This is a genomic window from Chitinophaga eiseniae (assembly GCF_012641265.1).
Taxonomy (GTDB): Bacteria; Bacteroidota; Bacteroidia; order Chitinophagales; family Chitinophagaceae; genus Chitinophaga; species Chitinophaga eiseniae_A.
In genome coordinates, this window is sequence record NZ_JABAHZ010000002.1 from 922,744 (window position 1) to 1,038,086 (window position 115,343).

The window sequence follows — 115,343 nt, forward strand, 5'->3', positions numbered from 1 at the left end:
CCTTTTATCGAGAAAGGTACAGAGTTCCCGGGCCAGGTCGGCTGCTTCCCGGACTTTGCCGGTAATTTGCCGGAGGGAAACGGCGTTGGGAAGATCAGGCGGGAAGGCTGCCTGGTTAATGTTAAGTCCTATGCCAATAATGGCATATTGCCAGACATTTCCTCTTAATACATTCTCAATCAGGATGCCGCCTGCCTTTCTGTCACGCCAATAAATATCATTTGGCCACTTGATGATAGTTTCATCACCGGCATAGCTGGTAAAGAAATCGCAGGTAGCGAGGGCTACAGTGACGCTTAACATAAATTGCCTGGAAAGGGGTAGCATCGCTGGTTGGAGGGCAATACTGAGGGCGCTGATATCGCCGGGTTGAGCCATCCATTGTTTCCCGCGGGTTCCTTTTCCCGCGGTTTGATTGCTTGTAAACCAGGCTGTACCGGATGTCACCTGCCCGGAATTTACCTGCTCCATGGCATAGTTATTGGTGCTGTCAACTTCTGTTAATACCTTGAACGGGTGTCCTATCACATGAATCTTTTTTAGTCTGTATATCTGGCCCGAAAAGTAATTCATTTTATTATTTAATTAACATTTTCAGGAGGCCCGGAGGCGATATTAAACATGTTATATTACTGCTTGTTTAGTAACTTTGACAATTAAAGATTATTTTTAACAAAAACGAGATTTATTGGCACCCTTAACCGTTCTGAGCACGAGAAAGAAGGCGCAGTCACGCCTGACCAGAGAAAGTGAAATTTTTACCACCATCATCAAGGCCATACAGGATAAGAAGGGGGAAAATATCGTATCCCTGGATCTACGCCAGATTCCTGAAGCTGTGGCCGATTTCTTTATCATATGTGAAGCCAATTCCGGCACCCAGGTGAAAGCCATTGCTGATTATGTGTCAGAGCAGGTGGAGCTGCAGACATCAGAGGAACCGTATAAGCACGAAGGATTTAGTTCGCAAAACTGGGTTTTGGTGGATTATGTGAATGTTGTTGTTCATATATTCCAACCTGAAAACAGGAAATTCTATAATCTGGAGGAAATGTGGAGCGATGCCGATAGAATGGACCACATAGAAAACTGAGTATAACAGTTGTTTTAGAATTTAATTATTCATATTATTCTGATTGCAATAAATATCCGTAAAGGAGCGTAAGATTATGGAAAAAGGAGGCAATAACTTCAACAAGGGTTCAGAGAAATCACCTAAGAAAGGACCGAAGTTCAATATATACTGGGTATATGCCTTTATTGGTGTAGCCCTGCTCGCAATGAACATTTTTGGCGATTTCAAGTCCCCCACCAAAGAAATCTCCTTCCAGGAGTTTCAGGTAAATTATCTGAAACCCGGAGATGTAGATAAGCTGGTGGTTGTAAACAAGAAATATGTAGAAGTCTACATAAAAGCAGACTCTTTAAAAGAAGCTAAGTTTAACGGCGTTAACAAGAGCAGATTTGGAGGTGATAACCCCGGTCCGCATTTCCGTTTTACGATAGGCAGTGAGGAGAGTTTTAAGAAAGATATTGACAAAGCCCAGGAAGGTATCCCGGTAGAGAACCAGGTAAAGATATCTTACGATGAGCGCCAAAGCTGGTTTGAGCCAATATTCCAGCTGTTGTTGCCAATTATCCTGATCATTGGCTTATGGATATTGCTGATGCGGAAAATGGGCGGTCCTGCTGGTGGCAGCGGTGGCCCGGGTGGTATCTTCAATATCGGTAAATCCAAAGCTACCCTGTTCGACAAAGGCACCCGTGTGAATATCACTTTCAACGACGTAGCCGGATTGGATGAAGCGAAGGTAGAAGTAATGGAAATCGTGGATTTCCTGAAGAATCCTAAAAAATATACCTCCCTGGGAGGTAAAATTCCTAAAGGTGCATTACTGGTAGGTCCTCCGGGAACTGGTAAAACCCTGCTGGCGAAAGCGATGGCAGGAGAAGCACAGGTTCCTTTCTTCTCTATGTCCGGTTCCGACTTTGTGGAACTGTTCGTAGGGGTGGGCGCCAGCCGTGTACGCGACTTGTTTAAACAAGCCCGTGAGAAAGCGCCTTGTATCATTTTCATCGATGAAATTGATGCGATTGGCCGCGCCAGGGGTAAGAACGTGATGATGAGCAACGATGAACGGGAAAATACCCTGAACCAGTTGCTGGTAGAAATGGATGGTTTCGGAACAGACAGTGGTATCATTATCCTGGCTGCTACCAACCGCCCCGATGTACTGGATAGCGCATTATTACGTCCAGGCCGTTTCGACCGTCAGATCTCTATCGATAAACCAGATCTGGCCGGAAGGGAAACCATTTTTGAAGTACACCTGAAGCCCATCAAAACCTCCCCTAACCTGGATGTGAAGAAACTGGCTTCTATGACCCCTGGCTTTGCCGGTGCAGATATCGCTAACGTATGTAACGAAGCTGCCCTGATTGCGGCCCGTAAGGGTAAAATGCAGGTGGAAATGGATGACTTCAACGATGCCATTGACCGTGTAATCGGTGGTTTGGAAAAGAAGAATAAGATCATTTCTCCGGAAGAAAAAGAAGTCATTGCTTACCATGAAGCAGGTCACGCTATCTGTGGCTGGCACCTGGAACATGCTAACCCATTGGTGAAAGTAACCATCGTTCCCCGTGGCGTAGCAGCACTTGGTTATGCGCAATATCTCCCGAAAGAACAATACCTGTACAATACTGAACAACTGCTCGATGATATCTGCATGACCCTTGGCGGACGTGCGGTAGAAGAGCTGGTATTTGGTAAAATTTCTACCGGCGCACAAAACGACCTGCAGGTAATTACCCGTATGGCCTATGCAATGGTAACCGTATATGGTATGAACGATAAAGTGGGTAATGTATCTTTCTACGATCCCAACAGCGACCAGTCATTCACTAAGCCTTACTCTGAAGAAACATCTAAGATGATTGATGATGAAGTAAGAAAACTGATTGCTGCCGCTTATGTCAGAACAAAAGACCTGTTGACCGAAAAAATGGACCAGGTAAAGATACTGGCAGAAGAGCTGTTGAAGAAAGAAGTGTTATACCAGGCCGACCTGGAAAGACTGATCGGTAAACGTCCATACGACGTACACCGGGAACATCCACTGAATAAAGAAGGTATGACTACTGATGGCGTTCATCCGTCAGATATCATCAACCCTTCTCCATCACCAGCTAATGCGTAAATAGCGATATGAAGATTTCTCCTGCTAAGGAAAATATTCTGAAGAGAGTACGGAATGCGTTAAGTCAGTCAGTACAGTTGCCCTTCCCAAATTCGGAGGGCAACTCGTCTGTTTTCAGAACTGAGAATGAGAGCCTTGAATTAAAGTTTGCAGAGGAATTTAGCCGCTTGCAGGGGAAGTTTGTTTACTGTACCAGCAAAGGCGAAATGATGGATAGTTTGCGCGCGCTTTGTGAAAATAAAGAGTGGCACAACGTATACTGTCAAACGCCTGCCCTGTTGAAAACGATTCGTCCGGAAGAACTGCCGGTGTTAAACCAGGGCTCTATGCACGAAGCGGATGCTGCTATCACAGATTGTGAATACCTGGTAGCCCGGACAGGTATGGTGGTATTGAGTGCTGCCCAGCCCAGCGGAAGGGCTTTACCCGTATATGCACCGGTGCACATTATGATCGCCTATACACACCAACTGGTTTTTGACCTGAAGGATGCACTCAGTAAACTGAGGGATAAATATGGCAACGACCTCCCGTCGGCCATTTCATTTGCCACAGGTCCGAGCCGTACAGCCGACATCGAAAAAACATTGGTGGTCGGTATTCACGGCCCCAAAGAAGTATACGTATTTTTAGTAGACGAGTAGATAAAACAGCTTTTAGTATTTAGCCATTATGCTTTGGTGAAACAAACGATTTTCGTTTTTTCACCAGCCGGTAACGCTAAATACTAAAAGCTTCATAATTTTAAGAATGGACATTCATTTACCAGCCCGAAAGAAAGTATATTTTGCCTCTGATTTTCATCTGGGAGTTCCTAATGCCGCTGCCAGCCGGGAACGGGAAAAGCTGTTGTTACAATGGCTCGACCAGGTGGAGGCAGATGCAGCGCATATTTTCCTGGTAGGTGATATTTTCGACTTCTGGTTTGAATATAAACACGTGATCCCGAAAGGGTATACCCGTATATTAGGCAGGCTGGCAACATTGAGCGATAAAGGTATTGGCATCTCTGTATTTATCGGCAATCATGATATGTGGATGAATGGATATTTTGAAGATGAACTGAATATCCCTGTATATTATGAACCACAGACCTATACCATAGGCGCCAAAAAGTTTTATATAGGTCATGGCGATGGCCTGGGACCTGGTGATCATGGGTATAAAATGCTCAAGAAGGTTTTCAGGAACCCCGTTTGTCGTTGGTTATTTTCTGCTATCCATCCATGGGTGGGGATCTCCCTGGCCAATTATTTCAGCCGTAAGAGCCGTGCTGCAGCCGGACAGGAGCTGGAACATTTCCTGGGCGCAGAAAATGAATGGCTGGCTATTTATAGCAAGGAAATATTGCAAAAAGAACACTTCGATTATTTCATATTTGGCCACCGGCATTTGCCGTTGGACATTCCATTACAGGAAGGCAGTCGCTACATCAACCTGGGCGACTGGCTGAATTACTTCTCCTATGCCGTTTTTGATGGCAATGATGTGGAACTCAAATTTTTTACAGAGGCAGGTGCACGGGCCGCCAGATCAGGCGTCGAGAATCTCGTGCAGGATAGGCGGTGAGTGGAGCTCTGTGAAATCCGCTAAATGCAACCGGAAGAAATCCAGGTAAGCATATAATAATTTTCTTCTTCTTTCTTTATTCATGGTAATAGCCGCCAGGTGCTGTATTTCTTTACACTGTACCAGCTGATCTGTTAACTCACTATTTTGTGGATCGAGGTGGTTGGGATGATGTGGGGGCAGGTCGGTAAAATGGCCTTCCTGCAAATCTACATAGGGCGTGTATTCTGAAAAGCGGCCATTGAGCCGGAATCCGAGGTGCTCCCCTGTTTTCAGGGTAAAGTAGAGCGGAAGGTTGGCTACTACCGGCATGGGAGCTACATCCAGCAGTTGTAGTATGTTTTCCGTAAAATAATAGAGTTCCAGGTTCTGCTCGGGCTGCTTCAGGCATTTCTGGAGTAGCTCAATCATATATAAGGCCACCGTATTCTTCACTACGTTCAGGTGTACCGTGGTAAAAATATATCCCAGCTTAAATTCTGAAATGCGTTGAAGATTGCGGCTTTCATGGTGATAGACCACCAATTCCAGGATATTGCCCAGCTGGAGCAGGTTTCCCTTGGCAGCCCTGGGCTTGGAAGAACGCGCTCCGTTAACCATATAGGACTGCACGCCAAAAAGTTCCGTGAACATGGTCACGATCAGGCTGGTATCGCCATATTTTACCGTGCGTAATACGATGCCGCGTGTTTTGTGAAGCAATTTTTCAGCAATTTATAAAGGTTGCAAGTTAATATAAACGGGAGATACCTGCTGCGGTAGGCTGGCCAGGGCCGAAAAATGAGAGGATGACAGCTAGAAGTGAAAACCCGCCGGCTGGTAGCTAAAACCGGGCAGCTCATCGCTGTTGGTTAACAGCCAATAGCTATTTTGATTACCTTTACGCCCATTATAAAAAAAGAAAATCCTTATGTGGCAACGTTTAGCAGGCTTTGTGCTAAAATATCGATTATTGCTTCTACTTCTATTGCTCGCCGGTACCGGCGTGATGGGTTATTATGCCAGTAAGGTACAAATGTCTTACGATTACGTGGCTACCATTCCACATGACAACCCCAAATTTCTTGAGTACCAGGAATTTAAACAAAAATTTGGCGGGGATGGTAATGTGCTCATGCTTGCGGTGCAGACAGATAAATTTTTTCAGGCAGATTTTTTCAAGGACTATGTTCAGCTGAACAAGGACATGAAGAATGTTTTTGCCGTGGAGAATATTATGAGTGTGCCAATGGCCATCAACCTGGTAAAAAATGACAGTACCCAGAAGCTGGAAGCTAACCTGCTTTTCAAGGGCGATTTGGGCAACCAGGTGGTGATCGACAGCTTATCCAGGGTATTTAACACCCTCCTGTTTTATAAGGGACTGTTGTACAACCCCGATTCGCATGCCTATCTCATGGCTATTTATGTGAATAAGGATGTATTTAATTCCCCTAAGCGCACTGGCGTGGTAAAGGAAATTACCAAGCTGGCCAACGCTTTCCAGGAAAAGCAGCATACCGAAGTACATTTGAGCGGATTGCCGCTTATTCGTACGGCCATGGCCGTTAAAGTGGCAGACGAGCTGAAGTTGTTTCTCAAAATCTCCTTCCTCCTGACAGGGCTAATATTATTCTTGTTTTTCAGGTCCTTCAGCGCAGTGCTGATGTCTATGATTGTAGTGGCCATTGGGGTGATCTGGTCGGTAGGTACCATTGTACTGATGGGTTATAAGATTACTTTGCTGACAGGACTGATTCCCTCGTTGATTGTAGTAATAGGGATTCCGAACTGTGTGTACTTTTTGAGTAAGTACCATACTGCGTATGCGAAGGATGCCAATAAAACCCGGGCATTGGTGCATATGATACAGCGTATGGGGATTGTAACGCTGTTTACCAACCTTACGGCGGCTATTGGTTTTGGGGTATTCTGCTTTACCAACAGCGCCATCCTGAAGGAGTTTGGCGTAGTAGCGGGGCTGAATATTATGTTCATCTTCCTGATCTCGTTTATTTTCCTGCCCTCTGTGCTCAGTTATTTACCGGCGCCCAAGAGCAAACATACAGACTACCTGGAGAACCGCTTCTTTGCAGCCGTATTAGATTTTCTGACAACGCTGGTATTCAAATACCGGCCATGGGTATATGGGGTGAGCGTGATAGCGGTAGTATTGGCCATTGTGGGCATGGGCCGTTTGCAATCAGTGGGATATATGCTGGATGATATCCCGCATACCGACAAGCTATATACCGATTTGAAGTTTTTGGAAACCAATTTCAAGGGTGTAATGCCATTGGAGATTGCAGTAGATACAAAGAGGAAGAACGGTGTGATTAGCCTGCAAACACTGAACAGGCTGGATAAATTAACCCAACTGATCAGCTCTCAGCCTGATTTTGGTCGTCCTTTATCAGTGGTAGAAGGGATTAAATTTGCCAAGCAGGCCTATTTTAGTGGGGATAGCTCCAACTATGCGGTGCCGAATGAGTTTGATCTCGGCTTCCTGGCGCCTTATCTCCGGATGAAGGGTAACAGCAATGCCACGGGAGCTACTTCTACGTTCAGTAAGCTGGTATCTTCTTTTATGGATAGTACTAAGCAGGTAGCGAGGCTGAGTGTAAATATGAAGGATGTAGGATCGCAGAAACTGCCAGTGTTGCTGGACTCCCTGCGGCCGAAAGTAACGGAGATCTTTGATACGGCGCATTACAGAGTTACTTTTACTGGTACCAGTGTAATATTCCAGGAAGGTACACGCTTTATCATCAATGGGCTGATGGAGAGTATTATCCTGGCTTTTGTGCTGATTATGCTGTGTATGCTGTACTTGTTCCGTTCGTGGAGAATGCTGATCATATCACTGATTCCGAATGTGATTCCGCTGGTGGTAACGGCGGGTGTAATGGGCTGGGTAGGCGTGGCGCTGAAGCCTTCTACGGTGTTGGTATTTAGTGTGGCATTGGGGATAGCCATTGACGTTACTATCCGTTTCCTGGTTAACTTTAAGCAGGAGCTGCCACGCCATGATTTTGATATCAGTGCTACAGTGAAACAGACCATACATGAAACCGGCTTGAGCATTATTTATACATCTGCCATTTTGTTTGCCGGCTTTATGATTTTCAGTTTTTCAGAGTTTGGCGGTACTAAGGCATTGGGTTGGCTCACATCGCTTACGCTGGTAGTGGCTATGATTACCAATCTGACTATCTTGCCGGCTTTGTTATTGTGGATGGAAAAGGCGTTGCTGAAGAAGGCGAGGAAGAAAGAGTTGTGGAAAACGCTGGATGAGGAGGAAGATATCGACATAGCGCAATTAGGTATCAGCGACAAGGAGTAACTTTAGGACTTATCATAAAGGTTATCGGGGTTAACACAGGCGGTAAAAGTAGCCATGTGTTAACCCCGATGGCGTTTCAGGAGCTGTATTTCGCAGTGGATGCTAAATGTTTAGCTAAAATGGACAAAAAAACGCCTTGAAATAATCTAGTGGACAACATTCAAATACCCTTATCACCGCTTGTAAAAAAGGAGGGGGTATTATAATGAAAAAGTATGAGGTTTATAACGCCATTCTAACCACATAGTTCATGAAAAATAAGTTCTTAAAGGGCGCTCATTTATCTGAGCGCAAGTTTAAGGAGATCTTGCGGCTATTTGCCGATGATCTGACTGCGACCCAGATAGCCAATATCAGTGGTGTCAGTAGGGTAACTATCAATAGTTATCTGAAAAAATTAAGACACCAGATAGCCCGCTTTTGTGAATCGCAGCATCCTGCGCCGGTTCCCGTGTTAACCTACGATGTCCGGCAAAGTGACCCTACCCCCGACCACGACAGCGATACGCTGGTGGCAGTAAAGCCGGAAGTAGACCGGATAGTGAAGCCCGTAATCTTCGGTATTTGCCGAACGGCAGACAGGTTACACACCGAAATTCTCCCAGATGTAAGTCGTTCTATGATCCATGCCGCTACACGCGGACGTTCCGTGTTGGAAACGCAGGGTATCTCAGAACGTTTGCGCCGTTTTAACGGGCTGGTAGATTTAGGTCAGTACCGTTTGTATCGTTTAGGTCAAACTTCCGATTCCCATCAGATGGATGATGTAGATGCTTTCTGGGGACTTACCAAGCACCGCCTGGCTAAGTTTAAGGGATTAAACCGTAATACGGCTTATTTACACCTGAAAGAGTGTGAGTACCGGTTTAATCATCGGAACGATGATTTATTTATGGTATTGCTGGAGTTGTTAAAAGCATATCCGCTTACCCTTTGATAAGACATTAGCCCCGCATTATGTGGGGCAACATTAATCTCGATTTAGATTTTGGTTGATGAGCACAGGCGGTATTCTTGCCGCTTGTTTATTATTATGTCCTTACGCTTGTTTTTAATATATAATATGTTAATGTATTGTTAAAGTGATGTTATCCGAATGTTATCGGGAACTTTCCAAGCTTAATTTTTTGTTAATAAATATTATATTTGAAGCCGGTTGAAAATTTGCTAAGGAAACTGCTTATGAGAAAGAAGTTGATTACTTCTGCTGTTGGTTTATTGAATAAATCGCAACAGACGTTGTCAATATTTTATTTATTGTCAATGTATATTACTGTACGCTTGTTATCTCGCCAGCTTTAGAAGCATTCCAACACCATTTAATTTCGACTGAATTATTTAAGGGGAACCAAATGAATTAAGGCCTGGTGCCTTGATAACGATTATTATTTTTTAAGGTTAAGGAAACAACAAAATCATGCTTATGAGGAAAGTTTTATTTCTCCTCTTGTCCGTGCTATTTCTGGGCGGACAGGTCTTTGCGCAAAGCCGCACTGTAACGGGGAGAGTTACTGACGCCAATGATGGCTCAGCTATTCCTGGTGCCAACATTCAAATAAAAGGCACCTCCAAAGGAACCACTACGAATCCGGAAGGTTCCTTCTCTATCCAGGTAGACGCCAACGCTACCCTTATCGTATCCTTTATCGGCTTTGAAGCCAAAGAAGTGCCAGTAGGTAGCGCCGCTACCCTGAACGTAAAACTGAAAACAGATTCCAAGAGTCTGGAAGAAGTAGTTGTAACCGGCTACACTATTGAAAAGAAGGTAAATTCAACGATTGCCTCCACCTCCATCGCCGGTGCCAAAATTAATAACGTTGCCTTACCTGACGTAAACCAGATGCTCCAGGGTAATGCTCCCGGGGTAGCAGTATCTACCAACTCCGGTCAGCCAGGTGCTAAAACAGAAGTACGTATCCGCGGTATCGGATCTATTTCTGCCAGCAACAGCCCGCTGTATGTAGTAGATGGGGTAGTAATTTCTACCGGTGACTTTACCCAGAACACACCCTCCCAGGATGTAATTGCCAACCTGAACCCTGCCGACATTGAAAACGTATCTGTACTGAAAGATGCGTCTGCAACAGCGTTGTACGGTTCCCGCGGTTCCAATGGGGTGATTGTTATCACCACCAAAACCGGCAGAAAGGGGCAAAACAGGATTAACTTCAACGCCAAATACGGTTTCCAGAACCTGGCACATGGCATCGATATGATGAACTCCAGCGAGCTGCTGGCTTATCAGCGCGAAGCAATGAGAAATGCTACCAAGAAAGATGGTACTCCCACTTTCACGGAGGCAGACATCCTGGCTAACCGCCCTGATAAACTGACCAATATCAACACCAACTGGATGAAGGAAGCTTTCCGCACTGGTAAAACCCAGTCCTACGGCATCAACGCCAGCGGAGGAAACGACAAAACCCAGTACTACGCTTCCGGCGACTACTTCAAACAACAAGGTATCCTGATCGGTTCTGATTTCAGCCGCTACAGTGGCCGTTTGAACGTAGATCACAAATTCAACGATAAGTTCGACCTGAGCGTAAAAGTAAATGGTTCCTATACAGATCAGAGAAGCGCCAGCGGTGGTAACTCCTACTCTTCTCCACTGATGGGCGCACTGTCTAACGTACCATATATCCCTTCCCGTGATGCCGCTGGTAACCCTTATAACGGTTATACTGCTGGTCAGCCCGGTTCCACTACCTGGGATGGATTTGCAGGTATTCCTTCCAGCTACGTTCCCATTATCCGTGGTGGTAACTTCCTGAGCACCGTAGACAAGAACTATAACAAGTCTAACAACACCCAGACAGTTTTCAATGCTGCGTTGGGATACAACATTATCGATGGTTTACGCTTCGTGGTAAAAGGTAACGCTGAGTTAACCAATATCCGCGAAAAGCAGTGGACTGCACCCGATTCTTATGATGGTCGTAACTATGGTGGTTACCTGTATAACGTTAACTCTAACATCGCGTTGTACACTACCCAGCAATTGTTGACCTATAACTTCAGCATTGGTAAAGATCATAGCTTCCGTTTGCTGGCTGGTAATGAATATTCTTACCAAACCCGCGTATGGAGCCTCGCCGCAAAGAATGGCTTCCCTAATAGTCAGGCACAGGTGCCAGACGCAGGTGCTAAGTACTTCGACATGGGAGGTGATGAAACCTCTTATGCGTTCCAGGGTATCCTGGCGAAAGCAGACTATGACTATAAATCAAAATATTTCCTGAGCGGTAGCTTCAGAAGGGACGGTTCTTCCCGTTTCCCACAAGACAACCGTTTCGGTAACTTCTACTCTGTAGGTGCTGCATGGCGTATTTCAGAAGAAGAGTTTACTAAAAACATCTCCTGGCTGAGCGACCTGAAACTGCGTTCCAGCTATGGTATTATGGGTAACGCCGAAGGCTTGGGCGACTATCCTTATCAGCCACTCTACAGCCTGAAAGGTGTATATGCCGACGGTTCTGTTGCCTTCCAGAAACAACCTGCCAACACAGCGCTGAGCTGGGAAAAACAAAACCTGTTTGATGTAGGCCTCGACATTAGTGTGCTGAAAAAACGTTTATACGCTGCCGTAGGTTACTACGACAAACGCTCTTCTGCGTTGCTGATGCAGTTGCCACTGTCTATGACCAGCGGTTTTGACGTAATGAACATGAACGTAGGTAAGATGCTGAACCAGGGCTTTGAAGTGACTATTGGTGGTATTCCGGTAGCTACCAAGAATTTCCAGTGGACTTCCGACCTGAACTTCGCTACCCTCCGCAACCGCGTATTATCACTGGGTGGACAACAGTTTATTCCTTCCGGTTCCCGTCAGAGAATTGAAGTAGGCATGCCTTTCGGTTCCTGGTACATGCCGGTATGGGCAGGTGTTGATCCTCAAACAGGCGCAGCTACCTGGGTAGGTGCTGATGGTAAGCCTACTGCTGACTATAATTCAGCCGCAAGAAAGTATGTTGGTCAGGCACTGCCTAAGATCACCGGTGGGTTTACCAACAAATTCAACTATAAAGATTTCGATCTGTCTTTATTCATCACCTTCAGCGCTGGTAACAAAGCTTATAACTACAACCGCTCTTTCCTGGAAAGCGATGGTAACAATACCACCGGTAACCAGGCCAAAGACGCCGGCAGCCACTGGCAGAAACCAGGTGATATTGCCGACAGACCTAAAGTTATCTGGGGCAATGGTACCAACTCCAATGCTTCTTCTACCCGTTACCTGGAAGATATCTCCTATGTTAGGTTGAGAAACGTGACGTTCGGTTACAACCTTCCGAAAAACGTGGTGAGCAGAATGCATATGCAGGGATTAAGAGTATACGCACAGGCAGAAAACCTGTTTACGCTGACTGGCTATAAAGGATGGGATCCGGATATGAACACCAACCCGATTTCTCCAACCAGCACCGCCTCTACAGCTACTACCAATGCGGGTACTGATTTTTACCGTTATCCTACTTCAAGAGTGATCACATTTGGTATCAGTGTAGGCCTGTAATGAAGTAAAACAAAAACTTTAGTCAATTATGAAATATTCAAAACTCTCCATATTCGCAGTGGCTGCAGCGGGCTTGTTTTCCGCCTGCACCAAGCTGGATCAGAATCCACAGTCGTCCTTAAATGGAAATGACGCGGTAACAGAAGGGAATGCACGTATTCTCGCCAACGGTATCTATACCCGCATGGAAGAACTGGAATACTATGGCCGCGATTTTCTGATTGTTACCGACCTGGGTGGTAATGACATGAAAATCACTTCACAGAACTCCAACCGTTTCATCACGGAGTTCCAGATGAACTATACGCCCCTGCTGGCGCCACAAACCAATACTTTCCTGAACGCTTACCGCGTGGTAAACCAGGCCAATGTATTGATCGATAAACTTCCGGAAACCGCCACTACTGCTACGATTAAGGGAGAAGCTTACTTCCTGCGTGCGCTGGCAGATTTTGACCTGGCAAGAAGATATACCAGACCATACACTGGCCTGGATGTTAACGGCGCCAAGATTAATCCAACAGACGCTAATAGTGGGATCACTTTAGTGACGAAATCAACCGATGCTCCCGCCACTTTCAAACCCGGACGTAGTACACTGGCAGAAACTTACGCAGCTATTATCGCTGATCTGAAAGTAGCACAGCAAAAGGCGCCGGATGGTCTTACCACAGATGCTAAAGCCAATGTTTTCAATGCCACAAAGGATGCAGCTACAGCGTTACTGAGCCGCGCCTATCTCTACAGAGGCGACTGGCAACTGGCTATTGATGAAGCCAGCAAGTTGATTAACAGTAACAAATATGCTTTATACGCACCTACGGAAGTAGCAAATACCTTCAATGCAGATGCTGCTGGTAGCGAGGATATTTTCTCTCTCCGTTTCCTGACACCTAATGGAAGAGGCTCTAATAACTTCGGTTATATGTACGTTCCTTCCAAGCTGGGTGGTTACGGAGACATCAGGCTTACCGATGGGTTTATGGCTTTACTGGATCCTAAAGATGTGCGTAAAGGCTTTACCCAAACACTTGATGGTAGCAACTACCTGATGAAGTTTTCCGGTAATAAGGCACAGGGACAAGTTGGTTTGGTGAATGTTAAGGTGCTGAGAATCAGTGAAGTACTGCTGAACCGCGCGGAAGCTTATGCTGAATTGGGTAACCTGCAGCAAGCTACTGATGATGTAAACCTGCTCCGTGCGAAACGTGGCCTTGATCCATTTACCGATGTTAGCAACATCAAAGCTGAAATCGTTAAACAGAGAAGGATTGAACTGGTCGGCGAAGGATTTGGAATGACTGATTTGTTCCGCAAAGGTGGCGAACGTAATATCGTTGATGCCAATGCGCTGAGCACCCGGAAAACAGATGCAAAGGATTTTCGCGTTGCCTTCCCGATTCCGCAGGCTGAAATGGATGCAAATCCAAATATGGTGCAGAATCCGAAATACTAATACCCTTACTATTAAAAACCATGGAAAGGCGTCCCGATTATAGGGGCGCCTTTTTCATTTTCATCTCTCACTAGATAAATTTAATGGCATATTTGCCGGCAAGATATCGATTGAAAGCCCTGCCTGCCAAAAAACATTTAAATAATTCCTCGTATACTAATATTAGTATATTTTAGCAGGGGAAAGTTAAACGAAATGTGAATCATCACATTTTTTAAGAGGCTGTAGACAAGGTTTTTTTGAATTCTCTATATTGCAACAGTTTAATTACTAATAGCAACCATTATTTCGTGTATAGTATAAGAGGGGGCGCAGACAATTGCAGGATAAATCGGGCACAAATATGAGGATGCACACGCGGTTTTATGTGTGACATACAAACAAGTAGAATTACCGGAAATAAACAAACAGCGCTATGATCATTTTGATCTTCCTGGTTTTAATTGCTGTCAAATATTTACAAATCAATATTGCTTATGAAAAGAGGACTACTCTTATGGTTACTTGTAACCGTTAGTGTTGTAGGCGCCTATGCACAAACAAAATTAATCACAGGTAAGGTTACAGACGCAAAAGATGGATTAGGATTGCCGGGAGTGTCCATCGGGATTAAAGGAAGCGGAAAAGGAGCGCTGACAGCCAACGACGGGTCCTATAGACTAGAAATTTCCGAAACAGGGCATCCGGTCCTGGTATTTTCTTTTATTGGCTACACTGCCCAGGAAGTGGCTGTGGGAGCAGAAAGCACTATTGATGTGACATTGGGAGTGAATAAGAAAGATCTTGGCGAAGTAGTGGTAACGGCTTTGGGAATCCGGCGCGAAAAACGCACCCTGGGTTATGCCACACAGGAAGTAAAGGGGGAGGATATCGTGCAGTCGAAGGAAACCAGCTTTCTGAATGGCCTGCAGGGAAAAGTAGCTGGGGTACAAATTAGCGCTACCAGCGGAGCACCAGGCGCTGGCACCAAAGTAATTATTCGCGGAGGCGCCTCCCTGAGAGGAAATAACCAGCCCCTGTTTGTACTGGATGGAGTACCCATCAGTAACGACCAGTTGCGTGCCGGCGATGACGATCCCCTGTATGTCGGCGGTACTACGCCCAACCGTGGAATAGATATAGACCCTAATATCATTGAATCGGTAAACATATTAAGAGGGGCTTCTGCCACGGCGTTGTATGGCTCGAGAGCCGCAGGAGGAGCCATCATTATCACCACTAAAAATGGCGCCGGCAGAAGGTCCAAAGGATTAAATGTAATAGTAAGTTCCAGCGTCAACATCGACAAAGCCATCTTACCCGAGTTTCAGCAAAACTGGGCTCAGGGTGATGGAGGAAAGTATTACGATGGTGTGAATGCAAAAACGCCGCTATCCTGGGGGCCCCGTATGGATACTTTTAATGTAAATGGGCAGTCATTACCCAAATACGACCCACGTAAAATGTTTTTTAAAACCGGTACCACCTGGGACAACAGTGTAAGCCTCACCGGTATGACAGATAAATCGAGCTACCTTCTCTCCTATACTTCCCTGCGACAGGAAGGGGTAACCAGGAACGCCGATTACTATCGCAACGCCCTTTACGCTAATTTTTCCAGCCATCTCACCGATAAACTGGTAGTTAATACCAGCCTGAATTATATTGATTCGCGTAATGACCGCTTGCTGGAAGGAAATGGGGGGCCAGGTACTATGACTTACCTGTCTACCCTCTATAATGCTCCCATCAGCTATAACCTACTACCCTATACGAATCCGGATGGCAGCCAGCGGATGTATAAAGACAATAAAAATAGTCCGTTCTGGATTGCCGACCGCACGGGACTACGGTTAAATGTGCACCGTTTTATACCAACGGTAAGCCTGGTATACACACCGCTGAACTGGCTAACGCTTACTGAACGGGTTGGCGCCGATGTATATACCGATAACCGCACTTTTCACGAAGCCAAAGGCTCGTTAGGCACCTCCTATCCCAACGGTCGCATTTTCGACGAAGTAATAAATAATACCCAGATCAATCATGATTTTTATGCCACTGCACACAAAGCCTGGGATAAATTTGATCTGACAGTGATGGCAGGTAATAACATTATTTCAGAACATTATACCGACCTGCTGACCAAAGGAATAGGACTGTCGGTAGATAACCTGTACGATATTGCCAACAGCGAAACATCCACTACCACGGAAAATTACTACGACAGAAGAAGAGTGAGTATTTACGGACAAGCAGTACTGGAATATGATAAGATGTTTTATGTTACCGTAACTGGTAGAAATGACTGGTCATCTGCATTGCGTGCGGGGCATAACTCCTATTTTTACCCATCTGTAACCGGCGCTTTTGTATTTTCTGAATTGTCTGCATTAAAGAGCAACAAAGCATTATCCTTCGGAAAGCTGAGAGTGGCTTATACCGCGGTGGGTAATGATGCCGCACCTTATCAGACAGATACAAAATTCTACAAAACAAAAATACAGGATGGATTTGGTCTGCAGATTATACCGCCTATAAATGGCGCCAGCGCTTTCTCCAGCCGTAATATACTGGGAAATCCCAACCTGGAGCCGGAGCGCCTGAAGGAATTTGAAGCAGGGATGGAAACGAAATGGTTCGATAACCGGATTGGCCTGGAAGCAAGCTGGTACAGCAAGGTAAGTACTAACCTGATTTACGAAACCAGCGTTTCTGCGGGAAGTGGGTATACTACCGCCATTGTAAATGCAGGAAAGCTAACGAACAAAGGAATTGAACTAACGTTAACGGCTACCCCGGTACGTACTAAAGATTTTAACTGGAACCTGATGCTGAACTATTCACGTAACAGGAGTGAAATCGTAAGATTATCGCCGGGAGTAACAGCTATACAGATTGGCGGTTATACCGCACCTGGTATATTCCTGGAAGCCGGTCAACCTTATGGTACCATTAAAGGATCGCGCTGGAAAAGGAATGCCGACGGGCAACAATTGGTAACTGATAATGGTAATCCTATCCTCGACCAGGGTACGACTTTTAACATCGGCAATATCCAGCCAGACTGGCTGGGTGGATTCACCAACACTTTTTCCTATAAGGGTGTAGATCTTTCTGCTACACTCGATGCACGTATTGGAGGACAGCTGGTGAACTTCGATGAATACTACGCTGTGTATTATGGCACCAGTAGTATTACGGCGAACCGCGAAGGCTCCACGATCATTAAAGGCGTAAGAGCCAGCGATGGAAAAGAAAATACCACGGCGATCAAAACAAATCAGCAGTACTACCAGGGTATGTGGGTATATGCCAACGAAAACCTGGTACAGGATGCTTCTTTTATTAAGCTGAGAAATGTAACGCTGGCCTATCACCTGATGCCGAAATTATTGAAACGTACGCCGTTTAAAGCCGCCATGGTATCCATTGCAGGACGTAATTTGTGGATACACCATGACAAGAGCTTTACCGGTTCCGATCCGGAGTTAGGTACTTATGGCGTGGGTAGCAATGCAGGTGGTTTTTACCATTATGTAACGCCCAGTACCCGTTCCTTTAATGCAACAATGAAGTTCACTTTCTAAACCTGGTAACGATGAAAAAGAGAATAGTAATGACGGCTATCGCCGGATGTATGCTGATAGCTGGAGCCGGGTGTAAGAAATTCCTGGACGTAAACTCAGACCCGGCCGGAGCTTCCAAAGTAGACGACAGGCTGCTGTTGACATCTGTTCAATTGAATGATGCCTTTAATATTGCCGGTGGTTATCCTGCCAGAACCGCCGCTTTCTGGACGCAGCAATTGGCTTATAACCTGGGCGCCCCGGATTGGGATTCCTATAGGGTAACGGCTACTGACGTAGACATAACCTGGGCATTTGACCTGTATCCTGCTTGCCTGAAAAATCTTAAAATACTGGAAACACAGGCTGCCGCGGCAGGGCACACCCACTATGAAGGCGTTGCGAAAGTAATGATTGCTTACAACCTTGCTATTGCTACCGACTTGTGGAATGAAGTGCCTTATTCAGATGGGCTACAGGGATTCAATAATCTTAAGCCAAAATATGATACACAGGAGAGCATTTACCAGTCTGTTTTTACTTTACTGGATGATGGTATAAAATTGATGAAAGGGGCAGATAACAGCATTGTACAGCCGGATGCCAAAGATCTTTTCTATGGTACGCAGGCTGACCAGATAGGTAGCTGGGTGAAATTTGCTTATTTCCTGAAAGCGCGCTATGCACTTCGTTTATGCTATGCTCCCGGAAAGGATGTTAAAACGCAGGCGCAACTGGCACTCGATGCCGCAGCGCTAAGTTTTACAGATGCCACTACCAATCCGGGGGTTAAGTTCAGCAGTACCGCTGGTAACAACGCGCCCTGGTTCCAGTTTCTTACTTACCTGGGTAACACTTACATGTCGTCTACCTTTGTTGATTTACTGAAGGCCAAATCTGATCCCCGTTTACCAGTGATCGCAGGTGTAGCACCAGCCACGGGTGAATATAAAGGGAGAGTAATAGGTAGTAGTCCGAACGGAAAGGTAAATGGAAAAGATACTATTTCCAAAGTGGGTGGTTTCTTTAACAGGCCTGATCAATCTGTTTACCTGGGTACTTATGATGAGTTGTTGTTTATCCAGGCAGAAGCTACTTACCTGGTCAGCGGAACAGCTGCAGCGCAGCCAGTCTTCACAGCGGCTGTAAATGCGGCGATGAGCAGGATGGGACTGAACCCTTCGGGCGCTGAGGTGAGTGCATATATTGCCGCTCATTGTACGTTGACAGATGCCACTGCGTATGAAACCATTATGACGGAGAAGTATGTATCTAATTTCCTTTCACTGGAATCGTATAACGACTGGAGGAGAACAAATTTTCCGAAGTTGAAAGTAGTATTGAATCCTTACCAGGGGCTGACTTCCATTCCCCGACGTTTTGTATATCCATCTTCTGAAAATGCTACCAACAAACAGCCGCAGCAGCCAGGGTTGCTCACCGACAGGGTTTGGTGGGATACGCAACGTTAAGATCGGTCATTTTGTTTATAGCAGATATGCATAAAAAAAGCTCACCTGGATACAGGTGAGCTTTTTTATATAGCAGATTATTTATTTCAGTACTTCCCGGAGTTTGGCTTCCAGTGCGGGTCCCCGCAGATTTGCTGCGATAACTTTTCCCTGTGGATCCAGTAAGAAATTAGTAGGAATGGCGTTGATGCCATATAAAGGCACTACCGCTGAATCCCAGAATTTAAGATCACTTACGTGGTTCCAGGCCAGGCCATCGTCTTTAATAGCCTGTTGCCATTTGTCTTTGGTTTTATCCAATGAAACGCCCAGGATCGTGAAATTCTTTCCTTTGAATTGTTGATATGCTTTTACCACGTTCGGATTTTCCTGGCGGCAGGGACCACACCAGCTGGCCCAGAAATCAACGAGTACATATTTACCACGGAATGAACTCAGGCTGATCATTTTGCCGGAAGGGTCCGGTAATGAAAAGTCAGGTGCTACCTGGCCAACTTTTACCGCACTGCTAGGCTCTTCACCACCGGCTGCATCACCGCCGCTTCCCTGGGATTTTTCCAGTTCCGCAATTTTATCGGTCATACTTTTTACCAGCGTATTTTTAGGAAAGCGTTTAGTGAGATTGGCGAGTACTTGTTTGTGTGCTATAATTTCTTCTCCGCTTCTTACCTGGCTGATCGCAAATACAGCGTTGGCGGGGTTTTTAGTTTTGTCGGCCATCAGGAAGAAACCTTCTTCAAAGTCCTTCTGTTTCTTCTGCATAGCTGCCACTTGTGGTTGGAAAACGCTGTCTGGTACGCTTCCATGGAGACTATCCAGTTTGCGCATTTCTTCGGTAAGCCCAATAGATTCTTTGCTGATGGTAGTCATAAAGCTCTGTAGTTCGGATGTTGCCTCGGAGCCGCTGATTTTTACATCATCCAGTTTATCTACATCTCCATCTATCTTCATATCACCGGCATCCAGTGCCAGCAATAAGAATTTGCCATTGTCGAAGCGGATGCGGTATAGTCCCTGTTCGGCCACCATGCCTTTCAGCGTAAATTTACCACTGGCATCTTTTACGCTGGTGGAATCCACTACTTTCATGTTGTCCAGGGTCAGTTCTTCCAATACCACTGGTCCTAACGAAAGGTTATTAAGATGTCCGTCTATTTTAAATTCACCTTTTTCAGTTTGTTGGGCACATCCTGCCAGGAAAACACCTGCGGAAATCCATAATAAGTATTTTTTCATGCTATTGTTTTTTGAACATTCATCAAGCCTACGTCCCTCAAGATAGGACAAATTATCCTTTTAGCTTTTCCGCCAGTAATTCGTTGGTTAAGCGGGGATCTGCCTTGCCTTTGGATAGTTTCATTACTTCTCCTACAAACAGCGACATTAACCCTTTTTTCCCTGCTTTAAAGGCGGCCACCTTGTCGGGGTATTTCGCCAGTACTTCGTCAATAATGGGAGAGATATTATCGGCATTGTTGTCTTGCAGTAAGTTCAACCTGGTGGCTATTTCCATCGGATCTGCCGGCGCCTGTATCATTTCCGGTAATATCCTGGAGGAGGCAATGGAGAAACTCACTTTACCAGCATCGGTAAGGCTGATGAGCTGTGCCAGCGCAGCAGGTGTTACCGGGAACCGGCCTATTTCCACGGCATTTTCATTGAGCCAGGATTTTACAGGGCCGAGCATCCAGTTGGCAGCTGCTTTATATTGGGAAGTAACGGCAATAAGACTTTCGTAGTAGTCTGCAGTAGATTTATCATCGCAAATTACACGGGCATCATATTCGGGCAGGCCGAATTCGGTGGTGTATTTGCGGATCAATTCTTCCGGCAGGGCAGGCAGCGTGGCCTTTATACTGTCAATAAATTCATCTGTTAACTTAAACGGCGCGAGGTCGGGCTCCGGGAAATAGCGGTAATCGTTGGCTTCTTCCTTGGAGCGGAGCGAAAAAGAGCTGCCGTTAGATGCGTCGAAGCTGCGGGTTTCCTGCACCAGGGTGCCGCCGGCTTCAATCAGGTCAATCTGTCTTTTTACTTCGTTATCTATCGCCCTTTTTACGTTGCGGATAGAGTTCATATTTTTCACTTCTACCTTGGTTCCCAGGGCTGTAGCTCCTTTTAAACGTACGGAGATGTTGGCATCGCAGCGCATGCTGCCTTCTTCCATATTCCCATCACATACGCCCAGGTAACGTACCAGGCGGCGCATTTCGGTGAGGTAGGCATAGGCTTCATCGCTGTTGTGGATATCCGGTTCAGTAACAATTTCCACCAGGGGAACACCCGCGCGATTCAAGTCTACATAGCTGTAGTCAGGGTCCTGGTCGTGCAGCAGTTTACCGGCATCTTCTTCCAGGTGAATGCGGTTTAGCTGTATATTCCGGCTGCCGGCATCGGTCACAATGGTGACATAACCGCCTTTACAGATGGGGGCAGTATGCTGTGATACCTGGTAGCCTTTGGGAAGATCCGGATAGAAGTAATTCTTCCGGGCGAAATAGTTCTCTTTTTCAATTTCGCAATGGCAGGCCAGGCCCAGTTTTATGGCATATTCAGCCGCTTTACGGTTCATCCGGGGTAGGGTGCCTGGATGCGCCATGGTAATAGGACTGATATGGGTATTAGGAGCGCCGCCAAAAGCCGCGCTGTCGCTACAAAACAATTTACTGTCGGTAAGCAGCTGGGCGTGCACTTCCAGCCCGATCACTGTTTCATATTTGCTGTATATATCGCTCATGTTCCGTACTGATTGCCACAAATATATTCAAATAATACCGTGATTTCAGGCTATTTGGTGCCAATAAATCCCTAAATTGAGATACACATCATCTATAAAAAAATTCCCTATGATCAGCAAGGCCCAGATTACCCAGCTTTATCAGGCACAACAGGTTTATTTTGATACGGGTGTCACCCTGCCTTATGCTTTCCGGAAAGCACAGCTGAAGCGACTGAAGAAAGGCATTCAAAAGTTTGAGAATAAAATTACAGCAGCCCTGAAGGCCGATCTGCATAAGCATCCTGTTGAATCTTACGGGAGTGAAATAGGGTTTTTATATGAAGAAATCAACTATATACTCGAGGGACTGAAACTATGGATGGAGCCGGAAGTGGTCACATCCCCCTTTGTCACCTATCCCAGCAGCAGCCGGGTGTATAAGCAACCATTGGGGCTTACCCTGATCATAGGGCCCTGGAATTATCCGTTTATGCTGCTGATCAGCCCTTTGCTGGGAGCTATTGCAGGTGGCAACTGTGCCATCATAAAGCCGTCTGAAATGGCGCCGCATACCGCCCAGGTGGTGAAAGAGCTGATTGCAGACACTTTTGAACCCGCATATGTTACGGTGGTAGAAGGCGATGGCCAGGAAGTAATTCCTATGCTGATGAGCTGCCGTTTTGATCATGTGTTTTTTACCGGTAGTATACCTGTAGGGAAAAAGATTATGGAGATGGCGGTGCCACACCTGACGCCCGTTACCCTGGAGCTGGGCGGAAAATCGCCCTGTGTGGTAGATGAAAAGGTGAATATAACGGTGGCGGCTAAACGTATTGTTTGGGGCAAGTTCTGGAATGCAGGCCAAACCTGTGTTGCGCCTGATTATTTACTGGTACATCAGCGGGTAAAAGACGATCTGGTAGCAGCTATGAAAGCAGCTATTGTAGAATTTTTTGGAGATAACCCCGCCAGCAGTGGCGACTATGCCCGGATGATCAATACGCGGCGATTTGATACGGTAGCGGCCTACCTGGAAGAAGGCCATATTATACATGGCGGGCAAAAAGACCGGGATAACCTGTATATCGCCCCTACCCTGCTGGAAGACGTGGAATGGTCAGACCCGGTAATGCAGGAGGAAATATTCGGCCCGGTATTGCCCATCCTCACTTATACTGACCTGTCACAGGCCATACAGGCTATAAAACAACTGCCCTATCCGCTGGCCCTCTATGTTTTTACAAAGAGTAAAAAAACAGAGAAGATGCTGATAGAGCAGGTGCGCTTTGGTGGCGGCTGTGTTAACAATGCCCTGGTACATCTCACCAATCCTGAGCTGCCTTTCGGGGGCGCGGGTTATAGTGGTATGGGCCGTTATCACGGTAAATACAGCTTCGATACCTTTACCCACCAGAAGGGAATGTTGAAAACCGGTACCTGGCTGGATGTTCCCATGAAATATCCACCGTTTAAAAATAAACTGAAAGTAATGAAGATGATGATGAAATAGCTAAAGATCAGCTTTGTTCAGCTTCTTCGGTATTTTAACAGTTAAGGTAGTAATGTTATTATTTCTCTTTACGGTAGCGAAAAACTCACCTTTTTCCCGGTTGTTGCGGTAAGCGCCGGAGAGATCAGCTACAGTTCTTACGGGCGCGCCAGCCAGTGCTGTTACGATGTCGTTTTTCTGAAAACCGGCTTTGGCGGCCGCCGATCCCGGTGCAATATCTATCACCACTGCGCCTTCATCATTTTCGGTGTCCTGTACCTGCAATCCCAGTTTTTCACCTTCTTCCGCCTGGTGGCGCCAACCATAGCCAAATGGCTGTCCACCGCGTGGATAAGGAGAAGGGAAGCTAAAACTACGGGGCATATTTCTGGGAGGAAGATTGTTCCAACCCTCGCCGGTACCCAGGTCTGTCCTGGCTTCCAGCTTTACAATAACGCTCTTCGGTTTCCCATCACGTATATACGTGATCGTTATTTCATCTGATGGTGCATGCTTACCGATGGCTTCATACAATTCGGCTGGTTCATTTATTTTATCTTGGCCTACGGCGGTGATAATATCCCCGGGTTTAATGCCGGATTTGTCGGCCGGAGTCCCTTTGGCAACGGATTTTACGGTAACACCGGTTGCCGCTTTTTTCTCCGTGATTACTCCCAGCATGGCTTTATTCACAGGCAATGGCATGTCGTCACTACCGTTGTCATCGTCGTTAAACAAGCTGAAATTATCGCGTGGGTTGTCGCTATCGAAGCTCAGCGTATTGCCATTGCGTGGGGTAATTTTCCTGCGGAAAACAGATAGGTTAGGATCGTTGTACTGATCAATCTTTTCTCCGTTTACCAGGATGTTGCCATTCTTGATTTCTACTGTTACCTTTCCATCTTTATCACTTTTATGTTTAATAACAATTTCATCAAACTCGCCCATCTGGTCTTTGGAAGGCGTTTGGGATTGCGCAGATACCGCGCTCATGGTGAAGCAGGAAAAGCCCGCCAATGTGAGAATTTGCAGTAACCTGGTCATGGTATTTAAGCGTTTTTGTTGACTAAATTTAAGCTAATGCAACAAATTTAAAGGGTGAGAGAGGAAAGAAAAAGTTAAAATAGAGTAGAAGGCACGCAAAGCTATAAAGGAGCAAAGCCGCAAAGAGAATTAATAACATCTTTGCGGCTTTGCTCCTTTATAGCTTTGCGTGTATCTTTCTTTAGGAGATTGCTTTCTTCACTGCTGATACCACCTGGTCCAGCTTATCAGTTTCTTGCCCACCCGCTGTAGCAAAGGTTTTCTGGCCTCCGCCACCGCCTTTGATTAACGGAGCAATCTGTTCTTTGATGATTTTTGGCGCTTCCCAACCTCTGGCTGCCACCAGTTTTTCATCGATAGAAAGCGCGATGCTGGCTTTACCTCCAATGTTGGCCACAAACAGCAGTACGTGATCAGGGATTTCATTTTTCAGCTGGAAAGACAGTTGTTTTAATCCCTCTGCATTGCTGACGTTCACCACCTGGCCAAGGAAATTAATGCCGTTGATTTGCTCTGCCTGGTTACGCAGGCTGGCTGCCAGTGCGCGCACTTTCTCCTGTTCCAGGGCTTCCAGCTGCTTTTCAAGCGCAGCTTTGTCCTGCAACAGGGTTTCTACTGACTTTACAATTTCTTTCGGATTTTTCAGCGCAGCTTTAATTTCTTTCAACTGCTGGAGTTGTTCGTTCACAAAAGCCTCTGCTTTAGCGCCGGTAACTGCTTCCACGCGACGAACGCCCGCTGCTACAGCAGCTTCCGATACAAATTTAAACTGGCCCAGTTCGCCGGTAGAGCTGATGTGCGTACCACCGCACAATTCCACGCTATAGGCAGGATCTATAATTACCACGCGTACCACATCGCCGTATTTTTCACCAAACAAGGCCATGGCGCCAAGTTTCAGTGCTTCTTCCTTGGGAAGTTCGCGGATCACCACCGGTATGTTTTCGCGGATCTTTTCATTCACAATCGTTTCTATCTGTGCCAATTCTTCATCCGTTACTTTGGCGAAGTGGGAGAAGTCGAAACGAAGCGCGTCTGCATTTACCAGGGAGCCTTTCTGGGCAACGTGTGTACCCAGCACTTTACGTAAAGCTGCATGCAGCAGGTGGGTAGCGGAGTGATGACGCTCGGTATTGTGGCGTTTATCTTTTGCCACTACTGCTTTTACAGCTGCAGCAGGTTGAGCTGGCAGTTTATCTGCAAAGTGTATGGTCAGGTTATTTTCTTTTTTGGTATCAGTTACATGTACTACTTCATCTCCAAAATACAGCACACCGGTATCGCCTACCTGTCCGCCACTTTCAGCGTAGAATGGCGTTTGGCCCAGTACCAGCTGGAACTGCTCTTTACCTTTTGCTTTTACGGTACGGTATTTCAGCAGTTTGGTATTGCTTTCCAGTTGTTCGTAGCCTACGAAAACAGAGTTAGGGGTTTCATCCAGGATAACCCAGTCGCCCATATCTAATTCGGTAGCAGCACGGGAGCGGTCTTTCTGTTCTTTCATGGCCGCTTCGAATCCTTTTTCATCTACGGAGAAACCTTTTTCTGCAGCGATCAGGCTGGTCAGGTCATAAGGAAACCCATAGGTATCGTATAATTCGAAGGCTGTTTTGCCATCTACTGCCTTAACAGTGGCATGTTGAAGGAAGTCTTCAATCCGGCGTATACCGCTTTCCAGGGTACGCAGGAAGTTATTTTCTTCTTCAAATACTACTTTCTTCACAAAGTCTAACTGTTGCTGTAATTCCGGGAATACATGTGAAAATTGTGCGGCCAGTACGGGTACCAGGTCATGTAGCAATGGTTTTTTCACATCCAGGAAGGAATAGTAATAACGTACAGCCCTGCGCAGGATACGGCGAATAACATAGCCTGCACCGGTATTGGACGGCAGTTGTCCGTCTGCTATCGTAAAGGAGATAGCCCGGATATGGTCAGCTATTACGCGGAAAGCCACATCCTTTTTATCGTCGGTGCCTGTATATTTTTTACCGCTGAGTCCTTCCGTAGTGTGGATGGTGCCCATAAACAGGTCGGTGTCATAGTTGGAGGTTTTGCCCTGTAATACTCTCACTAAACGTTCGAGTCCCATACCGGTATCCACATGTTGTGCCGGAAGAGGTTCGAGGGACTTGTCTTTCAGGCGGTTGAACTGCATGAATACATTGTTCCATATTTCAATCACCTGTGGGTGATCCGCATTCACGAGTGTTTTACCATCCACCTGTTTTCTTTCTTCAGCCGGGCGGCAGTCTACGTGAATTTCAGAGCAAGGGCCACAGGGACCTGTATCTCCCATTTCCCAGAAGTTATCCTTTTTGTTACCCAGCAGTATACGGTCTTCTGCGATATGTTCTTTCCAGAAGTTATACGCCTCTTCGTCTTTTGGCAGTTTTTCGCTTGCATCTCCCTGAAAAACAGTTACATAGAGTTTGTCTTTCGGAATTTTATATACTTCCGTCAGTAATTCCCAGCTCCAGGCAATGGCTTCTTTCTTGAAATAGTCACCAAAGCTCCAGTTACCAAGCATTTCAAACATGGTATGGTGGTAAGTATCAATACCTACTTCTTCCAGGTCGTTGTGCTTGCCGCTTACCCGCAGACACTTTTGCGTATCTACCACTCTTTTGTGGGGAGGCACCCGGTTTCCAAGGAAATAATCCTTAAACTGGTTCATACCCGCATTGGTGAACATCAGCGTGGGGTCGTTTTTAATAACGATCGGCGCTGAGGGCACAATCTGGTGTCCTTTGGAGGCAAAAAAGTCCAGGAATTGCTGTCTTATTTCAGATGCTGTCATAAATATTGATACAAATTAATATGTATTTTATATCTTATAAGGGCGATTTGACCTGCTTTGGGCTTGTTACTGTATTTCAAGCCCTTATAAAGTAGTTAGAAAATTGACATTCAAAAGGTTGATGTTTTAATCTAATTACAGTAGGTTTGTGCGCCTTATTTTCCCGCCGTGTTAAAGGGAGTGCAAAAATATTGAAACCTGTATGATTATGCAAAACAGGTTATGTAACCCGGCAAAAAATAGTTAGGGGGGAAAAAATGCCAACAAATAACATCCGGATGTTTGACTCCCATGAAATAAATCTGCTGTCATAGCGTTCACTGCACTATGGCGCATAAAGTATACCCTGGTGCATGAAGAAGGTTAAATATTTTTATAATACCCAAACATTAAAATATGAAAAGCTCGTAGTATCACTGCGGGTAAAGATCCTCCGGATATTGGGATTTGTGTCTGCGGCTATCGTTACCGGGGCTATCTTCCTCTCCATCGCCTACCGGGTGGTCGACTCTCCCAAAGAAAAGTCTTTACGGGGCGACCTGGAAGGGATGAGGGAAAAGTACGAAGCCTTACAGGGCCGTATGAAGGAAATGAAGGGCAAACTGGCCGAGCTGGAAGATAGGGACAATGAAATTTACCGGGTCATCTTCGAAGCCTCTCCTATTCCGGACAGCGCCCGTATGGGTAAAATCAAGCGCGATGAGGAAGCTGCCCAGCTGCAATCCTTTGCCAGCAGCGAAATTATTGCCTCTACCTCTGTATTGCTGAAAGAACTGACCAACCGCGTTAAAGCCCAGGAAACTTCCTATAACGAAATTGATAAAATGGTGAAGAACAAGCAGCAAATGCTGGCTTCTATTCCCGCCATTCAACCGGTATCCAATAAAGATCTTAAACATATTGCCTCTGGTTTCGGCTACCGGATAGATCCTATCTATAAAACCATGAAATATCACGCGGGACTGGATTTTGCAGCGCCCAGCGGCACGGCTATCTATGCTACCGGCGATGGTACGGTAGAAGAGGCCAGCCTGAGCGATGTAGGATATGGCAACCACGTGGTAATACGCCATGGTTATGGTTACAAAACCCTCTACGGCCACATGCTGCGCATGAAAGTTAAGGCCGGCCAGGCAGTAAAACGTGGCGACGTATTAGGTTGGGTAGGTAGTACCGGTAAATCTACCGGTCCCCACTGCCACTACGAGGTAATGAAAAATGGGGAAAAAGTGGATCCCGTATACTTCTTCTTTAATGATCTCACCCCCGAACAATTTGACCGTATGCTCAAGATGGCCAGATCTGGCAACCAGTCCTTTGACTAGTATTTCCGGCAACAGGCTTTCATTTTTAAGCAGTTATAAATCCTGACCAGTTGGTCCCGGCCAAAAAACAAGTGACAAAAAAGGTAAAGCTTACCACGAAAAGCTTAACTTCATCTTCGTAAAAGATATTTGTCACCTCGTTTTTTTACTCCGATGCACCAGCTAGATCTTTTTTCGACATCTGGAATACCGCATCCTACAGGAGCAGCGGTAACAGTGCCAGCTAAAGTAAAAGTTAAGGCAAAAAGCAAAAAAGCTACCGTAGTCCCCGACCTAGTCGGGAAAAAACGGGGTCGTAAATCACTGAAAGAGCTATCGGAGGACCCGGATCTGATTATGGAATTGGATAAATTAATACTAGATAAGCAGTATTATTCGATCAGTGAGGTTGCCGCCATGTTTAAGGTGAATACTTCGCTTATCCGTTATTGGGAAAATGAATTTGATATACTGCAACCCAAAAAGAACCGTAAAGGCGATCGACTTTTCCGGCAGGAAGATATTCAGCACCTCAAACTAATTTATCACCTGCTGCGGGAAAGAAAATATACCATTGAAGGAGCCAAGCAAAAGCTGAAGGAAGATCACAAGCTGGCAGCCCGTAATTTCGAAATGGTACAAGCTTTGCTGAAGGTACGGGGTTTCTTAACGGAACTGAAAGATCAATTATAAAAACATCATTATGCGTTTGAAAACATTACTCCTGGGTGGCAGCCTGCTTTTCTCCACGCTGGCCTGGGCACAGAATGACAATGACAAGGTACTGAAAGGTAAGATAGATATGAAGACATTAATGAATGATCCCGGTACCACCTGGTTCTATAAAGGTGTCAACAGCTATGAACCCAACGACAATATGCTCAATTATATTAAAGCCAATCGCAGCGGCTTCAATATGGTAGTGGTAATGGGCACCTGGGATCAAACCAGCCGTGAAGTAGTTCCTGCGCTCTATAAAGTGATGATTACCGGTGGCAGCCCCGATGAACAGGTAGTGATGTTTGGCGCCGATCAGAAACTGCAGTCAGATGCACCGGTAGATTACAAAGTGAAGAAACTGCCTACCATCATCATCTTTAAGGATGGAAAAGAAGAAGGCCGGATAGTAGGCGCTCCTAAAGAATCGGTAGAAGCCGATATCTCCCGCATCTTATTGAGCAGCAGCAAGAAAGAAAAAGATAAAGAGTAAGCGCATAGTAAATGCTATAGTTGCAGATATTATTAAAATGGGAAGGGCGTTATGTTGTTTCATAAACAACATAACGCCCTTCCGCTTTTGGCAACTATTTATCTTCGTTCGTCAGTAATCGTTACATTGGTGGAAGTAGTGGGTAATTTAATATTCCGGGTTTCCAGCAACCTGATGATCGACAGGTTAATACTCTCTCTCAGTGCGGCGTAGCGGCTACCATCGATGATATAGGTATTGAAAATGACCTGGATCACGTAAGTATCTTTCGTAAAATCATGGAGGTTTACGGTAAAGCCTTCCAGTACATTAGCATCGTTTTTTAAAAGTTGCCGTACATCCTGCAGAAATAATAGCAGGTTTTCTGCCGGCGTATCGGTACCAAATTCCATTTTGAGTGCCACCCGTTGCTGGGTGCGGAGCGACAGGTTGTCCAGGATACTGTCTACCATCTTTTTATTAGGCACTGTTACAAATGTTTTTTCCAGGGTGCGGATGCGGGTACTACGCAGTCCTATCTTTTCAACAGATCCCTGGTAGGTATCTACTTTTACGCTATCGCCTACCCGGAATGGTTTATCGAAAAAGATGATAAAGGAGCCTATCAGGTTTTCAATACTTTCTTTGGCAGCAAGGGCAAGAGCAGCAGCGCCTATACCCAGGCCTGCGATAATCTTTTCTACCAGCCCGTTACCAAACAGGATGCGCACAAAGGCAATGGCTCCCATAATGAAAATGATAGCCTTGAAAAAGTCCCGGAAGAAAACGATAAACTGGTTGTCGGTTTTATCTTCTGTGAGATCGGCCTTCTTTTCCAGTACCAGGGCCACAAAGTCGATCAACCGCAATACAATCCAGATAATACTCATGCTCAGGGCCAGCTCCAGCAGCGTATCCGTTACATTCTGCAGGGTCACTTTCCCATATACATGTACGTTCAGTAAACGCGGAAAAGTAAACCGGTCGATCGTCAGCATAAAGGTGACGAGCAGCAGGAAATATTCCAGTGGTCTTAACAGTAGGTTGACAAAATCTTTTTCATCGATTTGCGGCGACCAGTGTTTCACCAGCCTGAAAAGGATGGCGGCCAGTCCTTTGGATACATACCGTTTTACGATGAATACAAATAATAAAACACCGATCAATACGAGGTAATCCCGGATGGTGTTGTCTAAAAATACTTCGTTCAAAAAGTCGTTCATAAGTTACAGCTAAATTATTCTACTGCTTTCCTGGTTAATCAATATCACACCTGGCTTGGTACCGGTGTTGAAGCTGCCATAGGTATCCTGGATGTTCAGGGCCTTTGCGCCGTTAAAAGTAGCCCATTGCAGGATTTCTGCCAACGGAATTTCCGGGAAATGGTGACGGATGGTTTTTATTTCTTCCCAAATGGATAACCGGTGGTTGGAAGCCAGGCTGTCGGTGCCCAATGTTATGGGGCATTGCAGGCGACGGAACAGCGGGATGTCTGGCAAGCGGTCTTCTATATACAGGTTGGCCTGTGGGCATAGGCACCACCAGGTTTCTACGGGTTGTTGCTGCGCAAAGCGTATATCCTCTTCCGTAGTAAAGGTGTTGTGCACCAGTAATATTTTATTTTGGGAGAAGTGGGAAAGCCAGGCTTCCAGGCTGTTGGTCCCGGTAGGCTGGAACGTGCTCACGTCCATGCCAAAATGTTGATAAAAACGGAGGAAATCGCCTGTTTTGTGCCGGAATAATTCATTTTCCGCTGCGGTTTCCTGGTTGTGGATCGTCACAGGAGTATTATCGGGAGTATTGCCCAGCAGGCCGAATAGCGTTTGGCTAACGGAATAGGGGGCATGTGGTACAATGGCGCATTGATGATGGCTGCCATTGATTTCCCGGAAGGAGGCCAATACATCCAGGCTATACTGGTACCGGCCCTGGGCGCCGGCATCGGCTACGCCCATACATTCGATGAAGGAATGGTAGTACATTCTGCCCTGTTGTTTTTTTACCAGGGTGGCGGTACCGTTGCAGATATCTCCCACGGCGGAAATGCCGGCATCCCACATTTCCTGTTCGGCCTTGTCGATAGCTACGTTGATGTCGCCGGCATATTGGTTGCGGGACTGCATTACCTGGGTCAGAAAGGCCGGAAGGCCGGTTTTTTCCGGGATTACGCCTTTCATGTGTGATAATTCCAGGTGACAATGGGTGTTTATAAACCCCGGGCACAAAATACCATCTAGTTCCTGTACGCCATCTCCCGCATCCGATGCCGCTACAATGCCCGCCACTACGCCGTTTTCATGGAGTAGCAGCACGTTGTCGGGGCCCAGCAGCCGGGTGCCGTTAAATATATCCTTTCCTTTTAATTTGATCTGTTTCAATTACCTGCTGTTTAATTAAGTTAATGGTGTTAATTTTGCAACCCGATTGGCAGTATTACCTCCCGGTTTGGGGAGGCTACTCAAAAGTCAAATATAATTATGATAGACAAACTGGACGCTATAAAAGGTCGTTTCGAGCAGGTATCGCTGGCGCTTACCAACCCGGAAGTGGTGAGTGATAACAAGAAGTTTGGTCAGCTCAGCAAGGAATACCGGCAGCTGGAGAAGATCGTAAAGGCATATGATGCCTACCGTAAATTACTGGACAATATTGCCTTCAACAAGGAGGTGCTGGACAGCGGCGATGAAGAAATGCGCGAGCTGGCCAAGGCCGAAACGGAAGAATTACAGGAGCAGAAGGGTGCTGCCGAAGAGGAAATCCGTAACCTGTTGATTCCTAAAGATCCGCAGGATGAAAAGAATGCTATTCTTGAAATCCGGGCGGGTACCGGTGGGGATGAGGCTAGTCTCTTTGCGGGGGACTTATTCCGTATGTACCTTCGCTTCTGTGAGCTGAAGGGCTGGTCGACCAGTTTGCTGAGTGAAAACCCCGGTTCTGCCGGCGGTTACAAGGAAATTGTGATGGAAGTAAGCGGCGATGATGTATATGGTACCCTGAAGTTTGAATCCGGCGTACACCGTGTACAACGGGTGCCTGCCACGGAAGCCTCGGGTCGTGTACATACTTCTGCTGCCACCGTAGCGGTGTTGCCGGAGGCAGAAGAGGTGGATGTAGATGTAAGAGAGGCAGATATTAAGATGGATACCTTCCGTTCTTCTGGTGCGGGTGGTCAGCACGTAAACAAAACCGAATCGGCGGTGAGGCTTACGCATATACCTACCGGCGTGGTGGTAGAGTGCCAGGAAGGCCGTAGTCAGCACTCCAACCGTGAAATTGCCATGAAAATGCTGCGTACCCGTATCTATGAGGCGGCAGTGCGTAAACACGAGGATGCTATTGCTTCACAGCGCAAGAGCCTGGTATCTACGGGCGATCGTTCTGCCAAAATACGGACCTATAACTATCCCCAGGGGCGCGTAACCGATCACCGTATTGGTATGACGGTATATAACATGGATGCCTTTATGAATGGCGACATCAAAGAAATGATCGATGCCCTGCAGTTTGCGGAAAATGCTGAAAAGCTGAAACAAGGCAACTAACCGGCTGTTATAGATAATTGGTAGTAGTGTTGTGGAAAGATACCCGGAGAATAATCTGTTGTTATCTTTCCACAACCTCGTTTTAAATTTCCCAAAATATCCTACATTTAGTCAGTACTCTTGAATAGCAAGGGTATAGCACTAAAAGCAAACCTTTACTTCCCTAAAAAATCATCTCCAATGTTAGAGCAATTAATGGACCTGGTCCGTGAACATGCACAGGGTGCTGTGGTGAACAACCCTGCTGTTCCCAATGAACAAAATGAAGCGGTAATTGGCGCTGCCACTGAATCCATTGCTTCAGGTTTACAGCAAGAGCTGGCCAATGGCAATACAGAAGGTGTATTGTCGTTACTCAGCGGAAACGGCGGTGAAACTGCCAGCAACCCGGTGGTAGGCAATATTTCCAATAACCTGGTGGGCACCTTGCTGGAAAAATTCAACCTGGACAAGGGCGCCGCTACACAGTTGGCCGCCAGTCTTATTCCTACTGTACTTGGCTCACTGGTACACAAAACCAATGATCCTTCCAACAGCAGCTTTAGCCTGGATGGTATCCTGAATTCACTTACCGGTGGTTCTGCACAGGGTATTAACCTGCAGGGCATACTGGGTAAGCTGTCTGGTGGTTTAGACACCAACGGCGACGGGCAGGTTAACCTGGAAGATTTAAAGGGATTATTATCTAATGGGGCGCAGCAACAGCAGGCGAATGCCGGTGGCGGTTTTGGCGGGTTATTAAAAAATCTGTTAGGTTGATCCTTTTTGCCGATTGTGTTGTTACTATTCTGCAACAATATCAGAATATATATTGTTAATCATATATATTATCGATATTTGCCTTGTTTTCGTTGAGTATACTTGTTTGATAACCAATATGCTGCATAAATTAAATTAAATTGGCAGCATATTTGTTTACAGGATTTTCAATTAGTTTTGTCAACGGAATTAATGCTTAAAAACCTTCATGTTTAAAATTATTATGATGAAAAAAATCAATGTTCTGGTAGCTTTGGTCCTATCTGTAACCATGTTGTTCAGTTGTAAAACCTGGCAGGGCATGGACAATACGAAAAAAGGCGCTGCCATTGGCGTAGGCGGTGGAGCTGCCGCTGGTGCTGTAATTGGTAAAGTAGCCGGTAATACCGCATTAGGAGCTATTATTGGTGCTGCTTTAGGTGGTGCAGGTGGTGCTTTGATCGGTAAGAAGATGGACAAACAGGCACAGGAAATTAAAACTGAGGTGCCAAATGCAACCGTAGAGCGTGTGGGTGAAGGTATTAACGTAACGTTTGATGCCGGGGTATTATTCGGTTTCGACAAATCTGATCTGTCAGCTGTAGCACAGGACAACATCAAACAATTGGCTACCATCCTGAACAAGTATCCTGATACTTACGTTCGTGTGGAAGGTCATACCGACGACAAAGGTACAGATGCGTATAACATGGGTTTATCTGAAAGAAGAACCAACAGTGTAATTGCGTATCTGAAACAACAGGGTATTGCTGCAAACCGTATTCAGGGCTTCTGGTATGGTAAATCTCAACCTAAAGTACCAAACGATTCAGATGCTAACCGTGCTATCAACCGTCGTTGTGAGTTCTCCATCTTTGCGAATGACAAGATGAAGAATGATGCGAAGAAAGAAGCTGGTCAGCAATAATATAAGCATATTTATTTCTCATAAGCAGATATAATCCCCTTCCGCCTCAGCGGGAGGGGTTTTTTATTTATGCCTGCCGGAGAAAAACAGTTGTCTTGCAATTTTAAATACCCATATGCCTGCGATGGCGCCGAGTGTATCGGCCACTACATCATATATATCGAAGCTACGGCCAATAGCCCAGTACTTCTGTATAAATTCAATTGCCAGTCCGTAAGTGGCCGCAATGATCACTAATATGATAAGGGTGGCCGGCGATATATATTTTTTCTGCTGGTAGATACCCAGGCTCAGGAATAATACCACACCGCCAAACAGGCCAAAATGTACAATTTTGTCGAAATGTACTTTTTCAAAAAATGAGTTGGTGGGAATATCCTTTCCCGGAAGGGTACATACAATGAGGATCAGGATGATCCAAACAGTAGCTGGCAGGTAGTATTTGAGAAGCTTCATGGAGCAATGTTATTGTATATGCAGTAAAAAGGACAACAGGCCGGTCGTCATAACGAGGCCTGTTGTCCTTACTATATAAAAGAGGTTATAATGCTAATTATTCACCTACCAGCGCCTGGTATGCAGCTGCATCCAACAGGGCGTCTACATCAGCCGGGTTAGTAACAGTTACCTTTACCATCCAGCCATCACCATATGGATCCTGGTTTACCAGTTCCGGTGAACCATCCAGTTCAGGGTTGATTTCACTTACAGTACCAGCAACGGGCATGAACAGGTCAGATACGGTTTTCACTGCTTCTACGGTACCAAACACTTCTTCAGCGTTAATCAGTTTGTTCAGTGAGTTAATATCCACGAAAACGATATCTCCCAATTCACGTTGAGCAAATTCGGTAATACCGATGGTAGCCACATTACCTTCTAATAAAATCCATTCGTGATCTTTTGTGTAACGCAGATTTGACGGAAAATTCATATCAAGTTTGATTTTGAGCCGTAAAAATACATAGAATGGCCCAATTAAATAAATAGTTCTTTTTGTATTAAAAAAACAACCATTTCTTCACTACCCGTACCCGCATAGGCACGTCTGTGACGGGTCTGTTGTTGCCATCGGTTTTAATGGCGGCAATTTTATCAATGACCTCCATCCCTTTTATGACCTGGCCAAATACGGTGTAGCTTTGATCCAGGTGTGGCGTACCTCCTTCCGTTTTATACACCTGTCGCTGGTCTACCGGGATTTTGCGGCCACCCAGCCTTGTTTTCTCCAGTTTATCGAGCTGCTCATCGGTAAATACCTTGCCTTGTACAATATAGAACTGGCAACCGGAGGAGGCTTTGTCGGGACGGTCTTCCCGGGCGGCTGCCAGCGCACCTTTGCGGTGAAACAGATCGAGCTGAAACTCCGGAGGAATGGTATAACCCACATCGCCATTGCCCAGCATATCGCCAGCATGTGCATGTTTTGAATCAGGATCTCCCCCCTGGATCATAAATTGATTAATGACCCGGTGAAACAGGGTACTGTCGTAAAAGTGGTTCCTGGCCAGTTTAAGAAAGTTATCACGATGTTTCGGCGTTTGATCGTATAACAGGATGACCATAGTGCCATAAGGGGTATAGACTTTTACCTTTCTGTGCCGGCCTTCGGCAAACAATACGGTCAACAATAAAAGGGTTTGGAGTAGCAGCAGTTTTTTCATACAAGGGTATTATACTTCTTCATGATCAGCAAAGTAAACAATAATATGCTCTTTGAGGAAGTGTTCCTGTTCTTCCAGTTCCATTTTGGGGACTGGCTGCAATTCTTTGAAATGGGGCCAGCCGTCTTTGTCATAGCCATCCATTTCAAAATAACCACTCTGGCTCAGCAGCGTGCATACCGCTACGTGCATCAGGTCCTGCTTTTGCTCTTTGGTATATTTCTTTTTCAGATTATTTAGTTCGTTTACGCCGATCAGGAAAAGGATGGCTTCCATATTGGGAGTTTTACCAAACCTTGCGGTAAGCATGTCCTCTACCGGTTTCCAGCGCTGCTCAAAATCTTCCATGTTCTATCACTTTAGGTGCGGCAAAGGTACGGTATACGGAAAAATATTATATAATTATGTCCGGCTTTATTAATTTAGGCATCGCCGTTAAATGATTGTATGAGCTAAAATAGCCACTGTGGCAAGTTTAACAGCATTTTAACGGCCTCTTCACATAGTGATAAGTTTTATTTGACCAGAGAATGTTTATTTTAGCACACCTGAAAAATTATTAGCATGGAAAATACATCGTCCGATATCCGGCAACTGAATGAGAAGATCCACCAGGCCAGCGCCTTTGTGGACCTGCTCAGTATGGAGTTAGGTAAAGTTATTGTTGGCCAGCGTTATATGGTGGAAAGACTGCTGATCGGTTTACTGGCCCAGGGCCACGTATTGCTGGAAGGCGTGCCCGGTTTGGCTAAAACGCTGTCTATTAAATCACTGTCATCAGCTATCAACGCTAAATTCAGTCGTATACAGTTTACGCCCGACCTCCTGCCTGCGGACGTGGTAGGTACCATGATCTACAACCAGCAGAAGAATGAATTTGTAGTACGCAGAGGTCCCATCTTCGCCAATTTTATCCTGGCAGATGAAATCAACCGTGCCCCGGCCAAAGTGCAAAGCGCCCTGCTGGAAGCTATGCAGGAAAGACAAATCACCATCGGCGACAATACCTTTAAGCTGGACGAACCCTTCCTGGTACTGGCTACCCAGAACCCGATAGAGCAGGAAGGTACCTATACCCTGCCGGAAGCGCAGGTAGACCGTTTCATGCTGAAAGTAGTGATCGGATACCCTACCAAAGAAGAAGAAAAACTGATCATCCGTCAGAACCTGAACCCGGAAGCGTCCTCCCCTATCCGCGCTATCATACAGCCTTCAGATATCATTGAAGCCCGTAAGCTGGTAAGAGAGGTATATATGGATGAGAAGATTGAAAAATACATTCTCGATATCGTTTTTGCTACCCGTAACCCGGAAGACTATAAGCTGAATAAGCTGAAACCACTCATTGCTTACGGGGGGTCGCCGAGAGCCAGTATCAACCTGGCCTGGGCTGCAAAAGCCTATGCTTTCATGAAACGCCGCGGCTACGTTATCCCGGAAGATGTGCGCAACATCTGCTTTGATGTAATGCGTCACCGTGTAGGCTTAACCTACGAAGCGGAAGCAGAAAACGTTACCAGCGAAAATATATTGAGCGAAATCCTCAACGCCGTAGAGGTTCCATGATAACAGCGTTTCCCGCTGATTATATTCATCACACCTAACTCAAGATTTTTCATGTTGGATACGGCTGAAATATTAAAAAAGGTAAGACAATTAGAGATCAAGACGAAAGGGCTTACCAACCACATCTTTGCAGGTGAATACCATAGCGCCTTCAAAGGCCGCGGTATGTCGTTCAGCGAGGTAAGGGATTACCATTTTGGAGATGATGTAAGATCTATCGACTGGAATGTAACAGCACGGTTCAACCACCCTTTTGTGAAGGTTTTTGAAGAAGAAAGAGAGCTGACCGTTATGTTGCTGGTAGATATGAGTGAAAGCTCGGCTTTTGGCACCAAAAAGCAGGACAAGCGCGACCTGATCACTGAACTCTGCGCTGTACTGGCGTTTTCGGCGATTAAGAACAACGATAAAGTTGGCGTGATCTTTTTCAGCGACGGGATGGAAAAATACATTCCCCCTAAAAAAGGTAAATCGCATATCCTGTTTATTATCCGGGAGCTACTATCGTTTACACCTAAACGAAAAGGAACCAATATCAATGAAACCCTGCGTTTCTTTAACAATGCCAATAAAAAACGCAGCATCGTTTTTGTACTGAGCGACTTTCTCTCAGGAAATTACCAGGATGCACTGAACATTGCGGCCAAACGCCACGATGTAGTAGGCGTACAGGTATACGATCAACGGGATAAAGACCTCCCACCGGTAGGACTCATACAGGTGGCAGATGCTGAAACCGGCGCTACTCAATGGATAGATACCACCGATCGCCGCGTGCGTCAGTACTATGAACAACAGTTTCTGCAACATTCACAATATTGCAAAAATGCATTTATGAAAAGTGGCGCAGAACTGGTAAGCATACGTACTGATGAAGACTATGTAAAGGCGTTACAAACATTTTTCCTGAAGAGGGCGTAAGTTATAAAGGAGAGCAAATTAAACATGCATAAACAACAAGTTATCAGGCGTATATTTTTATCTTGCTTACTGGGGTTGTTATATCCTTTCAGCTTGCTGGCACAGCAGGCGGTAGATGTAGCTGCCAAAGCAGACACGAATAGCATCAGGCTAGGTGAACAGATCAAACTGCAACTGACCGCCACCCTGACGCCTGCACAGTTTAAGGATCCCAACTTTAAAATAATATTCCCGGTATTACCTGACTCACTCGATCATTTTGAAGTAGTAACACGTACTTCCCTGGATACCGTGAACAGTCAGGATGTACATACCCATACCCTACACCAGACTGTTACCCTCACCAGTTTTGATTCAGGCCATTGGCAGATCCCTCCCATGAGGTTTGAGGTGATTACCGGCGCCAATGCAGCGGCAGATTCTGCGGTGACCCTTCCCATCGGCATCGATGTAAATACAGTAGCTGTAGATACCACCAAAGCATTTAAACCGATTAAAGCCGTACAGGCCGTGCCCTGGAGTATCTGGGATTACTGGTTGTACATTGCTATTGGTGCTGGTATTGTATTGATCATGGGTGGCCTGATATGGTATTTCCGTTCCAGACCGGAGAAAGTGCCGGTGGTAAATACACCTACCATATCGCCGTATGAACTGGCCACCCGGCAGCTGAAAACACTGAAAGAGGAAAAGCTATGGCAACAGGGAGATGTAAAACAATACTATACCCGGTTAACAGATATTTTACGTACTTACTTTGAGCACCAGTTTAATATCGCCGCGCTGGAACAAACCAGTGAGGAGTTGTTACAGAATATTAAACCGGTTACCAAGCTGAATCAGCAACGGGATAAGCTGCGTAGTTTGCTGGCCATTGCCGACCTGGCGAAGTTTGCCAAACTGCAGCCAACGGCAGATGAACACGAGGATTGTATGGTGAAGGCGGAAGAAATCCTCGAATGGACCAGGCCTAAAGCGGGTGCTGCAGAGGAAGACGGAACTACTGCCGAAAAACAACAAGCATAAAGCCAGAATGGATCTTAATTAGAAAATTGATGGATTTTTCAACGTGGAAAAATATTGAATTTGCCTATCCGGTTTACCTGTGGCTGTTGCTGCTGGTACCGGTGCTGATATACTGGTATTTTGCCAGGCGCAAAGGCCGGCAGAGCGTTATGATGGTATCTTCCATTGAAGGATTAAAAGGCTTACCGGTATCCTGGAAGGTGCGTTTCAGACCCTTGCTACTGGCACTGCGGATACTGGCCGTAATTGCTCTGATTGTGGCGCTGGCACGCCCGCAAACTTCCAATACTTCTGAAAGCATCGACAGTGAAGGGATTGACATTGTGATGGCGATAGATATTTCCGGTAGTATGCTGGCGGAAGACCTGCAGCCTAACCGTATGGAGGCCGCCAAGAAAGTGGCCATGGACTTTGTTGACAAGCGTATCAGCGACCGTATCGGGCTGGTAGTATTTTCCGGCGAAAGCTTTACACAATGCCCTATCACCACCGATCATGCCGTGCTGAAAAACCAGGTTATGCAGGTAAAAAGCGGCATGTTGCAGGATGGTACGGCCATCGGTATGGGATTGGCTACTTCGGTAGACCGCCTGCGCAACAGTCACGCTAAAAGCAAGGTAATTATCCTGCTCACAGACGGTGTTAACAACACAGGATTGATAGACCCGCTGACAGCACTGGAAATATCCAAAGCATTTAAAATCAGGGTATACACCATTGGGGTAGGAACAATAGGCAAAGCGCCATTTCCTATGCCTATGGCGGATGGTAGCGTGCAAATGGTGATGCAGGATGTACAGATCGACGAACCGCTGATGAAGAAAATTTCGAAAGAAACCGGTGGTAAATACTTCCGTGCTACCAATACCACCGATTTGAAGAACATCTATAATGAAATTGACCAGCTGGAAAAAACCAAGGTAGAAATTACCTCTTACAAACGATTTGCAGAGCATTTCTTTATCCTGGCCATGATAGCACTGGCATGTATATTACTGGAAGTAATACTGCGCTATAGCCTGTTTAAAAGCTTGCCTTAGACCAGCTCGTATAACAGTTACGATATTTGGGGAGATGGATAACGCCTGGCGTTATCCATCTCCCCAAACTTTTATCCGCGAATACCCTACCTTTGTTACTCCTAATCAATAACAGACAATATTGCAAGCAACAGTATATAAATCGACAGGTAGCTGGTATGTGGTGAAAACCGCCACAGATGAAACATTTCAGGCAAGGATGAGAGGTGTTTTCAAAAAAGATGAAGACATTACCTCTACAAATCCGATTGCCGTTGGCGACAGCGTGGAAATAGCCCCGGACGATAGCGATGCCAATGCTAAAAATGCCATCATCACAGGAATCGGCGCCCGTAAGAATTATATTGTACGCAGTTCTCCCCATGGGAAAAACAAAAAGCATATTGTAGCGGCCAATATGGACCAGGCCATGCTGATATGCACTGTAAAGGAGCCACGTACCTCGCAGGGCTTTATTGACCGCTTCCTGGTAACCGCAGCGGCGTATCATATCCCGGTGATACTGGTGTTTAACAAAAAGGATATTTACCGGGAGAAAGAAGCTGATAAATTTGCTGAACTGGCAGCGCTCTATAACAGCATTGGCTACCAGATATTGTTAACCTCCGCTGCTAATGACGAAGGTATTGATGAAGTGAGAGCCTTGCTGAAAGATAAAACCACCCTGATGGCTGGTCATTCTGGTGTGGGTAAATCATCGTTGATCAATGTACTGATGCCGGGTTTGGACCTCAGAACCAAAGCGGTGAGCGGCTGGAGTGGTAAAGGGTTACATACCACCACCTCCGCAGAAATGTACGACCTGCCTTTTGGCGGCCGTTTGATAGACACACCAGGCGTCCGGGAATTTGGCATAGTAGACATCCCCAAAACAGAATTATCGCATTATTTCCTGGAAATGCAGCCTTATATTTCCCAATGCCAGTTCAACAACTGCCTGCATATCAATGAGCCCGGCTGCGCGGTAAAAGCAGCGGTAGAAGAGGGCGACATTGATGCCGACCGGTATGTGAGCTATGCCACTATCCTCGAAACCATTACGGAAGACCAATACTAGACAACGTTACCTATCGGTGTTTAGGTTTCCCTAATTCATCCAGCACTTTTTCGGCGCCCCAGTTACGGCGGGGTTGCGGACATCCTTTCTTTTGTGTACGGCAGGCTGCCAGTAAAGCAATAACCAATAACAAGACCAGGCAAACTTTCTTTTGCATGAGTGATTTTTTAGAATAAACGACTCATTTGTTTGCCCGCCTTGCGGTTAGATTGCTTGATATCTTTCGTGTAGTAGTTGGAAGCGGGGCATCCTGTTTTCTCAGATGAACAGCTGGCAAACAGGATGCTGCCCAATAGGAGCAGGCACAGAATTGTTTTCATAGGGGGATCTATTTACCTGCAATATAATATTTTTCTATAACATGTGCGGGTTATGGTTTTACTTCCGCTGTTTCATCATACCAGGAAGCATACATGCTATAATTTTTGGAAATGCGGTTGATTTCGCCTTTAATGAGCACCATATCAATATCTTTTACTTTCCTGGCAGGAACGCCCGCGTAGATAGAACCTGGCTCTACATGGGTACCGGCAAGTACTACAGCGCCGGCAGCAATAATGCTGTTGCTGCTTACATGCGCATTGTCCATTACGATAGCACCCATACCAATCAGTACATCGTCGTCGATCTTACATCCATGGAGGATGGCATTATGGCCAATAGACACATTATTACCCACGATCGTTTTTGATTTTTCATAGGTACAGTGGATCACGGCGCCATCCTGCACATTTACGTTTTCGCCGAGGCGTATGCTGTTTACATCGCCACGAACAACCGCGTTGAACCAAACTGTACAACCCTTACCCATTACTACATCCCCTACAATAGTAGCATTGGGGGCAATGAAACAATCGTCTGCAATTTGAGGAGTAACGCCTCGTAGTGGTATAATGTACGCCATAATGATGTGTTTTAATGCTTCTGTTACAAATATAACAATTACTAATTAGCAGTTGTTTTCTAACTTCGCAAAGAACAGCGTAGAATGTGATATGAACAACAGGCAACTTTTTTTGCAGCACGTAGCACAAACGTCGGATGCTCCCCTGGCCCTGGAGATTGTGAAAGCTGAAGGTATGTACATGTGGGATGCAGCCGGTAAGCGTTACCTGGACCTGATAGCCGGTATCAGCGTATGTAATGTAGGGCACTGCCATCCGGCCGTAGTAAAGGCTATACAGGAACAAGCGCAACAATATATGCATTTGCTGGTATATGGCGAGTTTGTACAATCGCCACAGGTGGCCTTTGCCAGCCTGCTCACCCAGCATTTGCCTGCACAGCTCAATTGTGTATACTTCACCAATTCAGGTGCAGAAGCGGTAGAAGGAGCCATGAAACTAGCCAAACGCTATACCGGCCGAACAGAGATCGCCGCTTTTAACCGCAGCTATCATGGGTCCACCCAGGGCGCACTAAGTATCCTGGGCGATGAATACTGGCGCAATGCCTATCGGCCGTTATTACCCGGTATTCAGCACCTCGAATATAATAACTTCGATTCCCTGGCATTGATTACCGAACGCACCGCCGCCGTAATCGCTGAATCGGTGCAGGCAGAAGGCGGGGTAAATGCGCCACAACGGGAATGGTTACACGCACTTCGCGAGCGATGCACTGCCACTGGCGCCCTGCTGATATTAGATGAAATACAATGCGGATTTGGGAGAAATGGAACCCTCTGGGCCTTCGAGCAATTCGGTATTGTACCGGATGTATTATTGCTGGGGAAAGCGCTCGGTGGAGGCATGCCATTAGGCGCCTTTATCAGCTCCCGCGATATCATGTGGACACTCACCAACAACCCTGTACTGGGCCATATTACTACCTTTGGCGGACATCCGGTGAATTGTGCAGCTGGCCGCGCCGGTTTCCAGGCGCTACTGGACCAGGACCTGGTAAAAGACGTGAAAGCAAAAGAACAAGTGTTTTTGCAACACCTCCAACATCCGGCCATCAAATCAGTGCGCTCCCTGGGACTAATGATTGCCGTGGAATTTGAGAGCTTCGCTGTGAACAAAAAAGTGATTGACTACTGTATTGAAAAAGGAGTATTGACTGATTGGTTCCTCTTTGCGGCAGAATGTATGCGTATTGCGCCGCCATTGATTATTACAGAAGAAGAAATTAAATGGGCCTGCGCCGTTATTTGCGAGGCGGCGGGACAACAATGATATTGTGATTGTAGAAAAGGAACGCGGCAGGAACATAGTTCCTGCCGCGTTCCTTTTCTACGTATAATCTTACATGTTATGAATTCAATCTACTAATTGCCATAGTAACACGTTTGGCCAATAACTCTATTGTATCATTTTCCAGCAGTGCCAGGTAGTAATAATATTTCCCGGAAGAAGATATTTCGTGCAGGTTGTTATTGAATTTAAACCGGCCCCGGTAGAACTGATCCAGGATACCGGTTTCGCCTGCTTTTTCCGGGGAGATCGCAAAGCTGGTAACGGTTACCTGGTGAAATTCCACGATGATTTTATAGTCGTCGTTAATGAAGCGTAGCTGTAATTTTTTCTCTGCGCCATTCAGGTGTATTTTGATGCATTGATAGTCGTTGTGAAAATCGTAAGGATGCCCATCTATTTCACCGGTCATCATAGATTCGAACAGTGGCGTATGCGTTACATCTTTCATGTGCCAGCGATTAAAATTGCAGTTTGAAGCTACCGAATACGCCAAAACGTTTGTTGGCGGATTCGCCTGGCAGTACATCCGGTGTTACTCTCCAGATAAAGTCTACCCGTAAAAATTTGAAGATATTTTCTATACCTGTTCCCAGCTCCAGGTAAGGATTTCCCTGTAAGGTTTTAAATGCAAAACCGTTGTTCAGGTTTAATTGTTTATTGGAGTCCGATAAAGAACCTATTACGCCTTTGGCGGTCCAGAACTGGCGCCATTTCAGTTTTTTAATTAAAGGAATATAGCCGAAGATACCATTACCGATGGTATGTTCTACGTTGAAGCCTACGTATTGGTCGCTGATGAACTCGAAGCGGTTCATCATGTTAAACGCGTATTTATTGTAATAGTAAATTTCGTTACCGGGGTGTACTTCGAGGGAAGTATAGGGTACGGTGCCGAAAATTTTACCGGCAAATACGTTGTAGTAAAACGAGCCAAACGGCGGAAGTTTTACGTAGTCGGATACACTGAGCGACAGGCGTTCATATTTTTGTCCGCTGTTGGCGATGCCCGGGATGCCGGCAGCAAACTTCATTTCGGCAATAGGGAATTTACTGCCCAGGCTGATACGATAGTAATTCCCTTCGAGGAATTGTTCATGGAAGGCATAACGGAATTTTACTTCTATTTCCATATTGGTCAGCGGATCGCGGCCATTGGGGTCTTTCGGATAAAAAGCAGTAGTAGGTAACGGATCAAAAGGCCTTACCCGCTTGTGAGATAAGGATATCTGGTGAGAAAATCCGCTGTAATATTCCTTGAAGAATTCTACCCGCTTTTCATCGACCATTAAAAACTTTTGTGGTACGCCTCCTTTACGGATAGCGAGGGTAAATATGTTGTCGGTGCCTACTTCATCATAATAATGGGTACCATTATCGAGGTCGCGGGTATAGGCGGCATACAGGTAGGTGCGTGGATGTCTTTTCAACAGCCAGAGCGCCGACATTTTCCCTTTATACACCTGGTCTTTGAAGCCATAGGCCAGGTATCCGTAGAGGTACAGGTCTTTATTGAATTTGGGAGTAGTACCGAGGTCGAGCCGCAGGCGGAATCCTTCCAGCCTGTTTTGGGAAAACAGGTAGTAGTAAGGGCCCCATTCTATGGGTCCGAGCGGTTTATAGCCGGTAGCGAGGAAGCGGATGGTATTGGAATAGGTTCTAAAAAGTGGCATTTTCTGGAGGGTATCCACCATTTTATAAATGCTTTCTTCATTTTTGCTGAGATCTTCTGGCCGGTTGTTGATCCAGAAGGAGTCTTTCCGGTTACGGGCGCTATCCTGTACTATTACATTTTCAGGATATTTTTTGTTATTGAAGATGTTGGTCGCAGCAGTATCATTCGTAATTACGTTATCATAGGTTGTTGTTTTGCGGCCTATGAAATCCAGTGTTCTTCCGGGTTTGGGACTGGGCGCCCAGAAGTCGGCTATAAATTTATCTTTATACAGGAACCAGGAGCTGTCGGCCAGCTGGCGGAATTCCTGCACCATGCTTATTTTGTGTACGAAGTTAATGTTGGCATCGCGGGGTACCGACAGGGTTGTTTTCTGTACGGCGTAAGTAGTATCATGTACCCAGAGGTCGCCGATAAAAGTATTCTCTCCTTTTCGTTTAGGCGTAAAGTTTAGTTTGATGAACCGTTGCCCGCTGATGTATTGGGTGTCTGCAATGGAGTAATCGTAGTAAAATGCGCCATTATGGTGGATGGGGCTTACAAATTGTTTATCGAAAACAGGGATGAAGTTGTCGTATATATTAACGTTCTGGTACATTCCTCCCAGGAATTTGGTAACGCTTTCGTTATCGATACCCGAAGTGCGGGCAGCGCGGATAATTTCCTTGGTTTTGCGGGGGCTTGACTGGAAGTAGTAATCAGACAGTGATTCGGTAAGGAAGATGGGTAAAAAGGGTTTATCTTCCGAGGTGCTGTCGATATTGTCGAGTATAAAGGCGAAGGGTTTAGTGAAGCGGTTTTTTCCCAACTTTTCTTTGTTGAGATTTTTCATGTCCAGCTCCAGTTTATTATACACTTCGTAGCGGTAGCTATTGAGTCGGTTGTAGTTATTTTCGGGTTTATGTTTAACGATTTGCCGGAGGAGAATGAGGGCAAAATTTACGTTGGCTTTTACTTCATATGTTTTAAGGGAAACATCGGAGCGGGTAATATCGAAATTGATGGTTTGTTCCTTCAATTCACGGTTGACCGGAATTTTGAGGATGTTGTAGCCCATTACCCTTACCAGTATTGAATCTGATGGGATAACATTCAATTCGAAAAGGTACTTACCTTCCGCATTACTAACCATACCCGTTTGGGTATGTACGAATTGCAGCGTAGCGAAGGGAATGATTTCCTGTGAATGCGCGTCTCTTACTACCCCACTTACTTTATGCTGTTGCGCCATCAAGCCTGAACTCCAAACGCTTACGCCAATAATTATTGCTAATATTCTTTTCCAGCCAATCATATCTACAACAATATTATACTATTTATCGCGAATCCTGATAGTTACTATCCTCCAGGTAACGTCGGTATGTGAAAAAAATATATTTTGAGAATAAAGTTTTTCTTCTAACTTTGTAACGCAAAGTACTTTTTTGTATGACAGACCAACAACATCTGCAGGCATTAACAGATATTAAGCGAATGATGGAGCGGAGCAGCCGTTTCATTTCGCTGAGTGGATTAAGTGGCATTACCGCCGGTATCAGTGGATTAATTGGGGCTTTTATAGCCAAAATCTGGCTGGATGAGTACTATCAGCAGTGGAATGTTACAGGCGTGCATAGCAATACCGATTTCCAGTTGCTTAAATTCCGGTTGCTGGCATTGGGGGCGGGGGTATTGGCAGCGGCGCTGGTAGGGGGTACTTTCTTTACCTGGCGTAAAGCCCGGCAGAATAATTTGTCGATATGGGACCTGACGGCGCGTAAGGTGTTGATAAACATCGCTATTCCGCTGGGCGCAGGCGGTGCGTTTATTGCCGGTCTTTTATATAATAACCTGGAAGTATTGGTAGCGCCTACCTGCCTGGTGTTTTACGGGCTGGCTATTATTAATGCCAGTAAGTATACGTTGCCGGATGTACGATACCTGGGTGTTTGTGAAACGATATTGGGTATACTTAATCTTTTCTTTTTGAGGAAAGGCCTTTACTTTTGGGCAGTAGGTTTTGGACTGCTGCACATCATTTATGGGGCATTGATGTGGTGGAAATATGAACGGAAAAGGACTATTTAATCAATAGCATGAACCCGATAGGTAACTTAAATAAGATATTCGAAAGCCGTATACGCCTTGGCGTTATGAGCGTATTGATGGTGAATGAGGAAGTAAATTTCAATGACCTCAAACAAATGCTGGAAGTCACGGATGGCAACCTGGCCTCCCACCTCAATACCCTGGAAGAAAATGGCTATTTGAAGGTGCATAAGGGGTTTATTGGCCGTAAAACCAATACTACCTACGCTATCACGGCAGCCGGGGAAAAAGCCTTCAAAGGCCACCTCGCAGCCCTGGAACATATGATCAAATTCACTAAATAAATTTTTTTTGCCCTTTTACTTTGAAATACAAAGTACTTTTAAATCTACTGATATGGAATCCTCAACACATGAACCTACATTCATCGAGCGTTATGCCTACGCCATCAAAGGCATTATCATTGTGGTACTCCTGCTGGTGCTATTAATTCCCACAGCAATGATACAGTCCCTTATATGGGAGCGCCGCGACCGCCAGGAGGAAGCCACCAAAGAAGTGAGTGAGCGCTGGGGAAGTGAACAAAATATCACCGGCCCGGTGCTGGCCATCCCCTACAAGGCCGATGCTTCAAACCCACCTGCCTATGTGTACCTGTTGCCCGAAAGTCTTAAGATCAACGGGGAATTACTCCCGGAAAAATTGCAACGGGGTATTTTCAATGTAGCCGTATATAACGCTAAACTCCAGTTGAGCGGCACTTTTAGCAGGGATGTATTGTCATCACTGCAAGTCTCTCCTTCCGCCTTAGATTGGGAACATGCATCGTTGCTCATTGGCGTCAGCGATTTACACGGCATTGGAAACCAGGTACAAATGAAATGGAATGGAAAATCCTACCTGTTTAACCCGGGGGTAACCAGCACCGACCTGTTTGATAGCGGCATTCAATCACCTGTGTCTATTAACCTCGCAGATACCAGTGCATTAAATGGCAGCTTCTCCCTGGAACTGGGCATAAAGGGTTCCGGCAGGATTAGTTTCTCTCCCGTAGGTAAAACAACCCAGGTAGGGATCAATTCCAGCTGGACCAACCCCAGTTTCGATGAGGCTTTCCCACCCCAAACCCGGCGGGTGGATGACAAAGGATTTGCCGCCACCTGGCAGGTACAGCACCTGAACCGCAGTTATCCCCAGTGCTGGGAAGGCAAAAAATTCAACATCCACTCGGCCGATTTTGGTATTAAACTCTTCCTGCCGGCCGAAAGCTACCAGAAGTCAATGCGGGCGGTGAAATACGCCGCATTGATCATTGGGCTAACCTTCTTTGTCTTCTATTTTATTGAATTGTCACAGCGCCGCGCCCTTCATCCATTGCAATATTTCCTCATAGGATTAGCCCTTTGTATTTTTTATACCCTGCTCATATCTATTTCAGAACAAATTAACTTTATGATAGCATATATCATTACCAGCATACTTACTATAGGTCTGATTATTGCATATACGGCAGCTGCATTCAAAAGCACCCGTATTGCTGCAGGCATAGGTGGTGCCCTGGCCCTGCTCTATGGATTTATTTATGTGATTATCAGTGCAGAAGATCAGGCATTGTTAATGGGTAGCTTAGGACTCTTTGTCATCCTCGCTTTGATTATGTACTTCAGTACCACTATTAAATGGGACAAGTTAGGACAAAGAACAATCGCAGATAAACAATAAAACGAAATATGGAAAATTCTTATATCAGCAAACGGATCGCCAGCTTCGGATATGCATGGAACGGTATTGTTGCTTTTGTTCGCAGTGAGCCACACGCACGCATTCATGTACTGGCTACCATTGTGGTAGTGGCAGCCGCTTGCTGGTATAGGATCACAGCGCCGGAATGGATATGGACCATATTATCGATAGCGTTGGTATGGACAACCGAAATGCTCAATACAGTAGTGGAAAAAATGATGGACCACCTCTCGCCACAACTACATCCCCAGGTGAAATTCATTAAGGATGTTGCTGCAGGCGCTGTACTGGTGGCCGCCATCGCCGCTGCGATTATAGGGGCTGTCATATTTATTCCTCATATCTTTTAATGATAAAACTTAACCATATGCAATTGAAAAGAACAATCAGATTATTGCAATACCGCATTGGCCGGTCCCGGTCGCAGTATACGTTATATGCTTCTGTCCTGTTTAGCCTGGCGCTGCTCCTGTTTCGTATTATACATTCCGGTAGCTACCTGAGAGCTTCCCTCGTTTGGAACCTGTTTCTGGCCTATGTGCCTTTTGCAGTTACCCGCTGGATGGAAAAACACCCGGAGCAAATTCAAAACCGGTATAACTGGTATGGCTGTTTCATGGTGTGGTTGCTGTTTATTCCCAATGCGCCCTACATATTAACAGACCTGTTTCATCTTTTTGATGGTGGCGTGCCGCTCTGGTTCGACCTGTTCGTCATTTTTTCTTTTGCCTGGAACGGCATGATGCTGGGGTATATGTCTATCCGTAGCATGGAAAAGATGTGGAGCGAACGGTATTCCCGCTGGCCTACCTGGTTGTTTACTTTTCCGGTAATGTTCCTTTGCGGCATGGGCGTATATATTGGCCGTTTCCTGCGCTATAACAGCTGGGATATCGTAAAAGACCCCCTTACTTTATTGGGTGATATGAGGGATATTTTCCTGCATCCATGGGAAAATCGCCATGCCTGGGCCTTTACCATATGTATGGGCGTTTTCCTGAGTTTAATGTATCCATTGGTAAAGAAACCAGCTGTTTAACAGCTTCCTGTTAGCCTCATAAAAAAAGCTGCGGATATCATATCCGCAGCTTTTTTTATGAATAAGATGTATGATGGTTTAAAAGTCTACTCCCATTCCAAAGTACCAGATCGGGCTGCCTCTGAAGAAGGCCACTGCCGGCCAGCCAGCATCTGCACGGAGGAAATAACCTGCAATGGTGGTACGGGCGCCGAATCCATAACCGCCTACAAAGGGGCCGAGGAAACCCTCTTTCACCCGGGTAACTACGCTGCCGTCATTATTGGGATAGTTGCCATAGTTGGCGTCTTTAAACGACAGTTTTCCATTCCAGGCGGTACCTATATCTATAAACGAAGTTACCTGGAAGTTACGCAGGAAAGCAGAGTTAATGGGCTTGTCGATGAAGGTGGAAAATACCGGCAAACGCAATTCTGTATTCAGCAACATCACATTATTACCATTCCTGGCATTTTGCTTATAACCACGCAGGTTCTCAGCCAGGGTTTGATACGCATAATTGGCGCTGGTATTTACCTTGTTGCTGGTATTGATCTGCGGATTTAACCAGTTGTCTACACCACCCAGGTAATACAGCAACTTGCGTGAACCCCACGACATATCCATGGCAAAACGGGTAGCCCAGATAAAGTTGCGGTAAATCTTTTCATAATGGCGAATGTCCACGCCCATGTTATACGTAAACCTTCCCTTACCAGCAGGGGTGCTGCCATTAAATAATTCATTAAGACCGCCGTTGGTCAGCTGGGCATTGGTTTCTCCATAAATTTTATAACGGGTACCATTCCAGATATTGATAGCCGGGTTGATGGTATTATCGTACACATATTCCAGGCGCGCTAACGCGTAGGTTTCTTTAAAGTCGGGCGACATGGCCGATTCCTTATTTTCAGTCTGCACCACCAGCCTGTCGGTACGTATACCGGCAGATAAGCGAATACTTCTTACCTGGTCAAAAGGATACCTTACTTCACCCTGGTAAATGTTGGTAATCATTTTAGTATGTACAAAGGCGGAGTCGTTGCCTTGCTGATCTTGAATAACAAAGCCGTTGTTCTTATCTACTTTACGGTAGTAAGTGAATTTATAGTCAAAACGTTTTTTCAGATAGCTGGTGCTGAAGAAGTATTCAGAGCCCTGGAGGGACGATGGAATACGGAACCCTCCGTTAAACTTCAGGTCTTCAAATAAATCGCTTACGCCTATACGAATTAATCCGTTTACCGGGTCGGTCAGGCGAATAGGTCCGCTGGGTTGGCCGGTGAAAGGCTGATATTTATTGATCAACACAGAGTTATCCAGTTGCAGGATCAGGTAATCTGATGCAAACTTGAACTTATACGGGAAGAGTTTTGATTTCTTCAATATGGGCTCATCCGCCGTGGCTTTGGGTTTGCCAAACAGGGAAGGCTCACCGGTGGCTGTTTCATTGCCTGTTGGGGCTTTTACAGTGGTATCTGCCGGTTCGTTGGCAAATTCATTCTGGAAGAAGTTAGGATGTGAGCCGGTATCTTTCGTAGGCGCCTGCGACGTTGGAAAGCCTAAACGCAGGCTATCAGCATGCATCTGGGACCTCCGGAAGTTGGTAGGTCTTGCATTGATATTTCTTTTCTTCAACGCTACGGTGTCTACTTTCAGCTTCATCAGGCGTTTGATATCGGCATACTGTACTACTTCCGATACTTCTCCCTTTTCGCCGGTAATGCGTGATTCCTGGATACCATAGGGGTAATTGGAAATCGGGAAACTGTAGGTGGAGTCTTTGGTAATCATGACTGCTTCTACAGAATCCGGTGCGGTAGTGCCATAGGCAGCCAATGCAGAGTCCAGTTCTTCCGGCTCAGGATTATGAAGGATTTCGGAGCCTACATAAAACAGAGAGTCAACGCCTGCGGCCTGGGATTTAAAGAAGCCGGCATAACGGTTACGGATACCGTTGGCATCGGATACAAAGGTGAAGTGCGTGGTATTGTATTGCATAGGCAGCCTGGCGTTGCCATACTGCAGATCGGTCAATTGGGTAATTTGTTTATCGGCGCTTCTGTTCCAGTTATCCACCATGAAGATATTGAAAGGACGGTTCATCAGCGAGGTGTCGCTACCCCGGCCTTTAGGAGAAGGCCTGTTGGAGGAGTAAATGATACCGCTTTTGCCAGGGAATGCGGCAAAGGCCGGATCCAGGTCGTCGTATACATCGTTGGTGATCTGTTCTGTTTTTGAATTGCTGATACTATAGGTGAAAATGTCGGTGTGACCATTTTTTACGGCCGACAGTAACAGGGTATTTTCCTGTACCGGCATATATTTAAAGTCGATGACGCGGTCGAACTGGTTGAGTTCCTGGCGTATAGTGATGCGGGTAATGAGGTCGTACACCATTAACTTGGTTTTGCCCTCATGCTCGTAGATCACGGCCAGGCGGTTACCTTTGGTGTTCCAGGCCATCTGCGGGTAGTTAGGATCTACCTGGTTGGCCAGCTGCATAACGCCACTCTTCAGCAATACTTTGGGTTTATTCCAGCCCTGTTGTATTTCTACACGGTATACGCCTTTTTTGAACTCTACTACTGCATAGGACGTATTTACCGGGTTGGGATTGAACCGGTAAAAATCTTTTTTAGGTGTGATTTCCTGGGCTACAATAGTGCGGCCCTTGGCAGAAGTTTTCCTTCTGCGGTTATCTTCCTGGAATCTTTTCTGAAAAAATACGAAGAAGTCCTGGGTAGCTTTTTTAGGTGTTTGGTTCAGTACCTGTTCAAAACCTTTCTTGAGTCCCCGATTGATACGGGTAATATACATCAGGTAAGGAACGGCATCTTTGCCATATTTGCTTTCCACGTAATACCAGAAAGCCTGGCCGGCCAGCAGGGCGTGGTCGTAGGCCAGTGCGTTGAAGTTGCTGTATTTACCTGACATGAGGATCAGCTTCAGGTCTTCATCTTGTTTGGCAGTCCAATTTTCGGCGGCATAGCCAATAAATCCATCGGTAAACCATTTAGGGAAGTCGATCAGGGCTGCATTTCCGGCAAATTCGCCAATATCTTCCCCAAATAACAAGGTTTCGAGCATAATGCGGGCAATTCCCTGCCGGATCTGGCGCCGGAGATTTTCATGGTTGCCATCGAAATACACGATCATTTTATTACCTACCAGTTTGGTAACCCCGCCTGTATTTTGCCATTCAATACCAATCCCGATATTGGACTGCTTCATTTCCCCGAAAGAGTTGTAAACCACAATATTAATACGCTGCCTGGGGTTGGTTTCCATGAACTGCTCCAGTTGGGGTAATTCCTTTTCGGCTACCTGGGCGGCATACTTACCTAGCTCCAGCCCATTCTGGCTGAAATAAGTGTTGAAATGCCTGCTTTGATAGTATCTCCACTTAAAGTTCTTGAACTGCACTCGATTTTGGCCGAATTCTACTGTATTAGTCTGAGCTTGCGATACTATTGTTCCAAGTAATAGGGTACCGTGGAATAATAACCGGGTAATAAATCTGTTCATACAGAAAGTATTGATAATATTGTGATCTGTTTTAAAATTAGCCTAAAAAAATCGGGTAGCAATGATTGAAATACAACAATTCACTTTCGGACCACTGCAAGAGAACACCTTCCTGCTTATTAACGGTAAAAAGGAATGTATAATTATAGACCCCGGATGTTATTTTCAGGACGAAAGAAAAGAATTATTACAATATATACAAACGCATGGCTTAAATGTTATAAGATTATTGAATACACACTGCCACTTTGATCATATATTCGGAAATAAGCTGGTATCGGACACGTATAAACTCCGCCCGGAGTTTCACGAGCTGGAGCAACCCATCCTGGATAATTCCCAGCGGGCAGGCGCCATGTACAACATCCCGTTTGAGCCTTCCCCCCAGGCCGGCCGTTACCTGGTTGAAGGAGAAAAGATCCTTTTCGGTACCGATGAAATCACCGTATTGTTTACTCCTGGCCACTCTCCGGGCAGCGTGTCTTTCTATTGCCCCAGCCAGCAGTTCGTGATCGGAGGCGATGTATTGTTTTTCCAGAGCATTGGCCGGACCGACCTGCCTGGGGGCAACCACCAGGTGCTGTTACAAAGCATCCGTGAAAAATTATTCGTATTGCCGGATGAGATAAGGGTATTCCCGGGTCATGGGCCTTCTACCACCATCGGTTTTGAAAAGAAACATAATCCGTTCCTGGTAGGCTAGCCTATACTTTAATGTATTTGCCAATTACCGGGAAACGGGCAAACTCCTTCTTCTCCATACGGAAAATAAACCAGGCATATCCTGCAAATAAAGCAGTAGCCACTGCGAGAGGAAGGGGTTTGACAGCATAGATATCTGCGGGAGATAACACCCGCATATTCAGCCAGCTGAATACATAGTAGGTAAGGATAGCTAATCCTACATAGGTAACCAGTTTAGGGAGATGGTATGGAATAGGATAATACCGCTGCCCCCATACATAGCACACTACCATCTGCACAAAATAACATACCATCGTTGCCAGCGCGGCGCCATAATAGCCCATCACCGGTATCCACCAATAATTGAGCATAAACGCCAGTACAGCGGTGATAATGGTAATCACAGCACCGGTTTTTGTCCGGTCGGTGAGCTTAAACCAGATGGTGAGGTTATAATATATTCCCAGGAACATATTGGCCAGCAGTAAAACCGGCACAATGCGCATGCCCTGGTAGTAGAAAGGCGTACGGAGGAAGGCTTTCCAGATACTCAGGTAAAGACTTACAAACAGGAACATGAAGCAGAGCATGATAACAAACAGCTTCATAATACGGGCGTAAATTTTCCGGGGATCTCCACTTTCGGCCTGTTTAAAGAAGAAAGGCTCGGCCCCTAACCGGAACGCCTGTATGAACATGGTAATCAATATGGCCAGTTTATAGTTGGCGCTATACAGGGCAATAATCTCTTTTTTGGCTTCCATGTCATTGCCAGGCAAAAACTGGGGTAAAAACCAGGCTCTGTCAAAGGTTTCGTTCACCATGCCGGCCATCCCCACTATGATGAGGGGAACGGCGTAATGCATCATCTGCTTCCACAGGCCCATATCAAACTTCCACTCTATTTTCCGTATCTGGGGCAGGAAAAGTACCAGGGTAATGGCACTGCCCAGCATACCACTCAGGTAAATATAGCCGGTTTGAGCGCTGCCGCCCTGTACATCGGGCAACCAGTGCGCGCCGGAGGCATATAATTTAGGGCATATTACCAGGAAAAATACATTGAAAAAGATGGTGGTAACAATACCGGCTATACGAATAGCGGCATATTTTACCGGCCTGCCTTCCAGGCGCAACTGGGCGTAGGGAATGGCTGTGAGCGTATCAATGGCCATTACCATGACGATATAGGTATAAAACGTAGGATGCCCGTTAAGTCCCGCCAGCTCCCCGGCGTAGGAATTAATAATGGGCGATCGCAGGAATAACAGTATCAGTGTAATAATGAAGGTAGAACAGAGCAGCGAAATCGTGGAGGTGCCCAGTACATGCGACTTATTCTCTTGTTTGGCAAAACGGAAAAAGGCCGTTTCCATACCATATGTCAGGACAATATTAGCAAACGGGATATAGGCATATACGTTCGACATCTCCCCAAATGAAGCATGGGTCAGGATAGTCAGATAAAAGGGAGTAAGGAAATAGTTGAGCAGCTTGCTCACAATATTACTCAGCCCATAAAACACGGTTTGTCCTGCCAGTTTCTTGATACTCAATTCCCAGAAATTTTGATGCAAATTACGAATTACGTGTCAGGAAATATTCCATTCCCGGATCTCCAGCCGGTTATTCATACCCGCCCCGGCGCTGCTGTTTTTTCTCTGATAACCGTTTTTTAGACGCTATTCTTTTCTCCCGGGCGGCTTTGGATGGGCGGGTAGGTACCCGTTTCTTGCGGGGAATCAATGCTTTATTGATGATGTCATTCATTTTGGCAATCACCTCCTGCTTATTCCCCAGCTGGGTACGCGCTGTTTGCGACTTCACCTGGAGCAGCCCCTCTGCGTTGATACGGTTGGCCAGCTTCTCTGTCAGCACGGTTTTTTGCTCTTCGGTTAACAAGGCAGATGCCATGATATTGAAATAGCCCTCTACCATCGTTTCCACCTTATTCACATTTTGCCCTCCGCTACCACCGCTGCGGGCTGTGCGAAACGTGATTTCAGTGGTCACATTAATATTCATTTTAATTTATTTTATAATATAAAAAATTGCTTAGGAAAGGCAATTTATTAAAACTACGGAGAAGATGCCGTTCTTTTTATGAAGAGAGCGGGGCAGATGGGACTACAGAAAGTAACAGGTGGCGGAAGTGGTTAGCCACCTGTGTTCGTTTATTTCAGTAAATTATAGCTTGCAGGGGATCAGGTAAACACCTGTGGAGTCTTTGGTAATTGGCGCTGGATTGTCATTCAGTAACACGTTATTCACCAGCTCTCCACAGCAGCCGGCCGATTTCGTTTTTACGTCAACTTTGTACTGTATTGCCTTACCGGGCGTGCCAACACGTAACGACTGCGGTCCGCCTGTCATCATGAAAATCATATAGGCGCGTTTACGAACCGGGTCAATCACCTGTCTTACCCGCACCGAGGTATCCATCGCGTGATTTTTCACGCTATCCAGCGGTATCTTGGCATTGTCTCCATAAACCAGGTCATGCCCGGTATCAGGATCTACCAGTTTAAAATAAAAGGTTAGCGGGCCGTTGTCACATATGATCCCATCGCAGGGGCCTTTATCTTTAGAAAGGCTACAGGCAGTAAGAAGGGCAACGCTCAAGATAAGCATAGTACAGATACGGGTCATGCGTAATGATTTTGGTTCCGTTAAAACGTTTGTTCCCCGCAAGATGTTACAGATTTAAACGATTTGCTTAATTTTCCGTCGCTAAAAAAGAATCCATGAGGGTAGTTATACAACGCGTCAGTGCGGCATCTGTTACGGTAGAGGAAGCGGTAACCGGGCAAATTCAGCAAGGCCTGCTGGTATTGCTGGGAATAGAAGATGCCGACACGCTGGAAGATATCCAGTGGCTGAGCAGTAAAATCGTTAACCTCCGCATATTCAGCGACGACAACGGGGTGATGAATGTATCCATAAAAGATATACATGGGGATATACTCCTGGTGAGCCAGTTTACCTTACATGCTTCTACCAAGAAAGGCAACCGCCCTTCGTATATACGTGCCAGTAAGCCAGACGTGGCCATACCATTGTACGAAAAAATGATCGCGCAATTGGAACATGATTTGGGGACTACCATCCAGCGGGGCATTTTCGGAGCAGATATGAAAGTGTCGCTGCTCAATGATGGCCCTGTTACCATTATTATTGATTCACATAACCGGGAATAAAAGTTCAATCCGTTATCTTTAATAAATAAAATTCAATCCATGACCATTCAGGAAGCCCAGGAAAAAATTGATAGCTGGATCAACACCACCGGTGTTCGTTACTTCAGCGAACTTACCAACATGGCCATACTTACAGAAGAAGTGGGAGAAGTGGCCCGCATCATGGCCCGCAAATATGGTGATCAGTCATCAAAAGAAACGGATAATAAAATGCTGCTGGCCGACGAACTGGCGGACGTGATGTGGGTATTGCTCTGTATCGCCAATCAAACCGGCATTGACATGACCGTAGCCCTGGAAAAGAATTTCGAGAAGAAAAATATCCGTGATGCGCAAAGGCACCATAATAACCCTAAACTGAAGTCATAGCCTGCACACTTTTTGTACCTGGCTTCTAAAAAACTACTGTAATGCAAAAACAGAGTAGGCTGAAAATTATCTGGCACGTGCTAAAGCAGTCTGGTAGTGACTTTATAGACGATAAAGTACTTAAACTCAGCGCAGCACTGGCTTACTATACCATCTTTTCGGTAGCCCCCATGCTCATTATTATCATCTTTTTATGCGATCTCTTCCTCGGGAGGGATGCCATAGAAGGCAATATTTATGGGCAAATACGCGGACTGGTAGGCAGTGACGCTGCCCTGCAAATACAGGCGATGATTAAAAATGCGTCGCTTTCCGGCGATATGAGCTGGGCCACCATCGTGGGATTTGTAACCCTGGTGATCGGCGCTACCGGTGTTTTCGCGGAAATCCAGGATTCTATTAACTATATCTGGCGACTGAAATCAAAGCCTAAAAAAAATGGGTTGCTGCGGATGATCCTGAACCGGCTCCTCTCCTTTTCCCTGGTAGTCAGCATGGGCTTTATCCTGCTGGTATCGTTGGCGGTAAATGGCCTGGTAGAGCTGTTTTCTTCGCTGGTGGTACGGCTATTGCCGGGAAAGGTAACCTCCGGTATCCTCTTTTCCCTGGCCGATTTTGTGGTACCTTTTCTCGTTATCACCACGCTTTTTGCTATCATTTTTAAGGTGCTGCCCGATGCCCGCATCAAATGGAAAGATGTACGGGTGGGGGCTATTGCCACGGCCATCCTGTTTATGCTGGGTAAATTCGCGATCGGATATTACCTCGGCGCCAGCAGGGTAAGCTCTACCTACGGAGCAGCCGGCTCTATTGTGATCATCTTGTTATGGGTATACTATTCTGCTGCCATCCTGTATTTTGGCGCAGTGTTTACCCGTGTATATGTACAGTATTTCGGCGCCCAGATATACCCTAATGAATATGCGGTCTGGATCAAGCAAATAGAAATTCCCCATGAGCCTACAAGCGTAGAAGAAGGATAGATTATTTGCTGGCCATCTCTTTATAAGTTATTTAATAATCGCATACGTATTTTCAAAATTGGCCTTTATCTTTGCGCCACTATGTCTACAGATCAGAATAAATTCCAGGCGATAATATCGCATTGTAAAGAATATGGTTTCGTTTTTCCGTCCAGCGAAATTTACGATGGACTCAGCGCTGTATACGACTATGGTCAATATGGGGCTGAACTGAAGAAAAACATTAAGGATTACTGGTGGAAAAGCATGACCCAGTTGCACGAAGATATCGTGGGGATCGATGCGGCCATCTTCATGCATCCTACCACCTGGAAGGCATCCGGGCACGTGGATAACTTCAGCGATCCTATGATCGATAACAAGGATAGCAATAAACGCTACCGGGTAGATCACCTCATAGAAGGATATGCGGAAACCTTACCTGAAGAAGCCGGCAACGCACTCCTGGCACAAATGGATGAACTGCTGAAGGAAAATGACTTCGCAGGACTCAAAGCATTAATTGAGCATAATAAAATAAAATGTGGTATCAGCGGTACTGTTAACTGGACGGATGTCCGCCAGTTTAACCTGATGTTCTCCACCCAGCTGGGTAGCGTTACCGACGAAGCCAACGAAATATACCTGCGCCCGGAAACAGCCCAGGGTATTTTCGTAAACTTCCTCAATGTGCAGAAAACAGGTAGAATGAAAGTGCCTTTCGGTATTGCACAAATTGGTAAAGCCTTCAGAAATGAAATCGTAGCCCGCCAGTTTATTTTCCGTATGCGCGAATTTGAGCAAATGGAAATGCAGTTCTTCGTACGCCCTGGCACACAAAAAGAATGGTACGAGAAATGGAAGGAAGAACGCATGCAATGGCACCTGAGCCTGGGCACCGATCCGGCTAAATACCATTTCAAAGATCACGTGAAATTAGCGCACTACGCAGATGCTGCCGTGGACATTGAATTCGAATTTCCATTTGGCTTCAAGGAAGTGGAAGGTATCCACTCCCGTGGCGATTTTGACCTAAAGCAACACCAGGAATACAGCAGGAAGAAAATTCAGTACTTCGATACAGAAATCAATCAGAACTATGTTCCGTACGTGATAGAAACCTCTATCGGGCTGGATCGTATGTTCCTGCTCACTATCTGTAATGCTTATGCAGAAGAAGACCTGAGCACTGCAGATAAACAGGATAGCCGCGTAGTATTACGCTTCCCGGCTAAATTAGCTCCCATCAAACTGGCTATCTTCCCGCTTACCAAAAAAGATGGTTTACCGGAAGCTGCCCGGGCGCTGATGAATGAATGTAAATCTTCCTTCCATTGCTTCTACGAAGAAAAAGATGCCATTGGAAGACGTTACCGCCGCCAGGATGCCATTGGTACTCCGTTCTGCGTAACGATCGATCACCAGACTAAAGAAGACGGTATGGTTACCATCCGTCACCGCGATAGCATGGAGCAGGAACGTATCCCGCTTACTGCCGTAAAACAATTGGTACTGGATAAGATCCAGTAGTAACGTATCTGGGCTATGACTGTTTTAGTATGTATTACTACCACTGTCATGGCCCTTTTTATGTCCGATCCGGTATGAGCGCTGTTTGTTACGCCTGGGAGGGGATTGAGAAGCTGCTTTTAGCCATATAACTCCTGGTGTATATCGTGCCGGTCGTACCCCATGGCCTGTATACGCTGCTTCGCCTCATCTATCATGGCTTTCCAGCCACAGAGGAAGAAATTGGCGGGACGTTTATCCTGGAGCATTTCCTCGTAAATAGTGTGTACATAGCCTTTACGGCCGGTCCAGTTTTCCTCGCGCGATAAAGTAGGGATATAATTAAAGCCCGGAAGCTCCTGTGCCAGCTGTTTCATTTCTTCCGCATACAGCAGGTCATGTGCATACCTCACGCCAAAAATGAGGTGAATAGGCTGGTGCGGTACCGCGTGTTCGTGGATATAACGGGCCATCGACCTGAAGGGAGCAATGCCGGTTCCTGTACAAATCAGGAATAATTCTTTATCTAACGGCTGCGGCAGTACGAAAACTCCCTGCGGCCCCCTCAGCAATAGTTCACTGCCCACTTTTATTTCGTTAAACAGGTAGGTGCTCCCGGCTCCCCCTTCCAGCAATACAATCACCAGTTCGAAGGTATTGGTACCATCAGGATCGGAGGCGATAGAATAGCTACGCCAGCGTTTGTTCTTTTTCTCATGTATGGGCAGGTCAAATGTCACAAATTGACCCGGTTTGAAGTCGAACCGCTCCATGTCCGGCACCTGTATCCAAAAGCGACGGGTATTGTGGGTTTCGTCTACCAGTTTTGTAACGATGCCGGTGTGCCAGAGGTCCAACATGGGGATTGCGTTTTTGGTCCTTATGAATATAGTTAAATTTTTGCATTTTATATAGGTGCCCGGAGCTTATTTAACGCCGGGCATTCAAATATCTCCCTCATCAAATATCAAAATCGGTAAATCTTCTTTACCTTTGCATTCTTCATGAATTTACAGGCTGTATTACAACTATTTCAACGTGATGCTCGCCTGCAGTCGCTGGTGAAGGGGATACAATCACCCACCCCACAATACTTTCAGCTTTCTTCCATTAGTGGAAGTGCAATAAACTTTGTGGCAGTAAGCACCTGGGCGCATGCAGATGCGAACCATCTCTTCATCTTAAACGATAAAGAGGAGGCAGCCTATTTCCATAACGACCTGGAACAACTCAGCCAGGCACTCGATATCTTCTACTTCCCGGACTCTTTCAAGAAAGCAGGCCAGTTTCATGAAATCAACGGCAGTCATAGCATGCTGCGTACCGAGGCCCTCATGAAGCTTTCCGGCGATACCGTCCGCAAAAAAATACTGGTTACCTACCCGGAAGCCCTCTGGGAAAAAGTGGCCGGCAACCAGGCCTTCAACGCCAATATGGTGCAGCTGAAGGTGGGCGATGTGCTGAAAGTGGATCCACTGCTGGATCAGCTGGTATCCTGGGGATTCCATGCTACCGATTTTGTATATGAACCCGGGCAGTATGCCGTGAGAGGAGGTATCCTGGATATCTACTCCTTTGGTAACGAGAAGCCTTATCGTATTGAATTATTTGGAGAAGATATCGACTCCATACGCCTGTTTGATCCGGAATCCCAGCTGAGTGAACGCAAACTCACCCAGGTAACCCTGATCGCTAACATGGACACCCACGGCTCCGCCGCGGATCATGGAAAAACGCCGCTGCCTTCCTTTTTGCCCGATAACACGGTTGTATGGATCAAAGACCCCGCCTATGTACAGGGTGTCATTGAACAAATGGAACAGCGCCTGGACGATTTCCTGCTCACCGGCCAGAAAGTAAGGATTGACGAAGATGAGGAAATGGTGCTAAAAGAAGACGACTTCGTGAAAGCCGCCCCCTTACTCCAACAGCTGTTACAAAAGCCTACTATCGTTTTTGGTAACAAAGACTGGTTAACGGAACAGGGACACACGCCTACGCTTATTACTTTTGATACCCAGGAACAGCCGGTGTTTAACCGCCAGTTTGACCTGCTGATCAAAGACCTGGGCAAACATAACAGCAATAAATATTCGCTCTTTATATTCGCTGATAACCCCCGCCAGCTCGAACGCTTGCGGAGTATCTTCGAAGACCTCAAAGCCGATTTTGTATTCTTTCCCATCCCGGTGGCTATCAGCAGTGGTTTTATTGATCATTCGCTGAAACTGGTTTGTTATACAGATCACCAGATTTTCCAACGTTTCCACAAATACAAGGTAAAGCAAGCCTACAACAAGAATAAGGCGATTACCATGAAAACCTTGCGGGAACTGCAGTCGGGCGACTTTGTAACGCATATCGATCACGGTGTGGGCATGTACAGTGGCTTGCAGAAAATTGAGGTGGGCGGCAAAATGCAGGAAGCTATCCGCATTATTTACAAAAACAACGACCTGTTGTATGTAAATATCAACTCCCTGCATAAAATCAGTAAATATACCGGTAAAGAAGGTGTAGAACCTAAAGTAAATAAACTGGGCAGCGATGCCTGGGATAAGCTGAAGGAAAAAGCCAAAACACAGGTAAAAGATATTGCGAAAGACCTGATACAGCTATACGCTGTACGCAAGGCCCAGCAAGGATTTGCACATACGCCGGATACCTATCTCCAAACAGAGCTGGAAGCATCTTTCATTTATGAAGATACCCCGGATCAAAGCAAGGCTACTGCCGACGTAAAGCGCGACATGGAATCGCCTGCGCCCATGGACAGGCTGGTATGTGGCGATGTGGGCTTCGGTAAAACAGAGGTGGCTATCCGCGCTGCGTTTAAATCTATTGTAGATGGTAAACAGGCCGCCGTACTGGTGCCTACTACCATCCTGGCGTTTCAGCATTACAAAACATTTGCAGATCGTCTCAAAGATTTCCCCTGCACCGTAGACTACCTCAACAGGTTTAAATCTTCCAAAGAGAAAAAAGAAACGCTCAAACGTTTGGAAGAGGGAAAAATAGACATCATCATTGGTACGCACGCCCTGCTGAGCAAGGATGTGAAGTTTAAAGACCTGGGTGTACTGGTGGTGGACGAAGAGCAAAAATTCGGTGTTTCTGCCAAGGAAAAGCTGAAACAGCTGAAGCTAAATGTAGATACCCTCACCCTAACGGCAACGCCTATACCAAGAACGCTGCAGTTTTCGCTGATGGGCGCCCGCGACCTTTCTGTGATTAACACACCGCCGCCTAACCGCCAGGCAATTGAAACAGAAGTGCAGGTATTTAACCAGGACCTCATCCGCGATGCCATTTATTTCGAAACAGAAAGAGGTGGACAGGTGTATTTTATCCACAACCGGGTAAAAGGTCTGAAAGAAATGGCAGGCCTCATTCAGGGTCTTTGCCCCGACCTGTCGATCGCTACAGCGCATGGGCAACTCGAAGGACATCAACTGGAAGAAGTTATTCTCGACTTTATAGACCGCAAATACGATGTGTTGGTATGTACCAATATCGTGGAGAGCGGGGTGGATATTCCCAACGCCAACACGATCATCATTAATAATGCGCACCATTTTGGATTGAGTGACCTGCACCAGTTACGTGGCCGCGTAGGACGCAGTAATAAGAAAGCATTCTGTTACCTGCTGGCGCCTCCTATGAGCACGCTGACTTCCGACAGCCGTAAACGTCTGCAAACACTCGAACAACACAGTGAACTGGGAAGTGGCTTCCAGATTGCCATGCGCGACCTGGATATACGCGGCGCCGGTAATCTGTTGGGGGGAGAACAAAGCGGCTTCATGGCGGAAATAGGCTTCGATATGTACCAGAAAATTCTGGATGAAGCCATCCGCGAACTGAAACAAAATGAATTCCGCGACCTCTTTAAAGATCAGCTGGAACAAAAGAAAGACTTCGTAAGCGACTGTACCATCGATACTGACCTGGAAATACTCATCCCCGATACTTATATAGAAAGTATCCAGGAACGTTTAAACCTCTACCAGGAATTGGACAATACAATGGAAGAAGGCAAACTGCAAGCCTTTGCCGATGAACTCGTTGACCGGTTTGGTCCAATGCCAGATCCGGTAAAAGACCTGCTCACCACTATTCGTTGCCGTTGGATGGCTATACAGCTTGGCTTCGAGAAGATGATGCTGAAAGAAGAAAACCTGCGTTGCTATTTTATCAATAATCCCGATTCTCCTTATTTCGAATCGCCTACGTTCAATCATATATTAACGTATATCCAAACCCGTACGAACAACGCCAAACTCAAACAGGTGGGCAAGAACTTCATGCTGGTGGCTTCCCGCATACGTAATATGAATGATTTACACGACTTCCTCAAGGCAATGACCGACAGCCGTCAATAAATTTCCTGTAACATTATTTTGTCATAACCGTTTCATTCATATAATGAAATGTATGATGCTATTTCTGTAAATGTGCATTAACAAAATTTTAAGAAGTGCTATTATGAAATCGCTTTCACCTGCAGCATCATGATGGCGTAATTAACAACAAACAATATTTTTTTAAACAATAGAAAACATCGACACATGAAAAAGGTAATGTTATTAGCAGCGGGATTATTTTTTGCTTTAGGCGGCGCTTTTGCTCAGCAGGCAGACAAACAACCAGTAAAGAAAATTGAAGTCAACGGAACTTCTGAAATAGAAATAACACCCGACGAAATTTATTTCAACATCTCATTGCGCGAATACATGAAAGGCAAGAATAAAGTAGACATCTCTACTTTAGAAAAACAATTACAGAAAGCCGTTTCAGATGCGGGTATTCCCAAAGGCGACCTTACCGTAGAAAATGTGTATGGCAACAACTTCGAGGTATTGCGTAAAAAGAAAGATCCAGCCGAGTTTATGGCGCGTAAACAGTATCGCCTTAAATTGACTAAGCTCGACAAAATCAACGATATCCTGGGTGCAGTAGATGCGGAAGGTATTGAGAACACCCGGATTGCTTCTTTCAACTCCAGCAAAATGGAAGCTTACCGCAAGGAAGTAAAAATTAAAGCCTTGCAGGCCGCGAAAGATAAAGCAGAATATATGCTGGCAGCTATCGGTAACAAAGTAGATGGTGTTATCGAAATCCAGGAAATGAATACGGATAACTATTCCGATGTTCGTCCGGTAATGTATATGGCTAAGTCCAATATGGCCGGCGAAGAAGCCGCTTCAGATGTGGAAGTGAAAACTATTAAAATCCGCGCAGAAGTAAGAGCAGTATTCGGTATCAAATAAATAATCACACAACATAAAAGAGAAAGCCCCCCGCAGAAATCTGCGGGGGGCTTTCTCTTTTATGTTGTGTAGGTTTCTCTTAGAAAGAGTATCTCAGACCCAGCTGCATCTGGTGACGTGATGCAAAGAAGTCTTTTGAATAAGGAGCTCCTGGCTGAGAGAAAGTATAGATAGGATAGTTATCAGCAGATTTCTTACCAGTTGGGTTCAGACCAATGTTAGCAGAGGAGTTGAACGTGTTTGGTGAGAAGTACTGGATACCCCAGTTCTTGTTCAGCAGGTTGGTAACATTCACGATATCGTAAGTGAGTGTCAGGGTGTGCATTTGTTTACCGGCTTTGAAGTTGAAGTCCTGGCTGAAACGGAAGTCGGCTTGTGTATTCCATGGAGTACGGCCACCGTTGCGTTCAGTGAATTCACCTTTACGACCGCTCAGGTATTTTTCACCATCTACGTAGTTCATGAAGGCAGTAGCTTGTTCAGCGGCAGTTTTTCCACCGGCGATATCAGCAAAGAACTTGGTGGCTTCGGTTACGTCTTTTGGAATGTAAGCGAGCGACAGCTGCTGAGGTGTGTTCTGGAGCTGTACGCTGGTATTGATGATACCATAGCTATAAGGTAAACCAGAAGAAGTATTGAAGAAGGCAGAGAAGTTAGATACCCATTTGCCTTTAGTGCCCCAATCTTGTTTGTAGCTAACGGTAGCAACGATACGGTGACGAACATCGAAGTTAGAGTAAGCCAGTACCGGGTTGTTTGGATTTAAAGCCTGGTTCAGCTGCCAGTTAGACTCCATAGAGTTACGGATACCGTTGGTGATGTCTTTAGCTTGTCCGTAAGTATACGCTGCCATTGCATTCAAACCGAATGGGAATGATTTGGAGATCTGGGCAGTGATGCTGTAACGGTAACCTTTGTCGGTGTTAGACAGCAGGTAAGCGTTAGTGTATAAAGGATTGATTTTAGAGCCAGAGTAGATAGGCTGTTGTTTGTTTACATCGTAAGCATAGTAAGTAGGATTATCTACCAGGTTCACTTGTTGGAACATCAGGTCTTTAATCACTTTAGTGTAGATACCTTCGATGCTGAATTTCCACATGTCTTTGGTGGTATAATCCAGGGCCAGGCTGCTTCTCCATACCTGCGGCATTTTGAAGTTGTTGTCGATCATATCTACCTGGGTAGCACCGGAAGCGCTGGTGTTAGCACCGTTCTGTGCAGCGAAATCAGCGATACCATTTGGAGATGGTTTAGCAGCAGGCAGCGGCGTATTTACGAATGGTTTGCTGGAAGCTTTCTGATCGTAAGCACCGTAAGTAACACCATTATTATAATAAGCATAACCGATCCATGCAAAAGGAATACGACCGGTGAAGAGACCAGTACCACCGCGTAATACCAGGCTGTTGTCGCCTTTAATATCGTAGTTGAATCCTAAGCGGGGAGAGATCTGTACATTATTCAGGAAGTCATTTTTGATATCCTTAGGCTTGGTATAGGTGTAGGTAGTTCCGTAGTTAGGATCTTCTGGTGCTTTGATGGTTTTATCGCTCAGCGGTTGTTTGTTAGGAATACCAGTGTAGTCTAAACGGATACCCGGAGTGATTTTGAAACGATCTGTCAGCTGGATTTCATCCTGTCCGTATAAGCTCAGCAGGTTTGCTTTGAACTGTGCAGGAGGATTAGCCATGATATAATCACGGGAGTTGTTGGTGTAGTTGTAGTTACCACGAACACGGCTAGGATTGTTGGCCAGGAAGTCTTCAACGCTGCCGTAATCCAGACGGCCATTCCAGGAGTTCACAAAACCGTAGGTGATGTTATAGAACTCATTGTGCGTACCTAAAGTGATAGTGTGGTTGCCTTTAAATAAGGTAACGTTATCAGTAATTTCAAATGTTTTTTGTTTCATGTTGAAGATACTGGCTTCACGGTCAGTACCCAGGAAGATAGTAGTACCGCTGGTTCTACCTTTAATCTGGATCTGTGGTACAGCAGGGTCAGACAATGGATCTCTGTAGTCATGTACGTTAGAGTAACCCAGGATCAGGCTGTTGGCCAATGTGCTGCTGAAGTTACTTTTCAGTTCTGCTACAGTAGAAGACTGGTTATTTACCTGTTTGAAGTCGATGCCTTTGAAACGGAAGTTCTGTTGGTCGCGCTCCAGGTTAGTAGCTTCAGAAGTAATGGTATTGTTACGGATAGACAACTGGTGCTTATCATTGATATGCCAGTCTAACCTGTTGAAGAATTTATTAGAGTTGGAATAGATGCTGGTATTACCTGCGGTTCCTACGTCTACGCCATAGCTTTTCATTAAAGCGGTGATATCAGCAGCGTCTTTTTCAGTTAACACGCCACCACCATCAGCAGAACCTGCGGCAAGGATTACCGGGTCTACACGACGGGTGATTTCTTCGTTGGTGAAGAAGAACAGCTTGTTCTTGATGATAGGGAAACCTAAACGGATACCTGTTTGGTATTCGTGGAAATCGCTTGGTAATTTAGAACCATCACCGGCGTTGTTTTTACCGATCATGGAAGCGTTACGGCCATAGCCATAAATGGAACCGTGTACTTCGTTGGTACCGCTACGGGTTACAGCGTTTACGCTACCTCCGAGGAAGTTGCCTACTTTCACATCAAATGGGGCCAGTAATACCTGTACATCCTGGATCGCATCGAGAGATACGGGGTTAGTACGGGTGCTGCTACCTGGCTGACCACTGGTGTTGCTCTGTCCACCGAGGGAGGGGCTAAAGCCGATCGCATCGTTGTTGATCGCACCATCCAGGGTTACGTTGTTGTAACGGTAGTTGGTTCCGAGGAAGGAGTTGTTGTTGCTCTGAGGAGTCACTTTCGTTAAATCCTGCAGGCTACGGCTCAGGGTAGGCAATGTTTTAATTTGCTCCTGGCCAATTTTGGTACCACCTGCTTTAGATCCGCCAGTAGTACCGGTTACTACTACTTCGCTCAGTGCAGTAGATTCTTCCTGCAGTTTGAAGTTGTAGTTAGTAGTTCCCAGCGGGAGGTTCACATCCGCTTTTACTTCTTTTTTATAACCAATGAATGAAACTGTAATAGTATAAGGACCGCCTGGGTTCAGGTTAGGCAGTATGTAACGGCCATCTGTGTTAGTTTGTACACCAGATTTTGCGCCAGTGCCGTTATTCACGATAACGACTGTAACGCCAGGAATTGCCTGTCCACCTGCATCGGCTACTTTACCCGATATAACAGAAGTGGTGACTTGTGCCTGCGCGTTGTTGAAGAAAAGAATTACAATAAAGCTAGCGAGTAGCGTAAAGAATGATTTCATAAACTCTTGTAAGTATTTACAGGTGCAAAGGAAACAGTCTAAAACAACCAGAATGTTAACAGATTATTACGGAATTGTTAAGGACTGCATAAAGCGAGCTTAAAAAAGCTCATTTCTTATTTTTTGGGTTAAAATAGTATCGGTTTTTCCTTTCAATTTGATTTTAATGTTAACACTGCGAAAAAAAGGGGTTATAAATTATTTGTTAACTGAGGGTAAACAATAAACATATTTAATATAACATTAACGAATATACGAATAAGGCCCCGCCTTAAAAGGCAGGGCCAGCTAAACTCATCTAAAAATAATGCTTAATAAATTTCGACTTTGAAAGTCCCGTCCGTTAAAGGTTTTTCAATATCACCATTTGATAATACACCGGAGAAGTTGCCCTCCGCATGTTTACTATTAATGCTCGTTATATTTATTTTAATAGCCTTGCTCACATAACCCACCGCTTTTTGCTGTATATCCATCAACGACATTTCTGTCCCCACTTCATACGAACCCACCCGGACGCTGTCGGGAAAAGTGATCATTAGCTCCATATGGTAACCGAAGTTATTAGTAACGCCGTCTATTACCAGCGTTTTTTTGCCAGCCTCAATGGTGTCTGTAATATATCCCTCCGTAGAATTGGAGTGGTAACTGATGGTATCGAGTTTAAAAGCAAAAGTGCCGGCCGGCGCGAGGTCATTTTTCTTGCTGCAGGCGCTCAACCCCATTCCTATGGCAATAATGGCTGCCAATAATAATTTTATACGCATTACGTAAGTTTTTCGGCATGCCATCTTCCAGGATTTAACCAGTGCCGGCCGCCGGTTAAGCGGCCAGCGATAATTTAAATTAACATAGGATACTGGTCAATTCTGTTGGCATAGGGATAATGTGGGTGCAATATATGTTAAAAAAAATGAATTAAATAAAATATATATAGATATGATGCTAGTTTATTGTACTGTCGTTTGGTTATCTGCATGTTGTAGCGGGATATTTTTTGCAGTAACATTGAATACAGTGGTAAAAACGCCGGGAGGAGATCTTTTTACGCCGCCAGGAAAGCTGGCGAAGCAGTGAAAATACCATAATTAACAATTTTTTTGTACCCGAAATGCGTATTATTACGGGGTTACTGAACTTTCAATTAAAGCACATCATGTCATCGGAAGTAATTAAACAATTGCAGGAGGCGGTACAGTTTTCGCCGGAGAATGTGCCTTTACGTATGCACCTCGCACAGGTACTGCTACAGGATTATGAATATATAGCAGCGGAAGAACAATACAGGAAAGTGCTGGAGTTATCATCGTCTAATACTGCCGCACAACTGGGGCTGGCGCGGACATTCTATCACCAGCAAAAATACTCAGCGGCTATCGTAGTATTGGAACAACTGGAACACCGGGAACCGGACCATTTCGATGCGCTCCTGCTGCACTGCCGCATCCTCGTGAAAGAGCACTCCATGCAGCCCGCGAAAGAAATATACCAACACCTGCTGGAAATAAATCCGGGTTTCCGCGACGAAGCCCTGGACAACCTTTTCAGGGTAGCCCAGCCCTCCCCCGCGTCTTTCAGCGGAGAGGAAGAAGAGGAAGAAGATGGAGAGAACCTGTTTATGCTGGAAAAACCTGAAATCAACTTTTCCGATGTGGGCGGTATGGAAAGAGAGAAACAGGAAATAGATCTGAAAATCATTAAGCCCCTGCAATTCCCGGATCTCTATAAAGCCTACGGCAAAAAAGCAGGAGGCGGTATCTTATTATATGGTCCTCCCGGTTGTGGTAAAACTTACCTGGCTAAAGCTACTGCCGGACAAATACAGGCCGAGTTTATTAATGTAGGCATCCATGATGTATTGGACATGTGGGTAGGTACCAGCGAAAAGAACCTGCATAGCCTCTTTGAACTGGCAAGACAAAGTAAACCCTGTGTGCTGTTCTTTGATGAGGTAGATGCTCTGGGCGCCAACCGGTCGGCATTACGCCAAACAGGCGCTACCCATATTATTAACCAGTTCCTGGCAGAAATGGACGGTATCGCAGCCAGCAATGAAAACATACTCATCATTGGCGCTACCAACGCACCCTGGAGCCTCGACCCGGCATTCCGCCGTCCCGGCCGTTTCGATAGAATTATTTTCGTGGCGCCACCGGAAACAGATGGACGGGAAGAGATCCTGAAACTCCAGCTGAAAAACAAACCGGTAGCCGACATTAACTATTCCGCTATTGCTAAAGCCACAGCCGGCTACTCCGGTGCAGATCTCAAAGCGATTGTGGATATAGCTATCGAAGAAAAACTGCTGGAAGCATTGCAGAAAGGCGTACCACAGCCCATCACCCAGAAAGAATTATTAAAAGCCGCTAAAATACACAAACCTACCACCAAGGAATGGTTTAATACTGCCCGTAACTATGCGCTGTATTCCAATGAAACCGGTCTTTATGATGATGTACTGAAATACCTGGAAATTAAGAAATAACGTTTATGGCTGTATTAATTCAGCGCGCTCAGATTTTGGTTCAGCAGGGCCGCTTCGAAGATGCCTTTACCACGCTTCGTCAGCACCTGAGTACCAATGCCCATGATACAGATGCACTTTTCCTCCTGGCGGTATGTTACCTGGAAACAGGAAATGATACGGAAGCCGCACAGGTAGCCAGCAATACCCTCAGCTTTGCGCCTTACGATGAACGTTTCCTGTACCTGCTGGCAAGGATAGCCCTGATGAAAAATCAATATAATGAAGCCATCAGGGCCATCAGTGGTGCAGTCGCCATCAACCCGCATCATGCGGATTATTTTGCTATCTGGAGCCAGATACTGCTGTCAAAAAAAGACTACGAAGCTGCCCTGCAAAAGGCGGAAGAAGGGCTTGCTGTGAACCCGGAAAATGAAGCCTGCCTCAACCTCCGCTCCCACGCCCTGTTTAGCCTGGGTAAAAAGGAAGAAGCCTTCTCTAATTTGCACGAAGCCCTGGAGCATAACCCGGAAAACGCCTACACCCACGCCAACCTCGGCTGGAAATGGCTGGAAGCCGGTAATCATCGTAAAGCACTGGAACATTTCAGGGAATCACTGAAGATAGATCCCAACAATGATTGGGCCCGTAATGGTATGGTACAGGCCATGAAGGCCAGGTACTGGCCATACCGGCAGTTCCTTAATTATGCTTTCTTTATGGGGCGACTAAAAGCCCGTACACAATGGATGATCATCGCCGCCCTTTTTATCCTGACACAAATTCTCAGTAGGGTATTCTTCCCGTTATATGTACTCCTGGCGTTGCTGGCCATTTCTACCTGGCTCATTACGCCGGTTAGTAACCTGTTTCTCCGCCTGAACCCATACGGAAGATATGCCCTCAGTCCGGAGCAAACGCAGGTATCCACTATTGTAGGCATACTCCTGGCTATAGCATTGCTTGCTGCCGGCGCCTTCTGGATAACTAATTTACCCGGCCTGCTGGCGCTGTGCCTTTGTACTGGTGTAATGCTCTTGCCTGCAGCGGGTATTTACATGCCGCAGAGCGCAAAGAACCGCCGCATTGTAAAGTGGTATACCCTTAGCCTGGCTGTTGTGGCAGTGGCGGGTATAGCCTATGCTTTTGTGACCAAAGAAGCTTTTAATATATTCGTGACCGTTATGCTGATAGGCGTATTCGGCTACCAGTTTTTAGCGAATTATATTTTAACGAAAGAAGGATAGGAAAATTTTAATAGAGATAACCGGGTGTGTTGCCTTTAAACACACCCGGTTTTTTATTTAGTACTGTCAATTACAAATTCCCTTTCCTCAAACTCCGCGGCCTCGTAACACTTATACCGGAAGGTATAAGGCGCTGTTTTTTTAATCAGGGATTTACCATCAAAGAGGTTTTCTTTATCCAGGCTTTCACCTTCGTGGATATGAAAGGTGAGCAGCTTCTTCCATTTCTTTTCTTGAGTAAGCGTAATAATCGTGTATTCGTTAAGGTTACTATGCCCGGCAAGATCAATAACATACCCGATTTCATCTCCACCATCTTCATTCAGGTCGCCGAGGTTCTCCAGCATATAGATACCAAAATGATCGCTATGGTCTGTTAAAGGAAGGGTATCTACACCGGCAATGTTAGTGTAAATACGGCTTATGGGCAGGTTGGCATTGATGGAGTCGCGTGCTGTTTCGATGTCCATATTTTTTTCGTCAATATATTTGAACGTTTCCTGTCCTGTTTTCTGGCTGATATAAGACTCGTAAATCGTATCAATGATATGATCTCCGTCAAGATCAACACTCAGCTTTAGGCGGTTTCCCATTTCATAGCTAATACTGTCTTTTGCGGGCGTAACAACAGGCGTCGCAGCCACTACAGTGACACTGTCTTTTGCAGCTGTATCGGCAGATGAGGAGGTATGATCGCAACTGGTGACCAGGATAACGAGTGCAAACAAAGGACATATGTCTTTCAGCAACATAAGAAACATTTTCATGTTTCTAAGATATAAATAAAAAACCTTCCGCTGTTGACGGAAGGTTTTTATTTATATCATTAACGTATATACGTAATTAGGCATCGATTTTCGCATACTTCGCATGCGATTCAATAAACGCTCTGCGTGGAGGTACTTCATCTCCCATCAGCATACTGAATACGCGGTCTGCTTCTGCAGCGCTTTCAATAGTTACCTGTTTCAGGGTACGATACTCAGGGTTCATGGTGGTATCCCACAGTTGCTCTGCGTTCATCTCTCCCAAACCTTTATAACGCTGCACGTTTACATTATCTTCTTTACCGCCGGCAGCCAGTTTAACAGTGGCCTCTTTACGCTGTTCTTCTGTCCAGGCATATATCTGCTCTTTTCCTTTCTTTACGAGATACAGGGGTGGTTGTGCTATGTATACATAACCCTGTTCTACCATTGCTTTCATATAACGGAACACAAAGGTCAGGATCAGTGTAGCAATGTGACTACCATCCACGTCGGCATCCGTCATGATGATGAGCTTATGATAGCGCAGTTTGGAGAGGTTCAGTGCTTTATCATCTTCTTCTGTACCGATGGTTACGCCGAGGGCAGTAAAGATGTTCTTGATCTCATTGTCTTCGTAGATCTTATGCTCCATGGCTTTTTCCACATTCAGGATTTTACCACGCAGCGGCAAGATAGCCTGGAAGTTACGGTTACGGCCTTGTTTGGCTGTACCACCCGCAGAATCCCCTTCCACCAGGTACAGTTCACATTTGGTAGGATCGTTATCGGAGCAATCGGCCAGTTTACCTGGTAAACCGCTTCCGGTCATCACGCTTTTACGCTGTACCAGCTGACGGGCTTTACGGGCAGCTTCACGGGCCTGGGCGGCCAGCACTACCTTGTTGATCACCGTTTTGGCTTCCCTTGGGTTTTCCTCCAGGAAGGCATCCAATACGGCGGCAACAGAGCTGTCTACTACCCCCATCACGTCGGAGTTACCCAGTTTGGTTTTGGTTTGACCCTCAAACTGCGGCTCAGGTACTTTTACGCTGATAATCGCGCTCAAGCCTTCGCGGAAGTCATCTCCGGTAACTTCTACCTTCGATTTCTCAAATAATTTATTCTTATCACCATAGGATTTGAATACACGGGTAATGGCACGGCGGAAACCAGCCACATGTGTACCACCTTCAATGGTGTTGATATTATTTACGTAGGAAAAAATGTTTTCACTGAAGGCATCATTGTATACCATAGCTACTTCTACGGATACGTTGGAGGCTGCATCATGCGCTTCTACATAGATCGGAGCCGGTAACAGCGGGTTACGACGGCCATTTTTATCCAGCATCTGGATAAATTCCTTGATACCGCCTTCACTGTAGAAGGTTTCAGAGAAGATATTGCCTGCTTCATCTTTCTCCCGCTCATCGGATAAAGTAATCTTGATTTTGCGGTTCAGATAGGATAATTCCCGTAAACGACCAGCCAGTATCTCGCGGTTATAGGTAGTATCCTTGAAAATTTCACCATCCGGTTTAAAATGAGTAGTAGTACCGGTAGCTCCACTGTCGCCGATTTCTCTTACGGCATATTGAGGGATACCACGATGGTATTCCTGTTGAAATATCTTTCCTTCACGTTCTACGGTTACATTCAGTACTTCACTCAGCGCGTTTACGCAACTCACACCCACACCATGCAAACCTCCGGATACCTTGTAAGTGTTTTTATCAAACTTACCCCCGGCGTGCAATACTGTCATTACCACCTCCAGTGCAGAGCGACCTTCCTTCGGGATAATACCGGTAGGGATACCACGGCCATCATCCTTTACCCGGATAGAGTTATCTTCCAGGATGGTCACGTCAATATTCTTACAATATCCGGCCAGGGCCTCGTCAATGGAGTTGTCTACCACCTCGTAAACCAGGTGGTGAAGCCCCTTGATGCCAATATCGCCGATATACATGGCTGGACGCTTACGTACGGCTTCCAGACCTTCCAATATCTGTATACTCCCCGCGTCATATCCATTGCTGCTGGGGCTGGGTGCTTGCACTAATTCTTCGCTCATATGTTGGTGTAAAATCTATTAGAAATAAAATCGGTAGACAATCATGCAAAAATACGGAAAATAAGGCTTATTTCCACAAAAGAATGGCTGTTTTTAACAAGGGAGGATCCATCATTTTTTCCACTATAGATTTCCTGCACCAGCAATGTCTTTTACCCCTTTAAATAAAGTTTTCCACACCAGGTTAAAAAACGATTTCCCGGTATCCCGGGTTTGATGTACGGTAGCCGTACGGACGGCCTCTCCTTTTAGAGGATTACTGTCATTGATAATCATGATGTTAGCTATCAGGTTGGCTAATCCTTTACGTTTGAGCTGCTTACTGCCCGGATCCTGGGTTAATACAGCTATTTTTAGGCTTTGATACAGCAATTTTACAAATCCCTCTCTCGTATCGCGGGATGAGTGCTGCCTGTTCAATATAAAGGGCGCGCATGGCGCATCGTACCGGATACCATTTATATTAATCCGGTAGAGGCTATCAAGTGTATTGCAGGAGTAATCTCTCTTGCCAATTTCATAATTACGGGCGTAAAGGTAGCCGGAAGGATCAATCATGGAGAGAGCGTCTATCTGTAAATCATTGACCTGGAGACTTAGGTGCTCAAATTCATGGACCAGCCGGGAGGAGTCCTGACGGATAAAAACACATTTGAAGTGAGTGCTTTTACAGCGTTCAATATATTAAATCGCCAGGTACCCATCGGTCAAGTATAAACGAAATTCATACCAGGAGCACTGCCAGATAATCTCTCCGGCGAAAAGTACCTGACTGCCGCTTTGTCGTTTTGTAAGGGGATTGTCAAACCCGGTTTCTTTAAAAAATGAATCCCTAAATTTGTGACTTCGTATAACAGCTCGGCATTAAAAAACAGGTAAAGTGAAAGAAATACAGGAAATATTGTCATTAGCTATTCCGCAACCCGCCATGAGCGACCAGTTACAATTGGCCGAACAGGATAATGTGTCAGTGCCTGATTGTCTGGATTTTACATTGCAACGCTTTGTATATGACAAACCGTTGCCAGTAGAAGATGTGGCCATGGTGATTTATCAGCCAGCCAAAAGGGGGCAATCAGCCGCCATTGAGCTGCGGTATTGTGTTGCTGGTAGCAAATACTGTAAAAATCCTTCCTGTACCGATCAACTTTGCGCCGAAGGTAAAAAAGAAGCCTGTGTTGACCGGGTACCTTCTGTAGACCTGATTACGGTTCGTTTTCAACCTGCTTTCATTCAATCTTTACAGAAGGGAACTACCACCTTCTCCCTCTTTGAAAATCAATCCCGCAAGCCTTTTGTGAAAACCATCCAGCCTTGTACTAAATCCAAGTCGGTGTTGGAAACAATGGTACATCATGATTATGAAGGCATGCTGAAAAACATATTTCTACAGAGTCGTGCATTGGACCTGTTGCTATACAGTTCCGATCAGTTTATCGAAAATGATACCGATGAGCGCTATGGATGCCGCTTCCTGACTCAACTGGAAGACCGGGAAAAGATAGAAAATGCCCGGGGGATTTTATTGGAACAGCTGGATTCTCCTATCACCATCCGTGACCTCGCCCGCAGGGTAGCCATGAATGAATGTTACCTGAAGAAAGGTTTTAAAGCCATGTATGGCACTACCATCTATGATTATTTCCAGAAAGAAAGGATGGAAAAGGCCAAAGGGTTGCTATATGAAAAAGGAATGTCTGTTTCCGAAGTCGCCATGCTGATGGGATATTCCTGTATCTCTCACTTCTCCACTGCATTTAAGAAGCACACGGGATTGAAGCCGTGTGAATTATTACTGCGCTAACTGGCAGTGGTTGCTTTAATTTACTTTCTTGTTGTTTTCCGGAGATAATTTTCCGATTGAAATCTGCTTTGGTGGAGGTTATGGCTTCATTTTCCCTTTTCGATCATTAGTTTTCCCGATTTGAAAAGTGGAAGATAAAATATAGGTGTTTCTTTGTAACACGATAAGCAGATATCTATTTGCACTTCCAAAAGCTTCCTTATTAGATTTGACCATGGGAAGAGCTTTGCTGGCAAAAAGTACGTAAAGCCATAAATGACTTGCATGAATATCAAACACCATTGAATAAATGCATCTTGCCAGGAAAGCTTTTACCAGATTTTATAAAAGTCGTTCGCTTCTGCGAGCGACTTTTTGTTTTCAATGAATCTCGCAAAGACGCAGAGGAGCGAAGAATTTTACGTCTTTGCTCCTCTGCGTCTTTGCGAAATAGAAAACCCCGCCCAAAAGAGCAGGGTCTGTCCTATTTATCCCTATACCTATGAAATACGTGTTTGTGTTATTCAGTAATGGTCCCTGCTTCGTTCAACAGCACTGCTTTATCTGTACCATTATCCTGAATATTTACTTTGTAGTATGAAGCTACATCTGATCTCTCAATTTTCCAGCCATCTTTTATAGTAGCTGCCGGATATTTTGTTTTCAGTGTACCAGCCACTGATTCCGGGAGATTTTGAGCATCATAAGCACTTCTGGTGGCAATCCATTTGCCATCTGCGTCATACTCCGCAGTAGTGTTTATACTGTCTTTTTGGAAACTTGCTGTCCAATGTCCTGCACTTGTCTTTGTCCACTTAGCAACTGATGTTCCCGCAAAATTCTGATCAAAAGAACTTTTAACTGCCGCCGGTGCCTGCACCGTTTTGGCAATTACCTTTGTTTTTTTAACTGATTTTTTTTGCTGTGCAAAAGTTATGCCGGAAGTGAATAGAACCGCGCAAAATATTAACGTCAACTTTTTCATATATCGATATGGTTTTTTCCGTTGGGTTAAAATTAACTACTAGGTTTTTCTAATCTTCCTGGCAAATTAGCTAAAACAATGCCAAAAACGTAATTTATATCCTCTTTATTGCAAAGTAATGAAAAAACAATAAAAAATGTCCAAAAAGCAGGTTTTTTAGCAAAGTTCCCTCTTTAGGAGCCAGTGTTATTTCTTAACTTTGCACAATTTTAATCAATTATTGTCTAAATAACATCAAAGGGCGGGGAATTGTTTTATGTCCAGCAAATATCAGGAATACAACCAGTTGAATTTACCTCAGATCGAGAAAGATATACTGCAACACTGGGAGCAGCACCAGGCTTTTGAAAAAAGCGTGGAAGAGCGTGAAGGCGCTACTCCGTTTGTGTTCTACGAAGGTCCTCCAAGCGCCAATGGTTTGCCCGGTATTCACCACGTGATTTCGCGTACCCTGAAAGACCTGGTGTGCCGGTATAAAACAATGCGTGGTTTCCAGGTGAAACGTAAAGGTGGATGGGATACCCATGGTTTGCCTGTAGAACTTGGGGTAGAGAAGATGCTGGGTATTACTAAGGAAGATATTGGCAAAAAAATTTCCATCGCTGAGTACAATGATACGTGCCGCAAGGAAGTATTGAAATATAAAGACAAGTGGGATGATCTGACCCGTAAAATGGGCTACTGGGTAGACCTGAATGATCCCTATATTACCTTTGATAATAATTATATAGAATCGCTGTGGTGGTGCTTGCAAACGCTCTATAAGAAAGGATTCTTATACAAAAGCGTTAGCATTCAACCCTACTCCCCTGCCGCCGGCACTGGTTTAAGTTCACATGAGCTTAATCAGCCAGGCACGTATAAAGATGTGAAAGATACCACCGTGGTGGCTATGTTCAAGGCATTGCAAGCCGAAAAGTCGCAATTCCTGTTCGATGCTGCCGGATCCCCTGAGGTATTTTTCCTCGCCTGGACCACTACTCCATGGACACTCCCTTCCAATCTTGGTTTGACTGTAGGTGCCAATATTGAATACGTACTTGTAAAAACTTTCAATCCATACACACATCTCCCTGTGAATGTAGTAATGGCTAAAGTATTACTCGGCAAGTATTTCAAGGCAGAAGGTGAAAATGGCGATTTTGATGCTTACCAGGAAGGCGATAAGGTAATTCCCTGGAAGATATTGACAAGCTTTAAGGGAAGCCAGCTGGAAAATATCCGTTATGAGCAGTTGTTGCCTTTTACACAGCCTGAAGAAGGTGATCCCTTCCGTGTAATACTGGGCGATTTTGTGACTACTGAAGATGGTACTGGTATCGTACATACAGCACCAGCCTTTGGAGCAGACGATAACAGGGTAGGCAAGAAGTATGGTATTGGTATATTAACGCTGGTAGACCGGGAAGGAAAATTCACTGAGAATGTTGGTGAATTCTCTGGCAGGTACGTAAAGAATTATAAGGACGATCCTGATTACAAAGACGTTGATGTTGATATTGCTGTGAAATTGAAGAAGGAGAATCGGGCCTTCAAAGTAGAGAAATACGAGCATACTTATCCACACTGCTGGCGTACGGATAAACCGGTGTTATATTATCCGCTGGATGCCTGGTTCATCAAAACCACCGCAGTAAAAGACCGGATGGTAGAGTTGAATAAAACGATCAACTGGAAGCCTTCCTTTACAGGAACCGGTCGTTTTGGCAACTGGCTGGAAAACATGGTAGACTGGAACCTGAGCCGTAGCCGCTACTGGGGTACTCCTCTGCCTATCTGGCGTACAGAAGATGGAAGCGAAGAAATTTGTATTGGTGGTATAGAAGAGCTGAACGTGGAAATCCGTAAAGCCAACCAGGTGTTAGGGGGGGAAGTGAATAAGTCTTATCTCCATGAAGGTATACTTGACCTGCATAAACCATATGTAGATGATATTATATTGGTAAGCCCTTCAGGTAAACCAATGCGCCGTGAGCCAGACTTAATTGATGTTTGGTTTGATAGTGGTGCTATGCCTTATGCACAATCACATTATCCATTTGAAGGTAAAGAGCTGGTCGACAATGGCAAGGCATTTCCGGCCGATTTCATTGCAGAGGGAGTGGATCAGACCCGCGGATGGTTTTATACCCTGCATGCGCTGGGCGTAATGCTATTTGATAGTGTAGCTTACAAAACAGTAGTTTCCAATGGATTAGTGTTGGATGCGAAAGGGCAAAAAATGAGTAAACGTCTTGGGAACGTTGTAAATCCTTTTGAAACAATTGAGAAGTTTGGTGCAGATGCCACCCGTTGGTACCTGATTACCAATGCTTCTCCCTGGGATAGTCTGAAATTCGATATCAAAGGTATAGGAGAAGCGCAGCGCAAGTTGTTTGGTACTTTATATAATACTTACAACTTCTTCGCGATGTATGCCAACCTTGATAATTTTACTTTCAAGGAGGCTTATATCCCGCTGGAGGAGCGTCCAGAAATTGACCGTTGGATCATTTCTGTGCTGAATACGTTGATTAAGGATGTTACCGCCAATTTTGATGATTATGAGCCTACTCAGGCTGGCCGGGCTGTAGAGCGTTTTGTAGACGAGCAGCTGAGTAACTGGTATGTACGTCTTTGCCGCCGTCGGTTCTGGAAAGGGGAGTATGAACATGACAAGATTAGCGCTTACCAGACCTTATATGAGTGTTTGGAGAAAATTACACAACTGATGGCTCCGGTATCCCCATTCTTCACCGACTGGCTGTTTGGCAACCTGAATAGTGTGAGTGGGCGTAGCAAGGCAGGTTCTGTGCACCATACTGATTTCCCGGTGGTTAATGAAGGCGCTGTGGATGCCGACCTGGAAGAAAGAATGCAGTTGGCGCAAGATATCTCATCACTGGTATTATCCTTGCGTAAGAAGGTGAATATCAAAGTAAGACAGCCTCTGCAGAAAATCCTGATCCCGGTGTCAAATAGCCGGATGCAGGAACAGATTGAAAAGGTAGCCGACCTGATAAAAAGTGAAGTGAATGTCAAAGGGATTGATTATCTTACGGAAACGGAAGGTTTTATCAAGAAAAAGATCAAGCCTAACTTTAAGTCGCTGGGTGGCAAAATGGGAGCCAAGATGAAATCTGTGGCAGCCGCTATCGGCGGATTCACAGAAACAGATATAGCCACCATCGAACGTGACGGCCATTTCAACCTGGTTGTGGAAGGCGAGCAATTGCAGATTCAACTCTCTGATGTTGAAATCATTTCTGAAGATATTCCTGGATGGACAGTTGCTAATAAAGGCGCTTTAACGGTAGCGCTCGATATTACTATTACTTCCCAGTTACAGGATGAAGGAAACGCCAGGGAATTGGTGAACCGGATACAAAAAATCCGTAAGGATAGCGATTTTGCATTAACTGACAGAATCAATGTAACAGTGGAACGGGTGGATTCGCTCAACTCGGCCATTGTAAACTATAATGACTATATTTGCACGGAAATTTTGGCAGATAGCCTGGAATTAGTGGAGCAACTACAGGATGGTACAGAAATAGAGGTGAATGACCTTAAATTTAATGTATTAGTTAACAAAAAAAGCTAATCCCCCATGGCAACAAAAAAGAAGGTTGCTAGTAAAACGACCCAAAAGGCGGCTCCGGCGAAGAAGACTGTGGCCAAGGCAACACCAGCTAAGAAAACAGCTGCCAAGCCAGCGCCCGCCAAGAAAGCGGCACCTGCACCGAAAAAAGCAGCTGCTAAAAAAGCTGTCCCTGCAAAGGCAGCTCCTAAAGCAGCAGCAAAGCCAGCAGCCAAAAAAGCCGTGGTAGCCAAAAGTCCTGTGAAAAAGACCGCTCCGGCGCCTAAAGTTGCAGTGAAAAAGGCGTCAGCCGTAACTAACAGTAAATCATCATCTGTCAAGAAAATTGCTGTACCCGCAAAATCGACCGTTAAAAAAGAGCCTGCTGTAAAGCAGCAAGTGGTTACGAAAAGTGTTTCCGCTGAAAAAGAGAAACCATTTATTTCTAAGTCAGAAGAAAAAGAACTTAAAACGATGGCAGTAAAGAAAGCAGATACTAAGGTAGAAGTTGCTAAGGAAAAGGAATCCACAAAAAAGGCAGCTGAAAAGCCGGTTGTTAAGGCGGAAAAATCAGTGAAGGCGGAAAAATCCGAGAAACCCGAAAAAGTGGAAAAATCCGAGAAAACGGAGAAAAAAGGCGGAAAAGCTACTTTGGTAACTTATCAGCCCGAATTTACCAAATCGGTATTGGATCAACCTGCCACGCCAAGTGGCCCTGTATACAGATATAGTGATTCTGACCTCCAGGAATTTAGAGAACTGATCCAGAAAAAACTGGAATCAGCTAAGAAAGAACTGATTTACCTGCAAGGCTTAATCACCCGTAAAGACGAAGCCGGTACTGATGATACCGAAAATAAATACATGAGCATGGAAGATGGTAGCGGCTCCCAGGAAAGAGAGCAGCTCAACCAGATGGCCAGCCGTCAGATTCAGTTTATCGATCACCTGGAAAAAGCCATGGTACGTATCGAAAACAAAACTTACGGTATTTGCCGTGTAACCGGTAAACTCATCGACAAAGCAAGACTCAGAGCTGTGCCTCACGCTACCTTAAGCATTGAAGCTAAACTGGCGAAAAGCAAATAAACCAGCGAATAACGCTGCATAAATTATAAACGAATAAGGCGAATGATCATTTCGATCATTCGCCTTATTCATTTATAAATAGACATTCGCCTTATGCCTGCTGTTTCCCCAACCTTTTCCTGGCTTTCTGTTCACGGGTGAGCAGATATATTAATCCTGCGCCTGCCAACCCCACTAAGCTTCCCACACCTATGTTGCGGGCCTGCTTTTTAGAAATAGCCGGAAGCTTGATACCAAATTTAGCAGGGCTAGCCTGTGCAATATCCAACAACGGCGCCAGTGATAAACCTGTAATGATTTTATCGGCAACCTTTTCTACAGCATTACCACGGTACTGTGGACAAAACGCAACGCCTATACCCGCTTCTGTCAATAGTTTCCGGTCACGATATCCATCGCCTACATAAATAATGTTCTGTGTGTTGATATGAAACTGGTCCTTAATGTAAGGAAACATATTGCTCTTACAATATTCTCCATCTTTCATGAAGTAATCGGCTTCACTGAATTCGCCGGTTGCTACACTATTGATCAGGTGCAGTTTATTCGCTAATGCGAAGTCCATTCCCAGTTTATTTTTGATATGACGGGCCACTGTACCAAATCCATCTGTAACCAGGCCGCAGGCGTATCCTCTTTTCTTTAATTCCCGGACAATTTCCCTGATGTCCGGCACCAGGGGAACGCTATCAGCTACTTCCAGCATCTCTGCAATATTGCGTCCATCGAAAATACGGGCGCTCAATCGCATGGCAGTAATAGGATCGTAACGGGCAGATTGTATTTCATGCCATACATCTTCCTGGTCGAAGGCCACTGCGGCCCATTCAAGATAACTCTGGGTAAATACTGCCTGGTCAAGGTTAAAGATGACCATCTTCTGTAATTTATCAATAGATTCCAGGATGGAATATTCCATCTGTTCCCGGATGAGGTTAATATTTCCCAATGTTTCCAGGTTTTCCTGGGGAATATTTTCCGCCTTACGTAGAATGGTGCGGGATACTTCTCTCGACATCTTACTCAGTTGTTCCCAGGTTTGCATGGCGTTTTCCACTTTGCCAATATTCGCTTCTACGATGCGGGCGCCCAGATGGTGCATATCTATCAGCAAACCAATATCTACTCCATAATCGTTTTCGAAATGTACCCTCGACAGAAATGATTTGCGTGCAGCGATCATGCCGCTGAGTGGTTGCTGAAAGTGGGATAGCTCCGGGTATAAAATGCTCAGCAGCGGCTTGGCCACCAATTGGGTGACCCTGCCAGCCTGCCTTTCAAAGTAGGATTTGACGAAGTCAACTTCGTCTTTTTCAATAGGACCGGTTAATAGGTCAATTATATTATCAGGGTAAGTAAGAATATCGCCATCTACGTACGCGATGATTTCATGTTTTGCAGCCATCATACCTTCACGCATGGAGATCCCCTTTCCGCGCTGGCTGCTGGTAATTACCCTCACTTGTTCCTTCATGGCTTCTTCCACAGTATTATCTGTAGAATTATCATCTACCACGATGATCTCGATTTTAAGGGTTGTTTTTTTTACAGTTTTGATAACCTGGCGTATGGTAGCACCTTCGTTTAATACAGGAATTACGATAGATATCATAGGAGTTCGCTATGTTAAAAGGTTAGAAAATAGTGCTGCAAAGAGCTGGTGTTGGCATTGTCAGGGCGCAATAGTTACAAAAACCATACCCGTTGCTGTTATCCCGCAGCAGCCTCATTCAAATGCAGCTATATAAAATGGAGAACGTCCTGTACCAATACAGGACGTTCTCCATTTTACGTATATGTTTTAACGTTAGGATTCCTTTATTTGAACTCCTGCATTTCCACTAGTTTATGATAAATACCATCCTGCTGTAACAATTGTTCATGCGTGCCTCGTTCTTTAATAATACCCTGGTCCATCACAACAATTTCGCTGGCAAACTGGATCGTGCTGAGGCGGTGTGCAATAACAATAGTGGTACGGTTTTGCATCAATTTATCGAGGGCGGCCTGCACCAGTTTTTCGGATTCAGTGTCTAATGCAGAAGTGGCTTCGTCAAGAATGAGAATAGGCGGATTTTTGAAGATAGCCCTGGCAATAGTGAGGCGCTGGCGCTGTCCCCCACTGAGTTTGAGCCCGCGATCACCGATGAAGGTGTCGTAACCATTTTCCAGTTGTTCAATAAATTCATGTGCATTGGCAATTTTGGCCGCATGTATAATCGCCTCTTTGTCGGCATGGGGCTGACCGAAGGCGATGTTATTAAGTACAGTATCATTGAAGAGAATGGCTTCCTGCGACACTACACCAATTATGCTGCGGAGATCGTGCAGTTTGAAATCCCGTATATCGGTACCGTCTATACGAACAGCGCCTTCATTTACATCGTAGAAGCGTGGTAGTATATCGGCCATCGTAGATTTGCCGGCGCCGCTACGGCCTACCAGCGCTATCATCTGCCCCTTTTTTATGGTGAGTTGAATATGCTTTAGCACATAGTGTTGTTCATATTTAAAGGAAACATTGTCGTAGGTAATGTTTTCCTGGAAGGACGTAATAGGAATGGCATTGGTTTTTTCGGTAATGCTGATGTCAGTATCCAATATCCGGAATATTCTTTCACTGGCTACTATCCCTTTTTGCATAGTAGTAATAGCGGTAGAAATATTTTTGGCAGGTTGCATAATCTGCGAATAGAATACCAGGTAGGTCATAAAGGTAGCGCCGTTCAGCAGATCGCTGCCATTGAGCACCAGGGTGCCTCCGTAAATCACCAGGATAACAATCACGATTACGCCCAGGATTTCCGAGATAGGGGAAGCCAGCTCACGTTGATTGTACATGGCTTTGCTCACCTTTGTAAAACGATGATCCACCTCCGAAAATTTGTCCCGCATAAAACGCTCGGCAGTAAAGGATTGTATAATGCGGATGCCACTCAGCGTTTCCTCTGTAACATTCAGTATCTTGCCAAGCAGCTCCTGGCTAAACCATCCCTTCTGCTTTAATTTCTTGGAAACGTACGAAATCAGTAATCCCGATACGGGAAAGAAAACAATGGTAAAAAGGGTGAGATTAACAGAAAGATAGAAGAGGGCAGCGAAGTAGCCTATGATAATAAAAGGATCTCTCAATAATATCTGGATAGCATTGATCACATTGCTTTCTATTTCTTGTACATCGTTCGTCATGGTAGACAGCAGGTCCCCTTTTTTCTGCTGACTATAATAGCCCATGGGCAGACTAGTGAATTTAAGATACAAGCTGTTTCGCAGGCGTGAAAGCATGGTCATTTTCAATCGCACCATTACCCGGGCGCTCATATAGCGGCCTGCGTTAGCAATGGTAATACAAACGCCGATGACTGCACAAACGAAGTACAGCGCGCTTTGTTTAGAGCCGCTGGCCCTGATAAAGCTATAGAAATAGTAATTGAAAAGATCAACGAAATAGTTGATAGAGAAGGAAAAGGTGGGATGTGGCAAGGCATTGGGTACCTCTCCTACCTGGTTAAAAATAACGGTCAATAGTGGAATCAGCATGGCAAAATTGACCATGCCGAATATAATGCCGATCAGCGTATATATAACATATTCCGGGATATAGTGATGTAAAGGCGTGGCATATCCAAGTAATCGCTTGAATGTCTTCATTCCTGGAGGCTTTTTTACTGCTGGCAAAAATAGCATAATTACGATATGCGGGGGTGTAATTGGCGTTATTCTTTCCCAGAAATGGTTAATTTCGCACCTGACAGGCAGTTGGATGCTTGTTGGGTTTGGTGCGGTGCTGTAAATATGTTATTATCGTGCATAGGCCGTTTTACTAACGAATAAAATTGAATGAGATGCAGGAAACTAAAAGGCAGAAGCAAATAGGACAACTGGTACAGGAGGAGCTCAGCAGTATCTTTCAGCGGATTGGGTTTAATGTAGTAGATGGGGGGATGATATCTGTTGCTACCGTAAAAATGACTCCTGACCTGCTGGAAGCCAAGGTATACCTGAGCATGTTTAAGATTAATGCTCCCAATGAGATGCTGGAACGTATCAAGGAAAGAATGGGAGAAATCAAGAAATTGCTGGGAATTGGATTAGGCAAACAGTTGCGTCGGATTCCGGAACTCAGCTTTTTCCTGGATGATACCCTCGATTATGTGTTTAAGATGGAGGAGTTGTTCAAGAAAATCAAGGAAGACGATGCAAACATCAAGGATGGCAATAAGTAAGCGTTTGCCAGAAATTTAAAAAACATGGTTTGGCAATTTGCTTCCCGTTATTTCCGGGCTAAAAAATCTACCAACGCTATAAACATCATTGCCTGGGTAAGTGTGGTGGCCATTGCAGTCGGGGCTGGAGCCCTGATTGTGATCTTGAGTGTATTCAATGGTTTTGAAGGCCTGGTAAAATCCCTTTACTCTTCTTTTTATCCTTCTATAAAGATAGCGCCGGCTACCGGCAAAACGATTCTTCTTACGGCTGACCAGTTGCAGAAAATCTCAGCGGTACCCGGGGTGGCACATTATTCACAGGTAATAGAGGAAAAAGCGGTGCTCCGCTACGGTGACGAGCCTACGATTGCCGTGCTGAAGGGAGTGGATAGTGGCTACAATAATGTAACTGATGTTAAAAGCCATATTGTCAGGGGCCGTTTCGATACCGGTGATAGCGTGGCGTACCGCGCCATACTGGGACTTGAGCTGGAAGGAGCGTTGGGAGTGGATGTGGTGCATAGCCTGGCCCCGGTAACCGTATACCTGCCCCGGAGAACTGTGAGTACGTTTGTTACGCCTGAAGACGCATTAAATAATGGGGTGCTTTATCCCACCGGAACGTTTGCAATCCAGCAGGAATTTAATAGCAAGTATGTGATTACCAATATTGAATTTCTGCGGAAATTACTGGAATGGGGAGATCATGAAATGTCGGCATTGGAGATCAGTACACCCGCCGGGGTGGATGAAAAGCTGCTGAAGCAGCAGTTGGAAGTACTACTGGGAAAGAATTACAAGGTACAAACCCGTTACGAGCAGAATCAATCGTTGTACGCCATCATGCAAACGGAGAAATGGGCGGTGTATGTGATCCTGAGCTTCATTATGATCATTGCAGCGTTTAATATGATAGGGTCACTATATATGTTAGTGATAGAAAAGCAGAAAGATATTACCATTTTAAAAGCAATGGGCGCGCGTAAATCTTTGATTATGCGGATATTTCTGGCAGAAGGGTTAATTATTGCCGGAATTGGGACGTTATTAGGATTAGGTTTAGGGATAGTATTTTGTCTGTTGCAACAACAATTTGGTATGATTAAACTGGAGGGTACTTCCTTTCTCGTAGATGCGTACCCGGTAAGTATGCATGCGGCTGATTTTCTGCTTGTGTTTGTCACCATTATGATTATTGGGCTGGCAGCAAGTTGGTATCCGGCCAGGCGTGCCGCGGTGGAGGCCATTGAGTTGAAAGCCACCTGATTAGAAAATTAAGATATTAAAAAGGCCTCCCATCATAAATGGGAGGCCTTTTTAATATCTTAATTAGTTGTACTATTAATAATCGCCCAATGTTTCTGGTAACTGTGCCAAAGCTTTGGCGAGTTGTTCATCACTGGGAGCAATGCCATGCCATTCGTGATGCCCTTCCATGAAATCAACTCCCTGGCCCATTACTGTTTTCATGATAATTGCAATCGGTTTGCCTTTACCAGTGAGGCTTTTAGCTTTTTCGAGGATAGCAACTACGTCATCCATATCGTTGCCATTCATATGTAAAACCTGCCATCCAAATACTTCAAACTTGGCACCTACATCACCGAGGCCGGCTACATCATCGGTAGTCCCATCGATCTGTTGGCCGTTGAGATCCACGGTGATGATAAGATTATCTACTTTGTGGTGTGGCGCAAACATCACAGATTCCCAAATTTGGCCTTCTTCCAGTTCTCCATCACCATGGAGGGAGAATACCAGGTTTTTATCGTTGTTTAGTTTTTTAGCGAGGGCGGCTCCTATGGCTACGCTCATGCCTTGACCGAGGGAACCGGAGGCGATACGCACGCCTGGCAGGTGTTCATGAGTAGTTGGGTGGCCCTGCAGGCGGGAGTTCAGTTTGCGGAAGGTGTTGAGTTCCTGTACAGGAAAATACCCGGAACGGGCTAACGCACTATACAACACAGGTGAAATATGCCCGTTGGAAAGGAAGAAAAGGTCCTGGTTTTTGCCATCCATGTCAAATGGTTCCGGTTTATGGTCCATTATTTTGAAATACAATGCAGTCAGGAAGTCTGCGCAACCTAAAGAACCTCCGGGGTGTCCGCTTTGAACGCCGTGTACCATCCGTACAATATCTCTTCTAACCTGGGTAGCTATATCTTTGAGCTGTGGCATGATAGTTGATAAATTTTGTGCCGCAAAACTAATAGAATTTCGTAGAATTTGTGGCTGTTGAACGTTTTTTTTGCGATCTCAAAGTATTAAAAAACTTGATTTATTTAATGAATATTTTCACATTTCATTGAAATTAATATCTTTGCACAATCAAGCCCCACAAAAATGGAGAATGTATTAATTGCTACCGTCCTAAGTTTTGTTGTTACCTATTTTTCTATTCCAATACTGATTAGAGTGGCGGAATTAAAGCATTTATACGACGAGCCGGACGAACGAAAGACGCATAAACATCGTATACCAACACTGGGAGGAATGGGTTTCTTCTCCGGATTTATTATCGCTGCCGCTATTTGTGTACCCGCAATAGCGAATTCGCCGTTTCAATACATGATGGCTGCCTTCTTTATCATTTTTATGGTAGGCATGAAAGATGATATTGTGGGATTATCTCCCCTAAAAAAGTTAATAGGTCAGCTGGCGGCTTCTTTCACTATTATTTATCTAGGTAACTTGCAGATTACCAGTATGTATGGCTTTATGGGAATTTATACACTGCCTCCCAATATCAGCCTCATGCTGACGTATTTCACCTTTATAGTGGTGATTAACGCCTTTAACCTGATTGATGGAGTAGATGGACATGCGGGTAGTATCGGGTTACTGGTGAGTGCTGTTTTGGGTGCTTATTTCCTGCATGTAGGTGAAATTACTTATGCCGTAATCGGATTTGCCCTGGCTGGTGGGCTGGCTAGCTTCCTGATCTATAATATTTCTCCTGCCCGGATTTTTATGGGCGATACCGGTTCCTTATTGATTGGCCTGGTGAATGCAGTACTGGTGCTTAAGTTTATAGACGTGGCCGGCAATCCGGTAGGTAAAATGCCTATTGGCGCTACTCCAGCTGTTGCGTTCGCTATCCTGATTGTTCCATTATTTGATACTTTACGTGTTTTTGCTGTGCGTATGTTGCAGGGGCGTTCTCCTTTTTCTGCGGACAGAAACCATATTCACCACTACCTGCTGGATTTGAAGCTGAATCACCGTCAAACAACGCTGGTGTCTGTTGCCATTAATGCCTCCTATATCCTGGGCGCATTTGTATTGCAGGGACTTGGCGCTACCCTGTTGCTGATGGTAGTAATAGGTTCAGCTACCTTCTTTACCGGCATGCTATACCTGGCACGCAGAAAGAAACTGGCGGTGAAGCCAATACCAGAACCTGTTATCCAGCCGGCATCTGTTGCCGTAAAGGACTCCACCAAGGTATTTCGTGTTACAACAGAAGGAGTATTACAGGATAAGTAAAAAACTTCCTGTAAGCGTCTTTGTTAGTATTTCTCCTCCTATTACAGGTGCGTTACTTTGACGATTAAAAGAAAACCTGTAGGTTTGCACGCACTTAACTATTTATGTTATGCAAGATGATCTAACGCTTATCATTGATGAGGCAGCGGACTCGATGAAGAAAGCTATCGGGCACCTGGAATTGGAGCTTACAAAAATCAGAGCCGGAAAAGCTAATCCGCAAATTTTAGATGGCATTTTCGTTGATTATTACGGATCGCCAACCGCATTGAACCAGGTAGCTAACGTGAGTATTGCCGATGCACGGACCCTGACCATACAACCTTGGGAAAAAAACATGCTACAGCCTATTGAAAGAGCTATTATTGCTTCTAACATTGGGCTCAACCCTCAAAACGATGGTGTAATCATCCGTTTATTCCTCCCTCCTCTCACAGAAGAACGCAGGAGAGAATTCGTGAAAAGAGTAAATAACGAGGGCGAACAAGCAAAAGTAGCTATCCGTAATATTCGCCGGGATGCTATTGAGGGTATAAAGAAACTGCAGAAAGATGGCCTGAGTGAAGATACCGCGAAGGATGCAGAAGGAAACGTACAGGCATTAACAGATAAAAACATTGTCCTGATCGATAAGCATTGCGAAGTGAAGGAAAAGGAAATTATGGCTGTTTAATAATAGCACATCTCAAAAAAGCGGAGATATCATCAGTTGATATCTCCGCTTTTTTTATACGTTATTTGCCAGTAGCAGGTCTACTGGCTCTATTAACGAGGTACACTCCCGCTAAGATGATGATCATACACAACACCTGGACCCAGGTAATGCTTTCATGAGCGAGTAAGCCCCATCCGACTGCCACTAACGGCAACGCATATGCTACCATAGAGGCCATCATAGATCCGGCCCGTTTTATTAACAGGAAAAATAATACCGCTGCTACACCCGTTCCCATTACGCCCAGTATAAGGCCGGCAGATAAAGAGCGCCAGGGGGCATGGGGTTGGACGAACTGCGGAAAGAAGTTACTATACCATAATATCGGGAAAGTGACCAGGGCACAGAAAAACATGGCAATGGAGCCCAGATGCAGAGACGAGAAGCCTTTAAGCCGGTGGTGTACCATACTGATATTGACACCATAACTGATAGTGGCCAGGATGATCAACAAAGCATAATACCAATGACTATTGGTACTGATGCCTTTGGAGGTAAACAGCAAAACCACGCCCAACAATCCAATAAATATCCCGGTAAATTGTTCTTTTTTCAAGGGGCTGCCAAAGATGATAATACCCGACAGTAAAGCCATCAAAGGAGTGAGCGCATTTAGAATACCTGCCAGTGAGCTATCTATTTCTGTTTCAGCCAGGCAAAACAGAAAGGCAGGAATGCCATTGCCCAGGATGCCGGAAAGTATAATAAGTGGCAGCTTATTAACAGGCGTATCCCGGAGTGCCTTAGGTAAAAAGGGCAGCAATGCAACACCTGCGGCCACTAACCGCAAACTAGCTACCTGGTAGGATGTAAATGCTTCCAGCCCGATTTTCATCAGTATAAAAGAGCTGCCCCAGGTGAGCGATAGTAGTAAAAATACTCCCCAGTGAGCGAAACGTTGGTGCATAGTTTTATTTTCAGGCTACAAAGTTGCACTTATCGGTGGCATTCAACAAAATATAAATCGTGTTATTGCAACACTTCTGGACTGATTTTGTTAAATTTATTAATAAGAATGCATGAAATGAGTAAAATTAAGTTGTCAACCATCAGCACTACAGCCCCCAAGAAGCTGGAAAAAGAAAAGATCAAAGTCGCGACCCAGGAAATCTTGCAAGAATTGGATGAATTGCAAAATCTGTTATATGCCCAGCATAAATACAGTATTCTGTTGGTAGTACAGGGAATGGACGCCAGTGGAAAAGACGGTGTAATCAAGAATGTAACCGGTACCTTAAATCCCCAGGGCTGCGAGGTACATTCTTTCAAAGCTCCCACCTCAGAGGAATATGATCATGATTTTTTATGGAGAGTACATCAGCATGCACCAGGTAAAGGCATGATCCAGGTGTTTAACCGTTCCCACTACGAAGATATCCTGATACAGCGTGTGCATAAATGGATTGATGATAAGACTGCTTTCAAACGCATGGAAGCCATCAACGATTTTGAGAAATTGCTAACCGTACATAACAACACCCATATTATCAAATGCTATCTGCACGTATCGCGGGATGCACAACAGCAACGGCTGGTGGAGCGCACAGAAGACCCAAGAAAGATGTGGAAATATAATGAAAATGACCTGGCAGAGGCTAAACTATGGGATAAATATATGGATGCTTATGAAGACGCCATTAATCATTGTAATTATGTGCCATGGCTGATTGTACCCGCCGACCATAACTGGTATAAAGAGTACCTGATAGCGCTAACGCTGAGGGATACACTGAAATCGCTGAAGATGAAATATCCCCGTTTAAAGAAATAATAGATTAATAATTAACGGCTTATGATATTATGTTTTAATTTTGTTCACTTATTTAACCAATAAAAACCTTGCATTATGTCGTTCATCAAAGAGTTTAAAGAATTTGCCATGAAGGGCAATGTAATGGATCTGGCAGTGGGTGTGATCATTGGAGGCGCGTTTGGAAAGATCGTTACATCATTAGTGGATAATATCCTGATGCCTATTGTCGGCATATTTACCCAGGGTAAGAATTTTAATGACTTCTTTGTATTGCTGGACAAGAGTAAGGGAGAATTTGCTACGCTGGCAGAGGCGAAAGCCAAAGGGGTAGCTGTTTTTGCTTATGGCGCTTTTATTCAGAGCGTCATAGATTTTCTGATTATTGCCTTCTGTATTTTCTTGTTGGTGAAGTTCATGAATAGGCTGACCAAGAAGCAAGACCCTGCACCTGCTGAGCCTTCTGCACAGGAAAAACTGCTCATGGAAATCCGTGACGAGCTGAAGAAAAGATAAACTAATTATATCAATAACCCACCTGCGTGTTTCTTTTAACCCGAAGAAACACGCAGGTTATATATGTATACTCACCTTAAACGTTAAATGAATGAAAAAATTTACTTTGTCCATAGCATGCTTTCTTTGCTGTTTCATGGCAGTGCATGCACAGAACGACTGGATGAAGAAGTCAAGGGAAGAAGCTGCTGGTAAAATCAAAAAAGACCAGGACCCTAATGATACTATTCCGAAATTGTGGCGGAAAGGTCTTAATCTGAATGTGAACATCAACCAGGGCTCACTCACCAACTGGGCTGCGGGTGGTGATAAGTTTTCTTTCGCTATTGGTTCTAACGTATATGCGTGGGCGTTCTACAAGCATGGCAGAAGATCCTGGGACAATGTGGCCGATCTCGCTTTCGGATATATTAATACTACCAGTCTCGGCGGTCGTAAAAATGACGACCGGATCGACCTGACTACCAAATACGGTTATGATATCGGTAAAAACTGGTACCTCAGCGGACTGGTAAATTTACGTACGCAATTTGCCAACGGTTTCCTGTATCCAAATGATACCACCAAACAATTGTCGTCCAAATTCTTCTCTCCGGCATATGTACTGGTATCACCGGGTTTCGACTATAAACCAGATAATTCATTTTCTTTATTCCTCTCCCCCATTACTTCCCGTTTTGTATTTGTAATGGATGATTTCCTGTCAAAACAAGGTGCTTATGGTGTAGACACCGGGAAGCATTTCCGGTATGAGATTGGCGCTTATTTATCAGCCAATTACGTAAAGACTTTTGCCAAAAACATGACTTACAAAGGCCGGCTGGATCTCTTTTCTGATTACCGGCATAATCCGCAGAACATTGATGTGTTTTTCACCAATGCCCTGGAGCTGAAGGTGAATAAATGGATTTCTGCCTTGCTGACCGTAGATATGATTTATGATGATGATGTAAAAGTATTTGAAAATAAAGCTACTGGTGTGATGGGGCCCCGATTACAGGTCAAACAGGTGATAGGCGTAGGTTTTGCCGCCAAGTTCTGATTCGCCGGAATTTTGTTATTTTTGATATCGCGCATTGGCACAGAGGAAAGAAGCCGGGAATTGACTCCCGGAATTGTTGACACTCCGTGCCTTTGTGCGAATTCTTTTTTAAACCATATTAAACGCTATACGTGAACGAACAAGCACCTGTCTATAAGATCAAATTACCGCAATTTGAAGGTCCTTTTGACCTGTTGCTGTTCTTCATTGAACGTGATGAGCTGGATATCTATAATATCCCGATCAATAAACTGACACAGGATTTCCTGGAGTATATTCACCATATTGAATCGCTCAATATCGAGTTGGCCAGTGAGTTCATTCTTTTTGTATCTACGCTGATGCGTATCAAGGCGAAGATGTTATTGCCCCGCAAGGAAGTAGATGAGCAAGGGAATGAGATTGACCCTCGTATGGAGCTGATAGATAAGATCCTGGAGTATAAGCGTTATAAACTTGCTGCTGCCGAACTGGCTGAAATGGAGGCCGACAGGATGCTGCAAGCCAAACGAGGCAACATTGCGAAAGAACTGGCCGAAATTGGTGAAATTACCAGTGAAGGTACAGAAGTACAAACGCTCACATTGTTTAAGCTCACCAAAACATTTGAAAAGGTGATGCATCGTATGAAAGAGCGTGATAACAAGCCGCAGCACGTGGTGTATAAGTATGATTATACCATGGAAGGTTCCAGGATGTATATGGAAGAACTGGCAAGGGCTGAGTGTACTTTATCTTTCGAAAAAATATTCGATCACTGTAAAGACCGGGTGCATGCTATTTTCCTGTTCCTCAGTATGCTGGAACTGGTACAGATGAAGCACATGGGAATTATGGTCGGAGAAGGACGGAATAACTTTATTATTGAATATATTGATCCTTCTGATAGGGAGGAAGAACCCGCAGGAACTTTAATAGATGGCTGAGAAACGTGAAAATATAGGAATTGTTTCCTTACCGGAATATGCGCATGTAGATCCGAGCTTTGTGGTATCCGGATTGTGCGAATTGGGCAATAGTTTTTTTGACCAGATTGGTGTGCCACACCGGCATGACTTCTACACCATCTATTGGATAAAGAAAGGGAAGTTGCTGCATACCATTGATGCAGTAACACATGAGGTAAAAAAGAATACCCTCTTTTTTGTGGCGCCCGGCCAGGTACACAATCTACAGGCTACCGAGAAAATTGATGGTTACATGATCGCATTCCGGGAAGCTTTTATGTGTTTAAAAGACCAATCGCAGGTATCGGGAATTAATTCCGGCCTGTTTTTCAATAACCAGTTCAGTAGTGTATTGCAGCTCGATGATGAGCAGGAAAAGGATATTGAGGCTATTATTCGCCTGATGATGAAAGAACTCGCGCTCCGGGAGCCGGAATATGAAACCGCGCTGCATGGATTGCTGCGTTATTTCCTGGTGCTGGCTTCCCGTATAAAAGGTGAAAGTCTTTCTATTTCGACCGAACAACATGCTGCACATAACAGTTCTATCTTCCTGAAATTCAAAAACCTGATAGAAGAAAAATATCAGTACCTAAAAAACGTGTCCGATTATGCCGGACTCCTCCATATAAAACCTGTACTGCTCAACGAAATCAGTAAGCAATTATCTGGAATTACAGCAGGAGAGCATATCCGCAACAGGGTCATCCTGGAAGCGCAGCGGTACCTGTACAATACAGACCTCACGGCTAAGGAAATTGCTTATAAACTTGGCTTTGACGACCCACATTATTTCAGTCGCTTTTTTAAGAAATATACCAATCAGAGTCCTTCTGAGTTTAAAGAGGCAGCCCGCTCCTCTTTAACCCCTTCCGTATAAGGTTTTAAGGGGATTTGTAAAAAAGTCCATCACTAGCGACGTTTTATCCATTTTTAACGGGTGTTATAACATGTAGTTTTGTGTTGTCTTAGGAGGCAAAAAACTATGAACACACAAAAACATGTAAACCAGATAGTAAAAGCAGCCGCACCACATATGGTAGGTGATGGCTTCCGGGTACAAAGTACCTTACCAGGTGGTACCCGTTCTGAAAATAACAGGATTAGTCCTTTCATTATGATGGACTACGCCGCACCCAACTACATCCCGCCTAGTCCCAGACCCCGTGGTGTAGGAGAACATCCGCATAAAGGTTTTGAAACTGTGACCATCGTGTACCAGGGCGAACTGGAGCACCGGGATTCTACCGGCAGCCATGGATTCCTGTACCCCGGTGATGTGCAGTGGATGACTGCAGCTGGCGGTATTTTACATGAAGAGAAATATAGCGACGCATTTACCAAAACTGGCGGTAAAGCAGAATTTGCGCAATTGTGGGTAAATCTTCCCAAAGCATTTAAAAATAACCCGGCAGGCTACCAGAACTTAACCAAAGCCGAAATTCCAGTGATCAACATTGGTACGGAAAGTTATGTAAGAGTAATAGCTGGTGAATACGGGGATGTGAAAGGCGCAGCGCGCACCTTCTCTCCGCTGAATGTACTGGACGTGCGTTTAAAGAAAGGCGACACCGTTACTTTTTCTCTACCGGCACATTTTAACACCGCGGCAGTTGTTTTCCAGGGAGAAGCTGATATTAACGGCCAACCACTGAAAGCAGTAGAAACAGCCCTTTTCGAAAAAGAGGGTACTGAAATTAAGCTCACTGCATTGGAAGACGCCACTATACTAGTGTTGAGCGGAGAACCAATAGATGAACCCATCTTCGCTTATGGCCCGTTTGTGATGAATACAGAAGAAGAGATTGTGACCGCTATCAACGATTTTAATGCCGGTAAAATGGGCCGCTTATAATTTATAATAACAAATCATTTCAATAATACTACTAAAAACAAAACAATATGGCAACCTGGAAAATTGATCCTTCACACAGTGATGTACAATTTAAAATTAAACACCTGATGATTACGACCGTAACCGGTCAGTTTGCAAAATTTGATGGTACTATGCAAACCACTACTGACAATGATTTCAGTAATGCTTCCATCTCTTTTGAAGCAGACATCAATAGCATTTCTACTCAAAATGCGCAGCGTGATCAGCATTTGCTGGCAGGAGATTTCTTCGAAGCGGAAAAATATCCCAAGCTGACATTTGTGTCTAAGGAAGTAAAGAAAATAGATAGTGAAACATATAAACTGGTAGGTGATTTAACCATTCGTGACAATACCCGTCCGGTAGAACTGAATGTAGAATTTGGTGGCGAAGTGGTAGATCCATATGGTCAGACCAAGGCTGGATTTGAATTAAGCGGTAAGATTAACCGTAAAGATTTTGGCCTTACTTTCCATGCTACTACCGAAACCGGTGGATTGTTGCTGAGTGACGAAGTGAAGTTACTGGCTAGTGTACAAATGGTAAAACAATAAGCACATATTTCGTTTTGTTACTCAGCTATTTTGTTCGATTACGGCCCTGTATCCCGGGCAGATAGCTGGGTAACAAAATACCAAGCAAGCATTGACGATGGATATTTTGAATAAACTGGAATGGCGTTACGCCGTTAAGAAATTTAATCCGGCTAAGAAACTGAGTGCCGCACAGCTGGATAAACTGATTGCCGCCACCCGGCTTTCTGCCTCGTCTTATGGGTTACAACCTTATAAGATACTGGTAGTAGAGAATCCGGCGGTACGTGAGCAATTAAAAGCAGCATCCAATAACCAGGCGCAGGTAACCGACGCCTCACAGTTGGTGGTGTTTGCAAGATATACCGACTTGAATGAGTCGCACGTAGATGATTATACGAACAATATTGCGGAAACGCGCAACATAAACCCCGCGCAGCTGGCAGGCTTTGCGGGTGTGATGAAGAACACGGTGAATCAGTTGGGTTCAAACGGCACGGCTGTATGGAGCTCCAAGCAGGCTTACATTGCATTGGGCACCTTACTGACCGCCGCTGCAGTGGAAAATATCGATGCCTGCCCTATGGAAGGCTTTGATGCTGCCAGATACGACGAAATTTTGGGATTGAAAGAGAAAGGATTGGCTGCAGTGGTGACGGCTGCTATTGGATTTAGAGCAGATGATGACGTGATGCAGCATGCGAAGAAAGTACGTAAGCCAATAACGGAATTGGTAGAAATGATATAGGAATCAATTGAAGGGAATCATGTTTATACCGCACCAGCCACTGGTGCGGTTTTTTTATTGCCGGAAGCTACAGGAAGCTCCGGCATTTTTTATTCCCGATTAATTTGTAATTTGGGCCCCTGCACTGATTCTTCTAACAAAGAAAAAAAATAAAACATTAAACATGAAAAGATCTGCATCTGCCAATTGGCAAGGTACCGGTAAAGAAGGTAAAGGTAATTTAACCACCCAGTCTACCGTTTTAAACAAGACCCAGTATTCTTATGGCAGCCGTTTTGAAGAAGGCGTTGGCACTAACCCTGAAGAACTGATTGCAGCCGCTCATGCTGGTTGTTTTACCATGAAACTGAGTTTTGTTATCACCGGCGCTGGTTTTACACCTGGTAACATCGATACCAAATGCACTATTACATTGGAAAACGGCGCTATTACCACCAGCCACCTGGAAGTAACTGCCAGCGTACCAGGTCTGGATGCTGCAAAATTTGCTGAATTTGTAAAGGATGCAGAAGCAAATTGCCCGGTAAGTAAAGTGCTGAATGCTACTATTACTTCCGACGCCAAGCTGGTATAAGGAGGAGCAAAAAGCTTAAAGTAAAAAGCTATTGAAGCGAGTGATCTTGCGAATATTTGAAATCGCACTGGTCACCCGCTTCAATAGCTTTTTACTTTAAGCTTTCTGCATTTTTTGTCCACGTTTTTCATCAGATCATCCATTCCTCCCGCGGCCACTTATAGCGATATTTGTGTTGTATTAAACAAAGGAGATTAAGTTATGAAAAAAGTAATTCATCGTGCAGATACCAGGGGATATGCCAACCATGGTTGGTTGAAGAGTCATCATACCTTCAGTTTTGCTAACTACTATGATCCCAACAGGATTCATTTTGGTGCATTGCGGGTTTTGAATGATGATTCGGTGAAGGGCGGTATGGGTTTTGGCGCTCACCCACACGATAATATGGAGATCGTATCTATTGTACTGCATGGTGCGCTGGAACACCGTGATAATACCGGTAAGCAGGAAGTAATCCGTAAAAACGATATACAGATCATGAGTGCCGGCACTGGCGTCGTTCACTCTGAGTTTAACGCTTCCAAAACGGAAGATGTTAACTTCCTGCAGATTTGGGTAATTCCTTCCGAAAGAAATGTAGCGCCCCGCTATGATCAACGCACATTTGATCCTGCCAGTCGTGAAAATAAATTGCAGGTGGTCATCGCACCAGATAAATCTGCCGATACACTTTGGTTAAACCAGGATGCGTGGTTTTCGTTAGGTAAATTTGATGCAGGTAAAACAGTAGAGATCACTGCAAAGAAGGCGGGAACAGGCAGCTACCTGTTTTTGCTTAGCGGGGAAATACAAATAGATGGAGAAACCTTACAAACCAGGGATGCTATTGGGTTATCGGAGTATGATAAAGCAACGGTAGAAATTATTAAACCGGCAGAGTTTTTGCTGATAGATATTTCTATGTTGAGCTAATTATCATTTCATTATATACTAACCCGTTACATCTAAGAAAGATCAGCTGCAAGGCTGATCTTTTTTTTCTATTTTTATCCGGAACACTTATTTATTGCGTCACTATTAAAACCGCCACTGAGGAAGAAATCATGTTATTAGCTACAGACCTGGATGGAACTTTTTTAGGAGGAACACCGGAAGATAAAGAAGAACTCTATCATTTATTACATCATAACAAGGAAATACAATTGGTATTTGTAACCGGAAGAGGCATACGCAGTGTATTGAATTTATTGGAAGATACTGCACTGCCGCGTCCGGAGTATATTATTTGTGATGTAGGTGCTACCATTACACATTTGCCTAGCCTGGCAGCTGTAGAGCCTGTACAGTCCAATATTGCCGCCAAATGGCCAGGAGATCATGTTAGGGAAACGATGAAAAAGGTAAAAGGGTTACTACATCAGGAAGCTCAACAGCAATATCGTTGCTCTTATTATTACGATGAGGAAACAGATATAGAAAGCGCCCGGGAAATAGCGGCCTCACTGCAATGCGACATGGTTTTATCTGCCGGAAAATACCTGGATATTTTGCCTGGTGGCGTTAATAAAGGATATACTTTACAACAGTTGCTGGAGATACTGGTGCTGCCCCATCATAAAATATTGGTAGCTGGTGATTCTATGAATGACATAACGATGTATGAAACTGGATTTAAGGGCGTGGTAGTAGGTGATTCGGAAGCTGAATTAGTTAGGCGTACTGCAGGTATGCCACATGTATTGCAGGCGCAGCGGGCTGGCGCCGGGGGGATCCTGGAGGCGATGGCATTCTTTCCTGAGTTCCGTAGTTACCTGTAAAAAGGGAGATAAAATTGTGGGCAGAACAGAAAAAGATTGTACCTTAGAATAGGCCTTTGCCAGTAAATATATATGGATATTGACAACAGCGTTTGGTATGATGAATAGCTTTTTAATCATCATTTAAATTGATAAATCAATACACCATGGATATGACAACTCCCACTGAAGAGCTGCACCAGCAGCTGAATTCCTGGAAAGAAGAAGTAAATGATGTCAGGACAGAAGTGAAAATGATGCGTGAGCGTTTAGAGCAAATCGCATTAAGTAAAGCCTCCAGGGACGTAATGACAAAAGTTGAACATTTTGAAAACCGTTTACTACGCCAACGGGAAGTAGCTGATGAAATGTATCACGACCTGAAACAATGCGCAAAAAAAGTCTCCAACGCGCCTGTAACTGCCGTACATGATGATCGGCCCATAGATGACTACGATACCATGCAACACCGCATGGAAATTTTTCAGAAACTATACATCTCGTTAAAAGAAGAATTCAATGGCTTTATGCCTTGCGAGGTATAATGTTTATTGAAGGGTTTTTACTTTATGCTCAATTTTATGAATGATTTCATCCAATTGACGGGTGGATTCGTGTAGCCATGCCATCAACTGGGAATTAAAGTCCCCGTTTTGGTCGTTTTTGTCGAACAGATCGGTGATACCCAGTATAGAGACTACGGGCCTGCGTATTTCATGTGAATTGATCCAAGCAATTTCACGGAGCGTTTTATTTTGTTCTTCCAGCAGCCTGGCTTGTTTTACATGCCTGTCGATATCCTGTATCATCCCGATCATGCGATATGGTTGCCCGTTTTCGTACATAATAAACGCGCGATCGACTACGTATTTATAGCCGCCATCTGCGCATCTGAAGCGATATTCTTCCGACCAGTAGTTGAGGTTTTCCTTTTTGCATCTTTCGAGGGAAGCCATTACCCGGAAATAGTCGGTTGCATGAATATTGGTTTGCCACCATTCTACCAGGTCGGTGTCGTCAGCATTATTATAATGAAAGAGATCCGATAGTCCGTGATTCCAGGTAACAGCGTTAGTAACCAGGTTTTTATCGTATACCGCATCGTTAGTGGCTTTAGCCAGTAGTTCATAACGCATACCCAGCTCATGCGCTTCCCTGTTGGCTTTCACTTCGGCATCTACATCTTTCGACATAATGAAGCGGGCATCTTTGCCAAAATAAACGGCCGGAAGCGAATAGATTTCTGTAAAGAAATTGGTACCATCTTTTTTGCGATGTTTCCATATGCCCCGGTATTCACCGCTGCTGCACCGTTCTGCGGCATTTTCCAGCAATAAGGGAACATCCTCCACATTTCGTAGGTCCTTTACCGTTATTTGCTCCAGGAACTCCTTTTTACTGTACCCGTACTTCGCCGATGCTGCTGTATTGACCGACAGGAAACGCATCGTACTTTTTTCATAAATCCACATAGGAATGGGATATTCATTGAACAGGTGCTCGAACTGAAGCGCACGTTTGTTAATCAGCCGGGGAGCTATCAGTAAGAAGATAATGATACCTGTCAGTAAAATGATGCTGCCTGTCAATAACCAGGAGTAAGGGGCGGTATTAAATTTTAATAAGAGGTAACTGTTCATCGAAACGACAACAAACAAGAGACATAGGCAAACAATCTTTACAGGGGCGTTTGACATTACCTGATTTTACAGAAAATTTAGATAATTTTTCAGCAATAGAAAAATTATCCTTGATCATGATGATTGATAATGTTTTTTGCATTATTAGCTGTCATAATTCAAGTGTCAGGTGGTCACTTGCGGGGTAGCCCACACAGGTAAGCACCAGGCCTTCTGCCAGCTCTTTTTCCGTAAGTACTTCGTTGACAGACATCCACACTTTGCCATTGGTACATTTAACGGTACAGGAGCCGCATACACCGCCCTTACAGCTATATGGCAAAGCTACGCCCTGTTCGAGTGCATAGTTCAGGATGGTTTGGTCGGCTGGAACAGACAGTTTGTATTCCTGACCATGTGCATGGATCACGACCTGCTTAGGGTCATGATTTTGTGGTAATAGTATTTTTGCAATTTTTATATCGGTGTTTACCACAAAATTTTCCTTGTGAAGCTGGTCGTTCCGGAAGCCCATGAAGGTGAGGGTAAGGAGGATGGTACGCATATAGTCTGGCGGACCACACAGAAAGAAGCTGGCATCGGTATATTGATAGCGCATATGCGTTTTTACCAGTTGCTCCAGCAAAGTATTATTAAGTCGCCTGTAGGTATGGTGACTATCCGGGTCGTTACTAAAGAGATAGGTACTTTGCAGTTGTTCTGGGTAGTTGGTTTGCCATTGCTGTAGTTGCTCGTAGAAAATGGTTCTTTCGGGGCTGGTATTGCTGTAAATTAATTTAACGTGTGCGCCGGGGTCGCGGGTAAGTATTTGTTTCAGGAGAGAAAAAATGGGCGTTATCCCGCTTCCTGCAGCAAGCAGAAAAACGTCTTTTACTGGAGCAGCAGCTGACTGATAGGTAAACCGGCCGGTAGGCTCCAGGGAGGTCACCACATCTCCTTTTTTCCAGGTCCGGATGAGATGGCGGGAAATTTCGCCATTTTCCTTCTCCCGTATAGTTACCGACATAAAGGGATCTATGCCGGGTGTAGAGCTGAAGGAATAAGAGCGCCTGTATTCTTTGTTATTCAGGGTGATGAGGAAGGTCAGGAACTGACCTGGTTGATAGCTAATCAGTTCAGGCGATATATTGGCCAGTTTATAGGTATAAGTGCCGGGCATTTCGCGTATGATGTCTGTAATCCTGAGCTGAAAGTACATGGTATAAAAAAATTTAGCTACCTGGATAGCCTGTTTGGGCGTATCCAGGTAGCTAAATAACTAAATTCCTGTTTATATGGTGACAGTAATTTTTTCTTTGAGCATTTCCCGGGTGGTGCGGGCGATACCGGCGGCATCATAACCGCATTCGCGGTAAAGTTCTTCCGGTTTGCCGTGTTCCACGATTTTATCGGGAATGCCTAATCTTGTTACAGTTGCCTTATAGTTATTGTCGGCCATGAATTCGATCACGGCGCTACCGAATCCACCTCTGATAGCACCATCTTCCACGGTAATTACCTTATCAAATGATTGGAATATTTCGTGGAGCAGGGCTTCGTCCAGTGGTTTTACGAAGCGCATGTCGTAATGGGCTGGCTGCAAACCATCGGAGATCAGTTCTTTACAGGCTTCGGTTACGAAGTTGCCGGTGTGTCCGAGGGAAAGGATGGCAATGTCTTTACCATCGCGGATTTTCCGCCCGGTGCCTGGTTTGATGGCTTTAAATGGCATTCGCCATTCCGGCATCACGCCTTGTCCGCGTGGATAGCGGATCACATAAGGCATATCATTTTCCGGCAGCTGAGCGCTGTACATCAGGTTACGGAGTTCTTCCTCATTCATAGGGGCGCTGATGATCACATTCGGGATACTGCGCATGTAGGCAATATCGTAGGCGCCATGATGAGTTGGGCCGTCCTCTCCTACAAGTCCGGCTCTGTCGAGGCAGAATATTACCGGGAGTTTCTGGATGGCTACATCATGTACGGCCTGATCAAAGGCTCTTTGGAAGAAAGAGGAATAGATGGTACAGAACACGCGCATTCCCTGTGTGGCCATGCCAGCTGATAGGGTAACGGCGTGTTGTTCGCAGATGCCCACGTCAAAAGCTCTTTGCGGCATTTTCTCCATCATAAATTTGAGGGAGGAGCCGGAAGGCATGGCGGGGGTGATACCGATGATTTTATCGTTTTGTTCTGCTAATTCGATGATAGTGTGCCCGAAAACGTCCTGGTATTTAGGAGGTTGAGGGGTAGTGACTGGCTTTTTGAAGATTTCGCCGGTGATTTTATCGAACAGGCCTGGCGCGTGCCAGGTGGTCTGGTCTTTTTCTGCGAGGGCATAGCCTTTACCTTTGGTGGTAACGATATGCAGCAGTTTGGGGCCGGGAATATCTTTCAGGTCCTGCAGGGTATCTGTCAGTTTGGTGATATTATGGCCATCGATGGGGCCAAAATAGCGCATCTTCAGTGCTTCGAAGAGGTTACTGGATTTAGAAACAACGCCTTTGAGGCTGGCTTCCAGTTTGGAGGCCATGTCGCGGGTGAATTTCTTTCCTACAGGGAGTTTCCCCAACAGGTTCCACACATCGTCCCTTACCTTGTTGTAGGTAGGAGAAGTGGTGATATCGGTGAGGTATTCTTTCAGCGCGCCCACATTAGGATCTATGGACATGCAGTTGTCGTTCAGGATGATCAGTACGTTGGCGTTGGCAACACCTGCGTGGTTGAGGGCTTCGAAGGCCATTCCGGCAGTCATGGCGCCATCTCCAATGACCGCAATGTGCTGGCGGTCAAATTCGCCTTTATAATGGGAGGCCATGGCCATACCCAGTGCGGCGGAAATGGAGGTAGAAGAGTGGCCGACTCCGAAGGTATCGTACCTGCTTTCATCTCTTTTAGGAAATCCGCTGAGACCTTTGTATTTCCGGTTGGTCGGAAATGCTTCCCGGCGCCCCGTCAGTATCTTGTGACCATAGGCCTGGTGGCCTACGTCCCATACCAGTTGGTCGTAAGGGGTATTAAAAACGTAATGCAATGCCACTGTCAGCTCCACTACGCCCAGACTGGCGGCAAAGTGGCCACCATGCACACTTACCACGTCAATAATGTATTGACGCAGCTCCTCACATACCTGGTGAAGCTGTTCTTTATTCAGCTTTCGCAAATCAGCGGGATATTCTATCTGGCTCAACAGTTGACCTGCCTTTATATTCATAATATTGGTTCAGGGTTTTATGAAGTAACAAAAATACACAAAAATATGTGGTAATTAGTCATCCAATGTCACGAAGATAGGCCTTTTATGGCATATCAGACCATTCAGCCGGAGGCATCTGCCATTTACCGTTTCTGATTCACCATTTATAATATTTAGGTTTAAATGGGGGATGCTAAAGGGTATTTTTGGAATATAGGTGAAGTTTACTAATTTGATTTAATGTTAAAGAAGATAAGCAAATATTGGTGGTGTCAGATGCTGGGCTGGTCAGCTTATGTTGCTTTAAACTGGTTCTATTATTATACGCTGGACAAGTCAGCCGCGAAGCTGTTAGACTTTATTAACCTTTTAATATTCACTGCTTTAGGTCTTCTTTCTACCCACCTTTTCCGGACGTTGATCAATAAACGTAACTGGGTAACTTATAATTCAGAGCGCCAGATACTACTGTTTTTCGCCATGGTGGCCGGTACTTCTGTTACAGTGTATATCAGCTATAATTCGCTGATGTATTTTGTGTACAAGTCTCAGCAGGAGGACCAGATTAGGGCATTGTTATCGCCTTTTGTGATCTCGTTTATCTGGTGGATGATCTACTATATCTGGCATTATATTGAGCGAAACAGGAGTGCCCAGGTAGATCAGCTCAAGTTGGAAACAACGGTAAAGGAGTTAGAGCTTAAAACGATCAAGGCGCAGTTGAATCCGCACTTCATTTTCAATGCGTTGAACAGTATCCGGGCTTTGGTGGACGAGAATCCGCAGCGGGCAAGGACCGCTATTACGGAGCTTTCGAATATATTGCGGAGTTCTATGCAGTCGGAGAAGGCGGAAACGGTGAGCCTGGAGAACGAATTAAACATTGTAAAGGATTACCTTGCACTGGAGCATATCCGCTTTGAGGAGCGGTTGAATGTGCAGTACGACATAGATCCGGATACGCTGGAGTTGCAGGTGCCGCCGATGATGTTGCAAACATTGGTGGAAAATGCTATTAAACATGGTATTTCCCGCATTATCAGTGGTGGTTCGGTGTACATCAACTCTTCATTGAAGGGGATGCAGCATGTTATTACGATTGAAAATACTGGTCAGATAATTGAAAATAGTATTAATGGCCATGGTTTTGGCTTACAGAGCACCCGGCAAAGATTAAGTCTTTTATTTGGTAACCGGGCTTCTTTCGAGATCAGGAATAAAGATGAGCATACGGTAGAAGCTACAGTGGTCATGCCTTTACTCTAATCACTTGTTATAAACTGCCGTAGCTGGTAAATGACTGGTTACGGTTATTATTAAATCAATTAAATTAAATCATTCAACCAAACTTCATATTGCCAATGAAAAAAGCATTGATAATAGATGATGAACGCCTGGCCAGGAGTGAACTCAAGAAATTACTGGCAGATCACCCGGAAATAGTGGTGGTAGGAGAAGCTGTGAATGCGAAGGATGGTATAGAAAAGATCGAGACCTTACATCCTGACCTGCTGTTCCTGGATATTCAGATGCCTGATAAAACGGGATTTGACCTGCTGGCTGAACTGGAAAAAACGCCACAGGTAATTTTTACCACAGCTTACGATGAATACGCCCTGAAGGCATTCGAGTACAACGCGCTGGATTACCTGTTGAAACCAGTAGAACCGAAGCGACTGGCCGATGCTATCCACAAATTGCATCAGCAGGAAGAGAAGGACCGCCTGGCGGCATCAGGTGGAATACGTTCGTTGTTGTCGGAAAATGACCAGGTTTTTGTAAAGGATGGAGATAGATGCTGGTTTGTAAAACTGCAGGAAATCCGCCTTTTTGAAAGTGTAGGGAACTATGCCCGGGTATATTTTGAAAGTAATAAGCCATTGATTCTTAAATCATTGAATGCCCTGGAAGAACGACTTGATGAGCGTACTTTTTTCCGGGCTAACCGCAAGCATATTGTAAATCTCCGGATGATTGAGAAGATAGATACCTATTTTAATGGTGGGTTATTGCTGGAAATGCGGGGAGGCGAAAAAATTGAAGTAAGCCGCCGACAGGCTGTGAAATTTAAGGAGATGATGAGTTTATAGGAAAGCCGGGCGCGTAAAGCGACTGAGGCGAATGAATACGGCGGGTATTTATCTACCGTAATCATTCGCCTCAATAGTTTTATGATGTTTTATCGGGCTTTTACCGGTACAGAATGTACTGCATCGGCCAATTCCTTAATGAGGGAGAGATCTTTTTCTATGGCATTTCCTACTACAATCACATCTGCGCCCGCCTTACAGTTAAGGTAAGCTTTCTCGGCATCGCGGATACCGCCGCCAACAATAATAGGTGCCTGGACCTGGCTGGCTACGCGGCTGATCATACTTTCTGTGATCGGTACCCGGGCGCCGCTGCCGGCATCCATATAAATCACTTTCATGCCCAGCATTTCGCCTGCTATTGCTGTACACATAGCAATATCCGCTTTGTCGGCGGGAATAGGCGTTGTATTGCTGATATATGATACTGTGGTGGGGGCTCCTCCATCGATTACCATGTAACCTGTAGAAATCACTTCAAGTCCACTTTTCTTAACGGCAGCCGCAGACACTACATGCTGACCAATCAGTAATTCGGGATTTCTTCCCGAAATAACAGACAGGTAGAGCAGCGCATCTGCATATTTAGATACCTGGGAAGGGCTTCCTGGAAATAATACAACGGGTATGTCACAGCAAGCTTTCAGCTGCTGCACACATTCATCCAAATGATCAGAGATCACAAGGCTACCTCCAAGGAAGATATAGTCAACTTTGACAGCAGTGCATTTGGCTGCAAGCTCGATGATATCCGCAGGAGTTACCTTATCCGGGTCAATCAAAACCGCGAATGCCTTTTCCTTTTTAGCCTTTCTTTCGATGAACGAAGTGTATATGTTATTGTACATCAATAGCGCATTGTTCCGGTTGTCGCAAATGTATAATATTTTTATTAATAACACACATTGCTAAATAAATAAGCATTCAATTCATTTTTTATTCATGAACATCATGATACCTACATTATTAGGTGTTATATCACTGCGAAGTTTTTGTTAACGACAAATTTTGAGCCGGATTTCCTTTTGGGGTATAAACAAACATATTGGCAAACTGTTTGCGCAATTATCCACAATCTGTGCAAAATAAATGCCCCCCTCCCGGCATTTAAAAATTAATTTTAGAGTACTCCGCATTACTAACTCATTCTATCATCTAAGAAAACTTGCCGTATGAAAAATCCAGTTAATACGGGTGGTCTTTCCTTCACCCGTCATTTTACCCAGGAAGGTGTGAGTCCTTACGATCAGTTTACCTATGAATTGCGTTCGTCTGTGATACGTAATCCCGGTGGAGACGTAGTGTTTGAAATGAACAGCGTGGAAGTGCCGGCCTCGTGGTCGCAAATTGCTACGGATATCCTGGCGCAGAAGTATTTCCGGAAGGCGGGTGTCCCTCAGCCGGATGGGAGCTCGGGGCGGGAAACGTCGGTAAAACAGGTGGTTCACCGGATGACTAATTGCTGGAGGGCCTGGGGATTGAAATACGGTTATTTTGCCAGTGAAAAGGATGCCGCTATATTTTATGAAGAGTTGAGCTATAGCATGCTCAACCAGTCATGTGTACCTAATTCTCCCCAATGGTTTAATACCGGGTTATTTGAAAGTTACGGCATCAAGGGGAAGCCCCAGGGACATTTTTATGTGGAACAACATACAGGACAGCTGGAGAAATCAACTTCCGCTTATGAGCGACCTCAGCCACACGCTTGTTTTATCCTGAGTGTGAACGATGATTTGGTGAATGCAGGTGGAATTATGGACCTGTGGTTACGGGAAGCGCGGATATTCAAGTATGGATCCGGTGTGGGTACCAACTATTCACATATACGGGGAGAAGGAGAAAAGCTGAGTGGAGGCGGTACTTCCAGCGGATTAATGAGTTTTTTGAAGATAGGTGACCGGGCAGCCGGTGCTATTAAATCGGGCGGTACCACCCGGCGGGCAGCTAAAATGGTGTGTCTGGACCTGGATCATCCGGAAATTATGGACTTCGTAAACTGGAAGGTAGAGGAAGAAAAGAAAGTGGCCGCATTGATTGCAGCAGGCTATTCGTCTGATTATGAGGGAGATGCGTATAAAACAGTATCCGGCCAAAACTCGAATAACTCCGTTCGTGTCCCTAATTCATTTTTCCGGGCGCTGGAAGCAGATGCCGACTGGGATTTAAAAGCCCGAAGTAACGGAAAGACTGTGAAAACATTGAAATCCAAAGACTTATGGGGCCAAATTACTTATGCAGCCTGGCGTTGTGCGGATCCGGGTACTCAATATGACACTACTATTAATGAATGGCATACTTGTCCGCAGGGAGGACGCATTAATGCTTCCAATCCCTGTTCCGAATACATGTTCCTGGATAATACGGCCTGTAACCTGGCCTCTGTGAACCTGCGCCGCTTTTTTGATGAGCAGCATCAGCTTTTTGACGTTCCGGGATTTGAGTACACGGTGAGATTATGGACCGTGGTACTGGAAATATCTGTACTGATGGCGCAGTTCCCCTCAGAAGAGGTGGCGCAGCTCAGTTATGAATATCGTACGCTGGGATTGGGATACGCGAACCTGGGGTCTATGCTGATGGTAAGCGGTATTGCCTATGACAGCGAGGAAGCCCGGGGAATTGCAGGTGCTATATCTGCGATCATGACGGGTATTGCCTATAAAACATCGGCAGAAATGGCGGCTCACCTGGGGGCATTCCCGCGGTATGCCGAAAACCGGGAAGATATGTTGCGGGTAATGCGGAATCACCGCGCGGCGGCTTATGATGCCACAGATGCCTACGACGGACTGGAAATAAAACCAAAGGGAATAGATGCCCGTTATTGTGCCGATTACCTGCTGAAAGCGGCCACCAAAGCCTGGGATGAGGCCGTAAAATGGGGAGAACAATATGGCTACCGCAATGCGCAAGCCACGGTGATAGCGCCTACGGGCACTATAGGCCTGGTAATGGACTGTGATACGACGGGTGTAGAGCCTGATTTTGCGCTGGTGAAATTTAAAAAACTTTCAGGCGGGGGATATTTTAAGATCATTAACCAGTCTATCCCCGCGGCTTTACATACCCTGGGTTATTCTGACCATGAAATCAAGGCGATTGTAGATTATGCCAAAGGTAGCGGGAGCTTTGCCGGGGCACCTTATATTAATCATCAGTCATTAAGCGAGAAGGGTTTTATTGGAGAGGAACTGAAAAAACTGGATGCGGCGGTGGTTTCCTCTTTTGATATAGGCTTTGTATTTAATGTATATACCCTGGGAGAAGAGTGTTTACAGCGGTTAGGATTTACGCCGGCTAATTATTATAGCCTGGAATTCAGTTTGTTACACGAACTTGGGTTTACAGATGAACAGATCCAGGCTGGCAACGATTATGTATGTGGTACGATGACAGTGGAGGGAGCGCCTTATTTAAAGGATGCAGATTTGCCGGTATTTGACTGTGCTAACAAATGTGGAAAAAATGGGGAGCGGTATATTCACCCGCATGGGCATATCCGGATGATGGCGGCAGTACAGCCTTTCATTTCGGGAGCGATTTCAAAAACGATTAATCTTCCAAATGAGGCGGTGGTAGAAGAAATAGCAGATGCGTATAAGATGAGTTGGGAGTTGGGGTTGAAGGCTTGTGCTTTGTACCGGGATGGCAGTAAGCTGAGTCAGCCGTTGAGTAATAAAAGTGATAAGAAGAAAAAGCAGGAGGGCAGTAGTACGGAGCAGCCATCGGGACAGGGACTGGGTGAGTTAACGAATGATGAATTGTTGGGAGAAGTAAACCGTCGTATGCTGGCCAGCAGGGATACTACGTTGAAGCGTCAGTTGTCGCGGATTGTAGAGCGACAGGCGTTGCCATCCAAGCGGGGAGGCTTTACGCAGAAAGCGAATGTGGGTGGTCAGGTAATTTTTGTGCGTACGGGAGAATACAGTGATGGTACGTTGGGAGAGATATTTGTAGACCTGGCCAAGGAGGGATCCACTTTGCGCAGCCTGATGAATTGCTTTGCCATTGCGGTTTCTGTGGGATTACAATATGGCGTGCCGCTGGAGGAATTTGTAGACAAGTTTATATTTACACGTTTTGAGCCGGCGGGGATAGTGGATCATCCTAATATTAAATCTGCTACTTCTCTGATAGACTATATTTTCCGGGTGTTAGGATATGAATACCTGGGGCGTACAGACCTGGTGCATGTATTAGATGCGCCGGAAAATGCCGGAGAGGAAGGCGAACCAACGAATACACCTCCTGTTTCTTTCCGTGCCGGTGGCGGAGAAAAAATAACGTCCAGGTTGCCGAAAACCCAAGCTGTTGGCGCTTATCAGCCGGAAAACAATACGCAGGATTATATGAAAAGTATGCAAAGTGATGCGCCGGCATGTACTACCTGCGGGCATATTACGGTTCGTTCGGGAACCTGTTATAAATGCCTGAACTGCGGCACCAGCATGGGTTGTAGCTGATTGATGTTATAACTTCTTGTTAATGATATGTTATTGTGCCTCTAAAATTTCAAAGAAAAATAACATGCCTTTATCTTTGTATTCAAATAGGGTTTTCATAGGATAGTAACAAATTGAGGGCGCTTTTCTAGGCGCCCTTACTATTTTCTCAAAGCAGGCCCTTTTGTTAACTTCTATCATTATTTTTTGGGTTTTAGACCTCACCTCTATTTCTTTCTTTATTTTTTCTCATTTGAAATTTTTCTGAAAAAGCGGGTTTTATTGCGTGTTTTATAATAACGCGATAAAATATTTGATTTTTTCTAATATTTATTCTTTCTTCCCTGTCACGATATAATTTTATTATATTTGTTATTGTATTAATTTTTATTATGGTTACTGTCCTATGAAAAACCAAATATTCCTACACCGCATGACTCTTCATGCACTGTAAATGACTCTCGAAAGCAATGGTTCGTCCATTGCTTTTGTTTTTCCAGGGGTTTTTACGCATATTTTATAATCTACTAGAAATCTCAAAATATAATTGTATTTTTAGACTCGAAAATTTGACACCTTATGAAAAAGCTGTTGTTAATGCTGTTGGTTATCTTGGCCGCAGCCACATCAGCAAATGCCAGCACTGGTTTCAAGAACGGGGATAATAATGGAGATAAAAACGGTGACAACAACGATAACCGTAATAATTCCAAAAACACAAATAATACAAAGCCTGTACGGGTAGAAGAGTTTGTGTTAATGTTTCCGCGGGTAGAGACAGCAGAAAAAGTGGATGAAGCAGAGTTGGAAAAAGCTATTGTGGATTTATACAAGTGGTATTTACAAAACGAAACCAAATTAAATACAACCGACTTCCTGAAAGGAAGTGGTAAGGAGTTGGCGTTTCCATTTAAAGTGGATCCAAAGACCTTACAGCAATATTTTCTATTCATCAAAAAGAACTTCCCAGGTTTTGGCGAAGACGACCTATCCAACGTAAAACGCAACCGGAAGAAAGAAGCACCTGTTACTGTGCGTGATGAAATGGATAACCCTATGTCGATTTCAGTTAACAGATAAAATTCGTTTTGCCAGGCCAGCATGCATTTAGAGTTCAGTTATGACAAGGGAGAAGTGTTACATGCATTGCGCTATCATTTTACGCAAAGAGGAGAGATAAAAGTCTTCCGCAATACACTCATTATATTGCTATTAGCCACCCTGACAGGATTTTTCTTTAAGGTGGTAACGCCCGGGGCGCTTACCGGTATTGTGTTAATGGTACTGGTTTTAGGCTGGGTATTCTGGTATCTCCTACCCGTTTCCATCTATAATAAAGCTGCTACATTTAAGGATAGTATCCAACTGAAATATTCGGATGAGGGCATCCTGATCTCAACCGGGGGCAGTGATCATCAGCGGGCTATCAGCTGGAGTAATTTTTCCCAGGTAGTAGAAACGAAGAAATTCTTCTTTTTATACCGGGATAAAAAAACGTTCTTCCTCATTCCTACCAGTGCTTTTAAGACAGAAGAGGCATATAAGAAGTTTGCCGATGTGTTGAAGGAAAAATTCAACCACTATAAATAATCGCGTTTCCTGCTGAACATACGGGGATCATCCCGTAACGCCGGAAAAGGCTGATGCCAGCAGCCTTCTCCCTAAAAATCTATTGTCTGAAATACGCTGAAATGCAGGATATGGTTCATTGTTTTAGCACCGGAAGTTACCTGCACTAATTGATTCATATACCCGATATCTGCTTTTAATTTTGTAGTGAATTGATAGCCCAATGCGGCCAGGAAACGATTTTGGTCAAAAAGCAGGTTACTGATATCATTCCCCCAGAGGTTCAGAAAAATTTCGTCCTGGAGCGCTATATAGAAGGGTGTGCTTTCTTTTTTATGTTTAATCCCTAGTTGGGCGCGATTGAAATAGCGGAAGCGATTACCATATTTCCAGTCGCCGATTGCATCCGGGTGGCCGGGTTGGGAAGGTTGGGCTACCCAGCGTTGTTCCAGCCTTAGCCGGTGCGTCATATCTATTTTCTTCTCCTTATGAATATATTGTTCGAAGATACGTTGTTCCGGAAGCCAGGTATTGCTTACCCCGTTGTAGGTAGGAACGAAGGCATAGCCTAATAATATATGATCCTGTTTGGAGAGCGAATATTGTAACCCGCCACGCATCAGTAACTGGCCTTTGTTGCTGATACCATCTCTGATACGAAGTTGTACATCAAATGGGATGGCCCATTTGTTATTCAATTTAGCGGTGCCAAAATAAGTATACCAAT

The 115,343-nt window shown here is 45.1% G+C and carries 98 protein-coding genes (2 of these 98 only partly in view); 61 read left to right on the top strand and 37 right to left on the bottom strand.

Translation table 11 applies throughout. The annotated features are described in order from the left end of the window. Nucleotides 1–573, bottom strand: partial view of a biotin--[acetyl-CoA-carboxylase] ligase gene (locus HGH91_RS11435; RefSeq protein ID WP_211092262.1) — the 5' portion only. 216 nt of this gene lie to the left of the window's left edge; only the first 573 of its 789 coding nucleotides appear in the window; the start codon lies at nt 571–573; its stop codon lies beyond the left edge, outside the window. 115 nt (nt 574–688) lie between these two features. Here HGH91_RS11435 and rsfS point away from each other — a divergent pair, with 115 nt between their 5' ends. The 4 genes from rsfS to HGH91_RS11455 all read left to right on the top strand — a co-directional run bounded on the left by rsfS (nt 689) and on the right by HGH91_RS11455 (nt 4,769). After that, complete coding sequence (gene rsfS / locus HGH91_RS11440) at nt 689–1,093, top strand: ribosome silencing factor (RefSeq protein WP_168738565.1); 405 nt, start codon at nt 689–691, stop codon at nt 1,091–1,093. 76 nt (nt 1,094–1,169) lie between these two features. Then, complete coding sequence (ftsH, locus tag HGH91_RS11445) at nt 1,170–3,200, top strand: ATP-dependent zinc metalloprotease FtsH (RefSeq protein WP_168738566.1); 2,031 nt, start codon at nt 1,170–1,172, stop codon at nt 3,198–3,200. 8 nt (nt 3,201–3,208) lie between these two features. Further along, nucleotides 3,209–3,844 carry a lactate utilization protein C gene (locus HGH91_RS11450; protein WP_168738567.1) on the top strand — a complete coding sequence of 212 codons (636 nt, stop codon included), beginning with the start codon at nt 3,209–3,211 and terminating at the stop codon, nt 3,842–3,844. Nucleotides 3,845–3,950: 106 nt separating this feature from the next. Next, complete coding sequence (locus HGH91_RS11455; RefSeq protein WP_211092263.1) at nt 3,951–4,769, top strand: UDP-2,3-diacylglucosamine diphosphatase; 819 nt, start codon at nt 3,951–3,953, stop codon at nt 4,767–4,769. On the opposite strand, the gene recO is transcribed toward HGH91_RS11455, so the two are convergent. Further along, the gene (recO, locus tag HGH91_RS11460) at nt 4,734–5,471 is read right to left on the bottom strand and encodes a DNA repair protein RecO (RefSeq protein WP_168738568.1); all 738 of its coding nucleotides are present in this window, start codon (nt 5,469–5,471) and stop codon (nt 4,734–4,736) included. The two genes, HGH91_RS11455 and recO, sit on opposite strands and share 36 nt — an antisense overlap. Before the next feature lie 250 nt (nt 5,472–5,721). Between recO and HGH91_RS11465 the strand changes: the two genes are divergently transcribed. The 6 genes from HGH91_RS11465 (at nt 5,722) to HGH91_RS11490 (ending at nt 19,083) form a co-directional block, all read left to right on the top strand. Continuing rightward, nucleotides 5,722–8,091: an efflux RND transporter permease subunit gene (locus HGH91_RS11465; protein ID WP_247651713.1), complete on the top strand. Its 2,370-nt coding sequence runs from the start codon at nt 5,722–5,724 to the stop codon at nt 8,089–8,091. Between the two features lie 250 nt (nt 8,092–8,341). After that, the gene (locus tag HGH91_RS11470; protein ID WP_168738570.1) at nt 8,342–9,028 is read left to right on the top strand and encodes an IS1595 family transposase; all 687 of its coding nucleotides are present in this window, start codon (nt 8,342–8,344) and stop codon (nt 9,026–9,028) included. A 486-nt stretch (nt 9,029–9,514) separates the two neighbouring features. Further along, the gene (locus tag HGH91_RS11475; protein WP_168738571.1) at nt 9,515–12,607 is read left to right on the top strand and encodes a SusC/RagA family TonB-linked outer membrane protein; all 3,093 of its coding nucleotides are present in this window, start codon (nt 9,515–9,517) and stop codon (nt 12,605–12,607) included. A gap of 28 nt (nt 12,608–12,635) precedes the next feature. Then, nucleotides 12,636–14,063: a RagB/SusD family nutrient uptake outer membrane protein gene (locus HGH91_RS11480; RefSeq protein ID WP_168738572.1), complete on the top strand. Its 1,428-nt coding sequence runs from the start codon at nt 12,636–12,638 to the stop codon at nt 14,061–14,063. Between the two features lie 476 nt (nt 14,064–14,539). Next, on the top strand, nt 14,540–17,632 hold the full coding sequence (locus HGH91_RS11485) for a SusC/RagA family TonB-linked outer membrane protein (protein WP_168738573.1): 3,093 nt from the start codon (nt 14,540–14,542) through the stop codon (nt 17,630–17,632). Nucleotides 17,633–17,643: 11 nt separating this feature from the next. Then, nucleotides 17,644–19,083, top strand: a complete 1,440-nt coding sequence (locus tag HGH91_RS11490; protein ID WP_168738574.1) for a SusD/RagB family nutrient-binding outer membrane lipoprotein — start codon at nt 17,644–17,646, stop codon at nt 19,081–19,083. Between the two features lie 81 nt (nt 19,084–19,164). Here HGH91_RS11490 and HGH91_RS11495 read toward each other — a convergent pair whose 3' ends face one another. Together HGH91_RS11495 and gatB are read right to left on the bottom strand one after the other, a co-directional pair. Further along, entirely contained in the window at nt 19,165–20,319 is a 1,155-nt protein-coding gene (locus HGH91_RS11495; RefSeq protein WP_211092264.1) for a TlpA disulfide reductase family protein, read from the bottom strand. A 52-nt stretch (nt 20,320–20,371) separates the two neighbouring features. Continuing rightward, on the bottom strand, nt 20,372–21,820 hold the full coding sequence (gatB, locus tag HGH91_RS11500; RefSeq protein ID WP_168738575.1) for an Asp-tRNA(Asn)/Glu-tRNA(Gln) amidotransferase subunit GatB: 1,449 nt from the start codon (nt 21,818–21,820) through the stop codon (nt 20,372–20,374). 76 nt (nt 21,821–21,896) lie between these two features. Here gatB and HGH91_RS11505 point away from each other — a divergent pair, with 76 nt between their 5' ends. Next, the gene (locus tag HGH91_RS11505) at nt 21,897–23,312 is read left to right on the top strand and encodes an aldehyde dehydrogenase (RefSeq protein WP_262888315.1); all 1,416 of its coding nucleotides are present in this window, start codon (nt 21,897–21,899) and stop codon (nt 23,310–23,312) included. Here the strand turns inward: HGH91_RS11505 and HGH91_RS11510 are convergent, their stop codons facing one another. Beyond that, nucleotides 23,313–24,335 carry a PDZ domain-containing protein gene (locus HGH91_RS11510; RefSeq protein WP_168738577.1) on the bottom strand — a complete coding sequence of 341 codons (1,023 nt, stop codon included), beginning with the start codon at nt 24,333–24,335 and terminating at the stop codon, nt 23,313–23,315. A 181-nt stretch (nt 24,336–24,516) separates the two neighbouring features. Beyond that, nucleotides 24,517–27,135, bottom strand: coding sequence for an alanine--tRNA ligase (gene alaS, locus HGH91_RS11515; RefSeq protein ID WP_168738578.1), 2,619 nt, complete (start codon nt 27,133–27,135; stop codon nt 24,517–24,519). A gap of 353 nt (nt 27,136–27,488) precedes the next feature. Here alaS and HGH91_RS11520 point away from each other — a divergent pair, with 353 nt between their 5' ends. From HGH91_RS11520 to HGH91_RS11530, 3 genes are all read left to right on the top strand, one after another. Next, nucleotides 27,489–28,460, top strand: coding sequence for a M23 family metallopeptidase (locus HGH91_RS11520; RefSeq protein ID WP_168738579.1), 972 nt, complete (start codon nt 27,489–27,491; stop codon nt 28,458–28,460). Nucleotides 28,461–28,613: 153 nt separating this feature from the next. Continuing rightward, the gene (locus HGH91_RS31230; protein ID WP_247651714.1) at nt 28,614–29,132 is read left to right on the top strand and encodes a MerR family transcriptional regulator; all 519 of its coding nucleotides are present in this window, start codon (nt 28,614–28,616) and stop codon (nt 29,130–29,132) included. Between the two features lie 10 nt (nt 29,133–29,142). Further along, nucleotides 29,143–29,649 carry a thioredoxin domain-containing protein gene (locus HGH91_RS11530; RefSeq protein ID WP_145662912.1) on the top strand — a complete coding sequence of 169 codons (507 nt, stop codon included), beginning with the start codon at nt 29,143–29,145 and terminating at the stop codon, nt 29,647–29,649. Between the two features lie 98 nt (nt 29,650–29,747). Here HGH91_RS11530 and HGH91_RS11535 read toward each other — a convergent pair whose 3' ends face one another. Both HGH91_RS11535 and HGH91_RS11540 read right to left on the bottom strand, forming a co-directional pair. Beyond that, nucleotides 29,748–30,851: a mechanosensitive ion channel family protein gene (locus HGH91_RS11535; RefSeq protein WP_168738580.1), complete on the bottom strand. Its 1,104-nt coding sequence runs from the start codon at nt 30,849–30,851 to the stop codon at nt 29,748–29,750. 9 nt (nt 30,852–30,860) lie between these two features. After that, nucleotides 30,861–32,006, bottom strand: a complete 1,146-nt coding sequence (locus tag HGH91_RS11540; protein ID WP_168738581.1) for an amidohydrolase family protein — start codon at nt 32,004–32,006, stop codon at nt 30,861–30,863. A 99-nt stretch (nt 32,007–32,105) separates the two neighbouring features. On the opposite strand from HGH91_RS11540, the gene prfA reads away from it, so the two are divergent. The 3 genes from prfA (at nt 32,106) to HGH91_RS11555 (ending at nt 34,836) form a co-directional block, all read left to right on the top strand. Then, nucleotides 32,106–33,170, top strand: a complete 1,065-nt coding sequence (gene prfA, locus HGH91_RS11545) for a peptide chain release factor 1 (protein ID WP_168738582.1) — start codon at nt 32,106–32,108, stop codon at nt 33,168–33,170. Between the two features lie 180 nt (nt 33,171–33,350). Then, nucleotides 33,351–33,929 carry a hypothetical protein gene (locus HGH91_RS11550; RefSeq protein WP_168738583.1) on the top strand — a complete coding sequence of 193 codons (579 nt, stop codon included), beginning with the start codon at nt 33,351–33,353 and terminating at the stop codon, nt 33,927–33,929. Nucleotides 33,930–34,230: 301 nt separating this feature from the next. Continuing rightward, a complete protein-coding gene (locus tag HGH91_RS11555; protein ID WP_247651715.1) occupies nt 34,231–34,836 on the top strand; it encodes an OmpA family protein in 606 nt (201 codons plus the stop codon). 63 nt (nt 34,837–34,899) lie between these two features. Here HGH91_RS11555 and HGH91_RS11560 read toward each other — a convergent pair whose 3' ends face one another. From HGH91_RS11560 to HGH91_RS11575, 4 genes are all read right to left on the bottom strand, one after another. Beyond that, nucleotides 34,900–35,292 carry a VanZ family protein gene (locus HGH91_RS11560; RefSeq protein ID WP_168738585.1) on the bottom strand — a complete coding sequence of 131 codons (393 nt, stop codon included), beginning with the start codon at nt 35,290–35,292 and terminating at the stop codon, nt 34,900–34,902. Between the two features lie 97 nt (nt 35,293–35,389). Further along, nucleotides 35,390–35,770: a glycine cleavage system protein GcvH gene (gene gcvH, locus HGH91_RS11565; RefSeq protein ID WP_168738586.1), complete on the bottom strand. Its 381-nt coding sequence runs from the start codon at nt 35,768–35,770 to the stop codon at nt 35,390–35,392. A 67-nt stretch (nt 35,771–35,837) separates the two neighbouring features. Further along, nucleotides 35,838–36,500: a peptidylprolyl isomerase gene (locus tag HGH91_RS11570; protein WP_168738587.1), complete on the bottom strand. Its 663-nt coding sequence runs from the start codon at nt 36,498–36,500 to the stop codon at nt 35,838–35,840. Between the two features lie 9 nt (nt 36,501–36,509). Next, nucleotides 36,510–36,848, bottom strand: a complete 339-nt coding sequence (locus tag HGH91_RS11575) for a hypothetical protein (protein ID WP_168738588.1) — start codon at nt 36,846–36,848, stop codon at nt 36,510–36,512. Nucleotides 36,849–37,142: 294 nt separating this feature from the next. On the opposite strand from HGH91_RS11575, the gene HGH91_RS11580 reads away from it, so the two are divergent. The 5 genes from HGH91_RS11580 (at nt 37,143) to rsgA (ending at nt 42,110) form a co-directional block, all read left to right on the top strand. Beyond that, nucleotides 37,143–38,066, top strand: coding sequence for an AAA family ATPase (locus HGH91_RS11580; RefSeq protein WP_410493792.1), 924 nt, complete (start codon nt 37,143–37,145; stop codon nt 38,064–38,066). 51 nt (nt 38,067–38,117) lie between these two features. Further along, entirely contained in the window at nt 38,118–38,987 is an 870-nt protein-coding gene (locus tag HGH91_RS11585; RefSeq protein ID WP_168738590.1) for a DUF58 domain-containing protein, read from the top strand. Nucleotides 38,988–39,011: 24 nt separating this feature from the next. Continuing rightward, nucleotides 39,012–40,013: a BatD family protein gene (locus HGH91_RS11590; protein ID WP_168738591.1), complete on the top strand. Its 1,002-nt coding sequence runs from the start codon at nt 39,012–39,014 to the stop codon at nt 40,011–40,013. Between the two features lie 29 nt (nt 40,014–40,042). After that, nucleotides 40,043–41,053 carry a vWA domain-containing protein gene (locus HGH91_RS11595; RefSeq protein ID WP_211092265.1) on the top strand — a complete coding sequence of 337 codons (1,011 nt, stop codon included), beginning with the start codon at nt 40,043–40,045 and terminating at the stop codon, nt 41,051–41,053. A 121-nt stretch (nt 41,054–41,174) separates the two neighbouring features. Continuing rightward, entirely contained in the window at nt 41,175–42,110 is a 936-nt protein-coding gene (rsgA, locus tag HGH91_RS11600) for a ribosome small subunit-dependent GTPase A (protein WP_168738592.1), read from the top strand. A 10-nt stretch (nt 42,111–42,120) separates the two neighbouring features. On the opposite strand, the gene HGH91_RS11605 is transcribed toward rsgA, so the two are convergent. The 3 genes from HGH91_RS11605 to HGH91_RS11615 are packed head-to-tail and all read right to left on the bottom strand — an operon-like array spanning nt 42,121 to nt 43,014. Further along, nucleotides 42,121–42,267: a hypothetical protein gene (locus HGH91_RS11605; RefSeq protein WP_168738593.1), complete on the bottom strand. Its 147-nt coding sequence runs from the start codon at nt 42,265–42,267 to the stop codon at nt 42,121–42,123. A 10-nt stretch (nt 42,268–42,277) separates the two neighbouring features. Next, nucleotides 42,278–42,430, bottom strand: coding sequence for a hypothetical protein (locus HGH91_RS11610; RefSeq protein ID WP_168738594.1), 153 nt, complete (start codon nt 42,428–42,430; stop codon nt 42,278–42,280). 50 nt (nt 42,431–42,480) lie between these two features. Beyond that, entirely contained in the window at nt 42,481–43,014 is a 534-nt protein-coding gene (locus HGH91_RS11615) for a gamma carbonic anhydrase family protein (protein ID WP_168738595.1), read from the bottom strand. A gap of 91 nt (nt 43,015–43,105) precedes the next feature. On the opposite strand from HGH91_RS11615, the gene HGH91_RS11620 reads away from it, so the two are divergent. Next, the gene (locus HGH91_RS11620) at nt 43,106–44,287 is read left to right on the top strand and encodes an aspartate aminotransferase family protein (protein ID WP_168738596.1); all 1,182 of its coding nucleotides are present in this window, start codon (nt 43,106–43,108) and stop codon (nt 44,285–44,287) included. Nucleotides 44,288–44,363: 76 nt separating this feature from the next. Here HGH91_RS11620 and HGH91_RS11625 read toward each other — a convergent pair whose 3' ends face one another. Together HGH91_RS11625 and HGH91_RS11630 are read right to left on the bottom strand one after the other, a co-directional pair. After that, nucleotides 44,364–44,756 carry a hypothetical protein gene (locus HGH91_RS11625; RefSeq protein WP_168738597.1) on the bottom strand — a complete coding sequence of 131 codons (393 nt, stop codon included), beginning with the start codon at nt 44,754–44,756 and terminating at the stop codon, nt 44,364–44,366. Between the two features lie 10 nt (nt 44,757–44,766). After that, the gene (locus HGH91_RS11630) at nt 44,767–47,274 is read right to left on the bottom strand and encodes a DUF5686 family protein (RefSeq protein ID WP_168738598.1); all 2,508 of its coding nucleotides are present in this window, start codon (nt 47,272–47,274) and stop codon (nt 44,767–44,769) included. Between the two features lie 134 nt (nt 47,275–47,408). Between HGH91_RS11630 and HGH91_RS11635 the strand changes: the two genes are divergently transcribed. From HGH91_RS11635 to HGH91_RS11655, 5 genes are read left to right on the top strand one after another with little or no spacing between them, the layout of a single operon-like run. Next, nucleotides 47,409–48,047: a hypothetical protein gene (locus tag HGH91_RS11635; protein ID WP_168738599.1), complete on the top strand. Its 639-nt coding sequence runs from the start codon at nt 47,409–47,411 to the stop codon at nt 48,045–48,047. A gap of 8 nt (nt 48,048–48,055) precedes the next feature. Next, nucleotides 48,056–48,352 (top strand): winged helix-turn-helix domain-containing protein, encoded by a 297-nt coding sequence (locus HGH91_RS11640; RefSeq protein WP_145662984.1) that lies wholly within the window; start codon nt 48,056–48,058, stop codon nt 48,350–48,352. A gap of 52 nt (nt 48,353–48,404) precedes the next feature. Then, a complete protein-coding gene (gene creD / locus HGH91_RS11645) occupies nt 48,405–49,730 on the top strand; it encodes a cell envelope integrity protein CreD (protein WP_168738600.1) in 1,326 nt (441 codons plus the stop codon). Between the two features lie 8 nt (nt 49,731–49,738). Beyond that, complete coding sequence (locus tag HGH91_RS11650; protein WP_168738601.1) at nt 49,739–50,101, top strand: diacylglycerol kinase family protein; 363 nt, start codon at nt 49,739–49,741, stop codon at nt 50,099–50,101. 17 nt (nt 50,102–50,118) lie between these two features. Beyond that, on the top strand, nt 50,119–50,790 hold the full coding sequence (locus tag HGH91_RS11655) for a DUF1361 domain-containing protein (RefSeq protein ID WP_168738602.1): 672 nt from the start codon (nt 50,119–50,121) through the stop codon (nt 50,788–50,790). Nucleotides 50,791–50,868: 78 nt separating this feature from the next. Here the strand turns inward: HGH91_RS11655 and HGH91_RS11660 are convergent, their stop codons facing one another. Beyond that, nucleotides 50,869–54,297, bottom strand: a complete 3,429-nt coding sequence (locus HGH91_RS11660; protein ID WP_168738603.1) for a hypothetical protein — start codon at nt 54,295–54,297, stop codon at nt 50,869–50,871. A gap of 61 nt (nt 54,298–54,358) precedes the next feature. On the opposite strand from HGH91_RS11660, the gene HGH91_RS11665 reads away from it, so the two are divergent. Continuing rightward, nucleotides 54,359–55,000, top strand: coding sequence for an MBL fold metallo-hydrolase (locus HGH91_RS11665; protein ID WP_168738604.1), 642 nt, complete (start codon nt 54,359–54,361; stop codon nt 54,998–55,000). A gap of 1 nt (nt 55,001) precedes the next feature. Here the strand turns inward: HGH91_RS11665 and HGH91_RS11670 are convergent, their stop codons facing one another. The 3 genes from HGH91_RS11670 to HGH91_RS11680 form a co-directional block, all read right to left on the bottom strand. Then, nucleotides 55,002–56,537, bottom strand: a complete 1,536-nt coding sequence (locus tag HGH91_RS11670) for a polysaccharide biosynthesis C-terminal domain-containing protein (RefSeq protein WP_168738605.1) — start codon at nt 56,535–56,537, stop codon at nt 55,002–55,004. A gap of 70 nt (nt 56,538–56,607) precedes the next feature. Then, nucleotides 56,608–57,006, bottom strand: a complete 399-nt coding sequence (arfB, locus tag HGH91_RS11675) for an alternative ribosome rescue aminoacyl-tRNA hydrolase ArfB (RefSeq protein WP_145663011.1) — start codon at nt 57,004–57,006, stop codon at nt 56,608–56,610. A 162-nt stretch (nt 57,007–57,168) separates the two neighbouring features. Then, entirely contained in the window at nt 57,169–57,630 is a 462-nt protein-coding gene (locus HGH91_RS11680; RefSeq protein ID WP_168738606.1) for a hypothetical protein, read from the bottom strand. 95 nt (nt 57,631–57,725) lie between these two features. Between HGH91_RS11680 and dtd the strand changes: the two genes are divergently transcribed. From dtd to HGH91_RS11700, 4 genes are all read left to right on the top strand, one after another. Then, on the top strand, nt 57,726–58,178 hold the full coding sequence (dtd, locus tag HGH91_RS11685; protein ID WP_168738607.1) for a D-aminoacyl-tRNA deacylase: 453 nt from the start codon (nt 57,726–57,728) through the stop codon (nt 58,176–58,178). Between the two features lie 39 nt (nt 58,179–58,217). Further along, nucleotides 58,218–58,547, top strand: coding sequence for a nucleotide pyrophosphohydrolase (locus HGH91_RS11690; protein WP_168738608.1), 330 nt, complete (start codon nt 58,218–58,220; stop codon nt 58,545–58,547). A 41-nt stretch (nt 58,548–58,588) separates the two neighbouring features. Further along, nucleotides 58,589–59,530: a YihY/virulence factor BrkB family protein gene (locus HGH91_RS11695; protein WP_168738609.1), complete on the top strand. Its 942-nt coding sequence runs from the start codon at nt 58,589–58,591 to the stop codon at nt 59,528–59,530. Between the two features lie 81 nt (nt 59,531–59,611). Then, nucleotides 59,612–61,039: a glycine--tRNA ligase gene (locus tag HGH91_RS11700; protein WP_168738610.1), complete on the top strand. Its 1,428-nt coding sequence runs from the start codon at nt 59,612–59,614 to the stop codon at nt 61,037–61,039. A gap of 119 nt (nt 61,040–61,158) precedes the next feature. Here HGH91_RS11700 and HGH91_RS11705 read toward each other — a convergent pair whose 3' ends face one another. Beyond that, nucleotides 61,159–61,878 carry a ferredoxin--NADP reductase gene (locus HGH91_RS11705; RefSeq protein WP_168738611.1) on the bottom strand — a complete coding sequence of 240 codons (720 nt, stop codon included), beginning with the start codon at nt 61,876–61,878 and terminating at the stop codon, nt 61,159–61,161. 144 nt (nt 61,879–62,022) lie between these two features. On the opposite strand from HGH91_RS11705, the gene mfd reads away from it, so the two are divergent. Continuing rightward, complete coding sequence (mfd, locus tag HGH91_RS11710; protein ID WP_168738612.1) at nt 62,023–65,400, top strand: transcription-repair coupling factor; 3,378 nt, start codon at nt 62,023–62,025, stop codon at nt 65,398–65,400. Nucleotides 65,401–65,586: 186 nt separating this feature from the next. Continuing rightward, complete coding sequence (locus tag HGH91_RS11715) at nt 65,587–66,288, top strand: SIMPL domain-containing protein (protein ID WP_168738613.1); 702 nt, start codon at nt 65,587–65,589, stop codon at nt 66,286–66,288. Nucleotides 66,289–66,367: 79 nt separating this feature from the next. Here the strand turns inward: HGH91_RS11715 and HGH91_RS11720 are convergent, their stop codons facing one another. Beyond that, entirely contained in the window at nt 66,368–69,607 is a 3,240-nt protein-coding gene (locus HGH91_RS11720) for a carboxypeptidase regulatory-like domain-containing protein (RefSeq protein WP_168738614.1), read from the bottom strand. 311 nt (nt 69,608–69,918) lie between these two features. After that, nucleotides 69,919–70,374 (bottom strand): hypothetical protein, encoded by a 456-nt coding sequence (locus tag HGH91_RS11725; protein WP_168738615.1) that lies wholly within the window; start codon nt 70,372–70,374, stop codon nt 69,919–69,921. A 389-nt stretch (nt 70,375–70,763) separates the two neighbouring features. On the opposite strand from HGH91_RS11725, the gene HGH91_RS11730 reads away from it, so the two are divergent. Both HGH91_RS11730 and HGH91_RS11735 read left to right on the top strand, forming a co-directional pair. After that, complete coding sequence (locus HGH91_RS11730; RefSeq protein ID WP_168738616.1) at nt 70,764–72,092, top strand: ATP-binding protein; 1,329 nt, start codon at nt 70,764–70,766, stop codon at nt 72,090–72,092. A 5-nt stretch (nt 72,093–72,097) separates the two neighbouring features. Beyond that, a complete protein-coding gene (locus tag HGH91_RS11735; RefSeq protein ID WP_168738617.1) occupies nt 72,098–73,318 on the top strand; it encodes a tetratricopeptide repeat protein in 1,221 nt (406 codons plus the stop codon). A gap of 53 nt (nt 73,319–73,371) precedes the next feature. Here HGH91_RS11735 and HGH91_RS11740 read toward each other — a convergent pair whose 3' ends face one another. The 3 genes from HGH91_RS11740 to HGH91_RS11750 form a co-directional block, all read right to left on the bottom strand. Beyond that, a complete protein-coding gene (locus tag HGH91_RS11740) occupies nt 73,372–74,085 on the bottom strand; it encodes a hypothetical protein (protein WP_168738618.1) in 714 nt (237 codons plus the stop codon). A 76-nt stretch (nt 74,086–74,161) separates the two neighbouring features. After that, a complete protein-coding gene (gene gyrB / locus HGH91_RS11745) occupies nt 74,162–76,144 on the bottom strand; it encodes a DNA topoisomerase (ATP-hydrolyzing) subunit B (RefSeq protein WP_168738619.1) in 1,983 nt (660 codons plus the stop codon). A 123-nt stretch (nt 76,145–76,267) separates the two neighbouring features. Continuing rightward, entirely contained in the window at nt 76,268–76,702 is a 435-nt protein-coding gene (locus HGH91_RS11750) for a hypothetical protein (protein WP_168738620.1), read from the bottom strand. 322 nt (nt 76,703–77,024) lie between these two features. Here HGH91_RS11750 and HGH91_RS31500 point away from each other — a divergent pair, with 322 nt between their 5' ends. Further along, nucleotides 77,025–77,948, top strand: a complete 924-nt coding sequence (locus HGH91_RS31500; RefSeq protein WP_168738621.1) for a helix-turn-helix domain-containing protein — start codon at nt 77,025–77,027, stop codon at nt 77,946–77,948. 499 nt (nt 77,949–78,447) lie between these two features. Here the strand turns inward: HGH91_RS31500 and HGH91_RS11760 are convergent, their stop codons facing one another. Continuing rightward, complete coding sequence (locus HGH91_RS11760) at nt 78,448–78,912, bottom strand: PepSY-like domain-containing protein (protein ID WP_168738622.1); 465 nt, start codon at nt 78,910–78,912, stop codon at nt 78,448–78,450. A 256-nt stretch (nt 78,913–79,168) separates the two neighbouring features. On the opposite strand from HGH91_RS11760, the gene ileS reads away from it, so the two are divergent. Both ileS and HGH91_RS31095 read left to right on the top strand, forming a co-directional pair. Beyond that, nucleotides 79,169–82,495 carry an isoleucine--tRNA ligase gene (gene ileS / locus HGH91_RS11765; protein WP_168738623.1) on the top strand — a complete coding sequence of 1,109 codons (3,327 nt, stop codon included), beginning with the start codon at nt 79,169–79,171 and terminating at the stop codon, nt 82,493–82,495. Nucleotides 82,496–82,501: 6 nt separating this feature from the next. Then, nucleotides 82,502–83,560: a TraR/DksA C4-type zinc finger protein gene (locus HGH91_RS31095; protein ID WP_211092266.1), complete on the top strand. Its 1,059-nt coding sequence runs from the start codon at nt 82,502–82,504 to the stop codon at nt 83,558–83,560. A gap of 91 nt (nt 83,561–83,651) precedes the next feature. Here the strand turns inward: HGH91_RS31095 and HGH91_RS11780 are convergent, their stop codons facing one another. Beyond that, nucleotides 83,652–85,172: a glycosyltransferase gene (locus tag HGH91_RS11780; RefSeq protein ID WP_168738624.1), complete on the bottom strand. Its 1,521-nt coding sequence runs from the start codon at nt 85,170–85,172 to the stop codon at nt 83,652–83,654. A gap of 206 nt (nt 85,173–85,378) precedes the next feature. Continuing rightward, on the bottom strand, nt 85,379–87,211 hold the full coding sequence (locus tag HGH91_RS11785; protein ID WP_168738625.1) for an ABC transporter ATP-binding protein: 1,833 nt from the start codon (nt 87,209–87,211) through the stop codon (nt 85,379–85,381). 194 nt (nt 87,212–87,405) lie between these two features. Here HGH91_RS11785 and rbfA point away from each other — a divergent pair, with 194 nt between their 5' ends. Beyond that, nucleotides 87,406–87,786, top strand: a complete 381-nt coding sequence (gene rbfA / locus HGH91_RS11790) for a 30S ribosome-binding factor RbfA (RefSeq protein WP_168738626.1) — start codon at nt 87,406–87,408, stop codon at nt 87,784–87,786. Between the two features lie 24 nt (nt 87,787–87,810). Continuing rightward, nucleotides 87,811–89,034 (top strand): FtsX-like permease family protein, encoded by a 1,224-nt coding sequence (locus tag HGH91_RS11795; RefSeq protein ID WP_168738627.1) that lies wholly within the window; start codon nt 87,811–87,813, stop codon nt 89,032–89,034. 75 nt (nt 89,035–89,109) lie between these two features. On the opposite strand, the gene HGH91_RS11800 is transcribed toward HGH91_RS11795, so the two are convergent. Next, nucleotides 89,110–89,946 carry a transketolase gene (locus HGH91_RS11800; RefSeq protein ID WP_168738628.1) on the bottom strand — a complete coding sequence of 279 codons (837 nt, stop codon included), beginning with the start codon at nt 89,944–89,946 and terminating at the stop codon, nt 89,110–89,112. Nucleotides 89,947–90,111: 165 nt separating this feature from the next. On the opposite strand from HGH91_RS11800, the gene HGH91_RS11805 reads away from it, so the two are divergent. After that, nucleotides 90,112–91,254 (top strand): glycosyltransferase family 4 protein, encoded by a 1,143-nt coding sequence (locus tag HGH91_RS11805; protein ID WP_168738629.1) that lies wholly within the window; start codon nt 90,112–90,114, stop codon nt 91,252–91,254. Between the two features lie 109 nt (nt 91,255–91,363). Then, nucleotides 91,364–91,927: a ribosome recycling factor gene (gene frr / locus HGH91_RS11810; RefSeq protein WP_145663100.1), complete on the top strand. Its 564-nt coding sequence runs from the start codon at nt 91,364–91,366 to the stop codon at nt 91,925–91,927. A gap of 61 nt (nt 91,928–91,988) precedes the next feature. On the opposite strand, the gene HGH91_RS11815 is transcribed toward frr, so the two are convergent. Next, complete coding sequence (locus HGH91_RS11815; RefSeq protein WP_168738630.1) at nt 91,989–92,876, bottom strand: DMT family transporter; 888 nt, start codon at nt 92,874–92,876, stop codon at nt 91,989–91,991. A 117-nt stretch (nt 92,877–92,993) separates the two neighbouring features. Here HGH91_RS11815 and HGH91_RS11820 point away from each other — a divergent pair, with 117 nt between their 5' ends. From HGH91_RS11820 to HGH91_RS11875, 12 genes are all read left to right on the top strand, one after another. After that, nucleotides 92,994–93,740: a PPK2 family polyphosphate kinase gene (locus HGH91_RS11820; protein WP_168738631.1), complete on the top strand. Its 747-nt coding sequence runs from the start codon at nt 92,994–92,996 to the stop codon at nt 93,738–93,740. 75 nt (nt 93,741–93,815) lie between these two features. After that, nucleotides 93,816–94,235: a large conductance mechanosensitive channel protein MscL gene (mscL, locus tag HGH91_RS11825; protein ID WP_168738632.1), complete on the top strand. Its 420-nt coding sequence runs from the start codon at nt 93,816–93,818 to the stop codon at nt 94,233–94,235. Nucleotides 94,236–94,326: 91 nt separating this feature from the next. Further along, on the top strand, nt 94,327–95,277 hold the full coding sequence (locus HGH91_RS11830; protein WP_168738633.1) for a DUF3078 domain-containing protein: 951 nt from the start codon (nt 94,327–94,329) through the stop codon (nt 95,275–95,277). A 131-nt stretch (nt 95,278–95,408) separates the two neighbouring features. Then, a complete protein-coding gene (locus HGH91_RS11835; RefSeq protein WP_168738634.1) occupies nt 95,409–96,203 on the top strand; it encodes a segregation and condensation protein A in 795 nt (264 codons plus the stop codon). Continuing rightward, entirely contained in the window at nt 96,196–97,104 is a 909-nt protein-coding gene (locus HGH91_RS11840) for a helix-turn-helix domain-containing protein (RefSeq protein WP_168738635.1), read from the top strand. Before HGH91_RS11835 ends, HGH91_RS11840 begins: the two co-directional genes overlap by 8 nt. Before the next feature lie 105 nt (nt 97,105–97,209). Continuing rightward, nucleotides 97,210–98,079, top strand: a complete 870-nt coding sequence (locus HGH91_RS11845; protein WP_168738636.1) for a pirin family protein — start codon at nt 97,210–97,212, stop codon at nt 98,077–98,079. A 47-nt stretch (nt 98,080–98,126) separates the two neighbouring features. Then, entirely contained in the window at nt 98,127–98,654 is a 528-nt protein-coding gene (locus tag HGH91_RS11850; protein ID WP_145663125.1) for a YceI family protein, read from the top strand. Between the two features lie 97 nt (nt 98,655–98,751). Continuing rightward, nucleotides 98,752–99,381, top strand: a complete 630-nt coding sequence (locus HGH91_RS11855) for an NAD(P)H-dependent oxidoreductase (RefSeq protein WP_168738637.1) — start codon at nt 98,752–98,754, stop codon at nt 99,379–99,381. 163 nt (nt 99,382–99,544) lie between these two features. Then, the gene (locus HGH91_RS11860; RefSeq protein ID WP_168738638.1) at nt 99,545–99,955 is read left to right on the top strand and encodes an OsmC family protein; all 411 of its coding nucleotides are present in this window, start codon (nt 99,545–99,547) and stop codon (nt 99,953–99,955) included. A 201-nt stretch (nt 99,956–100,156) separates the two neighbouring features. Beyond that, nucleotides 100,157–100,870 carry a pirin family protein gene (locus HGH91_RS11865; protein ID WP_168738639.1) on the top strand — a complete coding sequence of 238 codons (714 nt, stop codon included), beginning with the start codon at nt 100,157–100,159 and terminating at the stop codon, nt 100,868–100,870. A 131-nt stretch (nt 100,871–101,001) separates the two neighbouring features. Beyond that, nucleotides 101,002–101,715 (top strand): HAD-IIB family hydrolase, encoded by a 714-nt coding sequence (locus HGH91_RS11870; RefSeq protein WP_168738640.1) that lies wholly within the window; start codon nt 101,002–101,004, stop codon nt 101,713–101,715. A gap of 146 nt (nt 101,716–101,861) precedes the next feature. Next, a complete protein-coding gene (locus HGH91_RS11875; RefSeq protein ID WP_168738641.1) occupies nt 101,862–102,239 on the top strand; it encodes a hypothetical protein in 378 nt (125 codons plus the stop codon). 3 nt (nt 102,240–102,242) lie between these two features. Here the strand turns inward: HGH91_RS11875 and HGH91_RS11880 are convergent, their stop codons facing one another. The 3 genes from HGH91_RS11880 to dxs form a co-directional block, all read right to left on the bottom strand. Beyond that, the gene (locus HGH91_RS11880) at nt 102,243–103,391 is read right to left on the bottom strand and encodes a PAS domain-containing protein (protein ID WP_168738642.1); all 1,149 of its coding nucleotides are present in this window, start codon (nt 103,389–103,391) and stop codon (nt 102,243–102,245) included. A gap of 94 nt (nt 103,392–103,485) precedes the next feature. Continuing rightward, nucleotides 103,486–104,532 carry a flavin reductase family protein gene (locus tag HGH91_RS11885; protein ID WP_168738643.1) on the bottom strand — a complete coding sequence of 349 codons (1,047 nt, stop codon included), beginning with the start codon at nt 104,530–104,532 and terminating at the stop codon, nt 103,486–103,488. A gap of 72 nt (nt 104,533–104,604) precedes the next feature. Then, nucleotides 104,605–106,530, bottom strand: coding sequence for a 1-deoxy-D-xylulose-5-phosphate synthase (gene dxs, locus HGH91_RS11890; protein ID WP_168738644.1), 1,926 nt, complete (start codon nt 106,528–106,530; stop codon nt 104,605–104,607). Nucleotides 106,531–106,752: 222 nt separating this feature from the next. Between dxs and HGH91_RS11895 the strand changes: the two genes are divergently transcribed. Beyond that, nucleotides 106,753–107,778 (top strand): sensor histidine kinase, encoded by a 1,026-nt coding sequence (locus tag HGH91_RS11895; RefSeq protein WP_168738645.1) that lies wholly within the window; start codon nt 106,753–106,755, stop codon nt 107,776–107,778. A gap of 95 nt (nt 107,779–107,873) precedes the next feature. Beyond that, nucleotides 107,874–108,602 carry a LytR/AlgR family response regulator transcription factor gene (locus HGH91_RS11900; RefSeq protein ID WP_145663155.1) on the top strand — a complete coding sequence of 243 codons (729 nt, stop codon included), beginning with the start codon at nt 107,874–107,876 and terminating at the stop codon, nt 108,600–108,602. Nucleotides 108,603–108,691: 89 nt separating this feature from the next. Here the strand turns inward: HGH91_RS11900 and HGH91_RS11905 are convergent, their stop codons facing one another. Continuing rightward, nucleotides 108,692–109,450 (bottom strand): geranylgeranylglyceryl/heptaprenylglyceryl phosphate synthase, encoded by a 759-nt coding sequence (locus HGH91_RS11905; protein ID WP_168738646.1) that lies wholly within the window; start codon nt 109,448–109,450, stop codon nt 108,692–108,694. 324 nt (nt 109,451–109,774) lie between these two features. On the opposite strand from HGH91_RS11905, the gene HGH91_RS11910 reads away from it, so the two are divergent. The 3 genes from HGH91_RS11910 (at nt 109,775) to HGH91_RS11920 (ending at nt 114,637) form a co-directional block, all read left to right on the top strand. Beyond that, nucleotides 109,775–113,068: a vitamin B12-dependent ribonucleotide reductase gene (locus tag HGH91_RS11910; protein ID WP_168738647.1), complete on the top strand. Its 3,294-nt coding sequence runs from the start codon at nt 109,775–109,777 to the stop codon at nt 113,066–113,068. Between the two features lie 558 nt (nt 113,069–113,626). Next, on the top strand, nt 113,627–114,127 hold the full coding sequence (locus HGH91_RS11915; RefSeq protein WP_168738648.1) for a hypothetical protein: 501 nt from the start codon (nt 113,627–113,629) through the stop codon (nt 114,125–114,127). A gap of 21 nt (nt 114,128–114,148) precedes the next feature. After that, complete coding sequence (locus HGH91_RS11920) at nt 114,149–114,637, top strand: YcxB family protein (RefSeq protein WP_168738649.1); 489 nt, start codon at nt 114,149–114,151, stop codon at nt 114,635–114,637. Between the two features lie 71 nt (nt 114,638–114,708). Here HGH91_RS11920 and HGH91_RS11925 read toward each other — a convergent pair whose 3' ends face one another. Beyond that, on the bottom strand, nt 114,709–115,343 hold the 3' portion of the coding sequence (locus tag HGH91_RS11925; protein WP_168738650.1) for a DUF2490 domain-containing protein. The gene runs 82 nt beyond the window's last position; the window shows 635 of its 717 coding nt (coding positions 83–717); its start codon lies beyond the right edge, outside the window; its stop codon occupies nt 114,709–114,711.

Bases quoted from the DNA above. Each gene is read 5' to 3' on its own strand.
- HGH91_RS11885 (WP_168738643.1), bottom strand. From the start codon at position 104,532: ATGTACTTTCAGCTCAGGATTACAGACATCATACGCGAAATGCCCGGC.
- HGH91_RS11700 (WP_168738610.1), top strand. From the start codon at position 59,612: ATGTCTACAGATCAGAATAAATTCCAGGCGATAATATCGCATTGTAAA.
- HGH91_RS11640 (WP_145662984.1), top strand. From the start codon at position 48,056: ATGAACCCGATAGGTAACTTAAATAAGATATTCGAAAGCCGTATACGC.
- HGH91_RS11900 (WP_145663155.1), top strand. From the start codon at position 107,874: ATGAAAAAAGCATTGATAATAGATGATGAACGCCTGGCCAGGAGTGAA.
- alaS (WP_168738578.1), bottom strand. From the start codon at position 27,135: ATGACAGCATCTGAAATAAGACAGCAATTCCTGGACTTTTTTGCCTCC.
- HGH91_RS11915 (WP_168738648.1), top strand. From the start codon at position 113,627: ATGAAAAAGCTGTTGTTAATGCTGTTGGTTATCTTGGCCGCAGCCACA.
- HGH91_RS11720 (WP_168738614.1), bottom strand. From the start codon at position 69,607: ATGAAATCATTCTTTACGCTACTCGCTAGCTTTATTGTAATTCTTTTC.
- HGH91_RS11575 (WP_168738588.1), bottom strand. From the start codon at position 36,848: ATGGAAGATTTTGAGCAGCGCTGGAAACCGGTAGAGGACATGCTTACC.
- HGH91_RS11750 (WP_168738620.1), bottom strand. From the start codon at position 76,702: ATGATTGATCCTTCCGGCTACCTTTACGCCCGTAATTATGAAATTGGC.
- HGH91_RS11475 (WP_168738571.1), top strand. From the start codon at position 9,515: ATGAGGAAAGTTTTATTTCTCCTCTTGTCCGTGCTATTTCTGGGCGGA.
- HGH91_RS11455 (WP_211092263.1), top strand. From the start codon at position 3,951: ATGGACATTCATTTACCAGCCCGAAAGAAAGTATATTTTGCCTCTGAT.
- prfA (WP_168738582.1), top strand. From the start codon at position 32,106: ATGATAGACAAACTGGACGCTATAAAAGGTCGTTTCGAGCAGGTATCG.
- HGH91_RS11530 (WP_145662912.1), top strand. From the start codon at position 29,143: ATGCGTTTGAAAACATTACTCCTGGGTGGCAGCCTGCTTTTCTCCACG.
- gatB (WP_168738575.1), bottom strand. From the start codon at position 21,820: ATGAGCGATATATACAGCAAATATGAAACAGTGATCGGGCTGGAAGTG.
- ftsH (WP_168738566.1), top strand. From the start codon at position 1,170: ATGGAAAAAGGAGGCAATAACTTCAACAAGGGTTCAGAGAAATCACCT.
- HGH91_RS11805 (WP_168738629.1), top strand. From the start codon at position 90,112: ATGGAGAATGTATTAATTGCTACCGTCCTAAGTTTTGTTGTTACCTAT.
- HGH91_RS11555 (WP_247651715.1), top strand. From the start codon at position 34,231: ATGGACAATACGAAAAAAGGCGCTGCCATTGGCGTAGGCGGTGGAGCT.
- HGH91_RS11855 (WP_168738637.1), top strand. From the start codon at position 98,752: ATGGATATTTTGAATAAACTGGAATGGCGTTACGCCGTTAAGAAATTT.
- HGH91_RS11920 (WP_168738649.1), top strand. From the start codon at position 114,149: ATGCATTTAGAGTTCAGTTATGACAAGGGAGAAGTGTTACATGCATTG.
- dtd (WP_168738607.1), top strand. From the start codon at position 57,726: ATGAGGGTAGTTATACAACGCGTCAGTGCGGCATCTGTTACGGTAGAG.
- HGH91_RS11785 (WP_168738625.1), bottom strand. From the start codon at position 87,211: ATGAAGACATTCAAGCGATTACTTGGATATGCCACGCCTTTACATCAC.
- HGH91_RS11610 (WP_168738594.1), bottom strand. From the start codon at position 42,430: ATGAAAACAATTCTGTGCCTGCTCCTATTGGGCAGCATCCTGTTTGCC.
- HGH91_RS11850 (WP_145663125.1), top strand. From the start codon at position 98,127: ATGGCAACCTGGAAAATTGATCCTTCACACAGTGATGTACAATTTAAA.
- HGH91_RS11845 (WP_168738636.1), top strand. From the start codon at position 97,210: ATGAACACACAAAAACATGTAAACCAGATAGTAAAAGCAGCCGCACCA.
- HGH91_RS11535 (WP_168738580.1), bottom strand. From the start codon at position 30,851: ATGAACGACTTTTTGAACGAAGTATTTTTAGACAACACCATCCGGGAT.
- HGH91_RS11865 (WP_168738639.1), top strand. From the start codon at position 100,157: ATGAAAAAAGTAATTCATCGTGCAGATACCAGGGGATATGCCAACCAT.
- gyrB (WP_168738619.1), bottom strand. From the start codon at position 76,144: ATGAGCGAAGAATTAGTGCAAGCACCCAGCCCCAGCAGCAATGGATAT.
- gcvH (WP_168738586.1), bottom strand. From the start codon at position 35,770: ATGAATTTTCCGTCAAATCTGCGTTACACAAAAGATCACGAATGGATT.
- HGH91_RS11690 (WP_168738608.1), top strand. From the start codon at position 58,218: ATGACCATTCAGGAAGCCCAGGAAAAAATTGATAGCTGGATCAACACC.
- HGH91_RS11630 (WP_168738598.1), bottom strand. From the start codon at position 47,274: ATGATTGGCTGGAAAAGAATATTAGCAATAATTATTGGCGTAAGCGTT.
- HGH91_RS11495 (WP_211092264.1), bottom strand. From the start codon at position 20,319: ATGAAAAAATACTTATTATGGATTTCCGCAGGTGTTTTCCTGGCAGGA.
- HGH91_RS11795 (WP_168738627.1), top strand. From the start codon at position 87,811: ATGGTTTGGCAATTTGCTTCCCGTTATTTCCGGGCTAAAAAATCTACC.
- HGH91_RS11760 (WP_168738622.1), bottom strand. From the start codon at position 78,912: ATGAAAAAGTTGACGTTAATATTTTGCGCGGTTCTATTCACTTCCGGC.
- HGH91_RS11550 (WP_168738583.1), top strand. From the start codon at position 33,351: ATGTTAGAGCAATTAATGGACCTGGTCCGTGAACATGCACAGGGTGCT.
- HGH91_RS11870 (WP_168738640.1), top strand. From the start codon at position 101,002: ATGTTATTAGCTACAGACCTGGATGGAACTTTTTTAGGAGGAACACCG.
- HGH91_RS31095 (WP_211092266.1), top strand. From the start codon at position 82,502: ATGGCAACAAAAAAGAAGGTTGCTAGTAAAACGACCCAAAAGGCGGCT.
- HGH91_RS11490 (WP_168738574.1), top strand. From the start codon at position 17,644: ATGAAAAAGAGAATAGTAATGACGGCTATCGCCGGATGTATGCTGATA.
- arfB (WP_145663011.1), bottom strand. From the start codon at position 57,006: ATGAATATTAATGTGACCACTGAAATCACGTTTCGCACAGCCCGCAGC.
- HGH91_RS11510 (WP_168738577.1), bottom strand. From the start codon at position 24,335: ATGACCAGGTTACTGCAAATTCTCACATTGGCGGGCTTTTCCTGCTTC.
- rbfA (WP_168738626.1), top strand. From the start codon at position 87,406: ATGCAGGAAACTAAAAGGCAGAAGCAAATAGGACAACTGGTACAGGAG.
- HGH91_RS11880 (WP_168738642.1), bottom strand. From the start codon at position 103,391: ATGTCAAACGCCCCTGTAAAGATTGTTTGCCTATGTCTCTTGTTTGTT.
- HGH91_RS11480 (WP_168738572.1), top strand. From the start codon at position 12,636: ATGAAATATTCAAAACTCTCCATATTCGCAGTGGCTGCAGCGGGCTTG.
- creD (WP_168738600.1), top strand. From the start codon at position 48,405: ATGGAATCCTCAACACATGAACCTACATTCATCGAGCGTTATGCCTAC.
- HGH91_RS11595 (WP_211092265.1), top strand. From the start codon at position 40,043: ATGGATTTTTCAACGTGGAAAAATATTGAATTTGCCTATCCGGTTTAC.
- HGH91_RS11450 (WP_168738567.1), top strand. From the start codon at position 3,209: ATGAAGATTTCTCCTGCTAAGGAAAATATTCTGAAGAGAGTACGGAAT.
- ileS (WP_168738623.1), top strand. From the start codon at position 79,169: ATGTCCAGCAAATATCAGGAATACAACCAGTTGAATTTACCTCAGATC.
- HGH91_RS11635 (WP_168738599.1), top strand. From the start codon at position 47,409: ATGACAGACCAACAACATCTGCAGGCATTAACAGATATTAAGCGAATG.
- HGH91_RS11655 (WP_168738602.1), top strand. From the start codon at position 50,119: ATGCAATTGAAAAGAACAATCAGATTATTGCAATACCGCATTGGCCGG.
- HGH91_RS11620 (WP_168738596.1), top strand. From the start codon at position 43,106: ATGAACAACAGGCAACTTTTTTTGCAGCACGTAGCACAAACGTCGGAT.
- HGH91_RS11905 (WP_168738646.1), bottom strand. From the start codon at position 109,450: ATGTACAATAACATATACACTTCGTTCATCGAAAGAAAGGCTAAAAAG.
- HGH91_RS11840 (WP_168738635.1), top strand. From the start codon at position 96,196: ATGGCTGAGAAACGTGAAAATATAGGAATTGTTTCCTTACCGGAATAT.
- HGH91_RS11715 (WP_168738613.1), top strand. From the start codon at position 65,587: ATGAAAAAGGTAATGTTATTAGCAGCGGGATTATTTTTTGCTTTAGGC.
- HGH91_RS11780 (WP_168738624.1), bottom strand. From the start codon at position 85,172: ATGATATCTATCGTAATTCCTGTATTAAACGAAGGTGCTACCATACGC.
- HGH91_RS11820 (WP_168738631.1), top strand. From the start codon at position 92,994: ATGAGTAAAATTAAGTTGTCAACCATCAGCACTACAGCCCCCAAGAAG.
- HGH91_RS11485 (WP_168738573.1), top strand. From the start codon at position 14,540: ATGAAAAGAGGACTACTCTTATGGTTACTTGTAACCGTTAGTGTTGTA.
- HGH91_RS11470 (WP_168738570.1), top strand. From the start codon at position 8,342: ATGAAAAATAAGTTCTTAAAGGGCGCTCATTTATCTGAGCGCAAGTTT.
- mfd (WP_168738612.1), top strand. From the start codon at position 62,023: ATGAATTTACAGGCTGTATTACAACTATTTCAACGTGATGCTCGCCTG.
- frr (WP_145663100.1), top strand. From the start codon at position 91,364: ATGCAAGATGATCTAACGCTTATCATTGATGAGGCAGCGGACTCGATG.
- HGH91_RS11910 (WP_168738647.1), top strand. From the start codon at position 109,775: ATGAAAAATCCAGTTAATACGGGTGGTCTTTCCTTCACCCGTCATTTT.
- HGH91_RS11725 (WP_168738615.1), bottom strand. From the start codon at position 70,374: ATGCGTATAAAATTATTATTGGCAGCCATTATTGCCATAGGAATGGGG.
- HGH91_RS11895 (WP_168738645.1), top strand. From the start codon at position 106,753: ATGTTAAAGAAGATAAGCAAATATTGGTGGTGTCAGATGCTGGGCTGG.
- dxs (WP_168738644.1), bottom strand. From the start codon at position 106,530: ATGAATATAAAGGCAGGTCAACTGTTGAGCCAGATAGAATATCCCGCT.
- HGH91_RS11740 (WP_168738618.1), bottom strand. From the start codon at position 74,085: ATGAAAATGTTTCTTATGTTGCTGAAAGACATATGTCCTTTGTTTGCA.
- HGH91_RS11560 (WP_168738585.1), bottom strand. From the start codon at position 35,292: ATGAAGCTTCTCAAATACTACCTGCCAGCTACTGTTTGGATCATCCTG.
- HGH91_RS11580 (WP_410493792.1), top strand. From the start codon at position 37,143: ATGGAGTTAGGTAAAGTTATTGTTGGCCAGCGTTATATGGTGGAAAGA.
- HGH91_RS11680 (WP_168738606.1), bottom strand. From the start codon at position 57,630: ATGACCCGTATCTGTACTATGCTTATCTTGAGCGTTGCCCTTCTTACT.
- HGH91_RS11730 (WP_168738616.1), top strand. From the start codon at position 70,764: ATGTCATCGGAAGTAATTAAACAATTGCAGGAGGCGGTACAGTTTTCG.
- HGH91_RS11815 (WP_168738630.1), bottom strand. From the start codon at position 92,876: ATGCACCAACGTTTCGCTCACTGGGGAGTATTTTTACTACTATCGCTC.
- HGH91_RS11735 (WP_168738617.1), top strand. From the start codon at position 72,098: ATGGCTGTATTAATTCAGCGCGCTCAGATTTTGGTTCAGCAGGGCCGC.
- HGH91_RS11695 (WP_168738609.1), top strand. From the start codon at position 58,589: ATGCAAAAACAGAGTAGGCTGAAAATTATCTGGCACGTGCTAAAGCAG.
- HGH91_RS11625 (WP_168738597.1), bottom strand. From the start codon at position 44,756: ATGAAAGATGTAACGCATACGCCACTGTTCGAATCTATGATGACCGGT.
- HGH91_RS31230 (WP_247651714.1), top strand. From the start codon at position 28,614: ATGCACCAGCTAGATCTTTTTTCGACATCTGGAATACCGCATCCTACA.
- mscL (WP_168738632.1), top strand. From the start codon at position 93,816: ATGTCGTTCATCAAAGAGTTTAAAGAATTTGCCATGAAGGGCAATGTA.
- HGH91_RS11590 (WP_168738591.1), top strand. From the start codon at position 39,012: ATGCATAAACAACAAGTTATCAGGCGTATATTTTTATCTTGCTTACTG.
- HGH91_RS11800 (WP_168738628.1), bottom strand. From the start codon at position 89,946: ATGCCACAGCTCAAAGATATAGCTACCCAGGTTAGAAGAGATATTGTA.
- HGH91_RS11830 (WP_168738633.1), top strand. From the start codon at position 94,327: ATGAAAAAATTTACTTTGTCCATAGCATGCTTTCTTTGCTGTTTCATG.
- HGH91_RS11520 (WP_168738579.1), top strand. From the start codon at position 27,489: ATGAAGAAGGTTAAATATTTTTATAATACCCAAACATTAAAATATGAA.
- HGH91_RS11665 (WP_168738604.1), top strand. From the start codon at position 54,359: ATGATTGAAATACAACAATTCACTTTCGGACCACTGCAAGAGAACACC.
- HGH91_RS11875 (WP_168738641.1), top strand. From the start codon at position 101,862: ATGGATATGACAACTCCCACTGAAGAGCTGCACCAGCAGCTGAATTCC.
- HGH91_RS11660 (WP_168738603.1), bottom strand. From the start codon at position 54,297: ATGAACAGATTTATTACCCGGTTATTATTCCACGGTACCCTATTACTT.
- HGH91_RS11860 (WP_168738638.1), top strand. From the start codon at position 99,545: ATGAAAAGATCTGCATCTGCCAATTGGCAAGGTACCGGTAAAGAAGGT.
- HGH91_RS11615 (WP_168738595.1), bottom strand. From the start codon at position 43,014: ATGGCGTACATTATACCACTACGAGGCGTTACTCCTCAAATTGCAGAC.
- HGH91_RS11605 (WP_168738593.1), bottom strand. From the start codon at position 42,267: ATGCAAAAGAAAGTTTGCCTGGTCTTGTTATTGGTTATTGCTTTACTG.
- HGH91_RS11570 (WP_168738587.1), bottom strand. From the start codon at position 36,500: ATGAAAAAACTGCTGCTACTCCAAACCCTTTTATTGTTGACCGTATTG.
- HGH91_RS11585 (WP_168738590.1), top strand. From the start codon at position 38,118: ATGTTGGATACGGCTGAAATATTAAAAAAGGTAAGACAATTAGAGATC.
- HGH91_RS11705 (WP_168738611.1), bottom strand. From the start codon at position 61,878: ATGTTGGACCTCTGGCACACCGGCATCGTTACAAAACTGGTAGACGAA.
- HGH91_RS11650 (WP_168738601.1), top strand. From the start codon at position 49,739: ATGGAAAATTCTTATATCAGCAAACGGATCGCCAGCTTCGGATATGCA.